A 115,343-nucleotide genomic window follows, 5' to 3' on the forward strand; every position below is an offset into this window, starting at 1 on the left:
GCGGTCATCCGCGACGAGGGCACCCCGTGGCCGAGCAGGTAGCGCACCACGCTGGAGGCCCGCGCCGTGGACAGCTCCCAGGAGCTGGGGTAGTTGCGCGTGGGCACCGGCAGCTGGTTGGTGTGGCCGCCGATCTCCAGGTGGTTGGGCAGCAGGGCCAGCGACGGCGAGATCGCGTCGAGCACCTCCTTGCCCTGCAGCAGCAGCTCGGCGCTGTCGCCCGCGAACACCACCGAGGAGGTGATGATCGTGACGACCAGGCCGCGCTGGTCGATGGTGAACTGCACCGAGTCGGTGAGCCCCGCCTTGGCCAGCAGCTCGGTCATCTTCTTCTGCACCTCGCGCAGCTTGGCGACCTCCTCGCGGGCCTTCTCCAGGTCGGCGGCGGCCTTGGCCCGGTCGGACTGCTGGACCGCCTTCTCCGCGTCGCTCTTGCTCATCGTGGTCACGTCGGCGCCCTCACCACCGGCCGCCGACTGCAGGTCGATCTTGTCGGGGCTGACCCCCGCGGTGTCCGGGCTGCCTGAGGCACCACCGACCACCAGCGACTGGCTGCCGCCGAACGCGCCAGCCAGGCTCTCCTTGAGCTGGTCGAACTTCTTCGCGTCCACAGTGGACATCGCGAACATGACGATGAACAGCACCATCAGCAGGGTGATCATGTCGGCGTAGGTGAGCAGCCACCGCTCGTGGTTCTCGTGCTCCTCCTCGTGGCCGCCGCGCTTGCGCTTGCCGCCGCCGGACATCAGGCTGCCTTGTCCTGTTCACCGCTGGCAGGCACCAGGCTGCGCAGCTTGCGGGCGACCAGTCGCGGGTTGGACCCGGCCTGGATGGCCAGCACCCCCTCGAGGGCGAGCATCATCTGCTCGCACTCCAGCTCGCTGATCCGCTTGAGCCGGTTGGCCATCGGCAGCCAGAACACGTTGGCCGTCATCACGCCGAACAGCGTCGCCACGAAGGCGCCCGCGATCAGGTGGCCCAGCTCGCTGGGGTCGGCCAGGTTCTCCAGCACGTGCACCAGGCCGAGCACGGTGCCGATGATGCCGATGGTCGGCGCGAAGCCGCCCATGTCGGTGAAGATCTTGGCGCCGACCTTGTCGTGCTTGCGCTTGGTGTCGATCTCGGACTCGAGGATGTCGCGGACCTCGTCGGAGTCGGTGCCGTCGATGGCCAGCTCCAGGCCCTTGCGCAGGAACGGGTCCTCGACCTTCTTGGCCTCGTCCTCCAGGGCGAGCAGGCCCTCGCGGCGGGCCCGGTCGGCGAGCTTGACCACGGTGTCGATGACCGCGCCCGCCTCGATCTTGGGCGAGAGCATCGCGCGCTTCATCAGGCCGACCACGCCGATGGCGTCCTTCATCATGCCGCTGGCCATGGCCACGCCGAAGGTGCCGACGAAGACCAGGATGATGGGCGGCAGGAGGATGATCGACATCGGGTCGCCGCCCTCCATGAGCATGGAGACGACGATGGCGATGAGGGCGAGCCCCATGCCCGCCAGGCTTGCCGGGTCCATCAGATCCCCCTCTCCGGCAGGTGCAGCAACGTGGCCTCGCCGTCCTCGACGAGGGTGGGTCCGGTCCGGTAGCCGTGCTCGGCGGCCTCCTGGGCCTGGCCGAGGATGACCGCGCGGTGCTCGCGCACCAGCGCCGCCAGCTCGTCGAGCGACTGGGCCACGACGTACTTGGCACCGTTGACCAGCGTGATGACCGTGTCGGGGGTGGACTCGGCGCGTTCGAGCAAGTCCGGGTTGAGGGCGAAAGGTTGGCCGTTGAGCCGATTCAGCAAGATCACAGCGTCCGTCCTTGGGGTGCCGTTTGGTTGGGCCCCTCCGTGGACCCCGCTTGTCAAGACATCGGCGGGCGGTTCACCTCCTTGAGGTGAACCGCCCGCCCTAACCGCTAGCGCTTGAGGTTCATCAGGTCCTGGAGCAGTTCGTCGGAGGTGCTGATGATCTTCGAGTTGGCCTGGAACCCGCGCTGGGCGATGATCAGGTTGGTCAGCTCCTGGGCGAGGTCCACGTTGGACATCTCCAGCGCGCCGGAGACCAGCACGCCCATGCCGTTGCTGCCCGGGGCGTTGACCTGGGCGGCGCCGGAGTTGGCGGTGGCGCGGTAGAGCGAGCCGCCGATCTTCTCCAGACCGGTGACGTTGGAGAACTTGGCGATCGCGATGCGGCCGATGTTCTGCTGCTGGCCGTTGGAGGCCAGGATGCCGACCAGGGTGCCGTCCGGGGACAGCGAGTAGCTGGCGTAGGTGGTGGAGTCGATGGTCAGCGCGCCGATCGGCTGGGTCTGGTCGATGACGCCCGCGGTGCCCATCCAGCCCTGCACCAGGCCGCCGTCGGCGGAGGTGAGGCGGCCCTGGGCGTCGGAGGCCATCGAGCCCGCGCGGGTGTAGGCCTGCTGGCCCGCGTTGTCGATGACGAAGAAGCCGTCACCCTGGATGAGCATGTCGCCGGTGCGGTTGGTCAGCTGGCTGTTGCCCTGGGTGAAGTTCACGCTGGTGCCCGCGGTCTTGACGCCGAGGCCGACCTGCGCGGGGTTCTGCGCGGCGGTGTTGGCGCCCGCCGCGGCGGCGGTGCGGATGCTCTGGCTGAGCGCGTCCTCGAAGACCACCGCCGAGCTCTTGAACCCGCTGGTGTTCACGTTGGCGATGTTGTTGCCGGTGACGTCCATCATGGTCTGGTGGCTGCGCAGGCCGCTGATGCCCGCGAAGAGGGAACGCAACATGTGGTTTCCAGCCTTCTTCTCGTGTTCGACGCTGAGGTCTGTCGGTGGGGTCTGTCGTGTGGGGACCGTCCGGTGTGGAGCTGGTCCCGGGGGAGTGCTTGGTGGCGCTGGGTCAGACGGTGCGCTGACCGGTGACCAGCGCGAGCGGGACGTCCGCGGAGCCGATGCGCACCGTCGGGCTCGCGCCGAAGGTGGCGGCGGTGACGGTGCCGGTGAGGGTCTCGCCGTCGACCTTGGTCTTGTAGCTGACCGACTTGCCGACCAGGGCGCTCGCCTGCGCGCTCAGCGTGGAGGTGAGCATGCTGGTCTGCGACTCCGCGAGCGACGACAGCTTCTCCACCTGGGTCAGCGTCGCGGTCTGGGTCATGAAGGCGGTGGGGTCGGCCGGGCTGCTCGGGTCCTGGTAGCGCAGCTGGGCGACGAGGAGCTTGAGGAAGGCCTGGGAGTCCAGCGCGGTCAGCGGGCTGCCCTTGGTGCTGCTCGACGCGGCGGTCTGCGTCGTCGCGGCACCCGAGATGGGGGTGGTCATGGATCTCCTCGCTCCTAGGCGTGCAGGTCGAGCACACCCGCGGTGCGCGCGGGTGCGGCCGGGCCGGTCGACGTGGTGGTCGCGGGCAGGCTGGTCTTGGCGGTCGCCGCGGTCTCGCGCCTGGCGGCCGAGGCGGTCCACTGGTCCCACTGGGCGCGCTGCGACCACTGGTCGCCCGCGCCCCGGTCGGTGCCCGAGTAGGCGCCGTCGCTGAGCTGGCACGAGCCGAACCCGGCCTGCTCCAACTCGCGGCGCAGCTCCGGCAGCGCGGCGCGCAGCGCCTCGCGGCCCGCCTCAGTCGCGCTGCCCAGGTCGAGGTGGATGTCGCCACCGGAGATCCGGGCGGTCAGGCTGACCGGGCCGAGGTCGACCGGGTGCAGGTGCACGGTGAGCGTGTGCTCGCCGTTGTGGCCGCGCAGCGGGCTCAGCTCGGCGGCCAGCTGGTGCGCGTTCTGGGTGTGCACGGGGGCGTGCGGCGCCTGCGGCGCGGCCGGGGTGTCGACCGCCTGCACGCGGGCCAGGTCGACCGTGGCGACCGGTACGGTGACCGGTGCGGCCGCCGCGGGGGTGGTCACGGTGCCCTGGTCCTGGGTGGACGCCCGAACGACCTCCACCGCGAACTCCTGGGTGGACAGTGCGGTCGGCTCGACCAGCGCGGTGGCGTCAACGCCGGGCGCGGCCTGCTTGTCGTCGTCCTTGGCCGAGTCGTCCTTGGTGGACTTCTCCGAGGTGGCCTGGGTGGTGCCCTGGCCCACCGCGGTGGACGTCGCGGACGTCGCGGTGTCCCCGGTGCCCGACTGCGGCTTCTCCGCCGCGGGAGCCGTGCTCGCCGTCGGTTGGGTGGGGATCGCGGTCGCGGCGGCGGTGCCGTCGGCCTGGGCGGTGGGCACCACGACGCCGTCGACCGGGGCCGTCTGCTGGGCCTCGGCCCGCACGGTCCCGGAGTGGGTGGTCGGCGCGCTGGCCGACAGGGTGGTGGTGTTGTCCACGAAGGGGTTGTCGGCAGCCCCGGTGGCCGACTCCAGGCCTGCACCCGTCTCGCCGCCGGTCGGCACCTGTTCCGCTCCCGTACCCCCGACGACCGGGGTGGTCACGGCGCCCGCGGGCAGTTCCGCGGTGCTCGCGTCCGCGCTCGCGGACTCGGCACCCGCGGCCGTCTGCTGCGGGCTCACGGCCTCGGTGGCCGCCCGCGCCGGGGACTTCGGGGCGCCTGCTGCGGGGACCTCGACGAAGCCGTTGGCGTCCGCGGTGGACACCGCCGCCGCGGCGGGGCGGGACGCCGCGGCGGCGGGAGCCTGGTCACCCGGTGCGGGCTGGGTGGGGGCGGTCACCGCGTCCGGCGTGCCCTTGGCCTGCTCCGCGTTCGCGGTCACCGGCTGGGCGGCCGCGAAGGGTAGCCCGAGAGTCGGCACGACCATGGCCGACATGAGCGCGGCGGTGGTATCGGTCTCGGTCTGCTCGCCCTCGGCGCGCGCGCCGATCTCGCCGGGCAGGCCGGCAGTGGTGGCGGTGGGGGTGGTGGTGGCGGGCGTGGGAGTGCCCCCGATCGCGAGCGCCTGCAACAGGTCCGCGAAGGCGGGGGTGGTGTCGGTGCCGGGCTGGTCCCCGTTCGGCGCGCTCTCGGCCGTGGTGGCCGTCGTGGTGGCGGTGGTGGGCCTGGTCAGCGCCGGGGTGAAACCGGGGATGGTCATGCCGCGACTCCGGAGTTCAGGTTCGCCATGATCTTGCGGACGTAGTTCTGGGTCTCGTTGTAGGGCGGGATGCCGTCGTACTTGCGCACCGCGCCCGGGCCCGCGTTGTAGGCGGCCAGCGCCAGCGGGACCGACCCGAAGGTCTCCAGGTGGCTCTTGAGCAGCCGGGCGGCGCCGTCGACGGCCTGCGTCGGGTTCATCGCGTCGACGCCGAGGCCCTTGGCGGTGGCGGGCATGATCTGCATCAGGCCCTGGGCGCCCGCGCCGCTGACCGCGTTGGGGTTGTAGTTCGACTCGGCCTTGGCGACCGCGGAGAGCAGGCCGGTCGGCAGGCCGTACTTCTGGGTGGCCTGGGTGAACAGCGCGGAGTAGGCGGAGGAGCCGCCGCTGGACACGCCGTACTTGCCGGTGAGCGCGGTGAGCGAGTCGGCGCCGGTCAGGCTGGAGAGGCTCGACAGCCCGGACAGGTTCGACAGGCCCGAGAGGTTCGACAGCGACGAGGTGCTGGAACTGGTCTCCGGCAGCACCCGGCGGATGGCGGTCGGGGTCTCGTAGACCTTGCCGACCTTGACGTCCTGGCCCGCCTCGGGCGCGTGGATCATCTTGCCGTCGCCGATGTAGATGCCGATGTGGTGCACCGGCGAGCCGAAGGCGACCAGGTCGCCGGGCTTGGCCTGGTCGAGCGACGGGACGGCGGTGCCGACCTTGGCCTGGTCGCGGCTCACCCGGGGGAGGTCGACACCCAGGTCGCCGTAGACCTGCTGCACGAGGCCAGAGCAGTCCAGACCGGTCGCCGGGTCGGTGCCGCCCCACACGTAGGGCACGCCGATGTACTTCTGGGCCGCGGTGACCGCGTCGGCACCGGTGGCCGACCCGGCGTTGGCGTCGCCGAGCGCCCCGCTCAGCGTCGCGGCGAACTCGGAGCTCGAGGTGCTCTCCGCCGCGCGGGTGGACGGCACGACCAACGCGTTGATCTCCGCCATCCGCGACATGATCGCCTGGATACCGCTCACAGGTTGCCTCCCGGCCCGTCGGTCCGCGCGTCACCGCGCCGTTGCCCGGCCACTTCATCGGCAACTCGCTGCTCGGCGGCAAGATTCGCGAGGCGTTCTTCCTCAGTCACCCGTTCGACGAGTTTTTCCACGCCGCGGCGACGCTGTGCGGCTTCGCGCAGCCGCCCGGCCTCCACTTCCGACTCAGAGCGCATCGCCCGTTCGTGGGCGCGTGCCTCGCTCAGTGCCGACGCCAGCGCGCGGCCCGCGGCGACGGCGGCCAGGTAGCTGGTGGCGTCCCCGTCGCGCGGCCCGGACCACGCCCGCATCGACTCCGCGCGCGACTCCACGTAGGAGCCCGCCTCGGTCAGCCGGGCGTTGGCCATGGTGACCGCGCTCTTGGCGATGTCCTCCTGGGCGCGGCGGGCGCGCAGGACGGCGGCCAACTTGGTGCGGATCGTCATCAGTGCCCTCCACCGGTGGGTGCGGAACCGTGCAGCAGCTGCGCCAACTGCTCCCAGGCCGCGGTCGCGGGGACCTGGTCGTCGATGCTCTGGCGCAGGAAGTCGTTGATCGGGCCGCGCAGCGCCAGCGCCCGGTCGGCGTCGGGGTTGGTGCCCGGCACGTAGGCGCCGATCTCCACCAGCTCGCGCACGTCGCGCTGGGCGGCGAGCAGCCTGCGCAGCGTCGCGGAGTCGGTCCGCTGCTCGCGGGTGGTGATGGCACCGGTCACCCGCGACACCGACTCCAGCACCTCGATGCTGGGGAAGTGGCCCGCGGTGGCCAGCTTGCGGTCGAGCACCACGTGACCGTCCAGGATGGACCTGGCCGCGTCGGCGATCGGCTCGTTGTGGTCGTCGCCCTCCACCAGCACGGTGTAGAGCCCGGTGATGCCGCCGACCGGGGCGGGCCCGGCCCGCTCCAGCAGGGTCGGCAGCAGCGCGAACACCGACGGCGGGAAGCCGCGGGTCGCGGGCGGCTCGCCCGCGGAGAGGCCGACCTCGCGCTGCGCCATGGCGATGCGGGTCAGGCTGTCCATCATCAGCAGCACGTTCCTGCCGGTGTCGCGGTAGAACTCGGCGATGCGGGTCGCCACGAACCCGGCGCGCAGCCGCACCAGCGGCGGCTGGTCGGAGGTCGCCACGATGACCACCGAGCGGGCCAGGCCCTCGGGGCCCAGGTCGTTCTCCAGGAACTCGCGCACCTCGCGGCCGCGCTCGCCGATCAGCGCGATCACGGTGATCTCCGCCTGGGTGCCGCGGGTGATCATCGACAGCAGGCTGGACTTGCCGACGCCGGAGCCCGCGAAGATGCCGATGCGCTGCCCGTGTCCACAGGGGACCATCGTGTCCAGCGCGCGCACACCCAGCTGCAGCGGCTCGCTGATCAGCGAGCGCTCCATCGCCGATGGCGGCGCCATGTCCACCGAGACCCGGGCGAGGCCGGTCAGCGGCGGGCCGCCGTCCATCGGGTTGCCCAGGCCGTCGAGCACCCGGCCGCGCAGCTCCTCGCCCACCGCGATGCGCAGCGGGCCACCGGTGTTGACCACCGGGCTGCCGACGCCGACGCCACCGAGCGGGCCCAGCGGCAGGCACACCACGCGCTCGTGGTCGAGCGCGACGACCTCGGCGAGCAGCGGCTGCTCCTGCGGGCCGATGCGCACCAGGTCGCCGATGCGGGCCACGATGCCCGCCACGGTCACCGCGAGGCCGACCACGCCGACGACCACGCCGGTGCGGCTGGGCCGCGCGACGGGCAGCAGCGCGGCGAACCGCTCGCCGAAGGCGCTCTCGCGCAGGGTGCTGGTCACGGTGCCAACTCCGCCCTGACCCTGGCGAGTGCGGCGCCGAGGGTCGCGTCAACGGTGGAGACCGCGGTCTGGGCGATCGCGTCGCCGCGCGCCACACCTGGGTCCCCGATCAGGGTCACCTGCTTGCCGGGGGTGGGGTCGCCGTTCGCGGTGAGCTCGGCCAGGTCGAGCGGATTCACCCGCACGGTCACCGACGCGGTGGCGGGCAGGCCGCTGATGGCCCGCTCCAGCCCGGCCCGCGCGCTCTCGGCGACCGCGGTCGAGAGTTGGGTACCCAGCATCGCCTCGGCCAACTCCACCGCGGCGGCCAGCACCTCGGCGGCCATGTCCTCGGCGCGGCGCACCGTGGTGCCCAGCACCTGCCGCACCGCGTCGTCCACCGCGGACACCGCGAGCGCGGTGCGGGTGGCGCGGTCGGCCAGCAGCCGGTCCAGCTCGGCCTGGGCGCTGGCGCGGGCGGCCGTGGTGGCCTCGCGCGCCTCGCGCATGCCCTGCGCCCAGCCGGTGGCGTAGCCCTCGGCGTGCGCACCGGCGCGGCCGGACTGGTTGACCGAGGTGACCCCGATCTGGAACGGCACGGCGGCGTCGTCGCCGCGCACCACGGTCCCGATCCGCTCAGGCGACGAACTCATCGTCATCCCCCCGCCGCAGCACGATCTGACCGGACTCCTCGAGCGTGCGGATCTCGCCGATGATCTTGGCCTGGGCCTCCTCGACGACCCGCAGGCGGATCGAGCCGAGCACCTCGATCTCCTCGACCAGGCTCTCCGCGGCGCGCTCGGACAGGTTGCGCAGCACCTTGTCGCGCACGTCCTCGCGCACACCCTTGAGCGCGGTGGCCAGGTCCGCGGGGGACACGTTGCGCAGCACCAGCTGCAGCGACTTGTCCTCGATGCCGACCAGGTCCTCGAACATGAACATCTGGCTGCGGATCTCGTCGGCCAGCTCGGGCGAGCGCTTGGCCAGGCCGTCGAGGATGGAGCGCTCGGTCGCCCGGTCGGACCGGTTGATGATGTCCACCAGCGGACCGACACCACCGATGGTGGAGACGTCGGAGGGCTGCAGCAGCGAGGACAGCTTGCGCTCGAGCTGGTTCTCCAGCTTGCGCACGATCTCCGGGGAGGTGCGGCCCATGGTCGCCACCCGCAGCGCGACCTCGCTCTGCCGCTCGGGGGCGAGCCCACCGAGGACCGCGGAGGCCAGGTTGGCGGGCATGTGCGCCAGCACCAGCGCCACCGTCTGCGGGTGCTCATCCTGCACGAACGAGAGCACCTGGCGGGGCTCGGCCCGCTGCAGGAAGCGGAACGGCACGTCCACCATGGTCGCCCCGATGCGGTCGACGATCTCGTCGGCGCGGTCGTGGCCCAGGGTCTCGATGAGCAGCTCGCGGGCGTAGTCCATGCCGCCGTGCGCGACGTGCTTGCGCGCCTTGGCCATCGCGTGGAACTCGTCGAGCACGTTGGTGGTGTAGCTGGCGTCGACCGCGCCGAGCCGGGCGACCTCGGCGGAGAGCATCTCCACCTCGGCCTCGCGCAGCTTGGAGAGCACCTTGGCCGAGCCGTCCTTGCCCATCTTCAGCAGCAGCACCGCGGCCTTGCGCAGGCCCTCGGGGGTGTTGGCGGAGTCGGTCATGGTGGTCAGGCCCCCTTCGTCGCGAGCCAGCCGCGCAGCAGCCTGGCCACCTCGTCGGGCTGCTCGTCGACGAGCGCCTCGATCTCCTTGAGCTTGCGTTCCTGCTGGCCGCCGTCGGCGTCGCCGCCGAGGCCGCCACCGATGGCGGTCAGCTCGCTTGCCGACTCCAACCGGGCCTTCTCGCCAGCGGCCTCCAGGGCCACGGCCCTGGTGCGCTCCAGCTCGGCCTTGATCTCGTCGAGCCGCTGCATCTCCGCGGCCTGCAGCACCCGGTTGCGCTTGCGGCGGCGGCGGCTGGCGAACCAGGTCACCAGCAGCAGCACCACGACCGCGAGCGCGGCGGCGCCCTGCTTGATCAGCGACAGCTGCTCGGCCTTGCCCGCGTCGGCGGTCTGCGCTGCCAGCTCCTGCTGGGCGGCGTCGGCGGTCGCGGTGTTGAACTTCATCGAGGTGACCGCGAGGGTGTCGCCCCGGGTGGTGTCCAGGCTGACCGCGGAGGCGGCCAGCTCGCGGATCTGCGCCATGTCGGCACCGGCGGCGGTCGTCTCGTCGAGCAGCACCGCGACGCCGAGCTTGCGGACCTGGCCCGGCGCGTTCTGGCGGGTCTCGATGACCGAGTTGACCGCGTTGTCGCGGACCGCCTTCTGCTGCGAGTACGTGCCGTTGCCGTCGGTGGTGCCGGTACCGGTGCTGGTGGTGTCGCCCTCGGTGCCGTTGGTCTGGCCCAGGACGCCGCCGTTCGCGCCAGCCGCGCCCGCACCGGTGCCGGTGTAGGTCTCGTCGGTGGTGCTCTCCGACAGCGCGGGGGCGTCGGACTTGGTGTACGTCTGGCTCTTGGTCTCCGAGGTGTCGAAGTCCAGGTCCGCGGTCACCTTGACCACCGCGTGGTTGGGCCCGACGACCTGGGTCAGCAGCGACTGCAGCGAGCTGGACAGGCGCTGCTCGTAGGCGGCGGTCTCCTGCTGGCGGGTGCTGGTGGAACCCGAGTCGCCCTGGCCGGGCGCGGCGAGCACGGTGCCGTCGGAACCGGCCACCGTCACGTTGTCCGGGTCCATGTTCTCGACCGCGGAGGCGACCAGGTGCACGACGGTCTGGACCTGCTCGGCGGAGAGCTTCTTGCCGCCCGCGGTGGCCACCATGACCGACGCGGTGGGCTTGCTGGAGTCGTCGGAGAAGACGTCCTTGGTGGGGATCGCCAGGTGCACGGTGGCCGCGGTGACGCCGTCGATCGACTTGATCGTCTTGGTCAGCTCGCCCTCGAGCGCGCGCTGGTAGGTGACCTGCTGCATGAACTCCGAGGTGGTCACGCCCTGCTGGTCGAGCAGCGAGTAGCCGGTGTCCTCGGAGGCGGGCAGGCCGGAGCTGGCCATCTTCAACCGCAGCGCGTAGAGCTGGTCGGCGGGCACCATCACGGTGGTGCCGCTGTCGGCGAGCTCGTAGGGGGTCCCGGCGGCGGTCAGCTCGTCGACGATCGCCGAGGCGTCCTTGGCCGCGAGGTTGGTGAACAGCGGCGAGTAGTTCGTGGTCGCGGCGAAGAAGCTGAAGTAGACCCAGATCCCGATGGCCGCGACGAGGGCACCGGCGACGACGACGATCTTCTGGCCGAGCGAGAAGGCCTTGAAGCCGTCCACAACGCGGCGGAGCAGCACCATGATCCGGTCCTGGTTCATGCCTGCAGCCTCATGATCTCCTGGAAGGCCTCGATGGCCTTGTTGCGGACCTGGACCGTGAGCTGGGTGGTCAGGTTGGCCTCAGTGGCCGCGGCGAGGTAGTTGTGCACGTCGATGTCGGACCCGGTGGCGGCCTTGACGGCCAGCGCGCTCGCCCGGTCCTGCACCTGCTGGCTGCTCTCCAACGCCTTGCCGATGATCGCGCCGAAGCCGGACCCGGAGGCCGACTCGGCAGCGGAGGTCTCGCCGAGGGAGATGGGGGCGACGACGGCGGGCGGGGCGATCGCGGATGTCACCGCGCTGATGGGGCTGCTCACGCGTTCTTCCCGAGGTTGAGTGCGGCCTGGTAGGCCGAGGTGGCCCGCTCGACGGCGGCGATGTTGGCCTGGTAACCGCGCTGGGCCATGATCAGGTAGCCCATCTGCTCACTGAGGTCGATGTCCGGGTAGCGCACGTAGCCACCGGCGTCGGCGAGCGGGTGGGTGGGCTCGTAGACCATCCGGCCGGTCTTGTCGCCGGAGAGCACCTGGGAGACCACGGTCCCGTTGTGCGTCGGGAGCTCCTTGGCCACCACGAACCGCTCCTGGAACGCGTTGCCGGTCGTCGAGGCGACGTTGTTGATGTTGGCCATGTTGTCCGAGACCGCGTCGAGCCACTTGCGGTGCACCGAGACGCCACTGGCGGCGGTGTCGATGATGTTGAACATGATCAGCGCACACCCTTCAGCACGGTGCTCACGAGCCCGTACCGGTCGTCCATGGCGCGCAGCATCAGCTGGTAGCGCAGCCCGGTCTCGGTGGAGCCCAACGTCTCCTCGTCGAGGTTGACGTTGTTGCCGTCCTGCCTGGCGGCCAGGTTCGAGGTCGAGAACGACGCCCGCACGCCCTTGGCGCCATCGCCGCTCGAGATCGCCTGGGCCAACGCGGTCTCGAACTCGACCTTCTTGGCCTTGAAGTGGGGGGTCTCGATGTTGGCGATGTTGTTGGCCTGCACCCGCTGGCGCATCGCCAGACCGTCGAGCGAGGCCCGCACGGCCTGCGTGGTGAGATCGTCGAACACGACCGGTGCTCCTTCGTGCCGGGTGGTCGCCGATCCGTGGCGGGTGACTCTGAGCGATCCGTGCTCAGGCGCTTCTTCGGCTCCGTTGGAAGAAGAATGAGCCGGCAGCGGTGGTGCACCGGTCGTCGTTCGGTTGCCACTCGGGTGCTCTTCCACCAGGTCAACCGCATGGTCATCCTGGTGACCCCGATCACAGGGGTGCGCGGGGGAGATCATCGGGAGTCCACACCGGACGCACGCACCGGGCACGCACACGGACCGCGCCCGCGACCTGGGAGGAGGTGGTCGCGGGCGCGGTCGTTCACACAGCCGGGCTAACCCGGCCGCGGGTCTTCTTCAGTTGGTCACGCGGTCACGTCGGGGCTCACATGGCCACGTCGACGTAGCTGGGCCGGGCCGGGTCGCGCCGGTCCTCGACCATCTTGCCGATCACCAGCGAGTGCATCGCGGCACCGGACATGGCGGCGGCGAGCTTGGTCGCCACCTCCAACTGCCTGCGCAGCACGGCGTCCGCGCGCGGGCGCATGTCCAGCGGCAGCGGCCCGAGACCGGCCGGTGGCGTCCACGGGTCGAACCTGGGCAGCTCGCGGAGCATGTGCTCCTCGAGCAGCAACGCCTCCGCGGAGGCCACATCGGACTCCAGCCGGTCGAGCGCCTGGGCCCAGGCCAGGTTCCACGCGCTCGCCGTGCCGCTCACGACTTGCCGTTCGCCGCGGGGAGGGCCTCGACAGCCTCCCGCCAGGCGTCGCGCAGCGGCTCGACGATGCCCAGTGCCGCGCGCACCGCGGCGGCGTCCTGGGCGATGTTGGCGCGCATCAGCGCCGCGAGCAGGAACGCGTAGATCCCGGCCAGTTCCTTGCCGCCGTCCCAGGCCTCCGGGCGCAGGGAACCCTGCAGCTCCAACAGGATGTCCTGGGCGTGCAGCAGCAGTTCCGACGCGGCGGAGCGGTCACCGGCGTCGACGGCGTCCGCGCCGCGGGCCAGGTCGAGGCAGAGCCGGTCGTAGAGCATGACCAGCAGGCGACCCGGGGTCGCGGTCGTGACCGAGTCAGCGAGGTAGCGCTGGCGCAGTGCGGGGCTCGACATCAGGGTTCTCCTAGCTCAGGCTCGAGAGCTGGCTGGAGAGCCAACTCGACTGGTCCTTCAGCTTGCCGAGCGCGGTTTCCAGGTTGGTGTACTGCCGCTGCAGCGCCACCTTCTTGGAGGCCAGCTTGCTGTCCCAGTCGGTGATCTGGTCGTTGAGCTTGCGGACGTAGGCGTCACCGTTCTGGATGACCAGGGTGAGCTTGCCGGTGGTGCTGTTGATGACGCCGTCGGCCACCTCGGTGTAGCGGCCGGTCAGCGTGGTGCCGATCTGGGCCTTCACCGCCGCGGGGTCCTTGCCCGCCGCGGCCAGGAACGCGGTGCGGTCGAACTTCAGCGCGCCCGTGCGGTCGAGTGACACACCGGAGGTGCTGAAGGTCCCGTTCGGGACGCCGCTGCTCACCGTGGTGAGCAGCTGCTCGCGCAGGCTGCGCACCATCGGGTTGCCCGAGAGCACCCCCCCGGTCTTGGTGGTCGCGTTGTAGGCGGTGTAGCCGTCGATCAGCGACAGCGCCGAGTTCACCGCGTTGACCAGGGTCTGGGTGGCGTCGGCCGCCTTGCCGGGGTCGGCGGTCGTGGACACGGTGATGCCGGACTCGACCTTGTTCGCGGTGACCGTCACACCCGGGATGAGACCGGTGAAGGTGTTGTCGGCGCTGGCGAGCTTGTAGCCGCCCGCCAGCGGGTTGCCGACGGTGACGACACCGTCCGCGCCCTGCGTCATGACCGCGGTCGCGTTGGTGAGCCCGGAGACGCTGAACGACTTCGCCGCGCCGGTGCCGGTCGCGGAGAACTGCAGCACCTGGCCGGTGGTCGTGGTCAGCACCGTCGCCCGCACCCCGGCGTTGGCGCCGTTGATGGCGTCCGCGACGCCCTGGGGGGTGTTGGTGGCGACCGGGACGTTGACCGTCTTGCCGCTGAACACCAGGTCCAGCGAGGCGCCCGCGGCGGGCGTGCCGGAACCCGGCACCGCGGAGGTCAGCACGTGCGTGGCGGCCAGCGAGGTGACGTCGAAGGTGGCGGTACCCGCCAGCGCGGTGGTCGACGCGGCGACCGAGACCGCCGAGGAGGACGAGGTGGCCTTGACCGCGGTCCAGGTGGTGGACGCGGCGAGGTCCTTGGCCGCGTTCTGCACCGCCAGCATGCGGGTGTTGATGGCCTGGTAGGCGGTGGTGAGCTTCTGCTGGTCGCTCACCTTGCTCTTGAGGCGGGTTTGCGGCGCCGCCTCGAGGCTCATCAGCTGGGAGATGATCGAGGTGGTGTCCAAACCGGTGACGAGTCCGTCGACACTTGTCATGGAGGGGCCTTCTTCTTCGTCCGGGGTCGACCACTACATCGGCCGCTGGCGGCCGGGAATGAGAAAAGCCCGGGCACTGATCTGGCTGATCAGTGCCCGGGCCGTGTTCACTCAGCCACGCAGGAGCTGCAGAACGCTCTGCGGGGCCTGGTTCGCCTGGGCGAGCATCGCGGTGCCCGCCTGGGACAGGATCTGCGACCGGGTGAACTTGACCATCTCCTGCGCCATGTCGGTGTCGGTGATCGCCGACTTGGACGCCGAGAGGTTCTCCACCTGGACGTTGATGTTGTTGATGGTGTGCTCGAACCGGTTCTGGTACGCACCCAGCTGGCTGCGGGCGGTCGACAGGTTCTTGATCGCGGCGTCGACGGCGTCGATCGCGTTGCGAGCGTTGGTGGTGTTGTTGAGCGACACCGTGTTGCCGACGCCGAGGCCAGCGCTGTCGAAGCCGGTGGCGGTGGAGCCGGTGGTGCCCGCGACCGCGGTGCCCGCGGTCAGACCAGCAGCCGACGAGGAGACGGTGATGGTCTCGGTCTGGGCGACCTTGGACGAGATCTTCAGGTCCGCGCCCGCCTTCGTGGCGACGAACGAGGCGCTGAAGCTGGCGTTGCCGTTGAGCTGGTTGACAACGTCGTCCAGGCTGGACGGGCTGTTCAGCGTGACCGTGGCACCGTTGCCGCCGATGGAGGCGGTGATGGTCTCGGTGTCGAGAGCGGCGCTGAAGGTACCCGCGAGGGTGTTGCTGGCCTTGGTACCGGCGGCACCGAACACCGACGCGTCCATGGACACGTTGATGCGGTCGTCGGTGGTGTTGTTGGCGCCGACCTGGAAGGAACCGGTGTAAGCGGTACCGCCAGCGGTGCCAACGGCCAGCAGCTTCTGGCCGCCGAAGGAGGTGGTCTTCGCGATCCGGTCCAGCTCGGACTGCAGCTGGCCGAACTCGGTCTGGGCCGCCGCCTGGGCGTTGGTGTCCTGCGAACCGCCGTTGGCGGCCTGGACAGCCAGGTCACGCATGCGCTGCAGGATCTCGGCCGACTCGTTCAGGGCGCCATCGGCGGTCTGAACGACGTTGACGCCGTCCTGGGCGTTGCGGGTCGCTACCTTGAGGCCGCCGATCTGGGACTGGAGCCCCTGGGCGATCGACATGCCCGCGGCGTCGTCCGCGGAGCGGTTGATCCGCAGGCCAGACGAGAGCTTCTCCAGCGAGCCCTGCATCTGCTTGTCGTTGACCGACAGGTTGCGGTACGCGTTCATGGCAGCGATGTTGGAGTTGATGCGCAGACTCATGATGTTTCCTCCTTGAAGAGAGTCCCAATCCCCGCCCTTCCGTGGGCAGGCACCGAGTTATTCGGCGTTCCCCGCCGGTATCTGAGGTTCCGGCGGAAGTTTTTTGCAGGAATCAGGCGGACATGTCCACCGGCACGCCCTGGGGCGTGGTCTTGGCCAGCCGGGTGCGCAGGGTGCCCTGCGCCGCGACGGCGGCGTAGTAAGAGGCGCGGCGGCGCGCGGCGCACCCGTCCGGCTTGTCCGAAGAGGACACGCGCTCGGGGTCGAGCTGGGAGTTGATGCCCTCGCGCAGCAGCGCCGTCGCCTCGGCGCGCAGCTGCGAGACCCGCGACTCGGTGACCCCGAGCCGCTCGGCGATCTCGGCCATCGGCCGGTTGTTGAAGTAGTACTCCTCGATGACCACGCGCAGCCGCTCCGGCAGCACCTCGACGGCGTCGCGCAGGTACCCGACCCGCTCGCGCTCGACGATGAGGTCCTCGGGGGTGGCGCGCTCGTCGGGGATGACCATCTCGGTGGCCTCGGGGCCCTCGGAGACGACCGACTGCAGGCTGACCACGAAGGAGCGCTGCACGTCGTCGCGGATGGACACCACGGTGCGCACGTCGGTCTCCAGCGCCGCCGCCAGCTCGGAGTCGTTGGGGACCCGGCCGTGCTCGGCGACGAAGGCGTCGCGGGCGCCCTCGAGCTTGCGGACCTTGCCGCGCACCGAGCGGCTCGCCCAGTCCTGGCCGCGCAGCTCGTCGAGCAGCGCGCCGCGGACGCGGACCGCGGCGTAGGCCGGGAACGGGACGCCGCGGCCCGCGTCGTAGGCGTTGGCGGCGGCGACGAGGGCCTCGGAGCCCGCGGAGAACAGCTCGTCGCGGCGGACGTGCGCGGGAACCCGAGCCAGCATCTCCCGGACGACGTGGCCGACGAGGGGCAGGTTCGCCGCGATGAGACCGTCGGTGTCGGTGGTGCGGGTGGTGGTGGGGTTCTCGGACATTGTCGGTGCCTCCGCCGCTCATCCATCTGGGACGTCGTGTGGGCGGTTGGTGCGTCCGCCCTGATGACGTCAAAGGTGGGGGGTGGAGGGTGCGCCCCAAGTGCCGCACGGGTGCGTCTCGGGTGCGACCGGTCGGGAAGCTTTTACGCGGTTTCCTCAAGCGTGCCCCGCCCGCGTCGATAGGGCTTGGTGAACGAGCCGTCCAACCGCCTACCGGAGGCAGCGCAGATGAACCCCGTGGAGACCTCAGCGATCCTCTGGCGGCAGCGTGAGCTGCTGTCCTTGCTGCTGTTCAAGCTCGAGGTGGAGAGCCTGCTGCTGGCCGCGGGCCGCACCAGGTGGCTGGGGTCCGCGACCTACGAGGTCGAGCTCATGCTCGAGCGCATCCAGAGCACCGAGCTGCTGCGCGCCGCGGCCGTCGACGAGCTGGCCGAGACCCTCGGCCTGCCGCCCGGCCCGAGCCTGGCCGCGCTCACCGACGCGCTCGACGAGCCCTGGTCGGCGGTCTTCGCCGAGCACCGCACCGCGCTGGCGACCCTCTCGGCGGAGATCGAGTCCGCTGTGGAGGCCAACCGCGACCTGCTGACCTCCGGTCGGCGCGCGGTGGCCGAGGCGCTGCGCGTGGTGCGCGGCGGCGGCGACAGCAGCCTGTACCGCGCCGACGGCAGCACCGCACCCGCGGCCGTGGGTGCCCGACTCGTGGACGAGGCCCTGTAGATGAGCTCCTTCAACGGGATCAACACCGCCCTCACCGCCCTGCGCACCCAGCGCCAGGGCCTCGAGCTGGCCGGGCAGAACATCGCGAACGCGGGCACCGAGGGCTACACCCGGCAGCGCCTGGAGACCTCGTCCATCGGCGGCTCGCCGGTCGCGGCCTTCTGGTCCACCCCGAACAAGTTCTCCACCGGCCAGGGCGTCCAGGTCACCTCGGTGAACCGGCTGCAGGACGCCTACATGGACGCCCGCGTGCGCTCCGAGCACGAGCGCAAGGCCGCCACCGACACCAACCACGACGTCCTCGTCGACGTCGAGCGGGTCTACAACGAGCCGAGCGACAACGGCCTGCAGGCCCAGCTCACCGACCTGTGGTCGGGCTTCGCCGACGTGGCCGACAACCCCGGCGACCTCGGGTCCCGCACCCAGCTGCTCACCAGGGCCCAGTCCGTGGCGGGTACGCTCAACGCCGCGTCCGCCGAGCTGGCTGGCCAGTACACCGAGCGCCGCACGCAGCTGGTCAACAACGTCAACGACATCAACGCCGCGGCCAAGCAGCTGGCCAGCCTCAACGAGGCCGTCGTGCGCGCCAAGGCCGCCGGTGTCAGCGCCAACGAGCTCTCCGACCAGCGCGACACCGCCGCCCTCAAGCTCACCGAGCTGACCGGCGGTCAGCTCACCCGCGGTGCGGATGACTCCATCACCATCACCCTTGGTGGGTCCAACCTGGTGAGCGGCAGCACTTCCCGCGACCTCAAGGTGACCAACGGCGCGGACATCGCCTCCGCTGGCGCCGACCCGGTGACCCTCAAGTGGGTGGACACCGACACCGTCGCCACCGGCGCGGGCGGCAAGGCGGGCGCGCTGCTCAACGGCCTCAACACCGTCCTGCCCGACCAGTTGGCCCGCTTCGACAAGGTCGCCAACGCGCTCACCACGACCATCAACACCGCCAACGCCGCCGGGTTCACCAAGGCGGGCGCCGCGGGCGGCGCGCTGATGTCGGGCACCACCGCGGCCACCATCAAGGTCGCCACCACCAACCCGGCCGACATCGCCGCCTCGGCGAGCGGCACCCAGGCCCTCGGCGGCGGCAACGCCGACGCGATGGCCCGGCTCGGCTCGAAGTCCGGCGGCGCCGACGAGGTCTACCGCACCAACGTCGCCGACATCGGCATGCGCGTGCGCGCGGCCGAGCAGGCGGCCACCACCCAGGGCACCATCACCAACCAGGTCGACTCCGCGCGGTCGGCCACCTCCGGGGTCAACCTGGACGAGGAGCTCACCTCGATGATCACCTACCAGCGCTCCTACGAAGCCGCCGCCAAGGTCATGTCCACCGTGGACTCCATGCTCGACACGCTGATCAACCGGATGGGGGTCTAGCCATGACGGGTTTCCGGGTGACCGAGCAGTCCACCTCGGCCAAGGTGCTGGCCGGGCTGCGCACCAGCCAGAACAACGTCGACCGCCTGCGCGAGCAGATGACCACCGGCAAGCAGGTGTCCAAGCCCTCGGACTCCCCGACCGGGGTCGTCTCGGCCATGCAGGTCCGCTCCGACATCGCGACCCGCGACCGCTACGACCGCAGCGCCACCGACGGCGTCGCGCGCCTGAGCACCGCGGAGAACGCGCTGAGCACCGGCAGCGACCTGCTCAACCGCGCCCGCGACCTGGTGCTGCAGGGCATGTCCGAGCCCGCGCTGAGCAACCCCTCCGCGCGCGCCGGGATCGCCGTCGAGGTCCGCTCGCTGCGGGAGAACATGCTCTCGGTCGCCAACACGACCTACCTGGACCGCCCGGTCTTCGGCGGCACCACCGACAAGACCAGCGCGTTCCTCGACACCGGCGTGTACCAGGGCGACACCGGCAGCGTGCAGCGCCGCGTCGGCGACAGCACCCAGGTGCGCGTCGACGTCTCCGCGGACGTGTTCGGCACCGCCGCGGGCAACGTCTTCGACGTGCTCGCCTCCATCGCCACCGGCCTGGAGACCAACCCCGCCACCCTGACCGGTGACCTCGATCGGTTGGATCTCGCCAAATCGCGTGTCACGAACGAACTGGCTTCCGTGGGCAGCCGTTACAGTCAGCTCACCGCGGCCCAGGACACCGCGAGCACCCAGGTCCTGGCGCTGACCGGGCGGTTGTCCGAGATCGAGGATATCGACATGGCCAAGGCGGTGATCGACCTGCAGACCCAGACCGCCGGGTACGAGGCAGCGCTCGCGGCGACCGCCCGGGTCGTGCAGCCCTCGCTGCTGGACTTCCTGCGATGACCGCCGGGCTCTCCACGCTGACGGCTGGACCGTCCACCCCGAACACGGGTCTGTCCACGCTGACCACCAGCCCGTCCACGCTGACCGCGCCACCGGCCCGAGGAGGCACCGCGACCGCCGTGAGCACCACCCCAGCCGAGGCAGGGCACGCACTGCCGACCATCGAGTTCCGCACCCCGATGCCGGGGTTCCCGGAGCACCGCGAGTTCGTGCTGGTCGCCGTGGACCCCGACGGCCCGCTGTTCACCCTGCGCTCGGTCGACGACCCGCGGCTGCGCTTCCTGGTGGTGCCGCCCGCGCCGTTCTACCCCGACTACGCGCCCCAGGTCGGCGCCCAGGTGCTCGAGCAGCTGGGCACCACCGACCCGGAGGACCTGCTGGTCCTGCTCGTGGTCACCGCGGCGGGATCGGTCGCCGAGGCCACCGCCAACCTGCTCGCCCCGGTCATCGTCGACCAGAGCACCCGACGAGCGGTCCAGGTGATCCTGGAGGAGGATCTCCCCATCCGAGCCCGGTTGCTGCCCGCCTGAAGCGGTGGGGGGAGGAGAGATCACGTGCTGGTGCTGACCCGTCGGACCGGGGAGAGCGTGCGGATCGGGGACGAGGTCACCGTCACCGTGCTCGACATCAGGGGCGACGTGGTCCGCGTGGGCATCCAGGCGCCCAGATCCGTCGCCGTGCACCGCGACGAGGTCTACCGCGAGCTGCGCAAGGCCAACGAACAGGCCGCGCGCTCGGTGGACGAGGGCGCCGCACTGCTCACCGACGCGCTGCGCAAGCGCGGGCAGGGCCCGGTCCCGGGTCCTGCCCGCCCCGCGACCGAAGCGGTACCCACACAGTCGGAGGCACCCGTGGCCACGCCCGGTCCCGTTCCCTCGCCGAGCCCGATCCCGTCACCCGGTCCGGTGCCGTCCCCCAGCCCGGACCCCTCGCCCAGGCCTGCTCCCTCGCCCAGCCCGTCGCCCAGTCCGGTGCCGACGCCGCCCCGGCCGGCGCCGCCCACGCGCAACCCCACGCCCCGACCGCCGGGGAGCTGACCGCGCCACCCCCGTGCCCGACCGCTCGCGGCCGGGCAATTCGCCCATCCCGGGGTGAATCGGCGCCCGGAAACCCTTGGTGGGCCCGGGAAAACCCGCGCGAGCCGGTCCAGTGCGGCATGCTGCACCCGTGCAGCGAGTGACCCCCGAGGGCGAACAGGACACCACCGAGCCAGCCGAGCCGTCCGAGCTCGCCGAGCCGACCGAGCCCGAGTACCGGCTCCCGGCCGAAGTGGACTCCCCGACCAGCGGTGGGCCGCCCCGGCGGCCGCTGGCCAGGTGGCTGCTGCGCCACCGCGTGCAACCGGTCGGTCGGGCGGGCCACGAGGAGCACGGCACGCCGCAGTCCTGGTGGAAGGTCATGTGCCTGACCGGGGTCGACTACTTCTCCACGCTGTCCTATCTCCCGGCCATCGCCGCCGTCGCCGCGGGCGCGGTCGCCCCGATCGCGACCGTGCTCATCGTGGCGCTGACCCTGTTCGGGATGCTGCCGATGTACCGGCGGGTCGCGGGGGAGAGCCCCAACGGGCAGGGCTCGGTGGCGATGCTGGAGAAGCTGCTGCCGTTCTGGCGCGGCAAGGTGTTCGTGCTGGTGCTGCTCGGGTTCGTCGCCACCTCGTGGATCATCACCATCACCCTCTCGGCCGCCGACGCCACCGTGCACATGGTGGAGAACCCGTTCTTCCCCTCGGCGCTGCACGGCAACGAGGTGCTGGTGACCGTGGTCCTGCTGTTGGTGCTCGGCGGGGTGTTCCTGCTCGGCTTCAGCGAGGCCGTCTCCGTCGCCATCCCGCTGGTCGCGGTGTTCCTCGCGCTCAACGCCGTCATCGTGGTCGTCGGGGTGGCGGACCTGACCACCCACGGCGCCCAGTTCGCCGACTGGTGGACCGCGCTGACCTCCGGCGGCGACCTCGCGGGCACCGCCGTGCTGGCGTTCCCGCTGCTGGTGCTGGGCCTGTCCGGGTTCGAGACCGGGGTCAGCATGATGCCGCTGATCGCCGCCGACGGCGCCAAGCCCAAGGAGCGGCTGGCCGGTCGGATCCGCAACACCCGCAAGCTGCTGACCACCGCCGCGCTCATCATGTCCGGCTACCTGATCGCCACCAGCCTCATCACCACCGTGCTCATCCCGGCCAAGGAGTTCGAGCCGGGCGGCGCGGCGGTCGGCCGGGCGCTGGCCTACCTCGCGCACACCCGGTTGGGTGACGTCTTCGGCACCGCCTACGACATCAGCAGCATCCTGATCCTCTGGTTCGCAGGCGCGTCCGCGATGGCCGGGTTGATCAACATAGTGCCGCGCTACCTGCCCTCGTACGGCATGGCGCCGGAGTGGGGCCGCGCGGTGCGCCCGGTCGTGCTCGTCTACACCGCGCTCTGCGTCGTCATCACCATCGCCTTCGGTGCCGACGTCAACGCCCAGGCGGGGGCCTACGCCACCGGCATCCTGGCGATGATGGTGTCCGGCGCGTTCGCCGTCACCATCTCCGCGCTGCGCCGCCGCGAGACCGGCAAGACCGCCGGGTTCACCGCGCTCACCCTGGTGCTGCTCTACGCCCTGGTCGCCAACGTGGTCGAGAAGCCGGACGGCATCGCCATCTGCGCGGTGTTCGTCGCCGGGGTCATCGCGGTGTCGCTGGTCTCCCGGGTCACCAGGACCACCGAGCTGCGCGCCGACCGCATCGAGTTCGACGAGCAGGCCCGCCGGTTCGTCACCGACTCCCTCGAGCACGACGGCAGGCTCAACATCATCGCCAACAAGCGCCAGGCCGGTGACGCCGAGGAGTACGCCGCGAAGGAGATCGAGCAGCGCGGCCTCAACCCGGTGCCGGGCAGCGCGGACGTGCTGTTCCTGGAGATCGACGTGGTCGACCCGTCGGACTTCAGCGACGTGCTGCGGGTGCGCGGGGTCGACGTCGACGGGCACCGGGTGCTGCGCGCCGACAGCCCGGCCGCGCCCAACGCCATCGCGGCCCTGCTGCTGGCGCTGCGGGACGCGACCGGGGTCAAGCCGCGGTGCTACTTCGAGTGGTCGGAGGGCAACCCGCTCACGCACCTGTTCCGCTACCTGCTGCTGGGCCAGGGCGACACCGCCCCGGTGACCAGGGAGATCCTGCGCACGGCGGAACCCGATCCCGGTCGCAGACCGGGTATCCACGTCGGCTGACCGGGTGACTCCGGCCACCCATCGTGTGACGTTCTCCTCAGATCGCCCGGTTGTGAGCCGAGTGTCCGGGAAACGAACGTCGTCAGTGGAGAGGAGTGGGTCGTGGCACTGTTCGCACCAGCCAGCGCGTTGCTCGGCAGGCTCAAGTACGCGTACAAGATCCTTCTGCTCACCGTGGTCCTGGTGCTGCCGCTGGGGTTCGTCACCTACGGCTACATCGGCATCCAGACCGCCCAGGTCGACTTCAGCGCCAAGGAGCGCGACGGCGTCGCCTACCTGCTGCCCGTGCTGAAGCTGACCGCGGCCACTGTGGACGCCCGCCGGGCCGCCTCCGCGGGCACCACGACCGGCGCGATCACCGACGAGATCGCCGCGGTGGACGCCGTCGACGTGACCCTCGGTGCCGAGCTCGGCGTCAAGGAGGCGTGGAGTACCGCCAAGTCCGCGCTGTCCGCCGCCGTGAGCGCGGGCCAGGGCCAAGACGCGTACGACGCCTACAGCAAGGCGTCCGCGGCGCTGCTGACCCTGATCGTGTCCATCTCGGACACCTCGAACCTCACGCTCGACCCGGACCTGGACTCGTACTACCTGATGGACGCGCTGGTGTTCCGCCTGCCCGCGCTGCTGGACCTCGCGGGCCAGGTCGTCGACGACGCCACCCTGGCCATCGCCGACGGGTCCGCCGACCGGCTGCAGGAGACCCGGCTGCGGCTGTCCAAGGCCGCAGGCGCCCTGGAGAGCACCCAGGCCGCGGTGGACACCGGCATGAAGACCTCGTTCGAGAAGACCGCCCGCGCGGAGCTGGCCGCCGCCAAGTCCGATGTGGACGCCGAGCAGAAGGCGCTGCGCGCGGTGCTGGCCCAGGTCAACACCGCCGTGGAGACCGGGAACCTGACCGCGGTCACCGCCGCGACCGGGGACACCGCGCGCACCGAGGTCAGCCAGCTGATGGACAAGCTCGGCCCGGAGCTCGACGAGCTGCTGCAGGTCCGCATCGCCGGGTTCGAGCAGAAGGCCCTCGTGGTCGAGCTCGCCACCCTGCTCGCGGTGCTGCTGGTCGGCTACCTGCTGGTCGGCTTCTACCTCTCGGCCACCGTCCCGCTGCGCCGCACCGTCGGCACCCTGCGCGCCCTCGCCGAGGGCGACCTGACCCAGCGGGTCATCATCGACACCCGCGACGAGGTCGGCCAGATGGGCACCGCGCTCAACGAGGCCCTCGGCCGGGTCAAGTCCGCCATCCAGGAGCTGCAGGGCGACGCCGAGGGCGTGGCCAGCGCCTCCACCGAGCTGTCCGCGGTCTCCGGCGAGCTGCGCCGCACCGCCCAGTCCAGCGCCGCCAAGGCGGGCGAGGTCGGCTCCATCGCCAACCAGGTCTCCGCCCACGTCGACTCGGTCTCCTCCGGCGCCGACGGCATGACCGCCGCCATCGACGAGATCTCCTCCGGCGCCAGCCGAGCCGCCGCCGTCGCCATCGAGGCCGTCGACGCCGCCATCGCCACCCAGTCCACCATCAACCGCCTCGAGGAGAGCTCCAAGCAGATCGGCGAGGTCGTCAAGGTCATCACCGCCATCGCCGACCAGACCAACCTGCTGGCCCTCAACGCCACCATCGAGGCCGCCAGGGCAGGCGAGTCCGGCAAGGGCTTCGCCGTGGTCGCAGGCGAGGTCAAGGACCTGGCCCACGAGACAAGCAAGGCCACCGGCGACATCTCCGCCAAGGTCGAGGCCATCCAGACCGACGCCAAGGCCGCCGTAGCCGCCATCGAGGGCATCGCAGGCGTCATCGCCCGCATCAACGACTTCCAGACCACCATCGCCGCGGCCGTGGAGGAGCAGTCCGCCACCACCGGGGACATGAGCCGGGCAATCGGCCAGGTCGCTTCGGGGGCCCGCGAGATCGCGCTGGGTATCGGGGATGTCGTGGACGAGAACGAGCAGACCACGACTGGTGCTGTGTCTACGGCTGTTGCCGCTGAGGAACTGGCGGGGACGGCGGAGCGCATGCGAGGGATTGTGGGTCGGTTCACGATCTGATCTGTGGCGAGGGGAACCGGGATCCGCGTTCGTGCGGGTTCCGGTTCTTTTGTGCGGGGCCCCTACGACACCCGTGGCAGGACCGCAAAGCAGGGGCCGAAAAGCATGGCCCTGTCCGCGCAACGACGCTACGGGTACCGTCCCCCCACACAAAACAAGTCCACCCCATCGAGCCGGCCTGGCACCAGCGCCGTGGTGGAGCGCGTGTCGGCCAACGTCGTTTGGCGGTTGTCTTGGGGCCAACGTCGTCGGCGGGCGGTCTTGGGGCCAACGTTGTTGGTGCCTTGCCAGCCGTGGCGGGTGGGCTGGACTGGGCGTGGGGACTTGGTGGGGCGTGTGGTGGGGGAGGTTGTGGTGCAAGCGAAAAGGGGGCGTGGGTGGGCGGTGCCCGGGTCCACGCCCCCTGGGGGAAGGGGTTAGGCGGCGGCCAAGTGGTGGTGGGGGTGGGTTTCTGGGCGGCCTACCACGATGGCGGTGGCGTTGTCGTCGCCGCGGGCGGCGGTTACCAGGGTGGTGGCGGGCGCGGGGGAGTGGGATAGCAGGGAGGCGATGCGGTCCGAGGTGAGTCCTTTGTGGACGCCGTCGGTGGTGAGGAGTAGGGCGGTGGGGAGGTAGGAGTCGACCTCGCCGATGGTGGCGGGGGGTGCTGTTCGGACGCTGGTGGTCACGATGTTGTTCAGGCGGGGGGCAACAGCGACGCCGCGGGTGGCGAAGTACTGGGCGATGGTGTGGTCTGTGGTCAGTTGCCGGACCGCGGTGCCGTTCCAGGTGTAGGCGCGGGCGTCGCCTACCCAGGCTATGCGGTAGCCGGTGGGGGTGGCGTGGGCGATGACCAGGACGCAGTCGCCGTCGGTGAGGGAGCGGACGGCGCGTTGGGCGGCCAGTAGGCCCTCTCGGGGGCTGAGGCCGACCTCGACGGCGGCCGCGGTGGCGACTCGGGCCGCGAGGGCGGCGGCTGGGGTGTCGCCGATGCCGTCGGCGAGGGCGAGCACCACCGTGTCGCCGATCGTGCCGGACGCGGCGGCGTCCGCGTTGAAGTGCCTGTTGCCTTGGGTACCCGCCAGGTGCCAGTCCATCGTGTCCTCCTCCGGCCACCACCCACTGTCGGCGCCGAAGCTGTGCGTTGCCTGTGCGGGAGCTGACCGCCGGTTATGAAGCCGGGCCTGCCAGCGGGAGCTCCAGGCGGATCACCGTCCCGCCGTTGCCGCCGTGCGAGGGGGTCAGGACCATGGCGCCGCCGTGGCGTTCGGCGATGGCGCGGGTCAGGACCAGGCCGAGGCCGGAGCCGATGAGCTGGTCGCCGTTGGTGGCGCCGAGGGTGGTGAACAGCCTGCCGGAGTCCCCCGGCAGCGGGTTCTCGTCGACGATCTCCAGGGTCCAGTCGTGCCGGGTGACCGCGGAGTTGACGTACACCGAGGCCGACGGCGGCGAGCTGCCGATCGCGGCCGCCACCACGTGGTGCACCATGCGGGCCAGCAGGTCGCGGTCGCCGGTGAGCACCGTGGCGTCGGCGCCGAGGCTGTTGACGACCGTCACCGACCGGTCCGCCGCGAGCATCGACAACGTGGCGATCTGCTCGGCCACCAGCGGGCCTACCGGGGTGGGCGCCAGGTCCAGGTGCCGGGAGTGCGACTCCAGCCCGGCCAGGAACAGCAACTTCTCCACCAGCGTCGCCATCCGGTGCACGTTGCGGTCCACCGCCAGCGCCAGCGTCCGGTCGCCCTGGCCGTCGGTCAACAACGGCGTCAACGAGGTCAACGTCGTCAGCGGCGTGCGCAGCTCGTGCGACACCGTCGCGATGAACTCCGTCTTGAGCGACGCCAACCGCGACAGCTCAGCGTTGCGGCGCTGCAAGGACCGTTGCGACTCGACCTGCTCGGTGACATCGCGCAGCACCCACAGGTTCCCCAGCCGCTCCCGGTCGTCCTTGATCGGCAGGAAGTCCACCTCCAACACCCGGTCCGGTCCGAAGGGGACCACCGCCCGCCGCACGACCAGCCCGTCGGCCATGCACTGCCGCGCCAGCTCGTCGAGCCCGGCGTAGTGCCCCGGCGGCAACCCCCGCAGCCCGCGCACCACCTCGGCGCGCTGCCCGCTCAGCTCGGCCGCCGACCCGCGCAGGTCCAGCAGCGCCGCCGCCGCGGTGTTGATGGTCAGCACCACCCGGTCGTCGTCCTGCAGCAGCACCCCGACCTCCAGCGAGTCGACCAGCTGCCGCAACCGGGTCGCGGTCACCTCCTTGGCCCGCTGCGCCTCCTGCAGCGCGGTGATGTCGTGCGCGAAGGCGACCAGGCCGCCGATGACCGGGTCGTCGATGCGGTCGAGGAAGTCGATGTCGAGCACCCGCCAGCCGACCGGGGTGCGCACCCGCGCCGAGTGCTTGACCTGCCCGCCGCGGTTGTCGGTGTGCAGGGTCTCGATCAGGTTCGCCAGTTGCGGCTGGTCGTCCGGGTGCACCAGCGAGGTGATCGCCGACAGCGTCGTCTCGCCGTAGCGGACCGGGGTGCCGTCGGGCCAGTGCACCATGTTGCTCCACCGCAGCAGCCCGTCCGGGGTGAACAGCGCCACGATGCTGGGCATCTGCGCGATCACCGCGTCCCGGAAGTCGATGACGCCGCCGTCGGTCCGCACCCCGTCGAGGGTGGCCGCGACCGTGTCCACCAACGGCGCCAGTCCCGGGTCCGGGTCGCCCTCGCAGCGCACCGACACGACTCCACCGGAGGTGAGCGCGACGGCGACCGTCGCGCCGGGCACGAGGGTTCCCACACCGGCATCGACCACGCCGGGCAGCCCGCGCAGCACGCTCAGCGCCGCGTAGACGGCCCGACCGGACCGGTCGGCCCAGGTGACCGCGCGCACCGCCGCCGCGCAGTCCCACGGGGAGCTCCCCGCGGAGGTGTCCGCCATGTGACCTCCTTGTCGTGATCAGTGTGGCGAATCAGGACCCCCGGGTCGCGGTGGGGACAACCGTTCCGCACCGGTTTCGCTACCGGTGTCCACCCGATCCGGTGAAAAACGTCCATCGTGGACCGGAAAACCCCACCCGGACCGGTCGCGCTCGTAGTGTTGCCCCGGGGACGCCCCGTACCGCCACTGGAGTGAACCTATGTCGTCGGACCAGGCAGGCCAGCGAGCTCGACCCGCGCTCGCGGGGCTGCTCGACGAGGCCACCCGCCTGCTCGGCGGCGACGACCCGGCCAGGGTGGCGGACCTGCTGCACGAAGCGGTCCTGGGTGGACTCGACCCGGACGACACCACGGTGCTGCGCTCGGTCATCGGCCTGGTGCGCGCGCTCAACGACACCACGGCCGAGGACAGCGGGGTACCGCTGCCGCGCTCCGGGCTGCAGCCGGTCGCCGACCGCGCCCTGGTCGTCACCGTCACCCAGGACGGCACCATGATCGCCGCGCCGGAGGCCATGCGGGACGTGCTCGGCTACCCGCCGTTGGCGATCCCGGCGCGCAGCCTCGGCGACCTGGTGCACCCGCACGACCTGGCCGGGCTGCAGCGCGCCTTCGCCTCGCTCACCTCCTCGCCCGGCTCCCAGGTCGCGGTGGACGCCAGGGTCCGGCACGCCGACGGCCGGTGGCTGGTGTTCGCGGTCAGCATGGTCAACCTGCTGGAGACGACCGGCATCAACGCCGTCGTGGCGCACGGGCACAACGTCACCGAGAAGCGGGCCGCCGACCGGGCGCTGGCGGTGGAGCGGGCCAGGCTGCGCGAGCTGGTGCTGCACCTGGCGGGCGGCGTGGTGGTCGACGACGGCTACCGGGTGCTGCTGGACAACGGAGCGTTCGACCGGATCTTCCGGCCCGGCCGCGCGGTCACCGGTGCCACCGTGGCCGAGCTGCTCGACCTGATCGCCACCGAGTGCGCCGACCCGGCGCTGTCCTGGGAGATGCTCGACCGGATGGTGCGCTCCGGCTCGGTGCACCGCGCGGTGCGGCTGGCGCTGGCCGGTGGCCGGGTGGTGACCTGCGACCTGGTGCCGCTGCGGGCCAACTCCTCGATGGGCACGCTCTGGTACTTCCGCGACATCACCCGCGAGTCGGTGGCCCGCTCGGAGCTCGAGGAGACCAACCGTGCGCTGGAGGAGGCGGCCAACCTCAAGAGCCGCTTCGTCGCCACGGTCTCGCACGAGCTGCGCACGCCGCTGACCGCTGTGCTGGCCTTCTCCGAGATGCTGGAGGACTGCCCCGACCCGCTCTCCGCGCAGCAGGCCGCGCACCTGGCGGTGATCAGCCGCAACGCCAACCGGCTGCTGCGCCTGGTCGACGACCTGCTGCTGCTCTCGCGGCTGGAGACCAACCAGCTGTCGATGTCCTTCACCGACATCGACGTGGCCGACCTGGTCACCAAGGCCGCCGAGAACCACGTGCCGATCGGCGCCAGGGGCGGCATCTCGGTCACCGCCTCGGTCGGCGACGGCCCGCACATCCACGGCGACCCGGCCCGGCTGACCCAGGTCCTGGACAACATCCTGACCAACGCGCTGAAGTTCACCAGGACCGGCGGCGCGGTGCGGGTGCAGGCCCGCGCCGACCAGGCCAGCTGGACCATCGCGATCTCCGACACCGGCATCGGCGTGCCCGCCGCCGACCTGCCCGGCCTGTTCGAGGCGTTCACCAGGGCGTCCAACGCGGGCGCGGCGGGCATCCCGGGCAGCGGGCTCGGCCTGTCGATCTGCAAGCAGATCGTCGCGGTGCACCAGGGCGCGATGACCATCGAGAGCACGGAGGGCGTCGGCACCACGGTGCGCGTGACGCTGCCCGCCGGGCCGGGGGCGGACGGGGTGGTGGGCATCGGCGGGCAGCTCGGCGGCGAGATCGGTGAGGGGATCGGCACAGGCGGGATGGGGCGGCGATGAGCACGGTGCTGGTGGTGGAGGACGAGCCGGACATCGCGCTGGCGCTGCGGGTGATCCTGGAGCGGGCCGGGCACGACGTGATGGTGGCCCCCGACGGGCGCCAGGGGCTGCGGGTGCTGCACGAGTCGCACCCCACGCTGGTGCTGCTCGACATCGGGCTCCCGGTGATCGACGGCTGGATGGTGCTCGAGCGCATCCGCGACGTCAGCGACGTGCCGGTGCTGCTGCTGACCGCGCACGGCATGGAAGCTGACAAGGTCCGCGGCCTGCGCGGCGGCGCCGACGACTACCTGACCAAGCCGTTCTCCACCAGCGAGCTGCTGGCCCGCATCGAGGCCATCCTGCGGCGCACCGAGCAGACCGGCGGCAGCAGCCAGACCGAGGTCTACGACGACGGGGTGGTCCGGATGGACCACCGCTCCCGCCGGGTGTTCGTCAACGGGGCGGAGGCCGAGGTCAACGCCACCGAGTACCGGCTGCTCTCGACCTTCGTGCAGCACAAGGGCGCGGTGCTCTCGCCGCGCCAGCTGCTCAACCTGGTGTGGAACGACCCGACCGGCATCGGCGCCGACCGGGTCAAGTTCGCGGTGCTGCGGCTGCGCCGCAAGCTCGGCTGGTCGGCCGACGACTCCCCGATCAAGGCCGCCCGCGGCATGGGCTACCGCTACGACGTCCCCAAGTCGTGATTCTTTCCCGCGGTAACTTTCGGTGAATACCGACAATTGACCCACGGTGGTACATTCGCCGCGTTGTCGTTCGTCATCGTTCGTCGCTATTGTCCGGTTGGACCGTTGTGGAATGGGTATCCGGCCGGGCGAATAGCGACGGTGTCACCGGTGAATTGACACGCCGATCGCGAGTGCCGCCGGTCTGTTTATTTCCCATGTCCGGAGTGTGCCGCAGGCCACACCGCATTACCTGGGCCGGTGCTACGCTCCCCGCTTTCCACGGCCCGTGCGGGCCGGGCGAGCGGGAGGCGGCATGGCTGGCCACGCGAGCGGGCAGTCCGCGCACTGGCCGGAGTTCGGCCGCCGGATGCGGGAGTGGCGCAGGCGGGCCGGGCTCACGCAAGCCCAGCTGGGTCTGCGGGTCGGCTACCACCACAGCCTCATCTCCAAGCTCGAGAGCGGCGTCCGCGTACCCCCCGCGGGCCTGGTCGAATGCCTCGACTCGATCCTCGGCGCCGACGGCGAGCTGGTCGCGCTGTGCCGCGAACCGGCCAGGGAACCCGACTCCCCGCAGCGCACCCTGCTGTCCCTGCTCCCGGGGGCGGGGGTGCGGCCGGTGCCGGTCGCGGTGCGGTTCTGGCCCGCGACCCTGCCCGAGGACGGTATCGGCTGCCCGCTGCACGGCCACGTCGGCTGCGCCGTGCCCGACCTCGAGACCGCCCGTGACCTGCTCGCACTGCTCGGACCAGGCAGGACGCCGCCCAGGGGGCTCGAACCGGACCTCACCCACGTGCTCACCGCGCTGCTGGTCGAGTACTCCCGGCTGAGCCTGGAGAGCGAGTCCGCGACCGTCTTACCCGCGGTCGAGTGGCTGTTGCACGCGTTGACCCGCCTCGGCGACGTGGCGGAGGACGCGCACCCCGCCCACCAGCGGTTGGCCGCGAACTACGCCGCCATCGCGGGCAGGCTGCGCATGCACCGCGGCCAGACGACGCTGAGCATGGCCTGGTTCGGCCACGGCCTCGCCCGCGCCGACCTGATCGGCGACGTCGGCGCCCGGGTCCGGCTGTTATCCGAGGTCAGCACCCTGGCCAGGCTCGACGGCGACGCCGACACGGCCCTGGCCTGCGCGCGGGCCATGGCGGCGGCCGACCCCACCCGCTCGTGGACGGCGGTGCTGGCCACCATGGCCCTGGCCAGGGGACACGCGGCGGCGGGCGACGACGCCGAGGCGCTGCGCGCGGTCGCGGCGGCCGAGTCGGCGTACGGCAGGCTTGATGAACGCGATCACTTAGAGGCCCCCTGGATCGGCGGTGACCAGGGACGATTGCGGGTCGACGCGGCCGCGGGGGCGGCACTGCGCGACCTGGCCGCGGTCACCGGCGACCGGGCGCTGGCCAGGCAGGCGGTGGTGGTGACCAGCCAGTCCGTCGCCCTGGTCCCGGAGCGGATGCGGCCAGCCGCGCTGCTGCTCTCGGTGCGGTTGGCCGACGCGTACGCCTGCTCGGGCGAACCGGACGCGGCGGTGGCCATCGCCGAGGGCGTCCGGGTGGAGGCCGAGGCCGCGGGCCGGGCCACCATCACCGCGGAACTGGCCGGTCTGCGCGCCCGGCTGGGGCGGCGCTGGGGCGCGGTCGCCGCGGTGCGCGAGTTCGCCGACCGGGTACCCGGACCCGGGGGCCATACGATCCGGCCATAACGAAATTCATCTTTTCGCAAATCGGACAATGCACACTCGGCATTCACCAGGCCTTTTGGTGAAATCGTCGTACGGGGGCCGTGTGCACGAATTTGCCGGGTTTTGACAATCAGGCGTTCCCACTGTGGATTCCATTGACTGTCACATGGCGATATCTGAATGCTTCGCTGCGCTCGGTGACGTCCGCGTTCCACCCGGCGGTGCTCTGCCCACGAGGCCGGAGCCGGCCGCGCCGCGCACAACCCTGCCCACAAGGAGCACTCGATGAAGCGCAGAACGATGACAGCCGGGGTAGCCCTGGCTGTCTTCGCTGGGACGGCGGTCGCGTTGACCGTCAGCCCGGTGTTCGCCAGCCAGGAGCAAGCCCAAGCCCAGGACCGCCAGGCGCTCGCCGTCTCCGCCGCCGATCGCGCGGCCAGCAGCGGCCTGGACTCCCTCGCCAAGGGCCCGGACGAGGCGTACTCGCGTGACCTGGTCACCCCGTACGTCAACGACCTCTACTCGATCAGCTACCAGCGCAGCTACCGCGGCCTGCCGGTCGTCGGCGGCGACGCCACCGTCCTCGCCGACGGCGAGGGTCGCGTCAAGGCGTCCGTGGCCGCGACCAAGGCGAAGGTGGCCGTCCCCTCCACCTCCGCCCGGGTCACCAAGGCCGCCGCCGAGCAGACCTCGCGCGGCCTGCAGGGCAAGACCACCAAGGTCGAGTCCTCGCGGCTGGTCGTCAAGGTCACCAACGACGTTCCCGCCCTGGCGTGGGAGCACCTGCTCATCGGCACCGCCAAGGACGGCGGCCCCAGCCACCTCAACGTCTGGGTCGACGCCAACACCGGCGCTGTTCTGGACAAGGTCGAGGACGCCGCCCACGGCACCGTCAACGGTGAGTGGAACGGCAACGTCAACATCGACACCACGAACTCCGGTGGCACCTACCGCCTCGTGGACCCGAACCGCCCGGGTCTGCAGTGCGCGGACTACAGCGGGGGCACCGTCTTCTCGAAGTCCTCGGACTCCTGGGGCACCGGCTCGGAGACGAGCAAGGAGACCGGCTGTGGCGAGCTCATGTACGCCGCCCAGCAGGAGTGGAACATGCTCCGCGACTGGCTCGGCCGCACCAGCCACAACGGCTCCGGCCGCAGCTGGCCCGCCAAGGTCGGTCTGAACGAGCAGAACGCCTACTGGGACGGCTCCCAGATCACCATCGGCCGCAACTCGGCCAACAAGTGGATCGCCTCGATGGACGTCGTCGGCCACGAGTACGGCCACGGCCTCGACCAGAACACCCCGGGTGGCACCTCCTCCGAGGCGGGCCTGGGCGAGGGCACCGGTGACATCTTCGGCGCCCTGACCGAGGCGTACGCCAACAACGCCAAGGACGTCCCGGACTACCTCGTCGGCGAGACGATCAACCTCGTCGGCAACGGTCCGATCCGCAACATGTACAACCCGTCCCTGGTGAGCAACAACCCCAACTGCTATAGCGCCTCGATCCCCAACACCGAGGTCCACGCGGCTGCGGGCCCGCTCAACCACTGGTTCTACCTGCTCGCCGAGGGCAACAACCCCGGCGGCGGCAAGCCCACCAGCCCGATCTGCTCGGGTGGTCCGTCCTCGATCACCGGCATCGGCATCAAGGACGCCGGTCGCGTCTTCTACGGCGGCATGCTGCTCAAGACCAGCGGCATGACCTACAAGAAGTACCGCGTCGCGACCCTGACCGCGGCCAAGAACCTGGACTCGACCTGCAACCTGTTCAACAAGACCAAGTCCGCGTGGGACGCCATCACGCTGCCCGCGCAGTCCGGTGAGCCCACCTGCACCGGCACCCCGGGCAACGAGTTCAGCGTCTCGCTGAACCCGTCCTCGGGCTCCATCGCCAAGGGCAACTCGGGCACCTTCTCCGTCGCGACCCAGACCACCTCGGGCTCGGCGCAGAACGTCTCCCTCTCCGCCTCGGGTCAGCCCTCGGGCGTGACCGTGTCGTTCTCGCCGACCTCGGTGCAGACCGGCTCCTCCTCCACCGCGACCGTCGCTGTCGGTTCCTCGGTGGCCAACGGCACCTACACGATCACCGTGACCGCGGCGGGCGCCACCAGCCACACCGCGACCTACTCGCTGACCGTCACCGGTGGCGGCAACCCGGACCCGACCGCGCCGAACATCGACGTGGCCGCTGTCCAGGGTCACCTGACCCAGCTCAACACCATCGCGACGAACGCGGGCGGCAACCGCCGCGCGGGTAGCTCCGGCTACACCCAGTCCGTCGCCTACGTCAAGGGCAAGCTGCAGCAGGCGGGCTTCACCGTCGCCGAGCAGAGCTGCACCAGCTGCACCTACGTGTCGAACAACCTGATCGCCGACTGGCCCGGTGGCGACACCGCCCAGACGATCATGTTCGGTGCGCACCTGGACAGCGTCTCCGCGGGCCCCGGCATCAACGACAACGGCTCGGGCTCGGCCACGCTGCTGGAGAACGCGCTGCAGCTCGCCGCCAAGAACCCGACCATGCTCAAGCACGTCCGGTTCGCCTGGTGGACCGACGAGGAGCAGGGCCTCAACGGCTCGAAGTTCTACGTCAACCAGCTGAGCTCGACCGCCCGGTCGCAGATCAAGGCGTACTACAACTTCGACATGGTGGCCTCCCGCAACGGCGGCTACTTCATCAACAACATCAACACCACCGCCGCCGCGCCGCTCAAGGCCTACTGGGACTCGCTGAACCTGTCCCCGCAGGAGAACGTCGAGGGTGCGGGCCGCTCGGACGACTACTCGTTCCAGAACGCGGGCATCCCCTCCTCGGGCTACGCCACCGGTGCCTCGGCGCGCAAGACCTCCGCTGAGGCCACCAAGTGGGGCGGCACCGCGAACGCCGCCTACGACTCCTGCTACCACAGCTCCTGCGACACCACGAGCAACATCAACGCCACGGCTCTCGACCGCAGCGCTGACGGTGTCGCGTACACGATCTGGAAGCAGGCCGTGGGCACCACCACGCCGACCAACGACTTCTCGGTGTCGTTGAACCCGACCTCGGGCACCGTCCAGCAGGGCGGCTCGGCCACCACCACGGTGTCGACCCAGACCACCTCTGGCTCGGCGCAGAACGTCACCCTGTCGGCCACCGGTGCCCCCTCGGGCGTCACCGTCGCCTTCAGCCCGTCCTCGGTGCAGACCGGTTCGTCGTCCACGGCGACCATCAACGTCAGCTCCTCGGCGGCGGCGGGCAACTACCAGATCACCATCTCCGGTGTGGGTAGCGCGACCCGTTCGGCGACGTACAACCTGACCGTCGGCAACACCAACCCGGGCAACTGCACCGGCTCGAACGTCATCGCCAACGGTGGCTTCGAGTCCGGCACCACCCCGTGGACCACCACCTCCGGTGTCGTCGACAACTCGGCGCAGGAGGCCCCGCACGGTGGCTCGTACAAGGCGTGGCTGAACGGCTGGGGCTCCACCCGGACCGACAGCGCGGCGCAGACCGTCACCATCCCGGCGGGCTGCTCCAACTCCACGCTGACCTACTGGCTGCGCATCACCACCGCGGAGACCGAGAACGTCCAGTACGACAAGCTGACCGTCACCGTCGGTGGCACCACGGTCGCCAGCTACTCGAACGTGGACGCGGGCGGCTCCTACGTGCAGCGGACCATCAACGTGGGTCAGTTCGCGGGCCAGTCGGTCACCGTGAAGTTCAACGGTGTCGAGGACGCGAGCCTGCAGACCAGCTTCCTCATCGACGATGTGGCGCTGCAGACCAGCTGATCACGTGCTCTGACAACTGAATAGAGCGGGGCGGGACCCATGTGGTCCCGCCCCGCTGCTGTCTCTACAGAGGACCTAGCTGATCCACTCCTTGGCGAGCAGCTCGAAGGACCTGACCCTGGCCGCGTGCTCGTGGGTGATGGTGGTGACCATCAGCTCGTTCGCCCCGGTGACCCGGCGCAGCGTGTCCAGCTTCTCCGCCACCTCGCCGGGGGTGCCGACGAACTGGGTCTCGATGCGGTCGGCGACCAGCGAGCGCAGCTGGTCGGTCCACTCGAAGGCCGCGGCCTCCTCGGCGGTCGGGAACGGGATCGCGCCCTCGCCCGAGCGGATGCTGAGCACCCACTGCCCGTAGGGCCGGGCCAGCTCCCGCGCCGTGGCGGTGTCCTCGGCGACCACCACGTCGGCGGAGACCATCACGTACGGCTCGGGGAACGCCGCCGACGGCACGAACGCCTCCCGGTAGGCCGCCACCGCCTCCAGCACCGACGACGGGCTCACGTGGTAGTTCGCGGTGAACGGCAACCCCAGTTCGCCCGCGGCCTTCGCGCTGGGGCCCGCGCTGGAGCCGAGCACCCACAGCTGCGTGTCGGTGCCCTGCGCGGACGGCGCCTGGAACAGGTGGCCGTCGTCGTCGGTGTGCCCGGTGGTGAGGAACGCCAGGATCTGGCGCACCTGGACCCCGTAGTCGACCTCGTCCTCCCGCGCGCCGAGCAGCCGGTGGCTCGCCTCGAACCGCCGCTGCACCTCGGGCCGGTCCAGCGCCCCCTTGGGCCTGCCGGGGATCACCAGCCCGTCGACGTCGCGCGAGGGCACCTGCGGCGCGGTCGTCGACCCGAACAGCTTGGCCAGGTCCTTGGCGCGCACCAGCCCGGACCGGCCGAGGCCGAGGTCGACCCGCCCCGGGTGCGCCAGCGCGACGGTGCCGAACTGTTCGGCCACCGACACCGGCGTGTAGTACCCGAGCAGGACCGCGCCGGACCCGACCCGGATCGTGCTGGTGGCCCCCGCGATGATCGCGCTGAGCACCGCGGGCGACGACGACGCCACCCCCGAGGCGAAGTGGTGCTCGGCCACCCAGAACCGCCGGTACCCGAACTGCTCCGCCCGCTGCGCGAGCTCGACGGTCTCCCGCAGCGCATCCGCGGGCCCACGCCCCGACGCGACCGGCGCCAAGTCCAAAATAGACAGAGGGACAGACATGGCTCCCCTTCCTCGATCGGCTGGGCCGCCCACGACGCTACCGCCCGGTCAGGCGCATTCCGGGATGTGGGAACCCCGGAATACCCACACCCCGTGACCGGTTGCAGCAAGATCGACCCGATCGGCGCAGTATCGCCACCCCCCACCCGCACGATCTTCACGACGGGACCGTTCCGGGGGGAGCCGCACTGTGCCCACACGAGCCACCCGCGGCCACGGCCGCACCACACCACTAGCGCGCGCTTGTGGGTGCCCGGCGCCAACCCCACCCACCGCCCGCGCGCGGCCGAACCCCTACACCCCTTCAGCGCCAACGCGCTTGCGCCACCCGGCCCCCTCCGAAGCCCTGTTCGACGGCCTAAACCGCCACACTCCTGAGGGCCTGTCTCTAACGGCACGCGGACCCGCGGCCGTCAGCGGTACCGCGAGCACACCTACGGCGGGCGGGACGAGCCGCGTGTCGACCCATGCGGACATCGCCGCGCGGGCGGGTCAGGCGGTCGACGCGTCACTGTGTTCCTCCTCCTCTGGCTCGTATCGGTGGCACCCCGGCGAGGCGGCTTTCGGTATCGGTCGGGCAAGGGCACCGGCCAAGCGAGCCCCTTCGGTCGAACGGACGACATCGGTCAGGCGAGCGGTGCTGCTCAAGCAAGGGGTGTTGGTCAAGCACGTCCCGGCGGCCCGGCGGACGACGTTGCCCGGCGGCCGTATCGGTCGGACGAGTGGCGTTGCTCGGTCGGGTGGCGGTGATTGCGTGAGCGCTGCTGGTTGGGCGGATCGTGTTGCGGGTGGGCGGGGTGAGTCGTGGTGGTTGGGCGGGTGGTGTGAGCGGCGTGGGTTGTGTTGGTGGGTGGGCGGTTTGGTTGGGCGGGTGAGGGGGATGGTGCGGCCAGGGGTGTTGGGCGCGTGAGTGGTGCGTGGGCTGGTCGGGGTTTGTTGGCGGGGTTGGGTTGTCGTGGTGGTGCGGCACAGGGGGATGGACGTGGCGGGTTTCGGGGTTGTCGGTGGCGCTTCGGTGTGGGGGCGGTGGTTGGTCACTGGGGCGTGCGGGCAGCTGGGCGGGCACGTGACCGACCTGCTCGCCCGGCGGGGAGCCGCCGTGCTGGGCATCGGGCGGCGCGGATGCCCTGGGGGACACGGGACTGTGCTCCCCATGGACCTGCGCCGGGCCGGTGATCTCGACGCCGTGCTGCGCCGCTACCGCCCGACCCACGTGGTCCACCTGGCCGCGGTGTCGGCGCCCGGTGCGGTGGCGGCCGACCCCGCAGCGGGGTGGGCGCTCAACGTCGGCGTGACCGAGCGGTTGGCCCGGTACGCGCGCGACGAGAACGCGTGGCTGTTCTACCCGTCCAGCGACTTCATCTGGGCGGGTTCGGCCCGGCGCAGGTACCGGGAGGACGACGTGCCGGTGGAGCGCACCGCCTACGCCTGGACCAAGCTCGCCGGGGAGCGGGCGGTCCTGGCGGCGGACGTGGGCACGGTCGCCCGCCTCTCCCTGCTCCACGGCGACCCGTTGTGCCCCAGGCGCACCACCTGGACCCGGGTCGCGGCGGCACTGCGCGCCGGGCAAGAGGTGCCGGTGTGCACCGACGAGTACCGCACGCCGGTCTCCCTTGCCGACGCCGCGCGGATCGTCGTCGGGTTGGGGGAGCGGCGGGTGCGCGGCCTCGTGCACGTCGCCGGGCCGGAGGTGCTGACCCCACGCGACCTCGTCCTGCGGATCGCCGACGGACTCGGTGTCCCGCCCAGGTTGCGGTCCATCTCCCGTCGCGATCTGCCCGGCGGCGTCGACCGCCCGGCGAACATGGCCATGTCCGGCGAGCGCCTGGCCGCCCGGTGGCCCGAGCTCGCCCCCGGGCCGATCCGGGTGCGCCCCGCGTTCGGCGTGGTGATCCCGGTGTACCGGGGCGCGGACGTGCTGCACCGTGCCATCCACTCCCTGGCCGCCCAGGACTTCACCGGCGACCTGCACGTCGCCCTCACCGTCAACGACGGTGACCCGCGCACCCTGCGCGCCGCCCACCGCCTCGCGCCGGTGCTGCGCGAGGCGGGTGCCCGGTGCGTGGTGCTGACGTCACCTCCCGGTCGCGTGCCCGCGATCAACGCGGCCGAGGCTGTGCTCCCCGAGGGCGCGCGTCTCTACCTGGATCAAGACGCGGTCCTCTCACCTGACAGCCTCACCGCCCTTGCTCGCGCGCTCGCGCCGGTAACCGGCCTGCACTTCGCCGTCCCCGCTGTGCGCATCGCCGCCACCGACAGCGTCGTGTCCCGCGCGTACTACCGCACGTGGCGCTCCCTTCCGTATGTCCGCCAATCCCCAGCAACCATGGGCGCCTACGCCGTCTCGGCCCAGGGTCGCACCCGGTGGGACACCTATGCCCCGGTGCGCTCGGATGACAAGTGGGTCCGCTGGCACTTCGCCCCACACGAGCGCACAGTCGTCACGACGGCCACCTATGAGGTGATCGTCCCGCGCGGCCCCCGCGAGTTGGTGCGCGCCCGCCGCCGCTACCAGCGCGGCAACGAGGAACTGACCCACCTGTCCCTCGCCCACGGCGACGGCGCGAACCGGCACCGGGGCGTGGCCGCCACGCTGCTGCGCCGACCAGCGGCAGCCGCCGTCTTCCTCGGCGTCCACGTCGCGGCGGCCGTGCTGGACCGGTTGTCGGTGAAGTGAGTCCTGTGTGCGTCATGGCATCAGTTTGCGGGCGTCGCGGGGCGATCGGTGGGGGACGAGTTCGCCTGTGGACAAGTCTGGGGGTTGTGGACAGATGCGCCTGAGGGTGGACGTGGTCGTTCCCGCGCGGGACGAGGGAGCGCTGGTGGGTGCCTGCGTGCGCTCGGTGTTCGTCGGGAGCGAGGGGGTGGACGTCCTCGTGATCGTCATTGCGAACGGCTGCTCCGACGACACGGCCGAGCGAGCACGGGAAGCCGGGGCTTTCGTCGTCGAGGTCGCGGGCGAGGGCAAAGCCGCCGCCCTCAACGAAGGCCTGGCGCGGTGCCGGGACAACACGGCGGTGGTGTTCCTGGACGCGGACACGGTTCTGTTGCCGGGCACGCTGGCGCAGATGGCCTCGGCGATGGACGCGCCCGAGCCACGGCTGGTAGGCCCGCGACCACTGGTGGTCCGGCCATCGGGTTGGCTGGCCCGCAGTTTCGCGGCAGTCTGGACCCGGCTGCCCGCCGTGACCGGGGACGTCATCGGCGCGGGGTGCTACGCGATCAACGCCGCCGGACGCACCCTCGTCGACCGCTTCCCCGACGTGGTCGCGGACGACGCCTGGGCGCGGACGCGCTTCCAGAAACGCATCGTCGCAGGTGAGTTCTTCCTCGTCTTCCCCGAAGGCCGCGAACTGGCCCACGTCGTGCGCCGCTGGCGCGACGGCAACGCATCCCTACCATCGGCCCCATCTGCCGGGACAGGCCAGAACCTGGGATTCGCCCTGCGCAACCCGACCCTATGGCCCCGACTCCCAGGCTTCCTGGCAGTACTCGCCCTAGGCCGCAAACACCACGGCTGGGCTCGCTCGAACGGCGTCCGAACTGCCACAAGAATGGCCCCCGCCTACACCTTTCTCACAGACGGCCCAACAACGCCCGGCGCCCGAGAACGCCTCTACGCACTAGCATCAAGACTCCCCACCGCCTCGCTATACGGCGGCGGCCCAACCCCGGACATCCGCCCCGGCAAACCTCACCACGCAGCCCTAGTCGAAACCCGCCTATGGGAACGCATGGGAAAACCCAAGACCTTCGACGACTTGTGGTCACGAGCTCGCGCCGCAGGAGCAACCCCATTGGTGTTGCCGCTACGACCACCCGACGCTGTCTCCGCCTCTATCGCCTAGGTGATCTCGCAACGCCCATCCTCGTTCGAATGACGACAGGCTGCTGCGGCAAGCAATAGGCTGCTGGTGGGTGTGACAGTGGGTCCAAGGCCGGGCGGTGCACCGTTCACGTCGCGTTGACGGGTGAACACCGTTGCCTTCGAGCAGTCCTGGCTGACCGCGCCGTCGCGGGTCTACCGTCTCCCGGCCTGAGTCGACCTTCCTGGCGCAGCGCCGGTGTGCTGGTGCCGGAGTGCGTGGGCCATGCCGGACAGGACGCCGACTTCCTCGTCGCCGAGTGTGTCGTAGCCATGGAGGCCGCCTGGTTCGGTGTCGTTCCACTGGCCGAGCCAGGCGATGGTTCCGGTGAGGTCGAGCAGTGGCCCGCCCATGGCGCGGACGAGTTCAACGGCCACCGCATTGGGGTGCTGCGGGGTGCTCGGGCACGCGTTGCAGCCCTCGACGACGACGCCGCGCAGAGTGCCCAAGTCGTGGAAGGTAAGGGCCTGGGGGCGGTAGCCGTGAGTGTCGCGGCAGCGGCCATTGGGGTCGAGCGCTTCGCTGTAGAGGGCGACGATGAGGGGCCACTGGATCCATCGCGATTGCGTGTCCGGGGCGGCGTGTTCGGTGGGAGTGGGGTCGAACGCGTAGCGGCTGGGGGTTTCGTGCCGGGTGAGGTTGCCGTCGGGAGCGATGGACACCCAGTGGATGACCTCGTCGGGCTCGGGCCTGTCGAAGATCAGGTCTGGCATGCCGTGGACCCGGATCGCGGAGAGCTGGATGGTCGCTGTGTAGGCGGCGATGTCAAGGGAAGTGGTGGTTGCGTGGTCGTAGTTGTAGAGCAACTGGGCCGTGGCGGGGACGGGCCGGTCGATAACGCTGTCGGTCATGGCTGATCCTCGGTCATGTGGTGTGGTTCGGTGGGTCGACCGCGTGGTGCATCTCCCGCCATGTGGTCCACCCTCCGCGCCGGATCTCCATCGGCCCCTGCCGGATCCCTCGCCAGGACCACGACCTCATGTCAGAAGCCGATTTGAGCTACATCAATGTAGCTCACGAGGCTATGTGTACTACCCAGAGGTGAGCTAAAGGTAGCTTGAACTACACTCGCTAGTGATGCAAGTCTAACTTGGTCTACCATGGTCGGGTCGACCGAAAGCCACGGGATGTGAGAAGACGACATGGCGGGATACCTGGACATCGCGGCTCACTTCCGCAATCGGATCGCGTCCGGGGCGTTGGCCCCCGGCCAGCGGCTGCCGACGCTGCGGGAGGTCATGGCCGAGTTCGACGTCGCCCAGCAGACGGCTGGTCGGGCCTACAAGGTGCTCAAGGCCGAGGGGTTGACCAAGGCCACCACCGGGGGCGGGACGGTGGTCGCCGATCCCGCGAGTGCCATCGACGCCAGGGTGCGGGGTTGGGCCGCGACCGGTCGCGCGTTGTCCGCCGACGAGTCGTCCGAGATCGTCGAGATCGGTACCGTCAGTGCTGACGAGCCGGTCGCGACCCGACTTGAAGTCGAACCGGGCAGCCAGGTTTTCGTCCGCAGGCGGGTGGTCAGTCGTGGCGGTGTGCCCGCGCACCTGACGAGTTCCTACTACCTCGCCGAGGTTGTCGCGGCGACTCCGGAACTGGCTGAGCCGACCTCCACCGGTGGATCGAGAGAACTCGCCGCGCAACGGTTGGGTGCCAGGCAAGACCGAGTGCTCGAGGAAGTCACCTCCAGGCAGGCAACCGATGACGAGAAGACCAGACTCGGTCTGACCGGCTCAGGACCGACCGTCGTCACCCAGGTCACCCGTACCGTCTGGCTCGTTGACGGTCGCATCGTCGAGGTCGCGGTGAAGGTCTGTCCTGGTGCGACAGTACTCAGGTGGTCCACCCCCTTGGGCTGATGTCGCCCCTGGGTGAGGGTCTTGTCCTCGAACCGCGACTGCGCAGCCCGCGGACTTCGTCACGGGGCGCGCTGAGCGGCGCGCGCACCGGACGGAGCGGGGGCGTGCTCTGCGGGACAAGGGGTGTGCGGTGGTTGGCTAGGGCTGGGGGGCGGTGCGCGGGTCATACTCGGGGGTATGACTGCGACGAGAGCTCAGGTGCGGCATCCACTTGACCCGTTGAGTGGTGAGGAGATCGCTCGGGTGCGGGCGGTGTTGGTCGCCGCGGGGCGGGTCGGGGAGACCACGCGGTTTCCCAGTGTGTTGTTGGTGGAGCCGCCGAAGGCCGAGGTCCGGGGGTACCGGGAGGGGGCGGTGTTCAGCAGGCGGGCGCAGGCCGTCGTGCTCGACGTCGCCACCGGGGTGGCCAGTGAGGCGGTGGTCGACCTCGTCGTGGGTGAGCTGCTGAGCTGGCGGGACCTGGCCGCGGGCGAGGGGCAGCCCGCGGTGCTGTTCGAGGAGTACGACCGCAGCGCCGACCTGGTGCGCGCGGACGAGCGGTGGCAGGCCGCGCTGCGGCGCCGGGGGATCGAGGACTTCTCGCTGGCGTTCGTCGCGCCGCTCTCGCCCGGGTTCTTCGACTACCCCGAGGAGAAGGGGCGCCGGGTTCTCCGGGCGTTGACCTTCCTGCGCGACTTCGAGGAGGACAGCCCCTGGGCGCACCCCGTCGAGGGCCTGCTCGCCAAGGTGGACCTGATCACCGGCGAGGTCATCTCCGTCGACGACAGCGGGAACGTCCCCGTGCCCGCTGAGCACGGGAACTTCGACGCCGCGCACGTCGGGCCCGCGCGCACCACCCTCAAGCCCATCGAGATCACCCAGCCCGAGGGCGTCAGCTACACCGTCGACGGCAACGAGGTCACCTGGGAGGGCTGGCGGTTCCGCGTCGGCTTCAACGCCCGCGAGGGCCTCACCCTGCACCGCATCGAGTTCGACGGCGACTCCGTGGCGCACCGGGTGTCCATGGCCGAGATGGTCGTCCCCTACGGCGACCCCGCCCCCTGGCGCTACTGGATCTCCTACTTCGACGCGGGCGAGTACCTGCTGGGCAAGAACGCCAACAGCCTCAAGCTGGGCTGCGACTGCCTCGGCGTCATCCACTACTTCGACGCCGTCGTCGCCGACGACCACGCCAACGCCGTCACCATCCCGCAGGCCATCTGCATGCACGAGGAGGACTACGGGATCCTCTGGAAGCACACCAACATCCTCACCGGCGCCACCGAGGTCCGCCGCTCCCGCAGGCTCGTCGTGTCGTTCTTCGCCACCATCGGCAACTACGACTACGGCTTCTTCTGGTACTTCTACCTCGACGGCACCATCCAGCTCGAGGCCAAGGCCACCGGCATCGTGTTCTGCGGCTCCGCCGAACCCGGCACCACCTCCCCGTACGCCGCCGAGATCGCGCCCGGCCTGATGGCGCCGGTGCACCAGCACCTGTTCTGCGCCCGGCTGGACATGGAGGTCGCGGGCGAGCGCAACACCGTCGACGAGGTCGACGTCGTGGGCATCCCCACCGGCCCCGACAACCCCTACGGCAACGCCTTCACCACGACCACCACCACCCTGGCCAGCGAGTCCGGCGCGCAGCGGGTCGCCGACGCCACCAAGGCCCGCACCTGGGTCATCCGCAACGACGACAACACCAACCGGCTCGGCAAGCCCCGCGCCTACCAGCTCATGCCGCACACCGGCCCCACCCTGCTCGCTCAACCCGACTCCACCGTGGCCGCGCGGGCCGCCTTCGCCACCAAGCACCTGTGGGTCACCCAGCATGACGAGGCGGAGAACTACCCCGCAGGCGACTACCCCAACCAGCACCCGGGTCAGTCAGGTCTACCGACGTGGACCAAAGCCGACCGCGACCTGGAGAACCAGGACCTTGTCCTCTGGCACGTGTTCGGCCCCACCCACGTGCCCAGGCCCGAGGACTGGCCGGTGATGCCGGTCGACTACAGCGGGTTCACCCTGCGCCCGCACGGTTTCCGCGACCGCAACCCCGCGCTCGACCTGCCCGACGGCGCCAAGTCCTGCTCGCACTGCCCACCCGGGCAGTGCCACTGCGGACACTGAGGAACGCCACGCCCGATCTGCAACTTGCGTATACGGTTGTTGACTCCACCCACTGTGGCGGAATCGCGACCAGAACGTGACCCGCCCTGGACTTTCCCGGGCGGGTCACGCCCGTTTCGGCCCCGTGGCGGCGCGGTTGTCCACTGGTCCCACCGCATTTCGGTATTTCTACGGACACAGTGGCCCACCCCACAGGCGCAGGCTGTTCGCCACACCGCCACCCCCCGTTTCCCAAGGATGGTGCTTCCCCGTGAGTGTTCTGTCCATCGCGGACGTCTCGGTCGAGCGATCGGGCCTGCCGATCGTGCGCGGCGCGACGGTCGCGGTCGCCAGGGGCGCGGTCACCGTGCTGCTCGGGGTCAACGGCGCGGGCAAGACCACCCTGCTCGAAGGGGTCTCCGGGGCCATCCCGACCACGGGCGGCCAGATCACCCTGGAGGGTGTGCGGATCGAGAAGCTGCGGGCCTGGCGCAGGGCGCGCGCCGGGCTCGCTCACGTCGAGCAGAACCGCACCGTGTTCCGCGACATGTCCACTGAGGACAACCTGCGGGCCGCGTGCGGGCCGGGCGTCGCCGTCGACGAGGTGCTCGAGCTGTTCCCCGAGCTGCGCAAGCAGATCTCCGCCCCGGCCGGGCTGCTCTCCGGCGGCGAGCAGCAGATGCTGGTGGTCGGCCGCGCGCTGCTGGGCAGGCCAAAGGTCCTGATGATCGACGAGATGTCGCTGGGCCTGGCGCCGATCGTGGTGGAGCGGCTGGCCCGCGCGGTCCGCCTGCTCGCCGACAGCGGCGTCGGGGTGCTGCTGGTCGAGCAGTTCGCCACCCTCGCACTGGGCATCGCCGACCGCGCCTACGTCATGGCCAGGGGCGAGATGGTCTACGCCGGTGACGGCAAGGCCCTGCTGCGCGACGAGTCGCTGCTGCGCGCCCTCTACCTCGGTGACACCCGGGTCTGACGGCCCCCGACCACCAGACCACCCACCGGCGACTGGAGCCCCACGAAGTGGACACTGTGCGCAACACCCGGCCCAAGGGCGGGTTCCTGGCCGCCGCCGGGCCCCTGGGCAAGCCGCTGCCGCTGGCCCTGGCCGTCGCCGCCGTGGTGGTCGTCGTGCTCTCCGCCGTCTCGGACACCTCCACGCTGTTCAACCTGACCAGCGCCGCGGTCTCCGTCGTGTTCATGCAGAGCTACGGCCTGATCACCGGCCGGGCGGGCGTCATCTCCCTGTGTCAGCTCTCCTTCGCCGCCATCGGCGCCTGGACCGTGGGCTGGGCCAACGTCAACGACGTCCCCGGCGGGCTGTACGTGTGGCTGCTGCTCGGCGGCCTCGCCGCCGTCGTCGCGGGCCTGCTCATCGGCCTCCCGGCGCTGCGGCTGCGCGGGGTCAACCTCGCCGTCGGCACCTTCGCCTTCGCCATCGCCCTCGACGTCGTCTTCGGCGGCCTCAACTTCCCCGGCCAGAGCAGCTCCGACTTCGTCGAGCGCCCCGAGCTGTTCGACACCGACCAGGCCTACTTCGTCTTCGCCGCCACCGTCGCCGCCCTCATCTTCGTCGGCCTCCACTTCCTCGACCGCTCCCGCCTCGGCGGCGCCCTGGTCGAGATCCGCCACTCCGAGCGCGCCGCCGCCGCCCACGGCATCAGCGTCACCCAGGGCAAGCTCGCCGCGTTCGCCCTCAGCGCCTTCGTCGCGGGCATCGGCGGCGGCCTGATGGCCGGGCAGCTCGGCGTGGTCACCGCGGGCAACTTCTCCTCCTTCGCCTCGGTCGCGCTGTTCGCCATCGCCCTGTTCGTCGGCACCAACAACGCCGAGGGCGCCATCGCGGGCGGCCTGATGGGCGCCTTCGTCCCGGTGCTGATGGACCAGATCGGCATCCCGCAGGACCTCGCGTCGCTGCTGTTCGGCCTCGGAGCCATCCAGGTGCTGCGCATGGGCCAGAGCCAGACCGACCTGCTGCGCGTGCAGCGCCGCCGCAAGCGGCTCGCCAAGAACCCGGTGACCCCGCTCGAACCACCCCCGGTGTCGGTGTTCCCGCGCAAGCGCCCCATCCGCGTCACCCGGGCGGGCGCACCCGCCCTGGAGGTCAAGAACCTGCGGGTGGCCTTCGGCAACCTCGTCGCCGTCGACGACGTCAGCCTGGTGCTGCCGCGCGGCCAGATCGTCGGCCTCGTCGGCCCCAACGGCGCGGGCAAGTCGACGCTCATCAACACCGTCACCGGCTTCACCAACCGCTACACCGGCCAGGTCCTGCTCGGCGGCAAGCCCATCGACGCCCTCGCCGCCCACCACCGGGCCAGGGCGGGCGTGCGGCGCTCCTTCCAGCAACTGCGCGTGCCCACCTCCATCTCCGTGGGCATGTTCCTGCAGGTCGCGGCGGGCAAGACGCTCACCGCCAAGGAGATCGACGAGCAGCTCGCGCTCTTCGCCTGCCCCCCGGCCGACACCCCGATGGAAGCCGTCGACGTCGCCACCCGGCGGCTGCTGGAGGTCGCGGGCCTCGCCGTCGGCCGCCCCCCGGTCCTGCTCCTCGACGAACCCGCCGCGGGCCACTCCAGCGACGAGACCCGGCTGCTGGTCGAGCGCCTCTCCGAGATCCCCGAGCGCTTCGACACCTCGCTGCTGCTCGTCGAACACGACATCGAGCTGGTCAGGGCCACCTGCGACCAGGTCGTCGTGCTCGACTTCGGCCGCGTCATCGCCGCGGGCCCGCCCGCCCAGGTCCTCAACGACCCCACGGTCATCGCCGCCTACCTCGGCGACTCGACCCACTAGCCGCACGACGCCCCGTCAGCACCAAGACGCATCCCCGACGACACGAGCACCACCCGCAGCACCCGGCAAGTCCCCCTCTGTGTCCCAGGAGTCAGAACATGCGCACAGCGTTAGTCAAGGTCGGCGGCATAGTCGGCGCCGCGGTCATCGCCACCTCCGTGGTGGCGGGCTGCGGCTCCAGCGACGACGGCACGATCAAGATCGGCGCCATCGCGGGCCTCACCGGCAACTTCATCACCGAGGAGGTCGTCAAGACCGCCAAGCGCGTCTTCGACGACGTCAACGACGCGGGCGGCATCAACGGCAAGAAGATCGACTTCATCGTCAAGGACGACGCGGGCAACCCGCAGCGCACCGCCCAGGTCGCCCGCGAACTCGCCGACGACGACGTGGTCGCCATGGCCGCCTCCGGCAGCTTCACCGACTGCGACGTCAACGACGCCTTCTACCGGCAGCAGAAGATCAGCTCCATCATGGCCGTCGGCGCCAGCGCCAAGTGCTTCCAGAGCCCCACCATCGCCCCGGTCAACGTCGGCCCGTTCACCCTCATCACCGCCGAACTGCTCTTCGCCTCGCAGACGCTCAAGAACGACAAGATCTGCAACTTCACCGTCGTGCTGCCCGGCTCCGAGGAAGCGGTCAACAACGCCCTCGCCCAGTGGGAGAAGATCAGCGGCAAGAAGCTCGCGGTCAGCGACACCACCGTGCAGCAGAGCGGCGACCTCACCCCGTACCTGCTGCGCGCCAAGCAGGCGGGCTGCGACGCCATCCTGTTCAACCCCGGCGAGCAGCTGGTCGTGCCGTTCCTCAAGGCCGCCCAGACCCAGGGCATGACCGACGTCGACTTCCTGCTGATGGCCCCCGCCTACACCGAGAGCGTCGCCAAGGCCGTCGGCGACCTCGGCCTCAAGGTCTACGCGGGCAGCGAGTTCGAGCCGTTCACCGCCGACAGCGACGCCAACAAGGGCTGGAAGGACGCCGTCACCCGCGCCGGTGCCCCGGCGACCGCCTTCTCGCAGGGCGGCTACCTCGCCGCGGTGTTCCTCGTCGACGTGCTCAAGTCCATCAAGGGCGACATCACCCGCGAGTCGGTCAACGAGGCGCTGCGCACCATGCGGCCCATCAGCAACCCGATGGTCGGCACCCCGTTCACCTTCGGCCCCGGCGACCGCCACGCTCCCAACCAGGCCTCGAAGATGGTCGAGCTCAAGGACGGCAAGTGGGTCCCGCTCGGCGACTTCATCACCGTCCCGACCTCCTCCTGACCCGCCCTCCCAACTCTTGATCTCCTGACCCGGAGGCTGTCGTGCTCCAACTGTCCGCGGCCATCGCGGGACTGGTCACCGGCGGGGCCTACGCCCTGATGGGCCTGTCCACGCTGCTGACCTACCGCCTGGTGTCGGTGGTGAACTTCGCCCAGGCCGCCGTCGGCGCGTTCGGTGCCTTCGCCATGGTGGTGCTCTACGAGGGCGGCCTGCCGCTGGTCCTCGCGGTGCCCGCGGGCATGGCCGTCGGCGCGCTGCTGCACTGCGGCCTCGGGGCCATCATGGTGCGCTGGTTCTCCGAGTCTGGCGAGGGCGTCAAGGCCGCGGTCACCATCGCCATCTACACCGGGCTCGTCGCGGTGGGGCTGCGCCTGTTCGGGGCGCAGCACCCGCACCGCTTCCCCAGCCCGTTCGACGCCCCCGCGCTCACCCTGGGCGGCGTGGTGGTCACCTGGACCGCCATCGTCACCATGGTCCTCGCGGTGCTCTTCGCCGCCGCGCCCGCCGTGCTGCTCAAGCGGACCCGCGTCGGCCTGCTGCTGCGCGCCCAGGCCGAGCGGCCCACCACCGCCGAGCTCATCGGCATCCGGGTACCCCGGCTGTCGATGATCGTCTGGGGCATCGCGGGCGCCGCCAGCGCGCTGGCCATCATGATCATCGCCCCGCAGCTGGCCAGCGACTTCGGCTCACAGGCCGCGCTGATCACCCCGGCACTGGCCGCCGTGCTCATCGGCGCGTTCCGCAGCTTCCCGATCACCCTGCTCGGCGGCCTCGCCCTCGGCGTCCTGCAGGGCCTGGCCAGCACCTGGCAGGCCGTCCAGCAGTTCCGCGGCGTGCTGCCGTTCGTGGTGATCCTGGTGGTCCTCGTCTGGACCCGCCGAGGCGACCGCTGGGACGAGCCCGCATAACTCGGTGTCACTCCCTCCCGCCCCCCGCCCCCTCGTCCCCGCCCGGCATCGTCCCCGCCCAGCCAAGAGTCCACTGGGGACTGAGTCTCACCCCGTGATCCCGAGGAGTCCGCATGAGGCCACGTGTGACCATGGCCGCGGTGCTGCGCGAGTTCAACGCGCCGCTGGAGATCGAGCAGGTGCCGCTGCCCGCCGACCTCCCGCCCGGCTCCGCGCTGGTCCGGGTGACCCGCACGACCCTGTGCGGCACCGACGCGCACCTGTGGCAGGGCGTGCTGCCCTTCGTCGGGCTGCCGCAGGTCCTCGGGCACGAGATGGTCGGCGAGGTCGTCGCCCTCGGCCAGCACGCCGACCGCGACGCCCTCGGCCGCCCGATCACCCACGGCACCCGGCTGGTCTGGTCGGAATCGGTGTGCGGGAGCTGCTACGGCTGCACGGTCCTGCGCGAACCGGTCCTGTGCGCCGACCGCGGCTACGGCTTCCGGCAGCGCGCCGACAAGTGGCCGTTCGTCATCGGCGGCCTCACCCAGTTCACCTACCTGCCGCCCGGCGCGCACCGGCTCGTCGTGCCCGACGCCATGCCCGACACCTGGGCCGCCTCGGCCGGGTGCGCGGTCAAGACCGTGCTGCGCGCCTTCGCCAACGCCGGTGGCGTCCGCCCCGAGTCCACAGTGGTCATCCAGGGCGCCGGGCCGCTCGGCCTGGTCGGCACCGCGCTGGCCAGGGCGACCGGCGCGGGCCGGGTGATCACCATCGGCGGACCTGCCAACCGGCTGGCCATCGCCCGCGAGTACGGCGCCGACGTCACCATCTCCATCGACGAGGTCTCCGACCCCGACGAACGGGTCGCGCTGGTGGAGGAGCTGACCGAGGCGCGCGGCGCGGAACTCGTGTTCGACTTCGCCGGATCGCCCTCGGCCAACCGCGAGGGCGTGCTGATGTGCGGGCAGCGCGGCAAGCACGTGGTGGTCGGCCTCGCCGGACCGCAGGCCATGCCGGTGCCGATGGACGTGGTGATGGGCCGCGAGATCCAGGTCATCGGCTCGCTCAACGGCGACGTGTCCGACCTGGACCGCTCGCTGCGCTTCCTGACCGCCTTCCGCGACCGCTTCGACTGGGACGCCATGTTCGACGCCCCGGTCGGCCTCAGCGGCGCCGACGGCGCCATCAAGGCCATGGCCGCGATGACCGCCGTCAAGGCCGTCATCGACCCCGCACTCGACTTCGAGGAGATCTCCGGATGACCAGCGACCCCGTCGACCCCACCCCGCTGGCCGCCGTCGCCTCGGGGTTCATGGCCGCCAAGCAGCTGTTCGCCGCCAGCGAGCTCGGTGTCTTCGCCGCGCTCGGCGCGGGCGCCACGACCACGACCGAGGTAGCCGACGCGGCAGGCTTGCCGGAGCGCTCCGCCCGCGTCTTGCTCGACGCCATGGTGGGTCTCGGCCTGGTGTCCTATGTAGATGGTGCATACCGCAACACCGACGCCACCGCCGCCTACCTCTCCGGCGGTGCGGGCCTGGACCTGCGGCCGTGGCTGGCGTTCTGGGACACCCTCAGCTACCCGCACTGGCTGGGCTACACCGACTCCATGCGCACCGCCGAACCCCAGCCCTTCGACATGGGCGGCGAGCGGATGGGCACCTTCATGGGCGGCGTCCAGACCTACAACTCCCTGCACGCCCAGCAGCTCGCGGGCGTCTACGACTTCACCCCGCACCGCAACCTGCTTGACCTCGCGGGCTTGTCGACCGCCTTCCTCGACGAGGCGCACAAGCGGAACCCGTTGCTGCGCGGCGCTTTCGTGAGCACCGACATGATGCTCCAGATGGCCAAGGCGGGCGCCCCGGCCGGGTTCACCGACTTCGTCGAGTTCCACGAGGCCGACCCGCTGACCACCGACGTGCCGGGGCACTACGACGCGGTGCTGCTCGAGCACGTCCTGCACCGGTTCACCCCGCAGGAGAACAAGACCATCCTGACCCGCGCGCGGTCGGTCGTCGACGCCGGTGCCACCCTGCTGGTGCTGGACTTCCTGCTCGACCCCAGCGACGGCCGCCGCCTCGACCCGGTCCTGGCGGGGGAGTACCTCGTCATCGACGGCACCGTCGTCTACCCCGAGGACGAGGTCAGGTCCTGGCTCGCCGACACCGGCTGGCGCTGGGTCGAGACCCGCCCGGTCCCCGCGTCGCCGCGCGTGCTCATCGCCGAAGCGGTGTAGCGCCGTGGGCTCCCCGATCCCCCGCCAGCGACCGAAGGGATGACCCCGACATGACTCGTCGTCCGGTCGACCACACCGACGCGCCGATCACCGCCTACACCGACCGGATCTCCGCCCGGCCCGGTGAGCGGATCGGTGTGCGCGCCAGCTCCACCGAGCAGGAGGCGCGCGTGCGGCTGCTGCTGGTCGACCACGACGGCACGGCCCCGGTCCGGGTCCCGGTCGCCGCCGGGCTCCCGGACCGGGTCACCGTGGCCCACCAGCACCTGGACCAGGGGTCCTACGGCGTGGTGCCGAACCCGCCCGCGTGCGACGGCGGGGTGACCTTCGCGGTGTGGGTGTGGCCGACGTTGCTCGGCGAGACCAGGGTCGGGGTGCTGACCCAGGACTCCGTGGCCGAACTGGGCATCGATGCCACCGGGCGCCCCGAGTTCACCGCGCACACCGACGACGGCCCGGTCACGGTGACCGCGTCCGCGCCGCTGTCGGTGCGCCGCTGGTACCTGCTCACCGGGTCCTACTCCGAGCGCGGCGCCCGGCTCGAGGTCCGCCCCGGCGCGCCGCTGGCCAGGGAGAAGGCGTCCACCGTGGTGGTGTCCCCGCCGCGCGGCGCCCTGTCCACATCGGACACGCCGCTGGTGTTCGCCGCCCGGCTGGTCGACGGGGTCGTCGCGGACAACTACGACGGCAAGATCAGCGCGCCGTGCGTGTTCGACCGGGCGCTCGACGCCGCCCAGGTCGCCGAGCTCGCCGCCGACACCACCGGCGCCTGGCACCGCGGCGCCGCCGCCCAGTGGGACCTCGCCCAGGACATCGGCGGCGACCGGCTGCTGGAACTGGTCGACGGGCGGCACGGCACCCTCCACAACGGACCGCAGCGCGGAGTCACCGCGCACGACTGGACCGGCGAGGTCCTGGACTGGCGCTTCGCCGACACCGGCTACGGCGCCGTCCACTTCCACGGCTCCGACTTGGAAGACGCTGGCTGGGACGAGGTCCTCGCCATCGACCTGCCCGAGGACCTGCCCGGCGGGTGCTACGCCGTCGAGCTCACCACCAGCGCGGGCGTCGACCGTGTCCCGTTCTTCGTCAGACCCAAGGCCGACGCGCCCCGCGCGCCCATCGCGTTCCTCGTGCCGACCCTGAGCTACCTCGCCTACGCGCTCGAACACGTCCACATGGCGTTCCTGCCGGAGGACCCGGCCGAGATCGCCGCGCCGTTCGCCCGCCGCAACCGGCTGCACAGCCTCTACGACCGCCACAGCGACGGCAGCGGCGCCGCCACCGCGTCCCTGCTGCGGCCCCTGCTCGGGATGCGCGACGACCACGTGTTCCGGCACGCCAGTGGCCCGCACCAGTACAGCGAGGACCTGCACCTGGTCGGCTGGCTGGGCCGCCAGGGCTTCCACTTCGACCTGGTCACCGACCACGACCTCGACGCCGAGGGCGGCGCCGCGCTCGCCGGGTACGGCACCGTCGTCACCGGCAGCCACCCCGAGTACTGGACCGGCACCATGCTCGACGCCGTCACCGACCACCTGCACGGCGGCGGCAAACTCGCCTACCTCGGCGGCAACGGTGCTTACTGGGTCACCGCCGTGCACCCGGAGAAGCGGCACGTCGCCGAATTGCGCCGCGGGTACTCGGGCGTGCGGATGTGGGAGAGCGAGCCGGGGGAGTTGCACCTGGCCGCGACCGGCGAACCGGGCGGGCTGTGGGCCGAACGCGGCCGCTCCCCGCACCGGCTGTTCGGCATCGGCACCACCGCGGCCGGGCTGACCACCGGCGGGTCCTACGAGATCGTCGCCAAGCCCGGTGACGCCGTGCTCGACGCCCTGCTGCGCGGCATCGACCGCGACGTCCCGCTCGGCCAGTTCGGCGCCCTGCTCGGCGGCGCCGCCTCGTTCGAGACCGACGCCTACGACGAACTGCTCGGCAGCCCGCCCGACACCCGGCTGCTCGGCCGCGCCCTGCTCGGCGACGCCTACATGTCCGCCGACACCGGGCCGACCACGCCGCACCCGCTGTCCGACCCGGTCGACCGCCGCCGCTCCGACCTGACGCTCCTGGACACACCGGGGGGCGGCGTGGTGTTCTCCGTCGGCTCGATCGGGTGGTGCGCCGCGCTGTCGCACCGCGGTGACGCCAACGACGTCTCCCGGCTCACCGCCGCCGTCCTGCGCTCGTTCGGCGCCGACCGGTACGGAAAGGAGCACTAGATGCCACTGCACCCTGAAGCCAAGGCGGTCATAGAGGCAACCGACGCCGCTGGCGGCCTCATCCCGGTAGGCCTGTCACCCGCCGAGCTGCGCGCCGCGTTCACCGAGAGCTGGCAGATCCCCGACGACGTCGAACCCGTCGGCCGCGTCTACGAGCGCACCATCCCCGGCCCCGGCGGCGACCTGCGCGTCCGGGTCTACGAACCCACCGGCGAGGGCCCGTTCCCCGGCCTGGTCTGGTTCCACGGCGGCGGCTGGGTCCTCGGCTCGTTCCAGGAGAACGAGGCCGTCTGCCGCACCCTGTGCCGGGAGGCGGAGACGGTCGTCGTGTCGGTCGAGTACCGGCTCGCACCCGAGGACCGGTTCCCGGCCGCCGCTGACGACGCTTACGCCGCACTCGCGTGGGTCACGGAGAAGGGCGCGGAACTAGGCATCGACACGCTGCGGATCGCGGTGGCGGGGGAGAGCACGGGGGGCAACCTGGCCGCTGTCGCCTGTCTTATGACTCGCGACCGGGGTGGTCGGCTGCCGCTACTGCAGGTCTTAGCGTCACCGGTGATCGCCCCGCCTTCGGACGACCGGCCCTCCTACGTTGACTACGCGACTGATCACTTCTTGACCCGCGCGTCAATGGAGTGGTTCTTCGAGCAGTACCCGCGCGACCGGACTGACCTGACGGACCCGTACCTGTCCCCACTGGCCGCCGCTGACCTGTCCGGCTTGCCACCCGCCCTCGTGATGACCGCCGAGTACGACCCCCTGCGTGACGAGGGCGAGGAATACGCCCACCGCCTCATGGACGCGGGCGTCCCCACCGAACTCGTCCGCTACCACGGCCAGATCCACGGCTTCTTCGCCCTCCTGGCCGACCGCCTCACCATCGGCCCGGTCGCCCACCAGCGCGCCATCACCACCCTCCGCAAATCCTTCACCGAGGGCCTGACCCTGGAGATCCCCCGCATCCGCCCCAGCCACTAGCCCGCCTCCGGGGATACACCGGTAGCTCTGTGTCGTTCAGAGGCGTTCGACGCGGTCGGCCTGCGGGCCCCGATCGCTCTGGCGCACCGCGTACCGGACCCGGTCACCCTTCTGCAGCGGCTCCGACCCCATGATCACCGACACGTGGGCGAAGAGATCGTCGCCGCCCGCGTCCGGGGTGATGAAGCCGAAGCCGCGGTCGCCGTCGTAGCGCGCGACGACGCCCTCGCCGCCTCGTGCGGGCACGTCCCGCGCGGCAGGCCCCGCGGCCGCGGCAGGTGCCGACCGCTGCGGCGCCGTCTGGGGCTCGGCGCCCCGGACCAGGTGCACGTCGCGGGCCTGCGGGCCCTTGTCCCCACTAGCCACCTCGTAGGCGACGCGGTCGCCCTCCGCGAGCCACGTCAGCCCCTCGGCCAGGGCCCGGGCGTGGACGAAGACGTCCCCGGCGCCGGAGTCGGGGTTGATGAAGCCGAAGCCCTTGTCCTCGTCGTACCAGGCCACCGTGCCGTCGGCGCCGTCCCCGATACCAGCCGCGGCGGGTAAGCCTGCCCCTGCTCCCAGCGGGACCACGTGCCCGGCCTGCGGGCCGCGCTCGCCCTCGACGACCAGGAAGGCCACCCGCTGCCCCTCGGTGACCACGCCCCCGGTCACGATGGCGGAGCTGTGCACGAAGACGTCAGCGCCGCCGCCGTCCGGCGACGCGAAGCCGTACCCCTTGCCCGGCTCGTACCAGTTGACGGTGCCGAGCAGGCCCACGGCGCTGCCGGTGGCCGCGTCGGCGGTGACGCGAACGCGCAGCGCCTGGGGCCCGCGGTCGTTCTCGCCGACCTCGAACGCGACGGCCTGACCCTCGCGGAGCACTTTCGGACCGCCGTCCTCGACGATCTCGGAGGCGTGCACGAACACGTCCGGCGAGCCGTCCTCGGGTGCGAGGAAGCCGAAACCCCGTTCGGCGTCGAACCAACGGACGGTTCCTTGCGGCATCAAAGGCTCCAGATCGAGAGGGCGGGCACTGGCCCCCAGTCTCTCTGACGGACTTCCGGTCCTTCGGGCCGGGCCCACAGGCGGGCGGTGCGGAGCCAGCGGCGGGCCGTTCATTCACCTAGCGACACGCCGATCATTCACCTAGCGACACGCCGAGTTTGACCAGGTCTAACTCCAGCCCCGCCGGCTAGCCCTCGACCTGGCCTCTAGCCCCCGCCGAACCGCTCCGCGCGCGCGGTCCCACCCCTGCCCGGCCCCCACCCTCTCCGGGGGGCGTCCCTGGGCCAGTCTACCGGGACCCCCCGACAGTGGATCTTGAAAGTGCCCCCGCGAATATCCAGATGTGGATAACTTCTGTCACCCGGCCGTGTGGAGTTTCGCCTGGCCGGGGGTCGGGGCAGCGTGTCACGAGACGTGGTGATGCCGTCACCCTGGGAGACGGTTGGGTGCACTTTGTGTCGATCGGCGGGTCACTCGGTGTTGTGGTATTGCCCCGTTCGGCCCAAAGCCCGTAAATTTCTGTAACTGGCGTTGCGGCGGAGGGCGGCGAGATGGACCCCACGATGGTGGCGTCGGCGGTGCGGATCGGCGCCGCGCTCGGGAGTGGGGCCGACGTCGAGTGGGACGAGGTGTTCGACGCGATCACCGGTGCCGTCCCCGACGTGTGCGCCGCCCAGGTCACCGGGTGGGACCCGGTGGCGCGCGGGTTCGTGATCCTCGCCGAGCGCGGGTACTCGCGGACCATCTCCCAGGACCTCGCCCACGAGCTGCCGCGCACCCGCTGGGGCGGGCAGCTGTTCGACTCCGCCGTCCCGCTGCTCATGGACGACGCGCCGCACAACTTCCGCGACTCGCCGCACTACCAGGAGAACCTGCGCCCGGCCGGGCTCGAGGACGGGCTGTCGGCCGCGCTGCGCCTGGGCAGGCAGCGCGTCGTCGGCATCCTGCACATCAACGCCTCGGTCCAGGGGTCCTTCGGCGAGCGCACCCGCTCGTTCGTCACCGAGTTGGAAACCACCTTCGCCCGCCGGGTCGACCCGCTGCGCTCCCCGCGCTTCGAGGCCTGGTTCGGCCCCGAGTGGACCGCCAGCCGCATCGTCCCCGGCGGCACCCCGCTCCCGCTCGCCGACCGCCAGCCCTCGCCGCTCGCCGACGACCCCAAGGTCCAGGCCCTCGGCGCGGCCTTCGGCGAACTGGGCGTCGGCACCGTCGCGTTCCTCTGGCCGGGCCCGGACGGCTGGTACCGGGTCCGCCTGCTGCGCGTCACCGAGGGCCCGCGCACCGGCGTCATCCTCGCCACCGCCCCGTACGCCAACGCCATGGGCCTGACCGCCCGCGAGATCGACGTGGCCACCGGCATCGTCGCGGGCCTGAGCAACCAGGCCATCGCCGAGGGCCTCGTCGTCAGCCGCCGCACCGTCGAGACCTACGTCGAACGCCTCCTGGGCAAGCTCGACTGCCAGTCGCGCGGCGAGGCCGCCGGTGTCGCCGCCCGCGCGGGCATCATCCGCCCCACCCCGACCCCCAACGGCGTCGGCGACCTCCACCGCCTCACCCGCGGCTCCGAACCCCGCTGGCCCTGACCCGCGTTCAGTCGACGTGGATTCCCGGCACCGCCCGCGAGAAGGCGACAAGCCGAGCCAGCGATGGCGCGGAAATGTCCCGGATTCCCGTCGAACACAATTCGACGCAGTGCTTTCCGTTGCAACGACTACTTCTCCGCCAGCGGACGGTTGCGCATCCCCGGACAGCTCCAGACCCGCGGCTACGTGCGTGAGCAGCTCGCGCCGTACTTCGCGGTCGAGAAGCTCGAGTCCGCCATCGCGGCACGGCTCACGCGACAGGAACGGCTCTGGGGAGGATGGCGTGGTTCCTGCTTGCCGTGGGACCGGTATCGGCGGTCATCGCCGTGCTGGTCGTGTACCTCATGTCCCATCATCACGCCGTGGTGCGCCGTTTCCCGGGCGGCGGGTTCGGCCTGTTCGGTCCATAGTGGATCGGTCGGGTCGGGCGACCGAGGGGTGGCGTGGGATGCGGGTGCTGCTTGCGGGACTTCTGCTGCTGGTGACGCCGGGGATGGCGGCGGCTCAGGCGCGAGGGTTGCCGTTGGCCTATGGCGGGTCGGCGGGTCAGGTGGTCACGGTGGTGGTGGGGGCGCCGGGGGCGACCACGGGGACGTTGACCGGGTGGCGGCGGACGGCGACCGGGTGGGTCGCCGAGGTGGGGCCGGTGAGCGCGTTCGTGGGGAAGGCGGGGGTCGGGCAGGCGAGTGAGGGGAGCACCAAGACGCCGGTGGGGGTTTGGGGGTTGACGGAGGCGTTCGGGCACAGGCCGGGCAACGGGACGCGGGTGCCGTACAAGCAGGTGGACACCTGGGACTGGTGGGTGTCCGACGTCGGGTCCGCGCACTACAACAAGCCATACCGGTGCGCGCCGGGGAGTTGCCCGTTCAACGAGGGCGCGGGCGAGAACCTGGGCAAGGTCGGGTACGCCTACGACCGGGCGGTGGTCATGGACTACAACCGGGCGCCGGTGGTGCGCGGGGCCGGGTCGGCGTTCTTCCTGCACGTCAGCACGGGTCGGCCGACCGCGGGGTGCGTGAGCGTCCCCGCGCCCGCGCTCGACGCCGTCCTCGCCTGGCTCGACCCGGCCGCCCGCCCGGTGATCAACGTCGGGGTGGGCTGAGGGCCCGGTCCGGCCACACCGCCACCACGGCGCCGACGACCACGGCGAGGGTCATCGGGTCGGTCAGGAGGGTTTCGCGCGGCTCGAGCAGCAGGATCGTCGCCACCAAGCCCAGCCGGGCCGGGACCGACGTCTGGCGGTCGGTGAGGATCGGCAGCGTCACCAGCGACAGCGCGGCCGTCGTCCAGAACGGCGTGTAGCTGTGCCAGCCGATCACCGCGTAACCGGCGACGGCGACGGCGATGACCTGGAAGGTGACGTCCCTGGCCAGGGGGGCGCCGGTCCGCACCCTGGTCGTCACGGTGATCACGGTGACCACCAGCAGCACGCCGAGCGCGAGCAACGCCGCCACGTGCGAGTCGTCCCGGTAGCCGGGGAACAGCACCCCGACCGTCGCCACGACGGCCCAGGCCGTACCGGCGACGGCCTCCCACGTCCCGTTCCCGCGCCGCACCCCGTTGTGCACCAAGACCGCGGCGAACGCGGCGAGCAACCCGAGGCCGTACACCCGAATCGGCCAGTTCCCGCGCGCGACGGACTCCGCGAGGGCGGTCGCGTACGCCGCGCTCATCGCGATCGCGCCGAAACCGACGCCGATGGCGATTCCCCGCCACCGTTCGCGTGCGACGACCAGCCCCACCATCGCCGCCACGAGCACCCAGTTCACCACCGGCATGACCGCGCCGATCGCGGCCAACTGCCACATCCAGGTGTCGATGTCCGCACGCGCCTCCGCCCAGCCCCGATCACCGGTGAGCACGGCCAGGGTGATCGCCGCCGCACCCGCCAGCACGCCGCCAAGGACCCGCCACCGCAGCGCGGGGTCGCTCAGGGTCGGCCCCGAACGAGCGGGTCGTGGCGTGGTTGTCGGAGCAGCGGGCCGGGGTGCCGGTTTCGTGGCCAGGGCGGTGGCGGCTGCTTCTGACACCGCTCGGCTGTCGTCCTCGGCGAGGTCCTCCAGTGCTAGTCGCGCGGCGAGGGCCAGCCCCTCGTGCCCGCCGGTGACCATGCCCGCCAGTTCTTCGATCGCGCCCAGCCGCACCAACCGGTTGGGGTGGTCGACGGCCTCGCGCAGGTCCACCGGCAGCTCTGACGGCACGGTCACCGGACGCGCGCGCCGGGCGATGTGCAGGTCACCTTGCAGGTCGAACACCCACTTGCCCGGCGTCTGGTTCGACGTGGACGCCCGGACCCGCTCGTAGACGTACTCGTAGAGCTCGTCCAGCCCCACGTACCCGTCCTGGTCGCGGTCGGCGTCCCCGGTGCGCAACCCCTCGACCAACGCGGCCGTGAACACCGACGGCCCGCCCGCGCCCGATTCCGTCACCTCCTGGCCCTCGAATGCGTACTCGAGCGCGCTCGACGCCGTGATCACCGCCCGGCCGCGCCCCTCGAACTGCTCGCCCAGCGCCACTGCCGTCCCCGCCCGCGCGACCACACCACGCCCGAACGCGCCCGCGTAGCAGCAGTCCAGCAGCAGCACGACCCGCCGCGCCCTGGTCCGGTTCATCAACCGCCGCACGAAGTCCCCGGCCACGGCCGTCGCCGCCAACCGGTTCAACTTGGTCCCGGCGGTCGCGAAGTACAGGTCCCCGGCCTCGTCCTTCACCCCGTGCCCGGAGAAGTACAGGACCAGCAGCTCGTCGGGTGTGCGGTCGGCGAAGAACTCCTCGATCGCCTCGCCGGTCTCCGCCACCCCCGCGTTGCGCACCGTCCGCACCGCGAACCCGCCGATGTCGGCGTCCTCCAACACCGCCGCCAACTGCTCGGCGTCGTGCTGCGGCGCCCGCAACTCGCGGAGCCCCGGGTCCTGATAAGCGTCGTTGGCCACGATCAACGCATGTCGCACGGCACACCTCCTCGGCTGACTACATCGAGCGCGCGGGCTCCTCTATGTCTGATGACGCGACTGCGTCACCCCACAGGGCGAGTCCGATGGCGGTTAACCCGAACGCGATGTTCACGTAGGTAGCGATATCGACGCTCGTTACCGGAGGCATGTGGATGAGCACGGCAGCGACAACGCCGATCCGCGCGATCGTCAGTGCCCGGCCTGTTAGGCATACCTGCGTGGTTAGCCCGATGACCACGAAGGCGATGTACATCGCCGTGTTCGATGTGGACGGACGTGACAGGCTTGTGTAACCGAGGTCGCCTAGCAGTAAGAGGGGAAACAGAAGGTCGACCACGATTGGCTTACCTTCGCCGTAGCTCCTAGCGATGTCAGCGATTGCGAAGCCTAAGAGCAGTACTACGCCTACACCGATCGGGATCAGCCACTGCGGGTCCTTGCTGTAGGCGTTCGGGACGAACAGGTCGACCACCAACGCGCCACACGCCGCGACCGCGACCACGTGCGCTCGCCCGAGACCGGTGAGCCGCGATGACGCAGAGCCGTTGAGGGCGAGACACCCCACGGCGAGCAGCAGTCCGACCACATAGAGCGTGGTGGACGCGTACTGGCTCGCTCTCCCCATGGCCACCGCCGTGGCGACCTTCGCGGCGTACGCGAGCCCCACCATCGCCAAGGGCAACCCGACCGCGGGCGCGAGGTTCCGCCGCTCCCACGGCCGCACAACCACCGCGATCAGGGCGACCACCAACAGCCACGTCGCCGCAGACGTAAGCACCAACGCGAACGGCGTCGCGATCACCCACTCCGCCAACTCCGGGGAGACCACCACCATCTGCGTCGGCGCCGCCGCCACCAACGCCACCACCGCCGCGACGGCGAGCGCCACAGCGCTCCACAGCCTTGCCAGCCGCACCGTGACCAGCGGGACCGACGAAGTGCTCGTGGTGTCGCCGCTGATCACCGGTGTGTCCGCAGAGTCGGACCTGTGCGGCTGCTCGACCTCCTCATCGACTTCGTCCGACGGCTCCGCCACCGCTGTCTGCTGGTCGACTCGTGGTTCGCCGGAACTCGACGCTGGCACAGGAGTTGGGGTTGGTGTGGGTATGGGCGCGGGGGAGTGGGCCTTGAGCACCTCGGTCGCCGCGGCGACCACCCGGCGGCTGTCGTCCGCGGCGAGGTCGGCCAAGGCGAGGCGAGCAGCTAGAGCCCTGCCCTCGTGGCCCGCTGTCAACAGGCGCTCAAGGTCCTTGACCACGCCCTCGCGCACCGAGACCAGCAGGTGCCCCATGGCGTCGCGGAGCTGTTCGGGCAGTTCCGACGGCACCGTCACCGGTCGTGCTCGGCGGGCGATCCGGAGGTCGCCGCGCAGGTCGAACACCCATTTGCCCGGGGTCTGGTGGGGTGTCGCCGCGCGGACTCGGTCGTAGACGTGGTCGTAGAGCTCGTCCAAGCCCACGACGCCGTCCTGGTCGCGGTCGGCGTCGCCGCTGCGCAACCCCTCGACCAGCGCGGCCGTGAACACCGAGGGCTCACCGGCGGTCGAGTCGGTCAGGACCTTGCCCTCGAAGGCGTACTCCATCGCGCTCGACGCCGTGATCACCGCGCGGCCCCGGCCCCGGAAGCGCTCCTCGACGCCGACCTGGTCGCCCGCCCTGGCGACCATGCCCCGGTGGAACGCACCGGCGTAGCAGCAGTCCAGCAGCAGCACGACCTGCCGCGCCCGGGTGCGGTCCATCTGCCTGCGGACGAACTCCGCCGACACCGCCGTGGACCCCAGCCGGTCCAACCTGGTCCCGGCGGTCGCGAAGTGCAGGTCCCCGGCCGGGTCCTTGATGCCGTGGCCGGAGAAGTAGAGCAGCAGCAGGTCCTCGTGCGCGCGGTCGGCGAAGAAGTCCTCGACGGCCTCCGAGGTCGCGCCCGCGGTGAGGTCGAGCTCGGTCGTGACGGCGAAGTCACCGATGGCGGGGTCGGCCAGCACGGCGGCCAGCTCCCTGGCGTCGTGCTCGGGTGCCCGCAGCGCGCGCAGGCCGGGATCGGCGTACGTGCGGTTGGCGACGAGCAGCGCGAGCCTGGCCATGGGGCCAGACCGTACCCCCTACGACGCGGTGTCCTCCCCGGACTCCAGGAAAGTCTCGATCAGGCGCTGCTCTTCGCGCGCGCGGGCACCGGTGATCTCCAGCGCGCGACCGTCCGCCGCGGTGATGGTGATCTTGCGGTCGGCGGCGCGGGTGATCCAGTCGCGCAGCGCCCTGGCGAGTTCCACCAGCACTGGGGAGGAGCTGACCGCGACCACCAGGGTGGTCAGGGTCGCCGGGTCGACGCCCTTGCTGTGCTCGGGCGGGGTGCCCTTGCCGCCGAGGTCGACCGAGTCGACGTCGAGTTCGAGCAGCTCGGCGCGCAACTGCCTGGTCAGGGCGTCGGACTCGGACTCGTCAGCGCCGTGCACGTGCACGGAGATCGACCTCATGGTCGACACCGTAGCGGGGCCGGTGACCCCGCCACGGCACCGGGATCACGCGACGAACTCGGTCAGCACCATGACCTTCGGCTCGGTGAAGTCCAGCATCGCCGACTGCACGCCCTCGCGGCCCACGCCGGAGTCCTTGACCCCGCCGTAGGGCATCTGGTCGGCCCGGTAGGTCGGGACGTCGCCGATGACCACCCCGCCGACCTGCAGCTTCGCCGTGGCGTGCGCGGCGACCCGCAGGTCGTGGGTGAACACCCCGGCCTGCAGGCCGTAGCGCGAGCGGTTGGCGGTCGCGACGGCCTCGTCCACCGAGGCGACCCGCTCGACCACGATCACCGGGCCGAACACCTCCTCGGTGACCACCGCGCAGCCCGCGGGAACGTCCGCGAGCACCACCGGGTCGATGGCGTTGCCGTTGGTCCTGCCGCCGGTGAGGAGTGTCGCGCCCCTGGTCACCGCGTCGGCCACCCAGTCCGACACCCGGCGGGCGGCGTCGGCGTTGATCAGCGGGCCGACGTGCGTCGCCGGGTGCGCCGGGTCGCCGGTCGGCAGCGCGCGCACGTGCCTGACCAGCGCGGGCACGAACTCGTCATAGACGTCGGTGTGCGCGTAGACCCGCTGCACCGACACGCACGACTGGCCCGCCTGGTGCGTCCCGTACATCGCGATCCTGGCGGCGGCGCCGTCGAGGTCGGCCCAGTCCGGGGCGACGATGACCGGCGCGTTGCCGCCCAGCTCGAGCAGCACGTGCTTGCGCGGGTGCGAGTCGTTGATCCGCCAGCCGACCGCGTCGGACCCGGTGAACGAGATGACCGGCAGCCTCGGGTCGCCCACCAGGGCCGCGACCTGCTCGTTGGTCATCGGCAGCACCGACCACGCGCCCGGGGGCAGGTCGGTCTCGGCCAGCAGCTCACCGAGCAGCAGCGCCGAGAGCGGCGTCGCCGGGGCGGGCTTGATGAGCACCGGACAGCCCGCGGCGATGGCCGGGGCCAGCTTGTGCGCGACCAGGTTCACCGGGAAGTTGAACGGGGTGATGCCCAGCACCGGCCCGCGCGGGACCTGCCGGACCAGCGCGACCCGGCCCTCGGAGCCGGGGTCGGTGTCGAGCCGCTGCACGCTGCCGGAGAACCGGCGGGCCTCCTCGGCGCCCCACCGGAACGTGGCCACCGCGCGGGTGACCTCGGTGCGCGCCCAGGTGATCGGCTTGCCCGACTCGGCGGTGATCAGCGCCGCCACCTCGTCGAGCCGCTCGGCCAGCCGCCGCGACACGTGGTCGAGCGCGTCGGCCCGCACGTGCGCGGGCAGGTTGGCGACCTCGTCGCGGACGGCGGCCGCGGCGGCCACCGCCTCCTCGATGTCGGCGGCGGTGGCGTTGCTGGTGACCCCGGTGACCGCGGCGTCATACGGGCTGCGCACGGTCACCGGGGAGTCGGAGGTGCGGGGCTTGCCCGCGACCCAGTACGGGGTCGGCACGGGAGTGGGGCCGCTCACTGGGCCTGCCCGTAGTGCATCCAAACGCCCTTGATCTCGGTGTAGGCCTCGATCGCGTAGGGACCCATCTCGCGGCCCCACCCGCTGGACTTGAAGCCGCCCCACGGTCCGGCGGCGTCGGGGATGCAGGGCATGTTGACGAACACGGCGCCCGCGCGGATGCCGTCGGCGAGGCGGTGGGCGGTGCGCACGTCGTCGGTCCAGACCGACGCCGCGAGGCCGTACGGGGAGTCGTTGACGCGGTGCAGCAGCTGGTCCTCGTCGTCGTAGTCCAGCACGGTCAGCACCGGGCCGAAGATCTCCTCGCGCACGATCGCCATGTCGTCGGAGACACCGGCGAAGACGGTCGGGCGGTAGAAGTTGCCCTTGGCCAGATCACCGTCGACGCGCGCGCCACCAGCGACAAGCTGAGCGCCAGCGGTAACGCCACCGCGCACGTAGGAGTCCACCTTGGCCAGGTGCTCGGCGGTGACTAGAGGGCCGAGCTGGGTGTCTGCGGCGTTACCCGGACCGATCTTGAGACCGTCGACAGCCTTGCCGAGCTTGGTGGCGAACTCGTCCACGCGCTTCGAGTCGACATAGAGGCGGGCGAACGCGGCGCACACCTGGCCGCTGTTGAGCAGACCGCCCGCGACCGCGCCCGCGACGGCGGCGTCGATGTTGGCGTCCCGCGCGATGACGGTCGGGGTCTTGCCGCCGAGCTCCAGGGTGACGCGCTTGAGGTCGTGCGCGGAGGCGGCCACGATGTCCTTGCCGACCTCGGTGGACCCGGTGAAGGACACCTTGTCGACGCCGGGGTGGCGGACCAGGGCCTTGCCAGCCGCGGGGCCGCCGGTGATCAGGTTGACCACACCGGCCGGGACGCCCGCCTCGGCGCACAGCCTGGTCAGGTAGGCGGCGGTCAGCGAGGTCTGCTCCGCGGGCTTGAGCACCACGGTGTTGCCGCAGGCCAGCGCCGGTGCCAGCTTCCACGTCATGATCATCAGCGGGAAGTTCCACGGGGCGATCAGCGCGCACACCCCGACCGGCTCCCGCTTGTCGAACTGCAGGGTGTCCGGGAACGACACCTGCCGCACCGCCCCGTCGATCTTGGTGGCGAACCCGGCGAAGTAGCGGAAGTGCTCCACGGCCCCGGCCACGCTGACCGCCTTCGCGACCCCCAGCGGCTGCCCCTGGTCCGCGGTCTCCAGCGCCGCGATCTCCTCGCCGTTCGCCTCGATCAGGTCCGCGATCCGCCACAGGATCCTCGCCCGCTCGGTCGCCGGAACCCGCCCCCACACCGGCAACGCGGCCCGAGCCGCCGCCACCGCCGCGTCCACCTCAGCCGCCCCGGCGTCCACCAGGGTCGCGATCCGCTCCCCACTGGCCGGATCGACGCTGGCGAACTCCCCCGCCCCCGCTGGGCGCACCCACTCCCCGTCGATGAAAAGACCCTCGGTGCGCATCGGCTCCCCTTCCTTGCCGCCACTGGACGAACGCGAGGGTAAGTGTCAGCCCACCCCCCACCCCAGTGATTGCCTATCAGCGCATGGGAATTGACCCGCCGCGCCCGGTGGTACGGTGGCATCGACTCTGGGGAGGGTTCGACTTCCATGCGTTTCCCGCTGCTCGCGGCCTGTGCCGTGCTGCTCACGTCCTGCTCGTCCGACCCGGCACCGGCGCCACCGCCCGTGGCCCCGGTCGTGTCCACGCTCGCCGCCCCCGCGGTGTCCACCCCGCTGCGCATTGACGAGTACACCGGTGAGCCGTGCCTGCTGATCACCGTCGACGACCTCCAGGTCGACTACCCGGTCAGCGACCACATCACCAGCAACGGCGAGGACCAGTGCTGGTACGAGGCGACCAGTTCGGACTACGGGACCTTCCAGACCAGGCTCAGCACCGACACCTCACCGCTGGAAGCCGCCTACCGCAACGCCTCCCGCTACGAACACTTCGAACCGACCGTGATCGAGGGAATGCCCGCCGTCACCGCCGCCGAGAAACGCGACGGCACCGACGGCTGCGCGATCATCGTCGGCACGTCGCCCACCCAGGGCTTCACCCTCATCCGCAACCCCGACAAATCCCCCAAACCCGCGGCCGACCTCTGCGCCCCCACCCTCACCTACGCCACCAACGCCCTCAAACGCCTGCGGTGACCCCTAGGGCAGTTCCCGCTCCACGACCTTCGCCGCATCCAGCGCAGGCGCGCAGAGCTCCGCGGGATCCCCACCGATCCCCATGACGTCGACCCGGGAACTCGCGGTCAGCTCAATGCTGACGATGCACCCGATATTGTCCGGACCTAGCCCTTGCACCGCAGTGCGTCCGCCCAGGTCGACAGGGGCGGCCGGGCCCGCGGTCCGGAGGTCCTTGAGACCCAGCGCGGGGTAGTACCCGACACTGATGGTGTAGCTGTCCGCTGCGGAGTCCTTGCGAACGCGCCAATCACACCAGGTGACACCGGTGACCTGCCGAGGCTTGGGCTGACCAGTGATCCCCAGGGCCTGATGGGTCGAGTCCGGCAGCAGTTCACAGGGCTTCACCGCGTTCTCCGGCCCAGAACTGGTCCTCGGCGGCCGGGTCGACGTGCTGGCCCCAGACTCAGCAGGCGCCGGAGTACCCGTGGTCTGCGTCGTGCACGCGGAGAGCAAGACCAACACCACCGCAGAACCAAACAAGAGCGAACGCCGCACGGTCTGGTGCCCCTTCAAGAGAGTGTGCCCGCTGCTTGGTGGTCAGCCTGTTGATAGTTTGCCATGGCCTGACGCACACCGGTCTCCGCGCTGGCCAAGGACTCGCGTAGACGGAGTAGTTGCGTGATGAAGCCTTGTTCATCGTTGGCGACCTGCTGGAGGAACGGCTTCATCGCCTCCGCGTTGTTGGAGCTGCCCAGCTTGGCCACCTGGTTCAGGAAGGCGAGCTGAGTTTGCTGCTCATCGATCCACTCGATGAGGTTGCGGATTGCAGTCAGTAGGGCCTCACCGCCACGCTCGTTGACAGCGAAGCCGCCACGCAGTGCTAGGGCGGCGAACTCACCCACTGCTGCCCCGATGCCATCAGCTGGTTCCACCCGTGCTCCCCCGATGTGCTCCTCCGACGATCCTAGCAAGGTTGACATCGGGGCAATGCCGAAGGAGGCAACTCCCGCACCGAAACTGAGGGGTCGCCACGGCGGGCAGATTTGTCCGCAGAGAGGTTGGAAGGCCAGTGCCGGTGACCGCGTTGCAGTCGCTGAGGCGCACGCTCAAGTGCCTGCGAGAAGTGCGGGCGGGCTCCTTGGGTGCTAGTCGGCGCGGTGGGTGGCGCTGCGTTGGCGGTATTCGCTGGGGGAGAGGCCGTATTCGGTTTTGAAGGCGCGGCTGAGGTAGGAGGCGTCTACTAGGCCCCAGCGGGCGCCGATGGTGCCGATGGCCAGTTGTTGCTTGGCGGGGTCGGCGAGGTCTTGGCCGCAGCGCTCGAGGCGGCGTTGGCGGATCCAGCCGGAGACGGTCACGCCCGCGTCGCTGAAGAGTTTGTGGAGGTAGCGGGTGGAGATGTGGTGGGCTGCGGCGATCTCGGTGGGGGACAGGGCCGGGTCGTTGAGGTGGGTCTCCACATAGGACTTGATTTTGACCAGCAGCGCGCCGCGGGTGGACTCGGCGGGGACGTTGGAGTAGTCGACGCGGTCGGCCAGGGCTGTGCCGAGGAGGTCGACGACGTTGCGGGCCAGGCGGACGCTGCCGTAGACCTGCGGGTCGTCGAGGTTCCTGGCCAGTTGCACCAGGATCGACGACACGATGCCGGACACGCCGGACACGCCGGAGAAGCGGGTGGCGGTCAGCTGCTCCACGTGGCCCGACGGCAGGCACAGCATGTCGCGCGGGAACATCAAGACCAAAGTGGACGACACGTCGTCGAAGGCCAGGGTGTAGGGCCGGGTCGTGTCGTAGATGGCGAAGTCGCCCGGGTCCAGCGCCGCCTGGCGGCCGTCCTGCGACAACCGGGCGGTGCCGTGCAGCTGCAGGCCCAGCTTGTACATCTCCGGGTTCGCCCTGGCGATGGCGCGCTGGGTGCGGCGGACGGTGTGGGCGTCGGCGGTGGCCTCGTAGACGGCGACGCTGCCCAGGTTCTGCCCGCGCAGCCGCCCCCGGAAGGCCGCGCGCTCACCGGGCGCCGCCTCCAGCGGGACGAACGTCTGCGACACCGCGGACTCCCACAGGTCGAACTGCTGCGCCGCTGGCGCGCCCGCCGTCGTCACCGAGTACGTCAACGCCTGTACCTCCTTGCCGCAAGTGACACTGCGTGACTGGGAACACTCTGCCCCGCGCCCCGGTCCCGTCAAGGGGCCGTCGCGCACCGAGTCCGACCCGCAACACGGGCCTGCCGCGATGCGCTGGTGGACAACCGCTGTGCACCCCTTGCCAACCGCACAACGCCGGAAGTGGGTAGACCTGTTCCCATCGGTGGCACGCGCCGCCGCCGGAGTCGGAATCATAGGCGATCGGCTACATGATTTCGACGACGAAGTCCGATCGAGGAGGTCACCATGGGTGAGCTGGTCCTGGCAGCCAAGATCACGCACGTTCCGTCGATCTGGCTGTCCATCCAGCCCGGCAAGAACCACGGCATCCGCAAGCCCGCCGAGGAGGGCCTGGCGGAGGTGGGCAGACGGGCCCGCGAGCGTGGCGCCGACACCTTCCTGGTCGCCGACTCGCACTGGATGAACAGCATGAGCTTCCACGTCAACGGGAAGTCCAGGCACTCCGGCAGCTACGCCTCGCACGAGCTGCCGCACTTCATCGCGGACCTGGAGTACGACTACGACGGTGCCGCCGACCTGGCCGCGCTCATCGGCGAGGAGATCAACGCCGGTGGACAAAAAGCGATGGTCCACGACGTCAAGGACCTGGGCCTGGAGTACGCGACCCTGGTGCCGATGCACTTCATGAACCGGCCGGAGAACACCGGCGGCGCCGAGCCGCTCAAGGTGCTACCGATCGGCTGCAACATCTACTCCACCATCGACGAGAACCGCCGGGTCGGCGAGGCCATGCTGCGCGCCATCAAGCGCTCCGACCGCAAGGTCGCCTTCCTGGCCAGCGGCTCGCTCTCGCACCAGTTCCCCACCAACGAGATCTCCTCGCAGTACCTGAACAAGATCTCCAACCCGTTCAACGAGCAGGCCGACCGGGTCGTGCTCGACCAGTGGCGCGAGGGCCGCATCGCGGAGTTCCTGGAGACGCTGCCCACCTACAACGAGCGCTGCACCGGCGAGGCCGCGATGGCCGACACCGCGATGATGTTCGGGCTGCTCGGCTGGAAGGACTACAGCGGGAGAGGTGAGCAGCTCTGCGACTACTTCCCGAGCAGCGGCACCGGCCAGGTCATCGTCGACTTCCCGGTCCCGGCGTGAGCGGGCACCCGCTGGGTCTCCAGCCGTCGAAGATCATCGCGGTGCACCTGAACTACCGCAGCCGCGCCGCCGAGCGGGGCCGCTTCCCCGAGGAGCCGTCCTACTTCGTCAAGCCGCCGTCGTCGCTGTCGCACACGGGCGCTGACCTGGTCCGACCCAAGGGCACTGTCCTGTCCGCGTTCGAGGGCGAGATCGCCGTCGTGATCGGCAAGCGCGCCAAGAACGTGAGCCGCGCGCAGGCACTGGACCACGTCAAGGGCGTCACCGCCGCTAACGACTTCGGTGTCCACGACCTGCGCTACGCCGACCGGGGCTCCAACCTGCGCAGCAAGGGCGCCGACGGCTACACCCCCGTCGGACCGGTCCTGGTGGACCCCCGCACCGCCGACCTGACCCTGCGCACCTGGGTCAACGGCGTCCTGGTGCAGGAAGCCAAGGTCGACGACCTGCTGTTCGACTTCGCCTACCTGATCGCCGACCTGTCGCGCACCATCACCCTGGAGCCCGACGACATCATCCTCTGCGGCACCCCCACCGGCGCCACCGTCGTCGAGCCGGGTGACGTCGTCGAAGTCGCTGTCGGTGACACCGAGCGCCTGGTCAACACCGTTGTGGAGGCCGAGAACGAGCTCCCCAAGCCGGGTGCGCGGCCGCAGGTGACTCCGACGGACCGCGCGATCGCTTACGGCAAGGACGTTCCGGCGATCAAGCCCGAGACCGAGGCGGCGCTCAGGGCGGTGTCCACCGCGACGCTGTCCAGCCAGCTGCGCAAGCGCGGTCTGAACCACACGTTCCTCACCGGACTCGCCCCCGCCCGCCCCGACCTGCGCATGGTCGGCACCGCGCACACGCTGCGCTACCTCCCGTTGCGGGAAGACATGTTCGACCAGCGCGGCGGCGGCATGAACGCCCAGAAGCGCGCGGTCGAGGCCATCGGCGACGGTCAGGTCCTCGTCATCGACTGCCGCGACGAGCACGGCGCGGGCACCATCGGTGACATCCTCGCCCTGCGCGCGGCCCGCCGCGGCGCGGTCGGCATCGTCACCGACGGGTGCCTGCGCGACAGCCCGTCGTTCCGCGAGCTGGAGATCCCGACCTACTCCGCGGGCGCGCACGCGGCGGTCCTTGGCCGCAAGCACGTGCCGTGGGAGATCGGCGTCGACGTCGCCTGCGCCGGTGTGCTGGTGCGCCCCGGTGACGTGCTGGTCGGCGACGGCGAGGGCGTCATCCTCATCCCGCCCGCCATCGTCGACGAGGTCGCCGCCGACGCGCTGGAGATGGAGCGCCAGGAGAAGTTCATCCTGGCCCGCGTCGACGAGGGCGAGTCGGTCGACGGCCTCTACCCGCTCGGTCCGAAGTGGCGCGAGGCCTACGACGACTGGGACGGCCAGTGATCACCCCGGCGCTGGAGGGCCGCTCGAAGACGCAGTTCGCCTACGAGGTCCTCAAGCAGCGCATCGTCGACGGCTGGTACGGCCCCGGTACCCGGCTGGTGTTCGACCGCATCGCCCGCGACCTCGGCGTCAGCGCCGTTCCGGTGCGCGAGGCGGTGCGGCGGCTGGAGGCCGAGGGCTGGGTGGTGTTCGAGCGCAACGTCGGCGCCCAGGTCGCCGGGGTGGACCCGGACCAGTACCGGCACGCCATGCACACGCTGGCGCTGCTGGAGGGCCACGCCATGGCCACCGCGCGGCTGACCCCGGCCGCGCTGGGCAAGGCGGCCACCCTCAACGAGCGGATGCGCGCCACCCTCGCCGAGTTCGACCCGCTCGGTTTCACCCGGCTCAACCGCGAGTTCCACCTGCTGCTGTGCGGCGGCTGCCCCAACCCGCACCTGCGGGACCTGATCACCAGGGAGTGGAACCTGCTCGACGTGCTGCGCCGCTCGACCTTCGCGCTGGTGCCCGGCAGGGCGCGCGAGTCGGTCGAGGAGCACGACGAGCTCTTGCGCCTGCTGCGCACCGGGGCACCCGCCGCCGACGTCGAGGCGTTCGCCAGGCAGCACAAGCTCACCACCGTCAGCGCCGTGTCCACGGTGTCCGGCAAGTAGCACTTCCAAGGTCAGCACCGATGGTCCCCCCGCACGTCTGCGAATGTCTACACTTGGAGACGAAATGAAGTTCCGCGCCACCCCGTCGTTGATCAAGGGGTCGATCGCCCCGGTCGTCACCCCGTTCACCGCCGATGGCGCGGTGGACACCGATGGCCTGCGCAGGCTCGTGCGCTGGCAGCTCGAGTCCGGCTCGCACGGCATCTCCATCGGCGGCTCCACCGGTGAGCCCAGCGCGCAGAGCGTGGCCGAGCGGATCGCGGCGATGAAGGCCGTCGCCGAGGAGATCGACGACCGCGTGCCGTTCCTGCCCGGCACCGGCTCCACCAAGCTCGAGGAGACGCTGGAGATCACCGAGGCCGCGCACAAGCTCGGCGCCGACCTCGCGCTGGTCATCACCCCGTACTACAGCCGCCCCACCCAGGAAGGCCTCATCGCCTGGTACGGCACCGTGGCGCGCGAGTTCCCGGACCAGCCGATCGTCATCTACAACGTGCCCTCCCGCACCGCTGTGGACATCGCGCCGGAGACCGTGGCGACCCTGCGCCGCGCCCACGACAACATCGTGGGCATCAAGGAGACCACCAAGGACTTCGAGCACTTCTCGCACGTGCTGCACCAGTGCGGCCGCGACTTCCTGATGTGGTCGGGCATCGAGCTGCTGTGCCTGCCGCTGCTGGCCATCGGCGGCATCGGCTTCGTCAGCGCGCTGGCCAACATCGCCCCGGCCGCCGTGGCCAAGATGTACGAGCTCTACGTCGCCGGTGACCACGACGGCGCGATCGACCTGCACTACCAGCTCGCGCCGCTGGTCGAGCTGCTGTTCGTGGAGACGAACCCGGCGCCCGCCAAGCACATCCTCAAGGACCTGGGCCTGATCGAGAGCGGTTTCGTCCGCGCCCCGCTGATCGAGCCGACCCCCAAGGGCCTCGAGCGCATCAACGCCCTGCGCGCCCAGGCCGAGCACCTGCTGGTCCGCCCCTCCCTCTAGCAAGCGCCCCGAGCCGACCCCCACCTAGGAGCAACCATGGCCGAGCAGGCTGTTCCCCGTCCCGTCGACCTGCCCAGCGACCTGCGGCACTTCATCGACGGCAAGCCCGCGTCCAGTGTGGACGGTGCGACCTTCCCGGTCGCCGACCCGGTGACCAACGAGGTCTACGGCCGCGTCGCCGCCGGTGACGCCGCCGACATCGACCTCGCCGTCGCCGCCGCCAAGCGCGCGTTCACCGATGGCCCCTGGCCGCGGCTCTCCGCCCGCGAGCGCGCCAAGATCCTCAACAAGATCGCCGACGGCATCGAGGTGCGCGCCGAGCGCCTCGCCGAGCTGGAGACCTTCGACACCGGCCTGCCGATCACCCAGGCCCGCGGCCAGGCGCACCGCGCCGCCGAGAACTTCCGCTACTTCGCCGACGTCATCGTGGCGCTGCACGAAGAGGCCTACATCGTCGGCGACAAGCAGGTGAACTACGCGATCCGCCAGCCCGCGGGCGTCGCGGGCCTGATCACGCCGTGGAACACCCCGTTCATGCTGGAGACCTGGAAGCTGGCCCCCAGCCTCGCCTCCGGCTGCACCGTGATCCTCAAGCCCGCCGAGTGGTCGCCGCTCTCGGCGAGCCTGCTGCCGGAGATCATGGCCGAGGCGGGCGTGCCCGACGGCGTGTTCAACCTGGTGCACGGCATCGGTGAGCAGGCCGGTGCCGCGCTGGTCGCCCACCCCGACGTCCCGCGCATCTCCTTCACCGGCGAGAGCGGCACCGGGCAGATCATCATGCGCACCTCGGCGGAGAACCTCAAGGAGGTGTCGATGGAGCTCGGCGGCAAGTCGCCGTGCGTGGTCTTCGCCGACGCCGACTTCGACCGGGCCGTCGACGCCGCGGTGTTCGGCGTGTTCTCCCTCAACGGCGAGCGCTGCACCGCCAGCTCCCGGGTGCTCGTCCAGCGCGAGATCTACGACCGGTTCGTCGAGGCGCTGGCCGCCCGCGCCGCCGCGGTCAAGGTCGGCCCGCCCGCCGACCCGGCCACCGAGGTCGGCGCGCTCATCCACCCCGAGCACTACGCCCGGGTGCTGGAGTACGTCGAGATCGGCAAGCGCGAGGCCCGCCTGGTCGCCGGTGGCGAACGCCCCGCGCACCTGACCGAGGGCAACTTCCTGCAGCCGACGGTGTTCGCCGACGTGCGCCCGGACGCCCGGATCTTCCAGGAGGAGATCTTCGGCCCGGTCGTCGGCGTCACCCCGTTCGACACCGAGGAAGAGGCCATCGAGCTGGCCAACGCCACCAAGTACGGCCTCGCGGGCTACGTGTGGACCAAGGACCTGCAGCGCGGGCACCGGGTCGCGCGCGCCGTGCAGTCGGGCATGGTCTGGATCAACTCGCACAACGTGCGCGACCTGCGGACCCCGTTCGGCGGCATCAAGGCCAGCGGCGTCGGCCAGGAGGGCGGTGTGCACAGCATCGACTTCTACAGCGACGTGCGCGCCATCCACGTGGCCGTCGGCGACCTGCACACCCCGCAGTTCGGGAAGCAGGCCTAGTTCGGCAAGCAGGGCTGGTTCGGCAAGCAGTGGTCACAGCCTCGCGGCTCGGTCCCGGACCGGGCCGCGAGGTTGGCGCCGGGCGAACATTCGTTGTCCGGCCGCGCACTAGTGGCCCCGGCCGTGGCGGAAACCACTCGCCCGGGAATTAGCGTGCCCGCCATGGGCAGCATGGGCGGGAAGGTGGCACTGGTCACCGGGGCCGGTTCCGGGGTGGGCGCCGCGATCGCGCGGCTGCTCGACGCCGAGGGCGCCACGGTGGCCGTGCTCGACGGGGACTCCACCGCGGCCGAGCTGGCCTCGCGGGTGCTGCGCCGGGGCATGGTGGTGCGCGCGGACGTGGCGGACCCGGTCCAGGTCGACGGCGCGGTGCGCGCGGTGGTCGACCACTTCGGCAGGCTGGACGTGCTGGTGAACAACGCGGGTGGCCGGGAGTGCGGTCCGGTCGGCCCCGGCTCCACAATGGACATAACGGACGAGCAGTGGCACACCGCGCTCGCCGAGGGCCTCGACGGCGCCTTCTACGCCACCAGGGCCGCGGTGCGGGCGATGAAGGGCCAGGGCGGCGGCGCCATCGTGACCGTCGCCGCGCGGTGCGGGCACCTGGCCCAGCACAGCGCGGTGGACGGCGCGATGCGCGGGTTCACCGCCGCGGTGGCCAGGGACGTGGCCCCGTTGGGCATCCTGGTCGGCGGGGTCGCCCCCGACTGCGCGGACTTCCTGGTGCCCGACGACATCGCCGCCGCCGTGCTCGAGTGGTTCGGGCCCGGTGGCGAGCGGCGCAGTGGACAGACGATCACGACGAGAGGGACGAGCGGATGAGGTTCGCGGACACGGTGGTCCTGATCACCGGTGCTGGCACGGGGATCGGCGCGGCCACGGCCAGGCGGGTCGTCGCCGAGGGCGGCAAGGTCGTGCTGACCGGGCGGCGCGAGGCCCCGCTGCGCGAGGTCGCCGACCCGCTCGGCGACGCGGCGCTGGTGGTACCGGCCAACGCCGCCGACGGCGCGGCCATGAAGGCGGTCGTCGCCGCGGCCGTGGAGCGCTTCGGGCGGCTGGACGTGGTGGTGGCCAACGCGGGCGGCCACGGCCTCGGGTCCGCGCTCGACACCGACGACGCGAGTTGGGCGCAGGCCATCGAGGTCAACCTGACCACGGCCTTCGTCACCATCCGCGAGGCGCTGCCCGCGCTGTCGGTGCGCGGCGGCTCGGTGGTGCTGGTGTCCTCGCTGGCCGGGCTGTTCGCCGGTCCCGCGGTGGCCGGGTACGTCACCACCAAGCACGCGCTGATCGGCCTGACCCGCTCGATCGCCCGCGACTACGGCAAGCACGGCGTGCGGGCCAACGCGGTGTGCCCCGGCTGGGTGCGCACCCCGATGGCCGACCTGCAGATGGACGAGCTGGCCGCCGCCAAGGGAACCGACCGCGACGGCGCCTACGGCATCGCCACCGAGAACGTCCCGCTCGGTCGCCCGGCGACCTCGGAGGAGGTCGCCGCGGTGATCACCTTCCTGGCCTCCAAGGACGCCGCCATCGTCAGCGGCGCCGTGGTCACCGCGGACGCCGGGTCCAGCGCGGTGGACCTGCCCACCATCGCCTTCGACTAGGACCGGGCTCGGGAGAGGCCAGGGGCGTCGCTCCTGGCCTCTCGCGTTCCCGGGCCCTGCGCGACCGGTCCGCTACGCTGAGCGCATGTCGACGTGGCGCGATCTGGTCCAGTACGTGTCCGAGGAGTACGAGGTCATCTCCAGCGAGGGTGACGAACTGCGGATCCTGTTCAACTTCGAGGCCTTCGACGAGGACGACGAGCGCACCCAGGTCGTGATCATCGCCCGCGAGGTGCTCGACGCCAAGCACGAGTGGGTGCAGATCGCCTCCCCGGTGGGCCTGGCCGAGAAGGTCGACCTGCGCGCGCTGCTCACCGAGATCGGCCAGTCGTCGATCGCCTGCGGCGCCGCGATCATGGGCGAGCACGTGGTGCTGCGGCACTCGCTGCCGCTCAAGGACCTCGACATCCACGAGTTCACCGACCCGCTCGAACTGCTCGCGGGCACCGCGGACCAGATCGAGGAGATGTTCTTCGGCGGGGACAACTACTAGACCCGCTCGACTTCCCACCACAACCCCATCGGCCGAGTCCGGTGGGGTTTTTCACGTTCCCGGCCCGGGTGGTCGCGACCTGATTGTCCGGTCTGCGAAACCGCGTCAGGGGATAGCGGGGCAATGCGCACAGGGAAAGGCGCATCCTGCCACGGAGTCGCGTTCTTCGCCGATCGGTGCCGCCGAGTGCCGTAACGCCGGGTATGCGCCATGGGTGGGTGTTATCACCTGTGCTTATCATCCAGGCTCCCCGGTGCCACGTGCGGATCATACCGCTGCGACGTTCGGACCAGCTCGGACCTCGGGCCCACCGCCGCATTTCGAGTAATCGGACCGCGGTATGCGGGCGTGTTATGGATAGCGTCGAACGGGTGTCCTGAATTTAGTTGTCCGAACATTCCCAGAATGGGAACCGGTGGGAATGCTAGTCCTTTCGGGTTGGCTTTGTGAATTCCTCCACCCACAAGGGGGTGCATGTGGTTGCTTAGCAACAGCTATGTTTCGCATGTCGCCCACATCTGCGACAACTGTGAATCGTGTGAATGCCGGTCGGTGGTCCGGCGTGGAATCCGCGCGCCCACCGCGAGGTGAAAGGAATTCATTATGATCGCACCGGAGTCCGTCGCGGTCGTCGACGACGCCGGGGTCCTGGTCGGCGCGGGCTGCGCGCACGGCGCGCGCTGGCGGCACGGGGACCGGCTGCAGCACCTGCTGCGGCGCTCCGACCGGGTCGCGGTGGACACCGGCGACCTGGTCCTGACCTACGCCGAACTCGACGACCGGGCCAACCAGCTGGCCAGGTACCTGCTGAGCAGGGGAGTCGGGGCGGGCGACCGGATCGGGCTGCTGTTCGACCAGGCCTGGCGCGGCTACGTGGCCATGCTCGCCGTGCTCAAGGTGCACGCCGCCTACGTCCCGCTCGACCCCGGTTTCCCCGCCGACCGGATCGCCTACATCGTCGGCGACGCCGATGTCGCGCTGGTGCTCACCCAGCAGCACCTGGTGCCGCTGCTCGGTCGCGGTGAGACGGCCGTGCTCGGCGTGGACACCGCCGCCGAGGCCATCGCCGCCCGCGACCCCGCGCCGCTCACCGACGACGAGCACGGCGGTCCGGTCGACGACCTCTGCTACATCATCTACACCTCGGGTTCCACCGGCAGGCCCAAGGGCGTCGCGGTGGAGCACGCCAGCATCTGCAACTTCGTCCGGGTCGCGGGCGAGGTGTACGGGCTGCGCCCCGACGACCGGGTCTACCAGGGCATGACGATCGCGTTCGACTTCTCCGTGGAGGAGATCTGGGTGCCCTGGGTGGTCGGCGCGACCCTGGTGCCCCGGCCGGGCGGCGCCGCGCTGGTCGGCCACGACCTCGCCGAGTTCCTCGTCGACCGCGCCGTCACCGCGCTGTGCTGCGTGCCGACCCTGCTGGCCACCCTGGACGACGAGTTACCCGGGTTGCGGTTCCTGCTGGTCTCCGGCGAGGCCTGCCCGCGCGACCTCATCGCCCGCTGGCACCACCCCGACCGGCGCTTCCTCAACGTCTACGGCCCCACCGAGGCCACCGTCACGGCCACCTGGACCACCGTCGACCCCGACCGCCCGGTCACCATCGGCGTCCCGCTGCCCACCTACTCGGTGGTCATCCTCGACCCCGACCGCACGACCGCGCTGCCCAGGGGCGCCACCGGCGAGATCGGCATCGCGGGCATCGGCCTGGCCCGCGGCTACCTCAACCGCGACGACCTCACCGGCAAGGCGTTCATCGCCGACTTCCTGGGCATCGACAACAACCCGTCGGGCCGCATCTACCGCACCGGCGACCTCGGCCGGGTCGACGCCGACGGCCACATCGAGTACCTGGGCCGCATCGACACCCAGGTCAAGGTGCGCGGCTACCGCATCGAGTTGACCGAGATCGAGTCGGTGCTGCTCACCGCGCCCGGTGTCGTGGCGGCCGTTGTGGACACCCACCGGCCGGACGCGGGCACCGTCGAACTCGTCGGCTACTACACCTCGCGCGGCCCAGCGGGCCGGGACACCGCAGGCCGGGACTCTGTGGGCCGGGACTCTGTGGGCCAGGACTCTGTGGATCAAGACGCCGCGGATCAGGATGCCGTGCGCGCGCACCTGCGGGAACACCTGCCCGCGTACATGGTCCCGGCCTACCTGCAGCGGCTCGACGCCATCCCGATGACCCCGAGCAACAAGGCCGACCGCAAGAACCTGCCCGCCCCCAGCGGTCCCCGTCGGCTCAGCGCCAAGGACCACGTGGCGCCCGGGACGTCGATGGAAGCCGCGCTGGCCGAGGAGCTGGCCGCCGTGCTCGGCGTCGACCGGGTGTCGGCGCGCGGCCACTTCTTCACCGACCTCGCCGTGGACTCCCTGCTGATGTCCCGGTTCTGCGCCAGGATCCGCAAGCGCGACGACGTGCCGACCGTGACGATGCAACAGGTCTACCAGCACCCCTCGATCCACGACCTCGCGACCGTCCTCTCCGAGACCGTCCCCGCCGAGACTGTGGCGGTCGACGAGGTCGAGCCTCCTGAGCCGATCAAGGACTGGCGCTACCTGCTCTGCGGCGCCGCGCAACTGGCGTTCCTGCTCGGGTACGTCTACTTCGCCGCGCTGGTCCTGGATGTCGGCTTCGGTTGGGTCCTCGCCGGTGCGGGCCTGCTCGACGTGTACGTGCGCGCGGTGGCCTTCAGCGGCGCCGGGTTCCTGATCGCCTGCACGGTCCCGATCGCGCTCAAGTGGTTGCTGGTCGGTCGGTGGAAACCCGGCTCGTTCCGGATCTGGGGCCTGGCCTACTTCCGGTTCTGGGTGGTGCGCTCGCTGATCCGGTTCAACCCGATCCGGTTGTTCACCGGGTCCCCGCTGCTCGCGCTGTACCTGCGCGCGATGGGCGCGAAGGTCGGTTCCGGCGCGATCATCCTGACCAGGAACATCCCGGTGTGCACCGATCTGCTGACCATCGGCGACGGCGCGGTCGTGCGCAAGGACACCTGGCTGGTCGGCTACCGGGCCGCGGCTGGGATGATCACCACCGGGCGGGTCACCATCGGCGCGGGCGCCTACCTCGGCGAGGCGGGAGTGCTCGACATCGACACGGAGCTCGGCGACGGCGCCCAGCTCGCGCACGCCTCCTGCCTGCCAGCGGGCGCCGCGGTCCCGGCGGGGGAGCGCTGGCACGGCTCACCGGCCCGACCGACCACAGTGGACTTCCGGTCCCACATCACCGCGGACGTCACCCGGTGGCGCCGGTTCGGCTACAGCTTCCTGCAGGTGTTCACCACCGTCGCCTGGTCGCTGCCGGTCGTGCTGCTCATCGGCGCCCTGCTCGCCGACACCTTCGCCGGTCTCGTCCCGGCCAACCCGGGCAGTGTCGCCTTCTACGCGATCCAGCTGGCGGCGGCGGCGATCTTCTACGTCGGCGGCGTCATCCTCGGCCTGCTCGTGGTCACCACCGTGCCGCGCCTGCTCAGCCGCCCGCTCACCCCGGGCGAGGTGTACCCGCTCTACGGCTTCAAGTACACGTTGCAGCGCACCATCACCCGGCTGACCAACTCGCGCACGAACCTCTACCTGTTCGGCGACAGCTCCTACATCGTCGGCTACCTGCGGCTGCTCGGGTACGACCTCGGCCGCGTCGAGCAGACCGGCTCCAACTTCGGCGTCGAACTCAAGCACGACTCACCGCTGCTGAGCGGGGTGGGCAGCGGAACGATGGTCTCCGACGGCCTGTCGATGATCAACGCCGACTACTCCGGGACCGCGTTCCGGGTGCGCCGCGCCGACATCGGGCCGCGCAACTTCCTCGGCAACAACATCGTCTACCCGCCCGACGCCCGCACCGGGTCGAACGTGCTGCTCGCCACCAAGGTCATGGTCCCGGTCGACGGACCCCGACGCGGTGACACCGGGCTCCTCGGCTCGCCCGCGTTCGAGATCCCGCGCACAGTGCAGCGTGACACCTCGTTCGACCACCTCAAGTCCGGCGACACCTTCCGCACGCGGCTGGCCGCCAAGAACCGGCACAACCTGGCCACGATCGGTCTGTTCACGCTGGTCCGCTGCGTAGAGCTGTGGGCGCTGGTGGTGATCAACGTGATCGCCGCAGGCCTGTACCCGCGCCTGGGCACCGCGGCCACCGCGCTCGGGCTGCTCGCCACCTACCTGTTCGTGGTGCTGTTCGGGGTCCTCGTCGAACGGGCCGTCCTCGGGTTCCGCCGCCTGCGCCCCCGGTTCTGCTCCATCTACGACCCGCTGTTCTGGCGCCACGAGCGGTTCTGGAAGCTCAGCGCGGGCCGCTACCTGGCCCTGTTCAACGGAACCCCGGTGAAGGTGCTGCTGTGGCGGCTGCTCGGCGTCCGGATGGGGCGGCGCGTGTTCGACGACGGCAGCGCGATCCCGGAGAAGACCCTGGTGACCATCGGCGCGGACTCCGTGCTCAACGTCGGCAGCGTCGTGCAGGGGCACTCCCTGGAAGACGCGACCTTCAAGTCCGACCACATCGTGCTCGGCGCCCGCACCACCGTCGGGGTGGCCGCGTTCGCCCACTACGGGGTGCGGGTGGCCGACCGCACCACCGTGGACGCCGACTCCTTCCTGATGAAGGGAAGCGAGACCGGCACCGGGTCCCGCTGGCGCGGCAACCCGGCCACCGAACTGACCCGGCACGCGCCCACCGGACCCGAACCGGTCGTGCCGATCGCGAACCACCACGCTGCCAAGAACACGGGAGTGAGCCGATGACCGACCTGATCGCCGAGATGACCCAGCCGCGTGTCGACGGCGCCCTACCCGGGCCGGGGTCAGCGGCCTACCTCGCCCGCCAGGCGCGCACGGAGTCCAACGCGCGCAGCTACCCCAGGGGCCTGCCGATCGCCATCGAGCGCGGCGAGGGCAGCTTCGTGCGCGACGTCGACGGCAACGTGTTCATCGACTTCCTCGCGGGCGCGGGCGTGCTCTCGTTGGGGCACAACCACCCCGAGCTGGTGCGCGCCATGGTCGAGCAGGCGGGGGTGCTGACCCACGCGCTCGACTTCCCCACCCCGGCCAAGGACGCCTTCGTCGAAGCCCAGTTCTCCATGCTGCCGCCCGCCATGCGCGCCCGCACCAAGATCCATTTCTGCGGGCCGACCGGGGCGAACGCGGTCGACGCGGCCATCAAGCTGTGCAAGACCGCCACCGGCCGCGGCGACATCATCTCCTTCCAGGGCGGGTTCCACGGCGCGAGCCACGCCGCGATGGCGGTGACCGGTCTGGTGTCGCAGAAGCAGCCCGTCGCCAACGGGATGCCCGGCGTGCACTTCCTGCCGTACTCGTCGTGCTCGCGCTGCCCGCTCGGGTTGCGGCCGGACACCTGCGAGACCAACTGCGCCACCTACTTCGAGAACGCGCTGCGCGACCCGAACGGCGGCCTGCCCAAGCCAGCCGCGGTGATCATGGAGCTGGTGCAGGGCGAGGGCGGTGTGGTGCCCGCGCGGCCGGAGTTCGTCCGCCGGGTCCGCGCGGTGACCGCCGAGCTCGACATCCCGCTCATCGTCGACGAGGTGCAGACCGGCTGCGGCCGCACCGGCACCTGGTTCGCATTCGAGCGGTACGGGATCACCCCGGACGTGGTGGTCGCGTCCAAGGCGCTGAGCGGCGTCGGGTCCCCGGTCGCGGTGATCCTCTACGACGAGCGGCTCGACGTGTGGAGCCCCGGCGCGCACACCGGCACCTTCCGCGGCAACCAGCTCGCCTTCGCCGCGGGCACCGAGGCCGTGCGGATCGTGCGGCGCGACAACATCCTGGGCAACGTCGTCGCGCGCGGCGAGCAGGTCGCGGACCGGCTGTCGGTGCTGCACGCGCACCCGCTGGTCGGCGAGGTCCGCGGCATGGGGCTGATGTGGGGCATCCAGCTGCTCGACGCCCCCGACGGCACGCCCGCGTCCGCGCTGGCCGCCGCCGTGCGCACCGAGGTGCTCAACCACGGCCTGATCCTGGAACTCGGCGGCCGCGACGACACCGTCGTGCGGCTGCTGCCCCCGCTCAACGTCACCGCGGAGGTCCTCGACACCGCGTGCGACATCCTCATCGCGGCCATCGGCGGGCTGCCGCACCAGGAGCGCGGTTGACATGGCCCTCGTGGTGCAGAAGTACGGCGGGTCCTCCATCGGGTCGCCGGAGCGGATCCGGCGCGTGGCCGAGCGGGTCGCCGCCACCCGCGCCGCCGGGCACGACGTGGTCGTGGTGGCCTCCGCGATGGGCGACACCACCGACGAGTTGCTCGACCTCGCCCACCAGGTGTCCCGGGCGCCCGGGTCGGCCAGGGAACTGGACATGCTGCTCACCTCGGGTGAGCGGATCTCCAACGCGCTGCTGGCCATCGCGCTGACCGACCTCGGGTACCCGGCGTGCTCGCTGTCGGGGCCGCAGGCGGGGGTGTTCACCACACCGGAGCACGGGTACGCCCGCATCGTCGACGTGCTGCCGACCCGGGTCCGCCAGGAGTTGGACCGGGGGCAGGTGGTGCTCGTCGCGGGCTTCCAGGGGCTGTGCAAGGACACCGACGACGTCACCACGTTGGGGCGCGGCGGGTCCGACACCACGGCCGTCGCACTGGCGGGCGCGCTGCACGCCGACGTCTGCGAGATCTACACCGACGTCGACGGCGTGTGCACCGCCGACCCGCGGGTCGTGCCCACCGCCCGGCTGCTCGACCGCGTCCCGTACGCGCAGATGCTCGAACTCGCCGCGCACGGCGCGAAGGTCCTCATGCCGCGCTCGGTCGAGTACGCCCGCAGGCACGGCGTCGTCGTGCACGTGCGGTCCTCGTTCACCGACCGGCCGGGGACCGTCGTCGCCGACCGGGCCGACCAGGAGGTGCAGATGGAGAAGACCGCCGTCACCGCCGTGGCCCACGACCGGGGCGTCGCCCTGGTCTCGGTGACCGGCGTCCCGGACGACGACCCGATCAGGCCCGCCCGCGTCTTCCGCGTCCTTGCCAACGCGGGGGTGGAGGTGGACATGCCCGTCCACAAGTCCACCCGGGGCCGGGTCGACCTGTCCTTCGCCGTGGCGCGCGGCTCGGCACCCGCCGCGGTCGCCGCCCTGCACGCCGCCGCCGACACCATCGGCTTCGCAGCGGTCACCAGCGACCACAACGTCGGCACGGTCTCCGTCGTCGGAGACGCCCTCACGGCCGACATCACCGCCACAGTCTGCGAAACCTTCGCCGCCCTCCCCACCCGCATCCGCCTGCTCACCACCTCGGAACTCCGCATCTCCGTCCTCTGCCCCGACACCGAACTCGACCGAGCCGTCCGCGCCCTGCACGAGGTCTTCGAACTCTCCACCCCCCTCACCGGCCCCCCGGCCACCGTCTACGCGGGCACCGGCCGAGGCTGGTGATCCGTTCCCTTCCGTCCCCGGGTGTCCAGCCGACACCCGGGGACGGTGCGGTGCCGTCGCCAATCGCCTGGCGACCGGGCACGTGGGTGAGTTCGCTGGAGCGGTGGTCGGCTCGCTGGAAACCGGGTGCGTGGTCCGTTGCGCCTGTCCCGACTTGTGGGCGTGCAGCGGCCGGATTCCCAGTGTTGGCAGGGTTAAATGGGAAGTACCGGTGCCGGTGGCAGGGATGATCCACTCGTTGGGGTGAGGTGGGTGGGGGGCGTGTAACGCCGTGGGGGTGGGGGGCGACCAGGTGAGTGCGGCCCCGGCCAAGTCTTCTGACAGCCCCCCGATCAGCTGGACGGGGCCGCGCTCCGCTCTTCCCGGTAGCGTCGGTGGGGTGATCACCGTCGTGGGGTTGCGCAGTTACCCGGTCAAGGGGTGTGCCGGGGTCGAGCACGTCGCGGTCGACGTGGGGTTGATGGGGCTCGCGCACGATCGGGCGTTCTTGGTGGTCGGGCCCGGTGGGGTCGGGCGCACGCAGCGCCGGGATCCGCGGTTGGCCGTGGTGCGGCCGGAGGTCGTGGGCGAGAAGTTGGTGTTGTGGGCGCCCGGGTTCGGGGAGGTCAGCGCGGTCGTCGACACCGAGGGGCCGCGCCAGGACGTCACCATGTTCGGCGACCCGTACCGCGGGATCGACCAGGGCGACGAGGTCGCGGGCTGGCTCACCGAGGTGCTCCAGGCGCCGAGCAGGCTGGTGCGGGTGCCGCCGGAGCACCACCGGGTGATCGAGGGGCCGACCTCGGGCGTGTCCGGGTTCGCCGACAGCGCCGCCGTGCACCTGCTCTCGCTCGCGTCGTACCGGCAGTTGTGCGAGCGCATCGGCGGCGCCGCGGTGCCTCTCGACCGCTTCCGGCCCAACATCGTCGTCGACGGCCTGCCCGCGCACGGCGAGGACGACCTGCGCCACTGCGCCATCGGCCCGGTGCGGCTCGGCTTCACCAGACTGGCCGTGCGCTGCGCGGTGGTGCAGGTCGACCAGACCGCGGGTACCCGCGCCGGACCGGAACCGCTGCGCACCCTGGCCGGGTACCGCCGCGCCAAGACCGGGGTCACCTTCGGCACCAAGCTCTCAGTCATCACCGGCGGCCCCATCGCGCTCGGCGACGAACTCGTCCCGCACCAGGTGTGACTCGGACATCCAGCAGGAAACGGAGATCGCCCGCGTCGGCGGTAGTCCTGTGATCCGAAGTGGAGGGTCTGTAGGTCCACACTGGACGGATGCGGGCGCGGTGACCGCACTCGCCGCGTAGTGGTGGGTACTGGCGAGTAGCCTGGGCCGGTGATGGCACAGCCCTTCGGGTCTCGACTGCTTGGTCCGGCGGACCAGGGTGGTCGCGCGCTGCGGGTCAGGGTGCAGGGGTTGCTCACGGTCACCCTGGTCATCGCCAACCTCATCGGGGCCGTGGTGGCCGTTGTGCTGTCCACCTGGGTCATCCCCGGGCCTGGTCCGGTCGCCGCGACCTGGGTGATGATCGCCGTCGGGGTGCCGTGCTACGTGGTGGTGGCGCTGGTGTTCGGCACCGTGTGGGGGACGGGGCGGGCGCTGCGGGCGGTGCGGTGGGCGATCGCGGATCGGGAGCCGACCGAGGGGGACCGGCGCGCGACGCTGCGGGTCCCGTTGCGGCTCACCCTCATGCAGGCGTTCCTGTGGGGCCTGGCGACCGCGCTGTTCACCGGTGTCGTCGCGGTCGTGCAGCCGGAACTGGTGTTCACGGTCGCGTTCACCTCCGGTTTCGCGGGGATCGTGGTGTGCGCCAACGCCTACCTGCTCAGCGAGTTCGCGCTGCGGCCGGTCGCGGCGAGGGCGGTGGGGGACGAACCGGCCGGCGGCGCGGGTGTGCGGGTGCGGATGCTGCTGTTCTGGTGCTTGGGCACCGGGGTGCCGGTCGCCGGGTTGCTGCTGGTCGCGGTGTTCGCCCTGCTGCGCGACACCGTGCCGAACACCCGGCTCGCGGTGACCGTGGTCGTGCTGACCGGCGTGGTGCTGGTCGTCGGGTTCCTGGTCACCGAGTTCACCGCCCGCGCGATCGTCGGCCCGGTCCGCTCCGTGCGCGACGGCATGGGGCTGGTCCGGCGGGGGCACCTCGACACCAGGGTCGCGGTCTACGACGGGACCGAGCTGGGACTGCTGCAGGCCGGGTTCAACCGGATGGCCGACGGCCTCGCCGAGCGCGAGCGGATCAGGGACCTGTTCGGCAGGCACGTCGGCCGCGAGGTCGCCGAGGCCGCGCTCACCGCCGACGTCGACCACCGGGTGCAGGACGTCGCCGTGGTCTTCGTCGACTTGGTCGGCTCCACCGCCCTGGCCGCCACCCGCCCCCCGACCGAGGTGGTCGACCTGCTCAACCGCTTCTTCGCCGTGGTCGTCGACGAGGTGGACCGCCACGGGGGAGTCGTCAACAAGTTCGTCGGCGACGCGGCCCTCGCCGTCTTCGGCGCGCCACTGCCCCTCGACGACCACGCGGGCCGCGCCCTCGCCACCGCCAGGGCCATCGCCACCCGCCTACCCCGCGAATTCCCGACCTGCCAGGCAGGCATCGGCGTCGCCGCGGGCCAGGTCGTCGCGGGCAACGTCGGCGCCCAACGCCGCTTCGAATACACCGTCATCGGCGACCCGGTGAACGAAGCCGCCCGCCTCACCGAACTCGCCAAGTCCACCCCCGGCAAACTCCTCGCCTCCTCCCAAGCCGTCGCCGAGGCCGCACCCAGCGAAGCCGCCCACTGGCACCTCACCGACCGCGTGACCCTGCGCGGCCGCACTGAGGAGACCCTTCTCGCCATTCCCCGCGAGCACGCTGAATGACCGGACTCAACATCGGGCTGTGAGGCCGCGCGGCGTTCTTACTCGGGGAGCCGGACCAAGGTCGCGGGGGTGGTGCGGGAGTCGCCGGGGGGTGTTTCGGGGGAGTGGAGGGCGAAGCCCTGGCCCACGGGTTCTAGCCAGCCCTCGGCGGCGGCTGCCTGGTCTACGCGGGTGCCGGTGACTCGGAGGATCTGGGAGGTTCCCTCGCCGACCTGGGCGCCCAGCCACAGGACGTCGCCGTCGACCCGGAGTCGGGGGGCTTCCGCCGGGACCACGGATGCCAGGTTGCCGAGCAGGCCGGGGAAGGTGCCCAGCGACCGGGGGGAGCGGTCGTCGTAGAGGTGCAGGGACAGGCCGCGGTTGGGGACCAGGGAGTCCTGCACCACCCCGTACATCCGGTTCGCCGTGGCGACCCAGCGGGCGGCGCCCGCGCGGGGGCGTTCGACGAAGAGCTTGCGGTCGGTGCCCGCGTAGGTCTCCAGGCCGACGTTGGTGCCCAGGTACCAGGAGTCGCGGCGCAGCACCTGGTGCACCCACAGGGCGGTGGCGTCCAACTGCTCGGCGACCACCGCGAGGGTCCCGTCGGCGTCCACCGTCGCCACCGTCTGGCTGGGCACGACCACGCTGGAGCGCAGCCCGGTCCGCCGCTTGGTGATCTTGCCGAGCACCACCGCCGCGCCCCTGCCGTCGCCGAGGGCGGTCGGGGGCACCGAGGTCGGCATGGCCGGGTCCAGCAGCCTGCGGCGGGTGCCGTCCTCGTTGATGTACCAGGTCGCGGCCGGGCCGAGCGGCCTGGGCGTGGGGTTGACCGGGGCGAACGAGGTCGCCGGGCGGATCAGCACGACCTGCAGGTCACCGGTCTCGCCCCAGGGCAGGCCGACCGAGTTGTCCACCGGCCTGGTCGACGGGCCGCGCAGGAACACCCAGCCCTGGCCGCCCTGGGCGACCAGCCACGGGTCGTGCGCGGTGAGCAGGTCGGTGGTCGAGCGGATGATCAGCTCCGGGCTCAGCGCGTGCACCCGCACCGCCTGCTCGCGGCGCTCGGCGACCAGCACCAGGTCCTCGGCGATGGTCCAGCCGGTCACCCGGGTCATCGGCAGCTCGCGCTCGACCCGGCCACCCCGGTCCAGCTTGCGCACCACGTGCCCGTCGGGCCCCGCGCTCCACGTGTACAGGGCGCCGTTGACGGCCTGGGCGTCGATCACGTCGGTGGCCAGCACGGACAGGCCCCCGCCCGGCCGCCGGGGCGCGGTCACCGGCCGGGCCGTCAGCGTCCGTTGCGCCCAGCGGGCCGCGCCGAGCGCCACCACCGTCTTGGGGTCCTGCCAGGTGCGGACCAGCCCGTCGTACTGCGCGCGCAGCGCGTCGCGCACCAGCGGGATCCGGCTCGCGCCGCCGGTCAGGAAGATGCCCCGCAGGTCGCCCGGCGCGCGGCCGCTGCCCTCGATGCTCTGCGCGAGCAGCCGGGTGGTGCGCCGCACGTCCTCGCCGACCAGGGCGTCGAACTCGGCCCGGGTGATCCGCACGTCGACGTCGGCGCCCGCGACGTACTGGCTGGCGTCCTCGTAGTCCGACAGCGACTCCTTGGCCAGCCGCGCCTCGGTCAGCAGCTCGGCGGCCGCGGCCAGCCAGCGCCGGTCCGGGTTGGTGCTCACCTGCTCCCACCACTCGGGCGCCAGCCGGGTCAGCTGGGCGCCGAAGTGGTGGAACACCCGCTCGTCGAAGGTCTCGCCGCCGATCTCCGGGTCGCCGCCGGGGCCGCCGACGACGGTGAACCCGGACCCCTCCACGGCCAGCACGGCGGTGTCGAACGTGCCGCCGCCCAGGTCGTAGACCGCGACGCTGTCCCGGCCCCCGATGCCGTCGGCGGCGTGGGTGTGGCTGTAGTGCACGGCGGCCGCGACCGGTTCCTCGATCAACTCGACCGGTCGACCCGGCAGCACGACCTCGGCGACCTCCAGCAGCACCTGCCGCTGCGCCGGGCTCCACGCCACCGGGTGGGTCAGCACCAGGGACGCGGGCGCGGCCCCGTCGAAGCGCCTGCGGGCCTCGGTGACGAACAGGTCCAGCAGCGCGGCCAGCGCCCGCTGCACGGTGACCGGCTCGCCGCCGAGCAGCATCGGGCGGCGGCCGACGTAGCGCTTGGGGTTGCGCTCGGCGCGCTCCGGCGCCCGGCCGACCATCCGCTGGGCCAGGGTGCCCGCGACCAGCCTGCCGGACTCGTCGAGCAGCACGGTGGACGCGACGCGCCGCTCACCGGAGACCTCGATCGACTCCACCCGCTCGGCCGTGGCGATCGCCGCCGCCGAGAAGCTCGTGCCCAGGTCGACGCCAAGACTCCACCGTGTCACGTCGCTCCCGCTCACTACTAGCCCATTCGTGTCCCTGTACAGGATCGCCTGTCGCCGGGCGGCGTTTCGGTCGGGGTGCGCCCAGGTCCGTAGACTCCCGCCATGGCGACGTACTTCGACGTGCACCCGGACAACCCCCAGCGGCGCTCGTTGGCGCAGGTCGTGGCCCTGCTGCGGGACGGCGGGCTGATCGCCTACCCCACCGACTCCTGCTACGCGCTGGGCTGCGCGCTGGGCAACCGGGAGGGCATCGACCGCATCCGGGCCATCCGGCGGCTCGACGACCGGCACCACTTCACCCTCATGTGCCAGGACTTCGCCCAGCTCGGGCAGTTCGTGCACCTGGACAACGCGGTGTTCCGCGCGGTGAAGGCATCTACTCCCGGTAGCTACACCTTCATCCTGCCCGCCTCGAAAGAGGTACCCAAGCGGCTGCTGCACCCGAAGAAGAAGACCGTCGGCGTGCGCATCCCCGAGCACACCGTCGCGCAGGCGCTGCTGGCCGAGCTCGGCGAGCCGCTGCTGTCCTCGACGCTGCTGCTGCCCGGGCAGGCCGAACCGATGGTCTCCGGCTGGGAGATCAAGGAGGAGCTCGACCACGTCCTCGACGCGGTGCTCGACTCCGGGGAGTGCGGAACGGTGCCGACTACGGTCGTCGACTTCTCCGCGGGCGAACCGGAAATCATCCGGCGCGGAGCCGGGGACACCACAAGATTTGAATAGCGGTTTTCGGTTGCACGGTGTGTCTCTGGCCACGATCGTTGTATAACGAGGGCATTACGCTACTGTCCACGCCGTGTCGGACCATGACCATTCACCCGATCAGCCGTTGCGCGCGGTGCCGAAGTTCCCCCCGCGTCCCGCGGAGCCGGTGTCCGCTCCCGCGATGATCGTGAGTGCCCTACCGGATGAGCTGCCCTGGACGCCCAGGTCGCAGCCGGAGGCCGCGTCGCCTCCCAGCACCACCCCCAGCCCCGTGTCCCCGCCGCCCGGCGCCGCGCTGACCGGTCCTGCATCGACCGCTACCGCGCTGTCCGCCCCGGCCCCGTCCGGCCCAGCCCCCGCTGGGCCCGCCCTGCCCAGCCCCGCCCTGCCCAGCCCCGCCCTGCCCAGCCCCGCCCTGCCCAGCCCCGCCCTGCCCAGCCCCGCCCTGCCCAGCCCCACGCTGTCCGGCCCCACGCTGTCCGGCCCCACGCTGTCGGGGTTCGCGCCGGTGGCTGGTCCCGCCCGGATGTCCGGTCCTGCATCGACCGGCGCCGTGCTGACCAGCCCCCGGATGGCCCCGGTGTCCGCTCCCGGGCTGACGCTGGAACCGACCACGGTGACCCTGCCGGTGACGCTGACCGAACCGGTGCGCGGTAAGCCCAAGTGGGTCTTACCCGTGACCGCGCTCTTAGTCGCCGCCGTGGTCGCCGCGTTTGTCGTGTGGCTGATCTCGGGTAACGACGACCCACCGCCGGTAACGCCAACCGCGCCAGCCAACGAGTACCTCTTCCAGCGGATGGGGGAGACGGTTGAGCCTGTCCGCGACAGTGACTGCGTCGAACACGCTTACGGCCAGGTCAAGCAGTTCCTCATAGCCAACCCGTGCAGGCAGTTGACCCGCGCGGTGTTCCTCACCGCCACCGACAGCGGCCGCACGGTCTATACCTCGCTAGCCGTGGTGCGCATGCCGGATAGGTCTACCGCCGAGAAGCTCGAATTGCTGGTGCGGCAAGACCAGACCGGCAGCGTTAACGACCTGCTGCGGGAGAAGAAGGTCACCGTCCCCGGGTTGGATCGCTTGAGCCGAGGTGGCTTCTCCGCCATGACGCTCGACCGGGACGTGGTCATCGCCGAATCGGATAGCGCTGACCGCGACGAGGACCCCGCCGCGCACAAGGCCGAGATGAAACGCGTCAGCGTCGAGGCGCTGCGGTTGGCCAAGGAACTCGGGTAACCGGACCACCTCCACAACCGCGCCACAACCGGGGTGCGCTAACCAGACCCGGGGCGCACTGAGAGAGGGGTAAGTCCATGAGGGCTTTGTTGCTCGCGGCGGCGGCGGTCGCTGTGGTGTTGCCAGTCGTACCGGCGCAGACCTGGACGACGGCCGCCTGCGGACCGGCGACGGTCTCCGCGGGTGACTACCGGCAGTACGAGGGGACCGGACCCGGCACCACCGCGTTCACCTTCCTCGTCACCGTGTCCACCGCCCCCGGCTGCACGGCGACGGGGTCGGTCAACTACGTCACCGAGCACGTCAGCACCACCCCGGCCGACCTCGTCGCCGCGTCGGGCACCCTCACCTGGACCGACTCGACCACGGCGGCCGCGGTGGTGGTCGGCGTGGTCCGCGACAGCGCCCCGGAACCGGAGGAGGCCTTCTCCGTCCGGCTCTCCGGCGCGCAGAACCTGGTCATCGCCAAGGACCGCGGCCGGGGGCAGATCATCGACGACGACCTGCCCCCCGTCGAGACCTCCCTGGACGGCGGCAAGATCTGCTGGCGCTACGAGGGCTCCGTCGACATCGGCGTGCACACCTCGACCCCGGCCCGCGCCCCCATCACGCTGCACTACCGGACCATCCACACCGGCACCAACCCGCCCGGGTACTACCCGGTCAAGGACGGCCTGATCACCATCCCGGTCGGCGCCACCAGGGGCACCGCCACCATCCGCCTCAAGACCGACCAGTCCCTACCCGACGACCAGTTCTACGTCGAGATCTTCTCCCCGTCGGCAGGCACCCTGGGCCTCACCAAGGTCCCCGTCACCGTCAAGACCAAGCGATAACCGCCTAGCGCCCGGGCCCGGCCACCGTCTCTGGTGGCCGGGCCCGCTCGCTTTGCTGGTACTCGCCGGCCCCGTCTCGCACCGGCTGGGCCCCGCTTCGCACTGGCTGGCACCGGCATCGCGAGGCGCCCCAAGCGCCTGCCGAAGCCCGCCGCACCGCCCGCCCATCACACCTTCGGGCGAACCCCCTTGACGCTCCCGGGGGCCACCCCCAAGCCTGGCCCGGCCCCCACCCTCTCCGGGGGGCGTCCCTGGGCCAGTCTACCGGGACCGACCGACGGGCGATCTTGAAAGCACCCCCGGGGAGATCCACATGTGGATAACTTCTGTCACCCAGCGGAGTGATTTTAGCGAGAGAAGTCCCAGGTCAGCGGCACATGGGGGCCTGGCAGGCCGGTCACCGCGAGCAAGTCGTCCGGAGCGAGGGCTTGCCAGGGGTGAGTCCTCCGAGGAACAGCCCCCGGACAGGAGAACGGCCCGGCCACGTCGTGTGGCCGGGCCGGTTCCCTCCCCCGGGACCTGTGTCGAGATGAGAGCGGCCCGGTCATCCCGCGCCGGTGGCCGGGCCGCTCTCGGCACCCCGCGGTCCTACTCGGTGGTCAGGCGGAACTCGACGCCGCCGAGGTCTTCGCCGCGTTCGTCGGTCTGGTTGAGGCGCAGGACGGCTCGGGTCTGGGTGGTGGCGGTGAACTCGAGCTCGGTCTCGAAGCGCTCCTTGGGGTCGATGGTCAGGCCGAGGAAGCGGGCGGCCTTCGGGTCGGCGATCTCGAAGCGGGTCTCGCCGACCTGGCGGATGCCCTCACCCTTCTGGCCGGTGGCCTTCCAGCGCTCGGCCAGGGTCTTGCCCAGGTCGATGACGACCTTGCCGGTGAACGCGCCCTCGGGGGCGGTGAAGACCAGGTTGGTCAGCGCCCGCGGGTTGGGGTTGGCCAGGGTGAACGGGCGGGTGGTGGGCTTGCCGGGCACGACCCGCACGGAGTCGACGTTGCGCCAGGCGATGTTGTTGTTGTTCCTGGTGTTGGTCAGGGTGTTGGGGCCCTCGGCGAAGGTCATCGGGTCGGTGGCGGACTCCCAGCGGGCCAGCAGGCAGAAGTGGCCGGGGCCGGGGACGCCGTTCCACGGGACGACCACGCTGGTGGTCCCGGCGGGCACCGTCACGTTCACCGCGGTGTTGATGTGCGTCCAGTGCGTCGGCCAGACCGCCGCGCCGCCCTGGGCCGTGTAGTACAGCTTCAGGTTGCCGTTCGCGGTGCCCGACCCGTTGGGGCCCGGGTTGTTGAGCTTGACGTGGATGTAGCTGGTGGACCCGACGACCGGGTTCGCGCCCGCGCAGGGGGCGGCGGTCGGGCAGACGGTGATGTCCGGGCTGGTCCAGATCGGGTTCAGGCCGTGCGGCTCGACGCCGGTGTCGGAGCCGTGGTCGCGGATGAACACGTCGGTGCGCTTGCAGTTGCGCAGCGTCTGCTGGATGGTCGTCGCCGTGTTGGACCCGTTGGCCGCGGCGAGGGTGTAGACGCCGCCGGTGGTGTTGGCGTAGTCCTGCATGATCGACACGATCGGCGCGGACACCCCGCCGGTGGGGATGTAGACGCTGCTGATCTTGATGTCGTTCTGCGCGTCGAGCGCCCGCTGGTGGGCGTTGGTCACGTCGACCGCGGTGTGCGCGTCGTCGAAGCCGCCGGGCAGGGCGTCGGTCACCAGCACGACCATCTTGGTCGCGTTCGACCGCCAGGTGCCCACGAAGTCACCGGTCTGCGGGCGGCCGAGCGCGGGCAGGTTGTTGACCACGGTGTTCAGCGCCTCGTCGGAGGCCTCGGGGGTGTTCCCGCCGCCGGTGGCGACCAGCCCGTTGACCGCGGCGGTGACCGCGGCCTGGTTGCCCGCGGCGAGGTCGTTGAAGACCTTCACGTTGTCCTTGAAGCTGACCAGGCCCAGCTTGAAGTCCCCACCGGAGAGCGTGGAGACGTCGGTGATGATCGAGTTGATGCCGGTCTTGATGTTGGCGATCGCGCCGCCCATGCTGCCGGTGTCGTCGATGACGAAGGTGACGTCCATCGGGCCGCAGGGACTGGCGGCGGGCGGCGGGACGGCCTTGGCGACCGCGGGCTCGGCGCCCGCGGGTAAGGCGGGCAGGACCGCGGCGACCATCGCCGCGGCGGCGACCAAGGTCGCCCGGCGGCGACCGGTTGAGCTGGTGGGCATCGGTGTCTCTCCTCGCGGGACAGGTCCTGAACAGGGCGAGCTGAAGCGTGGTCGCGACCGGTTGTGGCATGGTTGTCGCGGAACGCAACCGCCTCGCGGTTTCGCGGCACCCCTCCTCAACCGGTTGGGTGTTTGCGCAGCGCAGCGGTGTCGTTACGCTCCCTTTACCAAGTGGCGCGGAAGGAGCTGGGGTGAGCAGACCCGGCGAGCTGCGCGTGCTGGGTCCGGTCGAGGCCGTCGGCCCGGCCGGGCGCGCGCTGGTGCACGGCACCCGCCAGCGGGCCGTGCTCGGCGTGCTCGCGCTGCACGCGGGCTCCGTGCTGCCCGCGTCCCGGCTCATCGACGTGCTGTGGGGCGAGAACCCGCCGCGCACCGCCGTCAAGACGCTGCACAGCCACGTCGCCCGGGTCCGCCAAGCGCTCACCGCCTGCGGCTTCCCGACCGTGCTGCGCACCAGGGAGCCCGGCTACCTGCTCGAGGTCGAGCCCGAGGTGGTCGACGCGCTGCGCTTCCACCGGCTGGTCCGCGCCGCCCGGGACCACTTGGGCCGCGACAACGCCGACGCCGCCGCCCCGCTGCTGCGCGAGGCCCTCGCCCTCTGGCGCGGGGACGCGTTCGCCGACGCCGCCCTGGAGAGCTGGGGCTGCGGCGAGGTCGACACCCTGCACGAGCTGCGGCTCTCCGCGCTGGAAGACCTGTGGGACGCGGAGCTGCGCCTGGGCGGGCACGTCGAGGCGGCCAGGGAGCTGCCGCGGCTGCTCGCCGCGCACCCGACCCGGGAGCGGCTGGCCGGGCTCTGCATGCTCGCCATGCACCGGCGGGGCCAGCACACCGACGCCCTCGGGGTCTTCCGCGCGCTGCGCACCCGCCTCGCCGAGGAGTTCGGCGTCGACCCCGGCCCCGAGCTGGTCGAGCTGCACACCGCCATCCTGCGCCGCGACCCCGAGCTCGACCCCCGGCCGACCCCGCGCGGTCCGGCCCAGCTCCCGGCCGGTGTCGGGCACTTCACCGGCCGCGCCGCCGAACTGTCCACACTGGACTCCGTGATCGCCGGGTCCGGCGACGAGCAGCCGGTCGTGGTCATCTCCGCGGCCGCAGGCATGGGCAAGACCTCGTTGGCGGTGCAGTGGGCGCGCGGCGTCGCCGACCGCTTCCCCGACGGGCAGCTCTTCCTCGACCTCGGTGGCCAAGACGCCGGCCGCGCTCTTACTGCCGCCGACGCGTTAGCCCACCTCTTACGCGCGTTGGACGTGCCGGATGAGCGGATGCCCGCCGAGCTGACCGAGCGTTCCGCGCTCTACCGGTCGCTGCTGCACGGTCGGCGCTGCCTGGTCCTTGTCGACAACGTCGGTACGACCGAGCAGGTCCTCCCGCTGGTACCGGGCAGTGGACGGTCGCTGCTCGTGGTGACCAGCAGGCAGACGCTCGCGGCGTTGGGGACACGGCACGCGGTGCGCCCGGTCGCGCTCGACAGCCTGGGGCACATCGAGTCGGTGGAGTTGCTGAGCAGGGTCATCGGCGCGGATCGGGTCGGCAGGGAGCCGGGCGCGGCGGCCCGGTTGAGCCGGTTGTGCGGCGGGATGCCGCTGGCGCTGAGGTTGGCCGCCGCGCGGCTGGTCGCGGTCCCGGGGCGTTCGGTGGCGGTGTCCGCGGCGGAGTTGGTCGGCGCGGGCCGCTTGGACACTCTCGCGGTAGAGGGCGATACGCGAACCGTGCGGGCGGTGTTCGCCAGCGCCTACGACCCGCTGGAACCCGGTAGGGCCAGGATGTTCCGGTTGCTGGGGGTAGCGCCGGGGACCACGGTCAGCGCGTCCCTAGGGGCGACGTTGTGTGGAGTGCCGCTAGAGCGTGCACGGGAGTCGTTGGCGGCGTTGTCGGCCGCGCACCTGATCACCGAGGTCGACTCCGACCGGTTCCGCTTCCACGACCTGGTACGGGAGTTCGCCGCAGGTAAGGCCAAACGGGACGAGCGCGCGTTGGCGCTATCGCGGCTGGTGGACTGGTATCTGGTGGTGGCCGATGAGGCTAACCGCGTGATCGACCCCAACCGTGACTTGGTAACCCCAACGCTGCGCCACACCCGCACGCGCGTCCCGTTCGACGACAGGCGTGGGGCGCTGGCGTTCCTAGACGCTGAACGGCCCAACCTGCGTGCGGTAGCGCAATGCGCGCGCGAGTTAGGCAGGCTCGACTCGGCGTGGCAGTTCACGTACCTGCTGACAAGCTTCTTCGACGCCACCGGACACTGGCACGACCGGGTCGAGCTCTGCCGTCAAGGAGCAGCGGCGGCAACGGCGTTGGGCGACCCGGTAGCGGAAGCGGAGATGCTGCGCGCGCTCGGCGTCGCTTACTTCATGACCCGCCGCCTGCGGGAAGCCCTAGAGGCCAACCAAAGCGCGCTGCGCACCGTCCGCGCGGCGGGGGACCTGGTCGGCGAAGGGCACGTGCACAACAACATCGCCAACGCATACGCCGAATTGCGCCGCTTCGACGAGGCCATCGCCGCGCACCGGCTCGCCGTCGCCCGGTGCGCCGAGGCGGGCAGCGACCTGGGCCGCGCGCTCTCGCAGCGCAACCTGGGCCACACCTTCGTCCGGATGGGTCGCGCGGAGGAAAGCCTGGTGCCGCTGACCGACGCGCTCGCCACCTTCCGCGGCCTCGGCAACGCCCGGCTGGAGGCCGCGACCCTCGACACGCTCGGCGAGGCCCTGCTGCAACGCGGCGACCACCGCGCCGCGCTGGCCCACCTCGGCGAGGCGGTCGCGGTCAGCCGCGCCATCGGCGACCGCTGGCTGGAGTGGGAATCGCTGCTCGACACCGGCCGCGCCCACCTCGACGCGGGCGACGTCCCCCAGGCCCTGGCGCACTTCCGCGAGGCGCTCGACCTCAGCAACGAGGTCGGCGACCGGCACGGCGAGGCCTCCGCGCTCAACCAGCTCGGCCGCGCCTACCTCGCGGGCGGTGACCTCGCCGCCGCCCGCGACCACCTGGAACGCAGCCTCGCCATCCGCACCGCCGTCCCCGACGACTACGAACTGGCGCACCTGCACCGAGACCTGGGCGACCTCGAGTCCCGCACCGGCGACACCACCACCGCCACCCGCCACTGGTCGCGCGCCCGCTCGCTCTACCACCAGGCCAACGCCACCACCGAGGCAGACGCCCTCGCCGCCCGCGTCCCCTGAACTGCGGGAATCGGGCAGGAGTGGCGTGGGTTACAGGCAGTTCACCCGGGTGGTCCGTAGGATGTGGACATACCTCATGGAGTAGATCAGCGGTAGATCGCCCGGCTCGTAACCGGGAGGGCGCGGGTTCGATCCCCGCCTCCATGTCTGTGGCGCACACGGTCTGGACGACAGGGCTCGGTCCGGTGTCAGGACTGGGGAGTCGATGTGTCTGGTTACGCGTACGGGCAGTGGTTGCGTGCTTTGGCGTCGTTGGGCGCCGGTAGTCGCGGCGCGGCGGCGAAGGCGCGCAAGTGGCGGGCCGTCCTCGACGGCGTCAACGCCGGTCAGGTCACTGTGGGCAGCCGGACGCCGGTTGCCGGGGTACCCGCGTGGGTGACGGTGGAGGTCGTGCACGCGGGGTTCGCCACGGGCCGGTTGCTGGCGGAGCGGCCGTTGACCGCGGACGAGGTGGCGAAGCTCCGGTCCGCGACCCCGGGCAGCACAGACCGTGAACGCCTGAACCTGCACTACCTCAGCGATGCCGGGCAGGTCGAGTTGCTCGACGCGCTCAAGAGCGGTCAGTACCGGATCGACCTGTCCGAGGAGGCCGCGATCCCGGTCGCGGTAGCGCTATTCGCGGCCGGCAGGGACAAGCAGGCGTTCGACTTGCTCGAGGAGATCTGGCCGTGGATCCACCGGCTCAAGTTCACGCCGACGTTCACCGAGGTCGCGGTGCTCTCAGGTGACGCTGTCCGGGTGCGGTCCGTGAGGGAGGTCATCACCACGCTGGAGCGGGTGACGGTGCCCCAGCAGATCACGGCGATGCGCGAGACGGTGACGGTCTGGAACCCCCGCTACGACGCACTTGTGGCGTTGTGGGCGCAGACCGTCAACGGTCCTTTGCCGCGTCTGGACGGGGGCGAGGTCGTCGGCGGTTGGCCGTGCACCCGGTGGCCGGACGACTGGGCCGAGCAGCGCTCGCAATGGCTGGCCGACCTCCCAGGTGCTGTCACCGGCAAGCACGCTCACCCCAAGGGCAACTTTGCGCGTCTGCATGAGGCGTTGCTGCTGTGCCCACGTGACAGCGCGGACCTCAGCCCGCGTCAGGTCGGCTGGATCCGGCGCGCTCTGGCCAACGCGCTCACCAAGGTCCGATCGGCTGGCGCCTTGCCCGAAGGCCCCAGTTACGCCGAGATCGCCGCGACTCTGGCCACCCGACTGCGCGAACTCCGGCCGTACGGCGGCATTCCGGCGGTTGAGCCTGTTACCGCGCACCTGGACCCGCCCGCGCACTTGGTCGCCAAGCTGACCAAGGCGCTGGAGGCTCCCGCGGCTGAACTCGTGCACCGCGGCGTGATCACCTCGGGCGAGACCCTGGGCGCGGTGCTCCCGCAGCGCACGTCCCGGTTGGCCGCGCGGCACATCGCCGACCCGGTGCTGGCCGCGTTGCACGAACGGACTTACACCGCTTTCCGCGAGCGCCGGGGTCTGCTGCTGCTCAACCTGGCCAGGCAGGTCCAGTTCGACGAGCTGCCGTGGGTTGGTGCGAACCCGGCCCCCGGCACCGACGACGGCAGCGCGCGTGGGGTCTTGCGCGACACGGTTCGGTTGGCGCTGACCGCCTTCCCGCACACGATCACGCCGAACCCGCTGGTGACCGAGCTGCGCGCGATGGCGGACCTGGCCGACCTCGACCCGCCGCTGGTCCACGAACTCGCCGCCGACATCTTCACCGGCGAGTTCACCTCCGCCTCGCGCCGGGCCGCCGCCACCGCCAGCCGCCTCCTGCGCGGCACCCTCTACGCCAACTACTACGACCTGCCCGACGAGTGGGACAACGCGGACTTCACCACGGTGTGCTCCGACCGGGCAGTGGCGGCGGGCGCTCCAACGCGCGGGGTCGCCCGCACCGGCGCGCAGCTGGAGCAGGCCCAGATCCTGACCACGCACAACCTCGCGGTCCTCGTCGACACCCTGGACCTGGCGGACTGGCTGGCCGAGGCCGCCCCCGACCTCGCGGGCACCGCCCTGGACTGGATCGCCCGCCGCGCCACCCAACGCCCCCCGAACAGGCACGCGGCCCTCGTCCAGGTGAAGAACATCGCCTACGCCCTGCGCCAGGCCCTCTTCTTCCTCAGCTACTGCCCACCCGACCACCGCCGCGCCCACGTCCACCGCCTCGCCGCCAACCCCGACTTCACCCATGTCGTCCGCGGCCTCGAGCACGTCATCGCGGGCGGCCGCTTCGACTCCGCCGGCACCACCCCCAACGGCGGCCAACGCCTCCTCGGCTGGGTCGACCACCGCGCCTACTGGCCCCACATCACCGGAACCTGACCAGGCTGCTGCTGGCGATTGGATGGCCACGGCCGCCGCGCCGGCTCTGTTGTGCGGCCCGAACCGCTCGGTCGCCTGTTCGCGAGTAGGTACTGGTCCGGCGGTACCCCGAGGTGACCGCCGGACCAGGGCAGGGGGTTACTCGCCGGTGATGTCGGTGAGGCTGCCGTCGGAGAGGTGGCGGGCGAGGGAGCGGGGGAGGAGGTAGGCGTGGCCGCCGCCGGGTTGGTTGTGCCAGGGGACGGTGGTGCCTGCCAGGACCGCGAGGTCGCGGGCCACCCGGTAGCGGCGGGGGCGGTCGGTCTGGTGTTCGGCGCGCAGCGACATCTGGGGGAACTCGGTGTTCGGGGTGAACACCAGGTTGCCCTCGGCGTCGCCGTGGCGGATGACCTCGCGGCCCTCCAGCAGGACCGCCAGCCGCTTGTGGGTGAGCAGGGTCAGCGGCGGTTCGCCGGGGAGCGGCTGGATGGGCCAGTCGTTGAGGGCGGCGACGGTGTTGTTGTCCGGGAACCCGGCGCGGCGGCGGGCGGGCAGGATTGTCACCGTGCCGAGCAAGTACGCGCCCGCCTCGGTCAGCGTCGGGAACTGACGTGCCGCGAACGCCCTACCGCGCTCGTACTGCGCGACCTGCCACTGCCCGTCGACCCGCTCTAGCGACCAGCTCTCGTCGACAGGACCGTCCAAGCTGTACGCGCGGGGAGACACACCCGCCTCAGACAGCGCCAACGCGATCCGTGCCAACTCCGCGGAGTCGTCGTCCACGGCAGCCGCCGGTGCGCTCACGACCTCACCGGTGAGCGCGGTGTACGCGAGCGCCGCCGCCTGCCCGTCCACCGCGGGCGGGGTGAACCCGGCGGCCCGGATGTGCTCGACGAGGTCGGGCTCCGGCGGCACGCCGTGCTTGGCCAGGTAGTGCGGGATCGACGCGGGCCAGATCCAGCTGCCGTCGGTGTGGAACCCGGCCGGGACGTCCGGCGCGCTGTCGGGCACGAACAGGTCCGGGTCGTGGCCCCGCCCACCGAGCAGCACGTGCGCCCCGGTGAGGTACCGCAGCACCCCGGGCACCTGGTCGGCGGGCACCGGCGGCCGGTCCACCACCGGGCGGCCGTCGGGCTCGCGGCGGTCGAACACCCGCGCGCTGCGCACCCGCGACCGCGCCGCCAGCACCTGCTCCAGGTCCGGCACGATCCCGCGCATCCACCCGGGCACCGCGTCGGGCTTGCGGGGGAACCGGGTCAGCTCGTCGAGGACCGCCGGGCGCGGCGGCGGGTTCTGCCAGCCCGGGTCGTCGTAGGCGTAGCTCGTGCTCGCCCGCAGCGGGTACTCCACGATCACCTGCGCGCCCGACCACGGGCCGCGCTCGGGGTGCGCCATCCTGGCCCGCAGCACCGCGAACTCGTCGGCGACCTCGGCGGGCGGCGCCCAGTCGCGCAGCTGCCCGTCCAGGCCGACCACCTTGCCGCGCAGCTCCACGTACGCCCCGGCGGCCCGGTAGCCCACCCGAAGCTGCGTCCAGTCGCTCGGCGCCCGCATCACCAGCAGATCGCTGATCCGCTGGCCGAGCACCTTCTGCTCGTCGAGACCGGCGGGCTCGGCCGACACCGGCAGCGGCGGCATGCCCAGGCGGCGGCGCAGCCAGTTCGGCACCTGGTCGGCCTCGCGCGGGAAGCGCTCCAGGTCGCGCGCGTACACCTCGGTCGGGACCGGCGGCTCCCAGCGCGGCTCCTGCTGGTAGTTGAAGAACACGTGGTACTCGGTGGGCGGGTTCATCACGAACCGCGCGGTGAACCACGCGCCGGTCTCCGGGATGTAGGTCACCTCCCGCAGCCCCAGGAACGCGTCGGCGACCTCGGCGGGCGGCTCCTGGGCCGCCGCGCTCCCGTCGGCCAGGTGCACCACCAGCCCGTACTCCTGGACGCTGGAGGTCACCGCGGCCACCAGGTCGAGCCTGCGCCACCCCGGTGGGGCGGCCTCCAGCAGCGCGATCCCGATCCGCTGGATCAGCTCGCCGTACCGGGCGGTCTTCTCGGCCTCGGACATCGTGCCGTCCGCGTCAGACATTGTCGTATCTCCTGAGGATGATCCGGGGTGCCCCGGAGGCGTCGGTCAGCACGAACCTGGTGTGCACCTGGTGCGGGGTCGGACCGCCGTCACCCTGGAAATCGTGCCACTCGACCCGGGCGCCGCCGCGCTGGTCCCTGGCCACCTGCATGTCCTGGCCGTACCAGGTGTCCCGGTTGTTGGGCGTGCCACGGCCCTGGTTCTGCGTCGTGAGCTGGGGGAACTGCCCCACCGCGTCCGGCGTCGGCTGGGTCACCTGGTTGGGCTTGATGTGCCCGCCGTCGAATCCCGTCCCGCCGACGCCCGCCACGATGTCCTGCGACCACTGGTTGCGGGTCTCGCGCCTGCTCGGCCCGTAGGTGCGCTCGTCGGTCGCCTCGCCCGCGACGCCGTGCTCGTTGGTCTCGATCACGAAGCTGCCGTCGAGCACGTAGAGCGTGTTGGGGTGGAAGTTGTTCATGTCCGGGTTGGCGCTGTCGCGCGGCCCACCGGGGCTCGACACCGCCTCCACCGCGACGACCTGGCCGAACCCGTTGGCGTCCGGTGCGCCGGTGTAGAACGTGCCCCGGCCGGGGACGTCGAACCGGGTGTGCGGCGGCAGGTTCGTCCGGTCGCTGAACGCCTCCCGGTGCCCGAGCGGCCCCAGCGGGTCACCCGGCACCGCACCGGGCGCGGGTACCCGCACCGGGTCGTTCGGGTTGGTGGTGAACGGCTGCGACCACTCCAGGTAGCGCGGCGGGAAGCCGCGGTCGTCGGTGGTGTAGCGGTGCTCGGCCCCGTCGACGTCCACCCGGTAGGTGGTGTTCGGCGCGGGCCGGTTCACGTCGGGGTTGCTGTCGTCGCGGGTGTTGGGCGAGACCAGGTCGGCGTGCGTGATCACGCCGCGGTGGTCGGTGTAGTAGGTGCCCCGGCCGTCCACCTGGTACGCGGTGTTCGGGTCGAGCCCGGTCCGGCCGATGAGCGGCTCGTCCGAGCGCAGCGGCCGGTGCGGGTCGGCGGGGTCCTGGGTGGCCTGGTCGTCGACCGGGATCCTGGTCGGGTCGTCGGCGTTGCGCACCGGTGGCGGGGTGAAGTCGGACTGGATCAACCCGCGCGACAGGTCGGGCGGCGTCGAGTCCGAAGTGGGCCTCGGGGTGGTGGCGTCGGTGACCGGCAGGCCGCCGTCCCCGGCCGGGGTGATGTCCCCGGTGGGGGCGAACGAGTTCCAGCCGCCGTCCGGTGGGATCCGCGGGTACACCCGGCCGTCGGCGTCGACGTAGTCAGCGCTCGACGAGTACGGGGTCGTGTTCTGCTCACCCGACCACGCCCGCTCGGTCGGCGCGATCACCGGCACGCCCGCGTGCCTGGCCAGGTCGGCGCCGAGCCCGTCCGGACCCCGCCCCGCCTCGCACGCGTTGAGCACGATCGGGTCGGTCCCGTTCCACCCCGACGCGCGCGCCAGGTCGGCCAGCTCCGCGCCGCCGAGCCGCTGCCCGTCGACCACGGCGGCGTTCCCGTCGCTGTGCACGTCGAGCACGAAGTGCCCGGGGATCGGGGTGACGGCGTTGGCCGCGGCCCTGGTCCTGGCGTCGGCCGGGTCGAACAGCGCGGCACCGGCCGGGGTCGGGAAGGCGTTGCGGTCGGCGATCGGCCGCAGGTGCTCCGGCAGGGCCGACGAGTCGACCCCGGGGGCGGGGACGGCGTGCACCTCGCGGATGACACCCCGGTCCAGCAGCTGCTCGACGCTCGTCGTGTCCGGCAGGGTGAACTGCCTGCCACCGCCGGGCTGCCCGAGCGCGGGCGCCACATCGGCCATCTCGCCGCGCAGCCCGGCCGGGTCCATCACGACGTAGACGTGGTACCCGACCTCCGCGTTGTCGGGGAAGATCGCCCGCTCGCGGTAGTGGTACGGCTGCCCGTCCTCGCCCATCGGCGACAGGTACCGCCCGGTCTCGCCACCGAACCGGTCGAGCACCGAGCCCACCGGCAACGTGACGTCCCGCTGCGACCCCGGCACCGCCCCACCGTGCGGCGGCCACTGGTTGGTCCGGTACGTGCCGTCGGGGCGGTGGTGCTGGTTGAAGTCGTCCCGGTCGCTGTGCGAACCCCACGGGTTGTGGTCGGAGATCAGCGGCCGCACCCGCTGGTCGTAACTACCCATCCCGTTGGACCGGTCGCCACCCATGGGCACGTAGTCACCCATGTCCGCGAACGCGTGCTCACCCTGGCGCGTCCCGAGGAAGGTGAGGGGCACGCCGTTCTCGTCGACCCCGGGGGTGGGGGAGGCGACGGGGGCGGGGCCGTCGTCACTGGTACCCGGGTCACTCGAGGTGTCGGGATCGGGCGCGGGACCGTCGTCGGAGTTCCCGGAGATATCGGGCGCGGAGCGGTCGACATCCCCTTGGTCGGACTCGGGATGGCGGTGGGGATCCTGCGGGGTGCCGTCGCGGTCGGGGGAGTCCGGGTTCGGGTCGCCCTGGTCTGGCCGGTGGGCGGGATCGGGCCGCGAGTCAGCGTCCGGCCGCGCGTGCGGATCGGGCTGGGAATCGGCATCCGGCCGGTGGGTCTGATCGGGCCTGGTGTTGCCGTCGGGCCGGGCATTCGGGTCCGGCCGCGCGGCGGTGTCGGGCCGGGGGTCGGTGTCCGGTCGAGCGTGGGGGTCCGGGCGCGTCGTGGTCTCCGGCCGCGTGTTCGCGTCGGGGCGGGAGGTGGGGTCCTGCCCTCGCGGCTGGTCGGTGCGGTCCGGTCGGGCGGTCTGGTCGGCGCGGGCGCCGGGGTCTGGCCGGTGGGCGGGGGTCTGGCCACGGGAGGTGTCGGGGTTGGTGGGCCTGCCCGTGGTGTCCGGGCGGCTGGTGGTGCCGGGACGAGACGCGGGGTCCTGTCCGTGCGGGCCCTCCGGGCGGGGGGTGCGGTCTGGGCGCGCTGGTGTGGTGTCCGGGCGGGGTCCGGGGTCCGCGCGGTGGCCGGGGTCTGGTCGGTAACCGGCGCCGGGGTCGGGTGTTCTGCCGGGGGTGGGCTGTCCTGTGTGGACGTCGGGGCGGGTTTGTTGCTGTGCGGGGGATCCGGTGGGGTCAGGGGTGCCACCGGCGTACGACTGTGGGGGTTGGCCGGTTGTTTGGTCGTGGCGGGGCGTTAACGTGGCCGCGCTGCCGGGGGAGGTGTAGTTGCTGGGCGTGCCAAGGCCATCCGGGTTGGATGGGTGGTTGACCCCTTGTGGAGGGGCTAGAGGGCTGCCTGTGCGGGGGGCGCCTGGTGCGCCGGTGTCGGGGTGGTTGCCGAACCCGCCCACCGGTGGTTGGCCGCTGAGGTTGTTGCCCGCCAAGGGGTGTGCGCTTGCGCTTGGGCCACCTGTGGGCGTCTGCCCGGTGGTGCCTGGGGTGTTGCCTGTGAGGGGTTGCCCGCCCAGTGGGCCGGCGGTCGGGTGGCCGCCCGCTGGGTTCTGGCTGCCGGTGAGATCGCCCGTAGGTGAGGGACCACCGGTGAGGGTGTTGGCAACATTGCCGGGGGCACCCGAGGACGGGTTGCCCGCCACCCCGCCTGCTGGAGGCTGGTCGCCGGTGAGGGAGTTGACCAGGTTGCCCGGCGTGCCCGGGTGTCCGCCCGATCCGCCTGCGGGTGGCTGACCGCCGGTGAGGGGATTGGCGAGGGTGCCGCCCAGCCCACCCGCTGGTGACTGGCCACCGGTGAGGGTGTTGGCCAGGTTGCCGGGAGCCCCCGTGACCGGGTTGCCCGCCGGGGACTGGCCGCCCGTGAGGGTGTTGGCCAGATTGCCTGGCGCGCCCGAGGTGAGGTTGCTCGGTGCGCCTGAGGTCGGGTTGCCGCCTGGTCCACCTGCTGGCGGTTGGCCGCCTGGGTTTCCGGCGAGGTTGCCTAGTGCGCCGGACGCTGGGTTGCCGCCGGGACTGCCAGTCGGGGATTGGCCGCCGGTGAGGGGATTGCCTGGGGCGCCCGAGGTGGGGGTGTTGCTCGACAGCGGGGGTGCGCCCAGGCCGCCTGGGAGGGGGCGGTTGGTGGGGGCGGGTTGGCTGCCTGACTGGGGTGGTGGGGCGCCGGGGGTCGGGTCGGACAGGGCGCTGGGTGGGGAGGAGGGGCGGCTGGCGGGGCCCGGGTCCGTGGTCGGCAGGGGTGGGGCGAGGCCGCTGGGGGTGGTCGACGTCGGCGACGGCGGGGTGTGCGGGCCACCGGCAGGGGGTCCACCGGCGGGCGGCGCACCAGCAGGAGGTCCACCGGCAGGCGGGCCGCCAGCAGGGGGGCCACCGGCGGGAGGCCCGCCAGCAGGAGGCCCGCCGACAGGCGGGTCGCCCAGGCCGGGGATGGGGCCCGCGGTGGGGGTGTCGAAGTGGGACTTCGCGCCGCCGATGCCGCCGGAGACGCCGCCGGAGACACCGGCGCGCAGGAGGTCGCCCGCGGTGAGGTCCTGGCCGGTGACGGCGGCGTTGATCACGGTGGACCCGGCGCCCTCGGCCATGCCGCGGAAGGCGCCCTCGGCGGTGCGGCCGGGCAGGCCGGTGGCCCTGGTCGGGATGAAGTCCATGCCGCCGCCGACCAGGCCGGAGATGGCGCCCGACAGGGCCGCGCCGCCGGTCTTGGCCAGGTCCCAGCTCTTGCGGTCGCCCTTGGCCATCTGCAGGCCCTGGATGGCGGCGTCGATGGCGACCTCGGTGAGCACCTCGCGCAGGATCGCGGTGATCAGCTTGCGGAAGATCATCTGCACGGTGATCCGGGTCGCGGCCTGCGCGATCGGGATGCCCGCGCTGGAGGCGCCGAAGGTGCCGAACGCGGCGGCGATCAGCGCGGCGATCTCGATGGCCAGCATGACCAGCGCGGCGATGATCGAGTACTTGGCGTACTCGACCTCGAGCGCGCAGTTGTCGCACGACTCGCCGAGGCCGTCGCAGGCGGCGCGCAGCTTGGTCAGGTACGCCTCGTCGCCCTCGACGAACTGCGCCCAGTACTTCTCGAACGCCTCGGCGGCCTGCCCGTCCATGCCCCCGATGGCCTGGCTGGCCGCGCTCTTGGCCTGCGCGATGACGTCGTCGATGTCGCCACCTGCGGTGCGCCAGGTGTCGGCGAGCGCGCGCAGCTTGTCCTCGTCGCCCTCCGGCCAGCTCTCGCCGACCACGATCGGGAACAGCCAGGTGATCTCGGACGGGATGGTGATCGACATGCTCAGCCCCGGATCGCGGTGAGGCCGTCACCGCTGCTCGTGTCGGTGCCCTGCTGGCTGGCGACCGAGTCCGTCAACGCCTTCTTGATCGCCTGCAGCGCCGCGGCCAGGTCGCCGAACGCCTTCGTCATGCCCTCGACGGCGGGCACGTAGTCCTTGGCGAAGGTCTTCCCCGACTCGTCGCCGCCCCAGCACGCGCCCTGCGCGGATAGCCCGTCGGTCAGCCGGGTCGCGGCGTCGCCGAGCAGGTCGCCCGCCGTGCCGAAGCCACCCGCGCCACCGGTGACGGCGGCCGGGTCCATCTCGAAGCCCGAGGTCACCGCTGACCCCCGAACACGCTGCCGAAGCCGTCGTCGTCATCCGGGTCCGCCGCGTGCCGAGGTCCGCGCCCCGAGGTCGGCGGAGCCGGTGGCGGGGTGGGCGGGCGCAGCAGGTCGGCGAACGACGGCGCGCCCTCCACCAGGCTCGACAGGTCCGTACCGCCCTGCAGCGGCGCCAGCAGGCCCTCGACCTGCTCGCGGGCCGACCCGGCGGCGGCCTGCGCGGTCGCCACCACCAGCCTGGCCAGCTTCTCCGGGGTCGAGCGGGTGAACGCGGTCGGCGCGAGGGTCAGCTCCGTCAGCACGCCTGCCGGGTTGACCACCGCGCGGACCAGGCCGTCGGGCGAGGTCGCCGCGCCGGTCACCGCCGCGGCCCTGGTCTGCGCGTCGGCGAGCTCGCTGGTGCGCCGGTTCAGGTCGGCGAGCAGGCCCGCCACGTTCTCCCGCATCGCCGCGTTGCGCGCCTCGAGCCGGGCCCGGTGCTCAGCTGGGTCGGTCATGCGTCCCCTCCGATCGACTCTGGGACACCCCTGCGACGCGCCGCGGCCCGCTTTGGATCCCCCGAGGTTGCCATCAAACCCAAACCGCGCGCCGGGCGCGAGGAGTTCTCGGTGGACGGTCTGGCCTAGACCTGTGGTAATTCCCATCTGGCAACGAACTCGGGCAGCGTCATGCCCAACAGGACGGCGTCCCAGTGGCGGCCCGCGAGGAACTCGTGCGCGCGCAGCCGACCCTCCTCGGTGAACCCGAGCGACCGGTGCAGCCCGAGCGAGGGTTCGTTGAACTCGTAGACCTTCGCCTCGCACTTGTGCATCCGCTGCTCGCCGAACATGTAGCGCAGCAGCAGCACCACGGCCTCGGCGGCGTAGCCGTTGCGCTGGTGCTGGTGGCCGATCCCGATGCCGTAGCCGAACCGGCCCGCCCTGCGGTCGACCCCGTGGGTGGACAGCGAGCCGACCAGCTCCCCGGTCTCCAGGGACTCGATCGCCAGGTCCAGGTCGGTGCCCGGCTGCTTCGCGCGCGCCGCCGTGGCCTCCTGGAACCACGCGGCGGAGCGGGGCGGGTACAGCCGGTCGACCGCGCGCTGGTCGGCGCTGTGCTCGGTGAAGGACTGGAACACCTCCCAGTCCGCCGGTTCCACCCCGCGCAGCCGTACCCGCTTGCCGGTCCAGAACGAGCTCATCGGCGCAGTCAACCAGGTCGACCCGCCCCGCACGCAGCGGTTTTCGGCTAGTCGGCGCGCTCGCGCATCGGCACCGCGAACCACAGCAGCATGATCAGCGCCGCGCACACGCCCGCGATCACGAACGCCGCCCAGCCGCCGATCACCATCTCGGCGAGCAGCAGCACCGAGGCCGCGACCGCCAGCGACAGGCACACCAGGCCCGCGATCGTGGTCCGCGTCGCCAGCCGCATGATCTCCTCGCGCTTGCCCTGCCGGAACAGGATCCGGTGCCACGCGGCGGGCGCGGTCAGCAGGCCGACCGACGCGACCGCGAACAGCACCGCGATCAGGTGCGTCGCCCGCTCGAAGGCGTTGGCGTCGCGCACGTAGACCTCGGTGAACGCGATCGAGAGCAGGAAGCCGAACAGGATCTGCACGCCCGCCTGGGCCACCCGCAACTCCTGGAGCAGCTCGTGCAGGTTGCGGGTGAGCCGCTGCTGGTGCGTCTCCTCGCTGTCCTGGTCGGCACCGCCCTGGCTAGCAACCCCACTGCCCTGGCTGGCAGTGGGGTTGCCCTGCTCGATCGTCATGCGTGGCTCCGTGGGCTCGGTAGGTGGGGACCTGATCCGAACATTCCTCGGGAAGACCGATCACAAACCGGACACACCGCCGGTCGCCGCGTCCGTAGGATCGGTGCCGGGGGAGCCCACTCGAGCAGGAGGACCACGTGGCAGTGCAGGTCGTCGACGTCGCCGAGCGCGGCCGGTTCGAAGCCCTCATCGACGGCGAGGTCGCCGGGTACGCGGAGTACCTGCGCGGTGACAGCCTGGTGGTCTACCCGCACACCGAGGTCGACCCGGCGTTCGAGGGCCAGGGCGTCGGCGGCGCGTTGGCCAGGGCCGCGCTGGAGGACGCCAAGTCACGCGGGCTGCCGGTGCTGGCCACCTGCCCGTTCATCGCGTCCTGGATGCGCCGCCACCCCGAGTACCTGGAGCTGGCCTACCAGAACCGGTCCACCGCGGCGGACTGAGACGATCGGCGGACTGAGGCGCTCGACCGGCTGGGGCGCTCAGCGGCGGTGCTCGCCCAGGACCCGCCGCAGATAGTCCTCCAGCGGCACGGTCCGGTCGTCCAACTCCACCTCGACCGGCGCCGGGTAGGGCTCCCAGCCGGAGATCAGCGCCCGCACCACCGTCCCGTCGGGGCGCAGCGCGGCGCTATCCCCGCGCGCGACCGGGACGTACACCGGGCGCACGGTCGCCTGGGCCATGCTGATGACCACGCCCCGGCCCAGGCTCCAGCCGCGGACCTCGCCGGGTACGGCCACCACCCGGTGCCGCACCTTGGCGCCCTCGGTCGTCTCCCGGTGCTCGCCCCTGGGCAGCTTCTCCGCGTGCTCGACGGGCAGGGGCGCGGGCAGCAGCCCGCCCGCGAAGGCGGCGGCCGGGAAGTCGCGCACGGCCTGCTCGACCTGGGCGATCACCTCGGGGCCGACCACCTTGCGCCGCTCGGCGTCCCGGGCCAGCCACCGGGGCCAGGCGAGCGGGTCGAGCAACGTACTCAGGTCGATCACGGCGTGATCGTACGTCCGACCACTCCCGGGCCTCATGCGTGGATCCCCTGCGGCACGCGCGGCAGCGTAGGGAGCCCCGGTGAACACCACGCCGGGCTCGGGTGTCGCCCTTGTGTTCGACCGACGGCGGGCGCGCGGGTGGTCGGCGGGCGCCGCCCCTGACCTGCCCGGAGTGGACAGTCGTCGGCCACGCGCTGTAACGCCGTTAGGCCGAACGCCAGGAAGCCGCCAACCCGCCATCACGCGGTGATCGGATCGGACAGTCCTGACTGGACGTCACGGTGACCGATCTCATGCTCCCCTTGGGACGGACGGAGCCGGGGCCCGCGCCCCGGCCGCCGCCGTCAGGCCTGTGTGGACCCGTCGCGGGAGTCGACCAGAGCCTGCACGCCGTCGAGGATGCGGGCCAGGCCGAACTCGAACACGCGCTGCGGGTCGTCCGCCGCCTGGCCGACCGCGGCGACCACCGAGGCCGCCAGCGGGTACCGGGTGTGGTCGAGCAACGTGGTCAGCACCGGGCTGTGCGCGGCCCACCACTGCTGCTCGCTGACCCCGCCCTCCCCGTCGCCGTCGGCCTCCACCGCGCGCCGCGCCGAGGTCTCCGCGTGCCCGATCACCAGGGTCAGCACGGTGTCCATCTCGGTCTCGGACAGCCCGATCCCGGCCACCGTGCCGAGTTCGTAGTCGTACTTGGCCATCACGTTCGGGCCCAGCGGCGGGCGGCTCACGCCGACGCGCAGCATCCACGGGTGCCGGTGGTAGAGGTCCCAGTTGCGCCGCGCCACCTGCTCCAGCCGGGCCCGCCAGCAGCGCCGGTTGTCCTCGGCCACCTCGGGCGCGGGCTGCGGGGTGTCGGCGTAGACCGTGTCGAGCATCAGGTCGACCAGTTCGGCCTTGCCGGGGACGTAGGTGTAGAGCGACATGGTGCCCACGTTGAGCTTGTCGGCCACCCTGCGCATCGACAGCGCCCCGAGCCCGTCGGTGTCGGCGACCTCTATGGCCGCGGCCACGATCCGGTCGACGCTGAGGTCACGCCTGCCGTTGCGGACCGGCGCCTGGGTCTGCTTGCGCCACAGCAGCGCGAGGCTGCGCGCGGGGTCGCCGCCCCCGCTGTGGTCCTTCGTCGCGTCCTTTGCCATGGTGGCCCGATCCTAACTGGTCCGCCTCGGTGCGGTCGGCGACGCACAGGCCCGGGCCAATCCGGCCACCCGCGGATCACCGACCGTGATCGGTCCCAACGTTCGCGTGTGGACGATCGGCGCGCAAGCCCGCTGCCTCGACTCGGCCATCCGTCCCCTCCTGGTGTGCATAGGGATACCAGTGGCGGTCCGGCCGGTGTCCGCTGCCCGGCCCCGGCGCGCCCGGCGCGCGGTGCCGGTCGCCGAACGGACGGGGGCGCGGCACCGGGGGTGGACCAGCGCACCGGACCCCACCGTACCCGAGTTCGTACGGTATACGCCCGCAATGCCGCGAGGCCCGGACCGAATGCCGGTCCGGGCCTCACTCGCTTGGGGCAGTCCACCGCCTCGTCGCGGGCGGTGACCCGCTAGTTGGCGCTGATCGCCCGCAGCTGCTCGATGCTGCTGAGCTCCGACTCGCGCACCGACACACCGCGGGCGTGGGTCACCCGCCACAGCGTGGTGACGCTCTGCAGGGGGTGCAGGAACCAGCCCCACGCGCCGATGACCGGCAGCGACCGGGCGACCCGGCCGCGGGCGCGCCGCTCGCTGCGCGAGTGCCACCCGATGTGCAGCTCGAAGAGCAGGATGCCGACGGCGGCGGGGGCGGCGAACATGATCGACGCCTCGATGCCGTAGCCCTTGCCCGCCGCGTGCTCCCAGTTCAGGTAGACGCTGCCCGCCAGCAGGGCCAGCAGGGCGAAGCGGGGACCGGCACCGGAGTACGGCGACAGCGCGTAGCGGTGCGCGAGCCCGGCGACGATCAGCGCCGAGGCGTCGAACACCAGCGACACCACCGCCGCGAGCGGGGTGGGGATGCTGAAGCCGCGCGCGTACTCGAACAGCGACCACCACGAGATGCCCATGGCGGCGACCAGCACCACGATCCACGCCATGTTCGCCGACCAGGACAGCACGGTCGGCACCCGGGGCGTCAGCGGCGCGGCCGGTTCGAGCAGCGGGTTGTCGATCCGCTCGGCGCGCGCGGTGACGTAGGCGTCGACCGGGGAGACCGCCTCGACCGGCACCTGCTCGGCGACGACCATCGCGTTGCCCACCCGGGGCGCCTCGGTGGTGGTCCCGGCATCGCCGTTCGTGGAGGCGTCGCCCTCGGGGGCTTCGTCCTTGCGAGCTTCGGCCTTGCTGGCTTCGTCGGGCGCGTCCGGGGTCTGCTCGGCCTGGGTCGTCTTGGCCTTGTCCGACTTCGCGTCGGCGGGCTCTGCCGGGGCGTCGGTGCTGGGGTCCGCGGGGAGGGTGATGGTCGCGGTGTCCGCGGCGGCGGAGTCTCTGTCGGTGTCCACGGTGTCCACGGTGTCCGAGTCGGGGTTGGGAGCGGGGGAGGAGGGGGCGTCGTCCTGGCGCGCGGCGACGGTTTCAGCGGTCTTGCCGTTCTCGGTGGCCTCGGCGGCGGTCGGGTCGACCGGGGTGAGGCCGACCACCGTCGGCGACTCGTCGGCCGGGCCCGCGTCCGCACCGGTACCGGTGTCCGTGCCGTCGATGCCGTGCTCGGTGGAGCGCAGCGCGTCCAGCTCCGCCAGCAGCTCGGGGCTCATCGCCACCAGGTCGCCGGTGTCGCCGATCTTGTGCTCGCCGCGCCAGGTGTTGATGATCCCGGTCGCGTACGCGCGGGTGACGCCGTTGACCCCGTAGGCGGCAAGCCACTGCTGGACCGCGTGCGTGGTCGGGGGTTCGACCAGCGCGCACGCGTAGCGGATCTTGTCGGCCAGCGTCGCCTTGGCCGCGATGGCCTCGGCGTGCTCGGGGTCTATGTCGATCTTCGGACTCACCTGCGCGCTCCTGTCGAGTGGATGGCGGATGACGCGGGACCCGGTGTCGAGTCGATGGGGTGAGAGCACTCTGTCGGACGCGCTCGGTGGCCGTCCACCCGGGGGTCCCCCGGCGCGACCTCAGATCAACGATCTTGACCCACTCGTGCCCTCCCTGTTATCAAGGTCCACTCGGCGTGCGCCCATCCGTCCACAGTGGAGCGTCCACGACCGGTGGCGGCGGCCCCGCGACCAGCGGCGACGGCGCCCGATCCGGTGACCGCCGCCACGGCCGCCCGCGGCCGCGGATGTCCTGCGGCGTCCACGATGTGGGCACCGCGGACCGCGCCGGGGTGACGCGGCCCACCACCGACCGGGTGACCTGCGGCTGGGGCCGCCCCGATCGGCCACGGCACGGCTGGGCCCTGTGATCCCGCGGGCGATCCTGGATTCACCCCCTCGGGGGTGCCTACGGTGGGACGACCCGATCCGTGGAGGCTGGCCCGTGCCGCGTCTGAGCGAGCAGTACTCGACCCTGTCGCACCTGGAGTGCCCCAAGTGCGGCGCGCACCACGACGCGGCGGTCGTGCAAGGGACCTGTGAGTGCGGTTCGCCGCTGCTGGCCCGGTATGACCTGGATGCCGCACGGGGGATGTCGCCCGCCGGCCGTGCGCCGACCCTCTGGCGCTACCACGAGGTCTTGCCCGTGTCGGTGGAGTCAGCGGTGGTCAGCCTCGGTGAGGGCATGACGCCGCTGTTGCCTTTACCGGTGCACGGCAAGCGCATCGGTGTTCCCGACTTGTGGATGAAGGACGAGGGTCTTGTCCCCACGGGCTCGTTCAAGGCTCGCGGTGCGGCGGTAGGGGTCTCCCGCGCGGCTGAGTTGGGCGTGCGCGGGATCGCCATGCCCACCAACGGCAACGCGGGTGCGGCGTGGGCGCTCTACGCGGCAAGAGCCGGAATCCGCTCTCTTATCGCGATGCCCGTAGACGCTCCCGTGATCACGCGCGCCGAGTGCGTCGCGGCCGGTGCTGAGCTCTACCTCGTAGACGGTCTGATCTCGCACGCGGGCGCGTTGATCCGCGCGGCGTTGGCCAAGCGGCCGGACTACCAGGACGTGTCGACGCTGAAGGAGCCGTACCGCATCGAGGGCAAGAAGACGATGGGCTACGAGATCGTGGAACAGCTGGGCATGCGCGCGCCCGACGTCCTGCTGTACCCGACCGGCGGTGGCGTCGGGCTGATCGGCATCCACAAGGCGCTCGAGGAGATGCGCGCACTGGGCTGGCTCACCCCCGAGACGCGCCTGGTCGCCGTCCAGGCCGAGGGGTGTCGGCCCATTGTGGACGCCTGGGAGGCGGGGGAGCAGGAGAGCACCGCGCCCGCCGCGCCCACCACGATCGCCTTCGGCATCAACGTGCCCAAGCCGCTCGGCGACTTCCTGATCCTGCGTGCCCTCGCCGAGACCTCCGGCACCGCGGTGGCCGTGTCCGACGCGGAACTGCTTGCCGCGCAACGGGAACTCGCCGCCGACGAGGGTGCGTTCGTGTGCCCCGAGGGCGCCGCCTGCTTCGCCGCGTTGATCCGGTTGCGGGAATCCGGCTGGCTGCGCGGTGACGAGCGAGTCGTTGTCCTGAACACCGGCACCGGCGTGAAGTACCCGGACACCGTGCGCGTCGACGTCCCCACGATCCCCGCCGACGGCGCCCTGCCCGACCCGGTCTAGGCCTGGGGCGCGGTGACCGGTGCCGTGCGCTGCCTCGGTGCCACCTGGTCCGGGGGCAGCCCGCCGCTGTCGAGCAAGCCGAGGAACACGTCGACGATGGTCGGGTCGAACTGCGTACCGCGACCGGCCAGCAGTTGCGCCCGCGCCTGATCAGCGGTTAGCGCTGCCTGGTACGGCCGGTCCGACAGCATCGCCACCCACGCGTCGCACACCGCCACGACCGTGGCTTCCGCGCGGATCTCGGTGCCGCGCAGCCCAGCCGGGTAGCCGGTGCCGTCCCAGCGCTCGCGGTGCTGGCGGACGACCTCGGCGACGGCGGTGTGGCCCGGGACGATCGACACCATCCGGGCCCCGTGCGCGGGTACCGCCCGCAGCAGCTCCCACTCCGCCTCGGTCAGCTCCGAGCGCCTGGCCAGGACCGGGC

Annotated in this window: 92 protein-coding genes, 1 tRNA gene and 1 pseudogene (2 of these 94 only partly in view); 49 read left to right on the forward strand and 45 right to left on the reverse strand. The window is 71.5% G+C overall.

Features of this window, described 5'->3' with window-relative positions; translation table 11 throughout:
* From LV79_RS30165 to LV79_RS30260, 20 genes are all read right to left on the reverse strand, one after another.
* On the reverse strand, positions 1–746 hold the 5' portion of the coding sequence (locus LV79_RS30165; RefSeq protein WP_253841681.1) for a flagellar motor protein MotB. It extends 145 nt beyond the left edge of the window; 746 of the gene's 891 nt are visible here — the first part of the coding sequence; it begins with the start codon at positions 744–746; its stop codon lies beyond the left edge, outside the window.
* Positions 746–1,513, reverse strand: coding sequence for a flagellar motor protein (locus tag LV79_RS30170; RefSeq protein WP_253841682.1), 768 nt, complete (start codon positions 1,511–1,513; stop codon positions 746–748). The genes LV79_RS30165 and LV79_RS30170 overlap by 1 nt, the downstream gene beginning before the upstream one ends.
* Positions 1,513–1,791, reverse strand: a complete 279-nt coding sequence (locus LV79_RS30175; protein ID WP_253841683.1) for a flagellar FlbD family protein — start codon at positions 1,789–1,791, stop codon at positions 1,513–1,515. Before LV79_RS30175 ends, LV79_RS30170 begins: the two co-directional genes overlap by 1 nt.
* A gap of 107 nt (positions 1,792–1,898) precedes the next feature.
* Positions 1,899–2,729, reverse strand: coding sequence for a flagellar hook-basal body complex protein (locus LV79_RS30180; RefSeq protein ID WP_092784044.1), 831 nt, complete (start codon positions 2,727–2,729; stop codon positions 1,899–1,901).
* A gap of 112 nt (positions 2,730–2,841) precedes the next feature.
* The gene (locus LV79_RS30185) at positions 2,842–3,258 is read right to left on the reverse strand and encodes a flagellar hook assembly protein FlgD (protein ID WP_253841684.1); all 417 of its coding nucleotides are present in this window, start codon (positions 3,256–3,258) and stop codon (positions 2,842–2,844) included.
* A 14-nt stretch (positions 3,259–3,272) separates the two neighbouring features.
* On the reverse strand, positions 3,273–4,949 hold the full coding sequence (locus LV79_RS30190; RefSeq protein ID WP_253841685.1) for a flagellar hook-length control protein FliK: 1,677 nt from the start codon (positions 4,947–4,949) through the stop codon (positions 3,273–3,275).
* Positions 4,946–5,962: a transglycosylase SLT domain-containing protein gene (locus tag LV79_RS30195; protein ID WP_253841686.1), complete on the reverse strand. Its 1,017-nt coding sequence runs from the start codon at positions 5,960–5,962 to the stop codon at positions 4,946–4,948. The genes LV79_RS30190 and LV79_RS30195 overlap by 4 nt, the downstream gene beginning before the upstream one ends.
* Positions 5,959–6,405, reverse strand: coding sequence for a flagellar FliJ family protein (locus tag LV79_RS30200; protein ID WP_253841687.1), 447 nt, complete (start codon positions 6,403–6,405; stop codon positions 5,959–5,961). The genes LV79_RS30195 and LV79_RS30200 overlap by 4 nt, the downstream gene beginning before the upstream one ends.
* Positions 6,405–7,751, reverse strand: a complete 1,347-nt coding sequence (locus LV79_RS30205; protein WP_253841688.1) for a FliI/YscN family ATPase — start codon at positions 7,749–7,751, stop codon at positions 6,405–6,407. The genes LV79_RS30200 and LV79_RS30205 overlap by 1 nt, the downstream gene beginning before the upstream one ends.
* On the reverse strand, positions 7,748–8,383 hold the full coding sequence (locus tag LV79_RS30210) for a FliH/SctL family protein (RefSeq protein ID WP_253841689.1): 636 nt from the start codon (positions 8,381–8,383) through the stop codon (positions 7,748–7,750). The genes LV79_RS30205 and LV79_RS30210 overlap by 4 nt, the downstream gene beginning before the upstream one ends.
* Positions 8,367–9,383, reverse strand: a complete 1,017-nt coding sequence (gene fliG, locus LV79_RS30215; protein ID WP_253841690.1) for a flagellar motor switch protein FliG — start codon at positions 9,381–9,383, stop codon at positions 8,367–8,369. Before fliG ends, LV79_RS30210 begins: the two co-directional genes overlap by 17 nt.
* Before the next feature lie 5 nt (positions 9,384–9,388).
* Entirely contained in the window at positions 9,389–11,053 is a 1,665-nt protein-coding gene (gene fliF, locus LV79_RS30220; RefSeq protein WP_253841691.1) for a flagellar basal-body MS-ring/collar protein FliF, read from the reverse strand.
* Positions 11,050–11,370 (reverse strand): flagellar hook-basal body complex protein FliE, encoded by a 321-nt coding sequence (gene fliE / locus LV79_RS30225; RefSeq protein WP_253841692.1) that lies wholly within the window; start codon positions 11,368–11,370, stop codon positions 11,050–11,052. Before fliE ends, fliF begins: the two co-directional genes overlap by 4 nt.
* Positions 11,367–11,759, reverse strand: coding sequence for a flagellar basal body rod protein FlgC (locus LV79_RS30230; RefSeq protein WP_253841693.1), 393 nt, complete (start codon positions 11,757–11,759; stop codon positions 11,367–11,369). Before LV79_RS30230 ends, fliE begins: the two co-directional genes overlap by 4 nt.
* Before the next feature lie 2 nt (positions 11,760–11,761).
* The gene (locus LV79_RS30235) at positions 11,762–12,112 is read right to left on the reverse strand and encodes a flagellar basal body rod protein FlgB (protein WP_253841694.1); all 351 of its coding nucleotides are present in this window, start codon (positions 12,110–12,112) and stop codon (positions 11,762–11,764) included.
* Positions 12,113–12,476: 364 nt separating this feature from the next.
* A complete protein-coding gene (locus tag LV79_RS30240) occupies positions 12,477–12,809 on the reverse strand; it encodes a hypothetical protein (RefSeq protein WP_253841695.1) in 333 nt (110 codons plus the stop codon).
* Positions 12,806–13,198: a flagellar export chaperone FliS gene (gene fliS, locus LV79_RS30245; protein ID WP_253841696.1), complete on the reverse strand. Its 393-nt coding sequence runs from the start codon at positions 13,196–13,198 to the stop codon at positions 12,806–12,808. Before fliS ends, LV79_RS30240 begins: the two co-directional genes overlap by 4 nt.
* Positions 13,199–13,208: 10 nt before the next feature.
* Positions 13,209–14,492: a flagellar filament capping protein FliD gene (gene fliD / locus LV79_RS30250; protein WP_253841697.1), complete on the reverse strand. Its 1,284-nt coding sequence runs from the start codon at positions 14,490–14,492 to the stop codon at positions 13,209–13,211.
* 111 nt (positions 14,493–14,603) lie between these two features.
* On the reverse strand, positions 14,604–15,779 hold the full coding sequence (locus LV79_RS30255; protein WP_253841698.1) for a flagellin N-terminal helical domain-containing protein: 1,176 nt from the start codon (positions 15,777–15,779) through the stop codon (positions 14,604–14,606).
* 112 nt (positions 15,780–15,891) lie between these two features.
* Positions 15,892–16,761 carry a sigma-70 family RNA polymerase sigma factor gene (locus LV79_RS30260; RefSeq protein WP_253841699.1) on the reverse strand — a complete coding sequence of 290 codons (870 nt, stop codon included), beginning with the start codon at positions 16,759–16,761 and terminating at the stop codon, positions 15,892–15,894.
* A gap of 189 nt (positions 16,762–16,950) precedes the next feature.
* Here LV79_RS30260 and flgN point away from each other — a divergent pair, with 189 nt between their 5' ends.
* The 7 genes from flgN (at position 16,951) to LV79_RS30295 (ending at position 24,986) form a co-directional block, all read left to right on the forward strand.
* On the forward strand, positions 16,951–17,478 hold the full coding sequence (gene flgN / locus LV79_RS30265) for a flagellar export chaperone FlgN (RefSeq protein ID WP_253841700.1): 528 nt from the start codon (positions 16,951–16,953) through the stop codon (positions 17,476–17,478).
* Entirely contained in the window at positions 17,479–18,861 is a 1,383-nt protein-coding gene (gene flgK, locus LV79_RS30270) for a flagellar hook-associated protein FlgK (protein ID WP_253841701.1), read from the forward strand. It abuts the gene before it with no gap.
* Between the two features lie 2 nt (positions 18,862–18,863).
* Positions 18,864–19,751: a flagellin N-terminal helical domain-containing protein gene (locus LV79_RS30275; protein WP_253841702.1), complete on the forward strand. Its 888-nt coding sequence runs from the start codon at positions 18,864–18,866 to the stop codon at positions 19,749–19,751.
* Positions 19,748–20,281 (forward strand): flagellar assembly protein FliW, encoded by a 534-nt coding sequence (fliW, locus tag LV79_RS30280; protein ID WP_253841703.1) that lies wholly within the window; start codon positions 19,748–19,750, stop codon positions 20,279–20,281. The genes LV79_RS30275 and fliW overlap by 4 nt, the downstream gene beginning before the upstream one ends.
* A gap of 24 nt (positions 20,282–20,305) precedes the next feature.
* Positions 20,306–20,788: a carbon storage regulator CsrA gene (gene csrA / locus LV79_RS34895; protein ID WP_425547602.1), complete on the forward strand. Its 483-nt coding sequence runs from the start codon at positions 20,306–20,308 to the stop codon at positions 20,786–20,788.
* Positions 20,789–21,149: 361 nt separating this feature from the next.
* Complete coding sequence (locus LV79_RS30290) at positions 21,150–22,952, forward strand: APC family permease (RefSeq protein ID WP_253841886.1); 1,803 nt, start codon at positions 21,150–21,152, stop codon at positions 22,950–22,952.
* A gap of 102 nt (positions 22,953–23,054) precedes the next feature.
* Positions 23,055–24,986, forward strand: coding sequence for a methyl-accepting chemotaxis protein (locus LV79_RS30295; RefSeq protein ID WP_253841704.1), 1,932 nt, complete (start codon positions 23,055–23,057; stop codon positions 24,984–24,986).
* Between the two features lie 416 nt (positions 24,987–25,402).
* Here LV79_RS30295 and LV79_RS30300 read toward each other — a convergent pair whose 3' ends face one another.
* The gene (locus tag LV79_RS30300) at positions 25,403–26,062 is read right to left on the reverse strand and encodes a PP2C family protein-serine/threonine phosphatase (protein ID WP_253841705.1); all 660 of its coding nucleotides are present in this window, start codon (positions 26,060–26,062) and stop codon (positions 25,403–25,405) included.
* Positions 26,063–26,135: 73 nt separating this feature from the next.
* Entirely contained in the window at positions 26,136–27,893 is a 1,758-nt protein-coding gene (locus LV79_RS30305) for a PAS domain-containing sensor histidine kinase (protein WP_253841706.1), read from the reverse strand.
* Positions 27,894–28,092: 199 nt separating this feature from the next.
* On the opposite strand from LV79_RS30305, the gene LV79_RS30310 reads away from it, so the two are divergent.
* The 4 genes from LV79_RS30310 to LV79_RS30325 all read left to right on the forward strand — a co-directional run bounded on the left by LV79_RS30310 (position 28,093) and on the right by LV79_RS30325 (position 35,982).
* Positions 28,093–29,853, forward strand: coding sequence for a sensor histidine kinase (locus LV79_RS30310; RefSeq protein WP_253841707.1), 1,761 nt, complete (start codon positions 28,093–28,095; stop codon positions 29,851–29,853).
* Positions 29,850–30,539: a response regulator transcription factor gene (locus tag LV79_RS30315; RefSeq protein ID WP_253841708.1), complete on the forward strand. Its 690-nt coding sequence runs from the start codon at positions 29,850–29,852 to the stop codon at positions 30,537–30,539. Before LV79_RS30310 ends, LV79_RS30315 begins: the two co-directional genes overlap by 4 nt.
* A gap of 295 nt (positions 30,540–30,834) precedes the next feature.
* Complete coding sequence (locus LV79_RS30320) at positions 30,835–32,220, forward strand: helix-turn-helix domain-containing protein (protein ID WP_253841709.1); 1,386 nt, start codon at positions 30,835–30,837, stop codon at positions 32,218–32,220.
* Between the two features lie 264 nt (positions 32,221–32,484).
* Positions 32,485–35,982, forward strand: a complete 3,498-nt coding sequence (locus tag LV79_RS30325; RefSeq protein ID WP_253841710.1) for a M28 family peptidase — start codon at positions 32,485–32,487, stop codon at positions 35,980–35,982.
* Between the two features lie 75 nt (positions 35,983–36,057).
* On the opposite strand, the gene LV79_RS30330 is transcribed toward LV79_RS30325, so the two are convergent.
* Positions 36,058–37,185: an LLM class flavin-dependent oxidoreductase gene (locus tag LV79_RS30330; RefSeq protein WP_253841711.1), complete on the reverse strand. Its 1,128-nt coding sequence runs from the start codon at positions 37,183–37,185 to the stop codon at positions 36,058–36,060.
* Between the two features lie 976 nt (positions 37,186–38,161).
* Here LV79_RS30330 and LV79_RS30335 point away from each other — a divergent pair.
* Both LV79_RS30335 and LV79_RS30340 read left to right on the forward strand, forming a co-directional pair.
* Entirely contained in the window at positions 38,162–39,862 is a 1,701-nt protein-coding gene (locus tag LV79_RS30335) for a sugar nucleotide-binding protein (RefSeq protein WP_253841712.1), read from the forward strand.
* Between the two features lie 94 nt (positions 39,863–39,956).
* Entirely contained in the window at positions 39,957–41,033 is a 1,077-nt protein-coding gene (locus LV79_RS30340) for a glycosyltransferase family 2 protein (RefSeq protein ID WP_253841713.1), read from the forward strand.
* A gap of 173 nt (positions 41,034–41,206) precedes the next feature.
* Here the strand turns inward: LV79_RS30340 and LV79_RS30345 are convergent, their stop codons facing one another.
* Complete coding sequence (locus LV79_RS30345) at positions 41,207–41,902, reverse strand: hypothetical protein (protein ID WP_253841714.1); 696 nt, start codon at positions 41,900–41,902, stop codon at positions 41,207–41,209.
* A gap of 291 nt (positions 41,903–42,193) precedes the next feature.
* On the opposite strand from LV79_RS30345, the gene LV79_RS30350 reads away from it, so the two are divergent.
* From LV79_RS30350 to lipP1, 10 genes are all read left to right on the forward strand, one after another.
* Positions 42,194–42,907 carry a GntR family transcriptional regulator gene (locus tag LV79_RS30350; protein WP_253841715.1) on the forward strand — a complete coding sequence of 238 codons (714 nt, stop codon included), beginning with the start codon at positions 42,194–42,196 and terminating at the stop codon, positions 42,905–42,907.
* Between the two features lie 177 nt (positions 42,908–43,084).
* Positions 43,085–45,019 carry a primary-amine oxidase gene (locus tag LV79_RS30355; RefSeq protein ID WP_253841716.1) on the forward strand — a complete coding sequence of 645 codons (1,935 nt, stop codon included), beginning with the start codon at positions 43,085–43,087 and terminating at the stop codon, positions 45,017–45,019.
* 250 nt (positions 45,020–45,269) lie between these two features.
* Entirely contained in the window at positions 45,270–45,971 is a 702-nt protein-coding gene (locus LV79_RS30360) for an ABC transporter ATP-binding protein (RefSeq protein WP_253841717.1), read from the forward strand.
* A gap of 47 nt (positions 45,972–46,018) precedes the next feature.
* The gene (locus LV79_RS30365) at positions 46,019–47,788 is read left to right on the forward strand and encodes a branched-chain amino acid ABC transporter ATP-binding protein/permease (RefSeq protein WP_253841718.1); all 1,770 of its coding nucleotides are present in this window, start codon (positions 46,019–46,021) and stop codon (positions 47,786–47,788) included.
* 98 nt (positions 47,789–47,886) lie between these two features.
* A complete protein-coding gene (locus tag LV79_RS30370; RefSeq protein WP_253841719.1) occupies positions 47,887–49,053 on the forward strand; it encodes an ABC transporter substrate-binding protein in 1,167 nt (388 codons plus the stop codon).
* Positions 49,054–49,094: 41 nt separating this feature from the next.
* On the forward strand, positions 49,095–49,961 hold the full coding sequence (locus LV79_RS30375) for a branched-chain amino acid ABC transporter permease (RefSeq protein ID WP_253841720.1): 867 nt from the start codon (positions 49,095–49,097) through the stop codon (positions 49,959–49,961).
* A gap of 113 nt (positions 49,962–50,074) precedes the next feature.
* Complete coding sequence (locus LV79_RS30380) at positions 50,075–51,205, forward strand: zinc-binding dehydrogenase (protein WP_253841721.1); 1,131 nt, start codon at positions 50,075–50,077, stop codon at positions 51,203–51,205.
* Positions 51,202–52,179 carry a methyltransferase gene (locus LV79_RS30385; RefSeq protein WP_253841722.1) on the forward strand — a complete coding sequence of 326 codons (978 nt, stop codon included), beginning with the start codon at positions 51,202–51,204 and terminating at the stop codon, positions 52,177–52,179. Before LV79_RS30380 ends, LV79_RS30385 begins: the two co-directional genes overlap by 4 nt.
* A gap of 50 nt (positions 52,180–52,229) precedes the next feature.
* A complete protein-coding gene (locus tag LV79_RS30390; protein ID WP_253841723.1) occupies positions 52,230–54,398 on the forward strand; it encodes a N,N-dimethylformamidase beta subunit family domain-containing protein in 2,169 nt (722 codons plus the stop codon).
* The gene (gene lipP1, locus LV79_RS30395) at positions 54,399–55,376 is read left to right on the forward strand and encodes a LipP1 family hormone-sensitive lipase (RefSeq protein ID WP_253841724.1); all 978 of its coding nucleotides are present in this window, start codon (positions 54,399–54,401) and stop codon (positions 55,374–55,376) included.
* A 36-nt stretch (positions 55,377–55,412) separates the two neighbouring features.
* Here the strand turns inward: lipP1 and LV79_RS30400 are convergent, their stop codons facing one another.
* A complete protein-coding gene (locus tag LV79_RS30400; protein WP_425547601.1) occupies positions 55,413–56,360 on the reverse strand; it encodes a cold-shock protein in 948 nt (315 codons plus the stop codon).
* Between the two features lie 551 nt (positions 56,361–56,911).
* Here LV79_RS30400 and LV79_RS30415 point away from each other — a divergent pair.
* The 4 genes and pseudogenes from LV79_RS30415 (at position 56,912) to LV79_RS30420 (ending at position 59,045) form a co-directional block, all read left to right on the forward strand.
* Positions 56,912–57,943 (forward strand): helix-turn-helix domain-containing protein, encoded by a 1,032-nt coding sequence (locus tag LV79_RS30415; protein WP_253841725.1) that lies wholly within the window; start codon positions 56,912–56,914, stop codon positions 57,941–57,943.
* A 63-nt stretch (positions 57,944–58,006) separates the two neighbouring features.
* Positions 58,007–58,207 (forward strand): annotated as a pseudogene (locus LV79_RS34915) (hypothetical protein); the annotation flags it as partial.
* Positions 58,208–58,221: 14 nt separating this feature from the next.
* Positions 58,222–58,353: a hypothetical protein gene (locus tag LV79_RS34245; protein ID WP_285470690.1), complete on the forward strand. Its 132-nt coding sequence runs from the start codon at positions 58,222–58,224 to the stop codon at positions 58,351–58,353.
* Positions 58,354–58,391: 38 nt separating this feature from the next.
* Positions 58,392–59,045 (forward strand): L,D-transpeptidase family protein, encoded by a 654-nt coding sequence (locus tag LV79_RS30420; protein ID WP_253841726.1) that lies wholly within the window; start codon positions 58,392–58,394, stop codon positions 59,043–59,045.
* On the opposite strand, the gene LV79_RS30425 is transcribed toward LV79_RS30420, so the two are convergent.
* Genes LV79_RS30425 through LV79_RS30445 form a run of 5 tightly spaced genes read right to left on the reverse strand, consistent with a single transcriptional unit; the run spans position 59,026 to position 66,303 of the window.
* The gene (locus LV79_RS30425) at positions 59,026–60,894 is read right to left on the reverse strand and encodes a caspase family protein (protein ID WP_253841727.1); all 1,869 of its coding nucleotides are present in this window, start codon (positions 60,892–60,894) and stop codon (positions 59,026–59,028) included. The genes LV79_RS30420 and LV79_RS30425 overlap by 20 nt on opposite strands.
* Positions 60,895–60,913: 19 nt before the next feature.
* Positions 60,914–62,977 carry a caspase family protein gene (locus LV79_RS30430; protein WP_253841728.1) on the reverse strand — a complete coding sequence of 688 codons (2,064 nt, stop codon included), beginning with the start codon at positions 62,975–62,977 and terminating at the stop codon, positions 60,914–60,916.
* Positions 62,978–62,995: 18 nt separating this feature from the next.
* Positions 62,996–63,367 (reverse strand): effector-associated constant component EACC1, encoded by a 372-nt coding sequence (locus LV79_RS30435; protein ID WP_253841729.1) that lies wholly within the window; start codon positions 63,365–63,367, stop codon positions 62,996–62,998.
* A 45-nt stretch (positions 63,368–63,412) separates the two neighbouring features.
* Positions 63,413–64,840 (reverse strand): aldehyde dehydrogenase family protein, encoded by a 1,428-nt coding sequence (locus LV79_RS30440; RefSeq protein ID WP_253841888.1) that lies wholly within the window; start codon positions 64,838–64,840, stop codon positions 63,413–63,415.
* 14 nt (positions 64,841–64,854) lie between these two features.
* Entirely contained in the window at positions 64,855–66,303 is a 1,449-nt protein-coding gene (locus LV79_RS30445; protein WP_253841730.1) for an aldehyde dehydrogenase family protein, read from the reverse strand.
* A gap of 147 nt (positions 66,304–66,450) precedes the next feature.
* On the opposite strand from LV79_RS30445, the gene LV79_RS30450 reads away from it, so the two are divergent.
* A complete protein-coding gene (locus LV79_RS30450) occupies positions 66,451–66,999 on the forward strand; it encodes a DUF3558 family protein (protein ID WP_253841731.1) in 549 nt (182 codons plus the stop codon).
* A 3-nt stretch (positions 67,000–67,002) separates the two neighbouring features.
* Here LV79_RS30450 and LV79_RS30455 read toward each other — a convergent pair whose 3' ends face one another.
* The 3 genes from LV79_RS30455 to LV79_RS30465 all read right to left on the reverse strand — a co-directional run bounded on the left by LV79_RS30455 (position 67,003) and on the right by LV79_RS30465 (position 69,092).
* On the reverse strand, positions 67,003–67,506 hold the full coding sequence (locus tag LV79_RS30455) for a DUF3558 domain-containing protein (RefSeq protein WP_253841732.1): 504 nt from the start codon (positions 67,504–67,506) through the stop codon (positions 67,003–67,005).
* A 44-nt stretch (positions 67,507–67,550) separates the two neighbouring features.
* Positions 67,551–67,913: a hypothetical protein gene (locus tag LV79_RS30460; protein WP_253841733.1), complete on the reverse strand. Its 363-nt coding sequence runs from the start codon at positions 67,911–67,913 to the stop codon at positions 67,551–67,553.
* Between the two features lie 213 nt (positions 67,914–68,126).
* Positions 68,127–69,092 carry an AraC-like ligand-binding domain-containing protein gene (locus LV79_RS30465; RefSeq protein WP_253841734.1) on the reverse strand — a complete coding sequence of 322 codons (966 nt, stop codon included), beginning with the start codon at positions 69,090–69,092 and terminating at the stop codon, positions 68,127–68,129.
* 276 nt (positions 69,093–69,368) lie between these two features.
* Between LV79_RS30465 and hpaD the strand changes: the two genes are divergently transcribed.
* The 13 genes from hpaD to LV79_RS30530 all read left to right on the forward strand — a co-directional run bounded on the left by hpaD (position 69,369) and on the right by LV79_RS30530 (position 87,152).
* The gene (gene hpaD / locus LV79_RS30470) at positions 69,369–70,235 is read left to right on the forward strand and encodes a 3,4-dihydroxyphenylacetate 2,3-dioxygenase (RefSeq protein ID WP_253841735.1); all 867 of its coding nucleotides are present in this window, start codon (positions 69,369–69,371) and stop codon (positions 70,233–70,235) included.
* Positions 70,232–71,629 (forward strand): fumarylacetoacetate hydrolase family protein, encoded by a 1,398-nt coding sequence (locus tag LV79_RS30475; protein WP_253841736.1) that lies wholly within the window; start codon positions 70,232–70,234, stop codon positions 71,627–71,629. The genes hpaD and LV79_RS30475 overlap by 4 nt, the downstream gene beginning before the upstream one ends.
* Positions 71,626–72,282 (forward strand): GntR family transcriptional regulator, encoded by a 657-nt coding sequence (locus LV79_RS30480; RefSeq protein WP_253841737.1) that lies wholly within the window; start codon positions 71,626–71,628, stop codon positions 72,280–72,282. Before LV79_RS30475 ends, LV79_RS30480 begins: the two co-directional genes overlap by 4 nt.
* A gap of 64 nt (positions 72,283–72,346) precedes the next feature.
* Positions 72,347–73,273, forward strand: coding sequence for a 4-hydroxy-tetrahydrodipicolinate synthase (dapA, locus tag LV79_RS30485; RefSeq protein WP_253841738.1), 927 nt, complete (start codon positions 72,347–72,349; stop codon positions 73,271–73,273).
* A gap of 36 nt (positions 73,274–73,309) precedes the next feature.
* Positions 73,310–74,815, forward strand: a complete 1,506-nt coding sequence (hpaE, locus tag LV79_RS30490) for a 5-carboxymethyl-2-hydroxymuconate semialdehyde dehydrogenase (RefSeq protein ID WP_253841739.1) — start codon at positions 73,310–73,312, stop codon at positions 74,813–74,815.
* A 162-nt stretch (positions 74,816–74,977) separates the two neighbouring features.
* Entirely contained in the window at positions 74,978–75,637 is a 660-nt protein-coding gene (locus LV79_RS30495) for an SDR family NAD(P)-dependent oxidoreductase (RefSeq protein WP_253841740.1), read from the forward strand.
* On the forward strand, positions 75,634–76,422 hold the full coding sequence (locus LV79_RS30500; RefSeq protein WP_253841741.1) for an SDR family NAD(P)-dependent oxidoreductase: 789 nt from the start codon (positions 75,634–75,636) through the stop codon (positions 76,420–76,422). The genes LV79_RS30495 and LV79_RS30500 overlap by 4 nt, the downstream gene beginning before the upstream one ends.
* A gap of 85 nt (positions 76,423–76,507) precedes the next feature.
* Complete coding sequence (locus LV79_RS30505) at positions 76,508–76,915, forward strand: type III secretion system chaperone family protein (protein WP_253841742.1); 408 nt, start codon at positions 76,508–76,510, stop codon at positions 76,913–76,915.
* Between the two features lie 603 nt (positions 76,916–77,518).
* Entirely contained in the window at positions 77,519–81,664 is a 4,146-nt protein-coding gene (locus tag LV79_RS30510) for a Pls/PosA family non-ribosomal peptide synthetase (protein WP_253841743.1), read from the forward strand.
* On the forward strand, positions 81,661–83,031 hold the full coding sequence (locus LV79_RS30515; protein WP_253841744.1) for a diaminobutyrate--2-oxoglutarate transaminase family protein: 1,371 nt from the start codon (positions 81,661–81,663) through the stop codon (positions 83,029–83,031). The genes LV79_RS30510 and LV79_RS30515 overlap by 4 nt, the downstream gene beginning before the upstream one ends.
* 1 nt (position 83,032) lies before the next feature.
* Positions 83,033–84,307, forward strand: coding sequence for an aspartate kinase (locus LV79_RS30520; RefSeq protein ID WP_253841745.1), 1,275 nt, complete (start codon positions 83,033–83,035; stop codon positions 84,305–84,307).
* 379 nt (positions 84,308–84,686) lie between these two features.
* Entirely contained in the window at positions 84,687–85,478 is a 792-nt protein-coding gene (locus LV79_RS30525; protein WP_253841746.1) for an MOSC domain-containing protein, read from the forward strand.
* 153 nt (positions 85,479–85,631) lie between these two features.
* Positions 85,632–87,152 carry an adenylate/guanylate cyclase domain-containing protein gene (locus tag LV79_RS30530; RefSeq protein ID WP_253841747.1) on the forward strand — a complete coding sequence of 507 codons (1,521 nt, stop codon included), beginning with the start codon at positions 85,632–85,634 and terminating at the stop codon, positions 87,150–87,152.
* Positions 87,153–87,190: 38 nt separating this feature from the next.
* On the opposite strand, the gene LV79_RS30535 is transcribed toward LV79_RS30530, so the two are convergent.
* Positions 87,191–89,503, reverse strand: a complete 2,313-nt coding sequence (locus LV79_RS30535) for an Hsp70 family protein (protein ID WP_253841748.1) — start codon at positions 89,501–89,503, stop codon at positions 87,191–87,193.
* A 102-nt stretch (positions 89,504–89,605) separates the two neighbouring features.
* On the opposite strand from LV79_RS30535, the gene LV79_RS30540 reads away from it, so the two are divergent.
* From LV79_RS30540 to LV79_RS30550, 3 genes are all read left to right on the forward strand, one after another.
* Positions 89,606–90,226, forward strand: a complete 621-nt coding sequence (locus LV79_RS30540) for an L-threonylcarbamoyladenylate synthase (RefSeq protein ID WP_253841749.1) — start codon at positions 89,606–89,608, stop codon at positions 90,224–90,226.
* Positions 90,227–90,299: 73 nt separating this feature from the next.
* Entirely contained in the window at positions 90,300–91,442 is a 1,143-nt protein-coding gene (locus LV79_RS30545) for a hypothetical protein (RefSeq protein WP_253841750.1), read from the forward strand.
* 77 nt (positions 91,443–91,519) lie between these two features.
* On the forward strand, positions 91,520–92,278 hold the full coding sequence (locus tag LV79_RS30550; protein WP_253841751.1) for a Calx-beta domain-containing protein: 759 nt from the start codon (positions 91,520–91,522) through the stop codon (positions 92,276–92,278).
* 588 nt (positions 92,279–92,866) lie between these two features.
* On the opposite strand, the gene LV79_RS30555 is transcribed toward LV79_RS30550, so the two are convergent.
* Complete coding sequence (locus LV79_RS30555) at positions 92,867–94,480, reverse strand: vWA domain-containing protein (RefSeq protein ID WP_253841752.1); 1,614 nt, start codon at positions 94,478–94,480, stop codon at positions 92,867–92,869.
* A gap of 191 nt (positions 94,481–94,671) precedes the next feature.
* Here LV79_RS30555 and LV79_RS30560 point away from each other — a divergent pair, with 191 nt between their 5' ends.
* From LV79_RS30560 to LV79_RS30570, 3 genes are all read left to right on the forward strand, one after another.
* A complete protein-coding gene (locus LV79_RS30560) occupies positions 94,672–97,665 on the forward strand; it encodes an AfsR/SARP family transcriptional regulator (protein ID WP_253841753.1) in 2,994 nt (997 codons plus the stop codon).
* Positions 97,666–97,740: 75 nt separating this feature from the next.
* A tRNA-Thr gene (locus tag LV79_RS30565) sits at positions 97,741–97,812 on the forward strand.
* A gap of 60 nt (positions 97,813–97,872) precedes the next feature.
* Positions 97,873–99,984, forward strand: a complete 2,112-nt coding sequence (locus LV79_RS30570) for a hypothetical protein (RefSeq protein WP_253841754.1) — start codon at positions 97,873–97,875, stop codon at positions 99,982–99,984.
* Between the two features lie 138 nt (positions 99,985–100,122).
* Here the strand turns inward: LV79_RS30570 and LV79_RS30575 are convergent, their stop codons facing one another.
* The 6 genes from LV79_RS30575 to LV79_RS30600 form a co-directional block, all read right to left on the reverse strand.
* Complete coding sequence (locus tag LV79_RS30575; RefSeq protein ID WP_253841755.1) at positions 100,123–102,045, reverse strand: TNT domain-containing protein; 1,923 nt, start codon at positions 102,043–102,045, stop codon at positions 100,123–100,125.
* Positions 102,038–107,191, reverse strand: a complete 5,154-nt coding sequence (locus tag LV79_RS30580) for a WXG100-like domain-containing protein (protein ID WP_253841756.1) — start codon at positions 107,189–107,191, stop codon at positions 102,038–102,040. The genes LV79_RS30575 and LV79_RS30580 overlap by 8 nt, the downstream gene beginning before the upstream one ends.
* Positions 107,192–107,193: 2 nt before the next feature.
* The gene (locus tag LV79_RS30585) at positions 107,194–107,511 is read right to left on the reverse strand and encodes a hypothetical protein (RefSeq protein ID WP_253841757.1); all 318 of its coding nucleotides are present in this window, start codon (positions 107,509–107,511) and stop codon (positions 107,194–107,196) included.
* Positions 107,508–108,011, reverse strand: coding sequence for a YbaB/EbfC family nucleoid-associated protein (locus tag LV79_RS30590; RefSeq protein WP_253841758.1), 504 nt, complete (start codon positions 108,009–108,011; stop codon positions 107,508–107,510). Before LV79_RS30590 ends, LV79_RS30585 begins: the two co-directional genes overlap by 4 nt.
* A gap of 125 nt (positions 108,012–108,136) precedes the next feature.
* The gene (locus tag LV79_RS30595) at positions 108,137–108,694 is read right to left on the reverse strand and encodes a GNAT family N-acetyltransferase (protein ID WP_253841759.1); all 558 of its coding nucleotides are present in this window, start codon (positions 108,692–108,694) and stop codon (positions 108,137–108,139) included.
* Positions 108,695–108,741: 47 nt separating this feature from the next.
* The gene (locus tag LV79_RS30600) at positions 108,742–109,266 is read right to left on the reverse strand and encodes a DUF6328 family protein (RefSeq protein ID WP_285470691.1); all 525 of its coding nucleotides are present in this window, start codon (positions 109,264–109,266) and stop codon (positions 108,742–108,744) included.
* Between the two features lie 137 nt (positions 109,267–109,403).
* Between LV79_RS30600 and LV79_RS30605 the strand changes: the two genes are divergently transcribed.
* Positions 109,404–109,706, forward strand: coding sequence for a GNAT family N-acetyltransferase (locus LV79_RS30605; RefSeq protein ID WP_253841760.1), 303 nt, complete (start codon positions 109,404–109,406; stop codon positions 109,704–109,706).
* A 39-nt stretch (positions 109,707–109,745) separates the two neighbouring features.
* Here LV79_RS30605 and LV79_RS30610 read toward each other — a convergent pair whose 3' ends face one another.
* The 3 genes from LV79_RS30610 to LV79_RS34705 form a co-directional block, all read right to left on the reverse strand.
* Positions 109,746–110,249 carry a hypothetical protein gene (locus LV79_RS30610; RefSeq protein ID WP_253841761.1) on the reverse strand — a complete coding sequence of 168 codons (504 nt, stop codon included), beginning with the start codon at positions 110,247–110,249 and terminating at the stop codon, positions 109,746–109,748.
* Between the two features lie 344 nt (positions 110,250–110,593).
* Positions 110,594–111,388, reverse strand: coding sequence for a TetR/AcrR family transcriptional regulator (locus LV79_RS30615; RefSeq protein ID WP_253841762.1), 795 nt, complete (start codon positions 111,386–111,388; stop codon positions 110,594–110,596).
* 407 nt (positions 111,389–111,795) lie between these two features.
* A complete protein-coding gene (locus LV79_RS34705; protein WP_253841763.1) occupies positions 111,796–113,214 on the reverse strand; it encodes a DUF2637 domain-containing protein in 1,419 nt (472 codons plus the stop codon).
* Between the two features lie 484 nt (positions 113,215–113,698).
* On the opposite strand from LV79_RS34705, the gene LV79_RS30625 reads away from it, so the two are divergent.
* Positions 113,699–114,919 (forward strand): threonine synthase, encoded by a 1,221-nt coding sequence (locus tag LV79_RS30625; protein ID WP_253841764.1) that lies wholly within the window; start codon positions 113,699–113,701, stop codon positions 114,917–114,919.
* On the opposite strand, the gene LV79_RS30630 is transcribed toward LV79_RS30625, so the two are convergent.
* Positions 114,916–115,343 carry the 3' end of a diguanylate cyclase gene (locus LV79_RS30630; protein ID WP_253841765.1) on the reverse strand. The gene runs 1,666 nt beyond the window's last position, so only the last 428 of its 2,094 coding nucleotides appear in the window; its start codon lies beyond the right edge, outside the window; the stop codon is at positions 114,916–114,918. The two genes, LV79_RS30625 and LV79_RS30630, sit on opposite strands and share 4 nt — an antisense overlap.

This window comes from Actinokineospora globicatena, assembly GCF_024171945.1.
Classification (GTDB): Bacteria; Actinomycetota; Actinomycetes; order Mycobacteriales; family Pseudonocardiaceae; genus Actinokineospora; species Actinokineospora globicatena.

Coding starts and splice junctions, on each gene's coding strand:
- LV79_RS30500 (WP_253841741.1), top strand. CDS start 75,634: ATGAGGTTCGCGGACACGGTGGTCCTGATCACCGGTGCTGGCACGGGG.
- fliG (WP_253841690.1), bottom strand. CDS start 9,383: ATGACCGACTCCGCCAACACCCCCGAGGGCCTGCGCAAGGCCGCGGTG.
- LV79_RS30185 (WP_253841684.1), bottom strand. CDS start 3,258: ATGACCACCCCCATCTCGGGTGCCGCGACGACGCAGACCGCCGCGTCG.
- LV79_RS30370 (WP_253841719.1), top strand. CDS start 47,887: ATGCGCACAGCGTTAGTCAAGGTCGGCGGCATAGTCGGCGCCGCGGTC.
- LV79_RS30495 (WP_253841740.1), top strand. CDS start 74,978: ATGGGCAGCATGGGCGGGAAGGTGGCACTGGTCACCGGGGCCGGTTCC.
- LV79_RS30595 (WP_253841759.1), bottom strand. CDS start 108,694: ATGAGCTCGTTCTGGACCGGCAAGCGGGTACGGCTGCGCGGGGTGGAA.
- LV79_RS30445 (WP_253841730.1), bottom strand. CDS start 66,303: ATGCGCACCGAGGGTCTTTTCATCGACGGGGAGTGGGTGCGCCCAGCG.
- LV79_RS30520 (WP_253841745.1), top strand. CDS start 83,033: ATGGCCCTCGTGGTGCAGAAGTACGGCGGGTCCTCCATCGGGTCGCCG.
- LV79_RS30345 (WP_253841714.1), bottom strand. CDS start 41,902: ATGACCGACAGCGTTATCGACCGGCCCGTCCCCGCCACGGCCCAGTTG.
- LV79_RS30290 (WP_253841886.1), top strand. CDS start 21,150: ATGTGCCTGACCGGGGTCGACTACTTCTCCACGCTGTCCTATCTCCCG.
- fliD (WP_253841697.1), bottom strand. CDS start 14,492: ATGACAAGTGTCGACGGACTCGTCACCGGTTTGGACACCACCTCGATC.
- fliW (WP_253841703.1), top strand. CDS start 19,748: ATGACCGCCGGGCTCTCCACGCTGACGGCTGGACCGTCCACCCCGAAC.
- LV79_RS30300 (WP_253841705.1), bottom strand. CDS start 26,062: ATGGACTGGCACCTGGCGGGTACCCAAGGCAACAGGCACTTCAACGCG.
- dapA (WP_253841738.1), top strand. CDS start 72,347: ATGAAGTTCCGCGCCACCCCGTCGTTGATCAAGGGGTCGATCGCCCCG.
- LV79_RS30430 (WP_253841728.1), bottom strand. CDS start 62,977: ATGGCCAGGCTCGCGCTGCTCGTCGCCAACCGCACGTACGCCGATCCC.
- LV79_RS30335 (WP_253841712.1), top strand. CDS start 38,162: ATGGACGTGGCGGGTTTCGGGGTTGTCGGTGGCGCTTCGGTGTGGGGG.
- LV79_RS30230 (WP_253841693.1), bottom strand. CDS start 11,759: ATGTTCAACATCATCGACACCGCCGCCAGTGGCGTCTCGGTGCACCGC.
- LV79_RS34245 (WP_285470690.1), top strand. CDS start 58,222: ATGGCGTGGTTCCTGCTTGCCGTGGGACCGGTATCGGCGGTCATCGCC.
- LV79_RS30325 (WP_253841710.1), top strand. CDS start 32,485: ATGAAGCGCAGAACGATGACAGCCGGGGTAGCCCTGGCTGTCTTCGCT.
- LV79_RS30380 (WP_253841721.1), top strand. CDS start 50,075: ATGAGGCCACGTGTGACCATGGCCGCGGTGCTGCGCGAGTTCAACGCG.
- LV79_RS30385 (WP_253841722.1), top strand. CDS start 51,202: ATGACCAGCGACCCCGTCGACCCCACCCCGCTGGCCGCCGTCGCCTCG.
- LV79_RS30555 (WP_253841752.1), bottom strand. CDS start 94,480: ATGCCCACCAGCTCAACCGGTCGCCGCCGGGCGACCTTGGTCGCCGCC.
- fliS (WP_253841696.1), bottom strand. CDS start 13,198: ATGTCGAGCCCCGCACTGCGCCAGCGCTACCTCGCTGACTCGGTCACG.
- LV79_RS30600 (WP_285470691.1), bottom strand. CDS start 109,266: ATGACGATCGAGCAGGGCAACCCCACTGCCAGCCAGGGCAGTGGGGTT.
- LV79_RS30255 (WP_253841698.1), bottom strand. CDS start 15,779: ATGAGTCTGCGCATCAACTCCAACATCGCTGCCATGAACGCGTACCGC.
- hpaE (WP_253841739.1), top strand. CDS start 73,310: ATGGCCGAGCAGGCTGTTCCCCGTCCCGTCGACCTGCCCAGCGACCTG.
- LV79_RS30305 (WP_253841706.1), bottom strand. CDS start 27,893: ATGGCGGACACCTCCGCGGGGAGCTCCCCGTGGGACTGCGCGGCGGCG.
- LV79_RS30505 (WP_253841742.1), top strand. CDS start 76,508: ATGTCGACGTGGCGCGATCTGGTCCAGTACGTGTCCGAGGAGTACGAG.
- LV79_RS30200 (WP_253841687.1), bottom strand. CDS start 6,405: ATGACGATCCGCACCAAGTTGGCCGCCGTCCTGCGCGCCCGCCGCGCC.
- LV79_RS30170 (WP_253841682.1), bottom strand. CDS start 1,513: ATGGACCCGGCAAGCCTGGCGGGCATGGGGCTCGCCCTCATCGCCATC.
- LV79_RS30450 (WP_253841731.1), top strand. CDS start 66,451: ATGCGTTTCCCGCTGCTCGCGGCCTGTGCCGTGCTGCTCACGTCCTGC.
- LV79_RS30550 (WP_253841751.1), top strand. CDS start 91,520: ATGAGGGCTTTGTTGCTCGCGGCGGCGGCGGTCGCTGTGGTGTTGCCA.
- LV79_RS30400 (WP_425547601.1), bottom strand. CDS start 56,360: ATGCCGCAAGGAACCGTCCGTTGGTTCGACGCCGAACGGGGTTTCGGC.
- LV79_RS30390 (WP_253841723.1), top strand. CDS start 52,230: ATGACTCGTCGTCCGGTCGACCACACCGACGCGCCGATCACCGCCTAC.
- LV79_RS30350 (WP_253841715.1), top strand. CDS start 42,194: ATGGCGGGATACCTGGACATCGCGGCTCACTTCCGCAATCGGATCGCG.
- LV79_RS30575 (WP_253841755.1), bottom strand. CDS start 102,045: ATGTCTGACGCGGACGGCACGATGTCCGAGGCCGAGAAGACCGCCCGG.
- LV79_RS30275 (WP_253841702.1), top strand. CDS start 18,864: ATGACGGGTTTCCGGGTGACCGAGCAGTCCACCTCGGCCAAGGTGCTG.
- LV79_RS30540 (WP_253841749.1), top strand. CDS start 89,606: ATGGCGACGTACTTCGACGTGCACCCGGACAACCCCCAGCGGCGCTCG.
- LV79_RS30515 (WP_253841744.1), top strand. CDS start 81,661: ATGACCGACCTGATCGCCGAGATGACCCAGCCGCGTGTCGACGGCGCC.
- LV79_RS30415 (WP_253841725.1), top strand. CDS start 56,912: ATGGACCCCACGATGGTGGCGTCGGCGGTGCGGATCGGCGCCGCGCTC.
- LV79_RS30530 (WP_253841747.1), top strand. CDS start 85,632: ATGGCACAGCCCTTCGGGTCTCGACTGCTTGGTCCGGCGGACCAGGGT.
- lipP1 (WP_253841724.1), top strand. CDS start 54,399: ATGCCACTGCACCCTGAAGCCAAGGCGGTCATAGAGGCAACCGACGCC.
- hpaD (WP_253841735.1), top strand. CDS start 69,369: ATGGGTGAGCTGGTCCTGGCAGCCAAGATCACGCACGTTCCGTCGATC.
- flgK (WP_253841701.1), top strand. CDS start 17,479: ATGAGCTCCTTCAACGGGATCAACACCGCCCTCACCGCCCTGCGCACC.
- LV79_RS30435 (WP_253841729.1), bottom strand. CDS start 63,367: ATGAGGTCGATCTCCGTGCACGTGCACGGCGCTGACGAGTCCGAGTCC.
- LV79_RS30615 (WP_253841762.1), bottom strand. CDS start 111,388: ATGGCAAAGGACGCGACGAAGGACCACAGCGGGGGCGGCGACCCCGCG.
- LV79_RS30340 (WP_253841713.1), top strand. CDS start 39,957: ATGCGCCTGAGGGTGGACGTGGTCGTTCCCGCGCGGGACGAGGGAGCG.
- LV79_RS30580 (WP_253841756.1), bottom strand. CDS start 107,191: ATGTCGATCACCATCCCGTCCGAGATCACCTGGCTGTTCCCGATCGTG.
- LV79_RS30510 (WP_253841743.1), top strand. CDS start 77,519: ATGATCGCACCGGAGTCCGTCGCGGTCGTCGACGACGCCGGGGTCCTG.
- LV79_RS30260 (WP_253841699.1), bottom strand. CDS start 16,761: ATGTCCGAGAACCCCACCACCACCCGCACCACCGACACCGACGGTCTC.
- LV79_RS30310 (WP_253841707.1), top strand. CDS start 28,093: ATGTCGTCGGACCAGGCAGGCCAGCGAGCTCGACCCGCGCTCGCGGGG.
- LV79_RS30320 (WP_253841709.1), top strand. CDS start 30,835: ATGGCTGGCCACGCGAGCGGGCAGTCCGCGCACTGGCCGGAGTTCGGC.
- LV79_RS30190 (WP_253841685.1), bottom strand. CDS start 4,949: ATGACCATCCCCGGTTTCACCCCGGCGCTGACCAGGCCCACCACCGCC.
- LV79_RS30210 (WP_253841689.1), bottom strand. CDS start 8,383: ATGAGTTCGTCGCCTGAGCGGATCGGGACCGTGGTGCGCGGCGACGAC.
- LV79_RS30590 (WP_253841758.1), bottom strand. CDS start 108,011: ATGACCGACCCAGCTGAGCACCGGGCCCGGCTCGAGGCGCGCAACGCG.
- LV79_RS30420 (WP_253841726.1), top strand. CDS start 58,392: ATGCGGGTGCTGCTTGCGGGACTTCTGCTGCTGGTGACGCCGGGGATG.
- LV79_RS30330 (WP_253841711.1), bottom strand. CDS start 37,185: ATGTCTGTCCCTCTGTCTATTTTGGACTTGGCGCCGGTCGCGTCGGGG.
- LV79_RS30180 (WP_092784044.1), bottom strand. CDS start 2,729: ATGTTGCGTTCCCTCTTCGCGGGCATCAGCGGCCTGCGCAGCCACCAG.
- fliF (WP_253841691.1), bottom strand. CDS start 11,053: ATGAACCAGGACCGGATCATGGTGCTGCTCCGCCGCGTTGTGGACGGC.
- LV79_RS30355 (WP_253841716.1), top strand. CDS start 43,085: ATGACTGCGACGAGAGCTCAGGTGCGGCATCCACTTGACCCGTTGAGT.
- LV79_RS30315 (WP_253841708.1), top strand. CDS start 29,850: ATGAGCACGGTGCTGGTGGTGGAGGACGAGCCGGACATCGCGCTGGCG.